At 66.4% G+C, this 107,303-nt stretch carries 125 protein-coding genes and 2 tRNA genes; 61 read left to right on the top strand and 66 right to left on the bottom strand.

Annotation, left to right across the window (positions count from 1 at the left end; genetic code table 11):
* Nucleotides 1-230 precede the first annotated feature (230 nt).
* The 3 genes from KM295_RS04430 to KM295_RS04420 form a co-directional block, all read right to left on the bottom strand.
* Nucleotides 231-303: transfer RNA gene (locus KM295_RS04430), tRNA-Pro, on the bottom strand.
* Between the two features lie 57 nt (nt 304-360).
* Nucleotides 361-591 carry an Lrp/AsnC family transcriptional regulator gene (locus tag KM295_RS04425; RefSeq protein WP_256028671.1) on the bottom strand — a complete coding sequence of 77 codons (231 nt, stop codon included), beginning with the start codon at nt 589-591 and terminating at the stop codon, nt 361-363.
* A gap of 2 nt (nt 592-593) precedes the next feature.
* Nucleotides 594-1,280, bottom strand: coding sequence for a potassium channel family protein (locus KM295_RS04420; RefSeq protein ID WP_256028670.1), 687 nt, complete (start codon nt 1,278-1,280; stop codon nt 594-596).
* Between the two features lie 191 nt (nt 1,281-1,471).
* On the opposite strand from KM295_RS04420, the gene KM295_RS04415 reads away from it, so the two are divergent.
* From KM295_RS04415 to KM295_RS04405, 3 genes are all read left to right on the top strand, one after another.
* Complete coding sequence (locus KM295_RS04415; protein WP_256028669.1) at nt 1,472-2,167, top strand: DUF7547 family protein; 696 nt, start codon at nt 1,472-1,474, stop codon at nt 2,165-2,167.
* 163 nt (nt 2,168-2,330) lie between these two features.
* The gene (locus tag KM295_RS04410; protein WP_256028668.1) at nt 2,331-3,533 is read left to right on the top strand and encodes an ABC transporter ATP-binding protein; all 1,203 of its coding nucleotides are present in this window, start codon (nt 2,331-2,333) and stop codon (nt 3,531-3,533) included.
* 148 nt (nt 3,534-3,681) lie between these two features.
* Nucleotides 3,682-3,837: a hypothetical protein gene (locus tag KM295_RS04405; RefSeq protein ID WP_256028667.1), complete on the top strand. Its 156-nt coding sequence runs from the start codon at nt 3,682-3,684 to the stop codon at nt 3,835-3,837.
* Between the two features lie 54 nt (nt 3,838-3,891).
* Here KM295_RS04405 and KM295_RS04400 read toward each other — a convergent pair whose 3' ends face one another.
* The 4 genes from KM295_RS04400 to cofD are packed head-to-tail and all read right to left on the bottom strand — an operon-like array spanning nt 3,892 to nt 7,108.
* Nucleotides 3,892-4,485 carry a DUF447 domain-containing protein gene (locus KM295_RS04400; RefSeq protein ID WP_256028666.1) on the bottom strand — a complete coding sequence of 198 codons (594 nt, stop codon included), beginning with the start codon at nt 4,483-4,485 and terminating at the stop codon, nt 3,892-3,894.
* 1 nt (nt 4,486) lies between these two features.
* The gene (locus KM295_RS04395; protein ID WP_256028665.1) at nt 4,487-5,320 is read right to left on the bottom strand and encodes a triphosphoribosyl-dephospho-CoA synthase; all 834 of its coding nucleotides are present in this window, start codon (nt 5,318-5,320) and stop codon (nt 4,487-4,489) included.
* On the bottom strand, nt 5,313-6,104 hold the full coding sequence (locus KM295_RS04390; protein WP_256028664.1) for a tRNA-dihydrouridine synthase: 792 nt from the start codon (nt 6,102-6,104) through the stop codon (nt 5,313-5,315). Before KM295_RS04390 ends, KM295_RS04395 begins: the two co-directional genes overlap by 8 nt.
* Nucleotides 6,104-7,108, bottom strand: coding sequence for a 2-phospho-L-lactate transferase (gene cofD, locus KM295_RS04385; protein ID WP_256028663.1), 1,005 nt, complete (start codon nt 7,106-7,108; stop codon nt 6,104-6,106). Before cofD ends, KM295_RS04390 begins: the two co-directional genes overlap by 1 nt.
* 107 nt (nt 7,109-7,215) lie before the next feature.
* Between cofD and KM295_RS04380 the strand changes: the two genes are divergently transcribed.
* The 3 genes from KM295_RS04380 (at nt 7,216) to KM295_RS04370 (ending at nt 9,868) form a co-directional block, all read left to right on the top strand.
* A complete protein-coding gene (locus KM295_RS04380; RefSeq protein ID WP_256028662.1) occupies nt 7,216-8,433 on the top strand; it encodes an HD domain-containing protein in 1,218 nt (405 codons plus the stop codon).
* Between the two features lie 86 nt (nt 8,434-8,519).
* Nucleotides 8,520-8,708: a hypothetical protein gene (locus KM295_RS04375; protein WP_256028661.1), complete on the top strand. Its 189-nt coding sequence runs from the start codon at nt 8,520-8,522 to the stop codon at nt 8,706-8,708.
* Nucleotides 8,709-8,845: 137 nt separating this feature from the next.
* A complete protein-coding gene (locus tag KM295_RS04370; RefSeq protein ID WP_256028660.1) occupies nt 8,846-9,868 on the top strand; it encodes an amidohydrolase family protein in 1,023 nt (340 codons plus the stop codon).
* A gap of 237 nt (nt 9,869-10,105) precedes the next feature.
* On the opposite strand, the gene KM295_RS04365 is transcribed toward KM295_RS04370, so the two are convergent.
* The 4 genes from KM295_RS04365 to KM295_RS04350 all read right to left on the bottom strand — a co-directional run bounded on the left by KM295_RS04365 (nt 10,106) and on the right by KM295_RS04350 (nt 14,813).
* A complete protein-coding gene (locus KM295_RS04365) occupies nt 10,106-11,026 on the bottom strand; it encodes a biotin--[acetyl-CoA-carboxylase] ligase (RefSeq protein ID WP_256028659.1) in 921 nt (306 codons plus the stop codon).
* A gap of 84 nt (nt 11,027-11,110) precedes the next feature.
* Nucleotides 11,111-12,940, bottom strand: coding sequence for an acetyl-CoA carboxylase biotin carboxylase subunit (locus KM295_RS04360; protein WP_256028658.1), 1,830 nt, complete (start codon nt 12,938-12,940; stop codon nt 11,111-11,113).
* A gap of 80 nt (nt 12,941-13,020) precedes the next feature.
* Nucleotides 13,021-13,257: a DUF8022 family protein gene (locus tag KM295_RS04355; RefSeq protein WP_256028657.1), complete on the bottom strand. Its 237-nt coding sequence runs from the start codon at nt 13,255-13,257 to the stop codon at nt 13,021-13,023.
* Nucleotides 13,258-13,259: 2 nt separating this feature from the next.
* The gene (locus tag KM295_RS04350; RefSeq protein ID WP_256028656.1) at nt 13,260-14,813 is read right to left on the bottom strand and encodes an acyl-CoA carboxylase subunit beta; all 1,554 of its coding nucleotides are present in this window, start codon (nt 14,811-14,813) and stop codon (nt 13,260-13,262) included.
* A 279-nt stretch (nt 14,814-15,092) separates the two neighbouring features.
* Here KM295_RS04350 and sucC point away from each other — a divergent pair, with 279 nt between their 5' ends.
* Nucleotides 15,093-16,253, top strand: coding sequence for an ADP-forming succinate--CoA ligase subunit beta (sucC, locus tag KM295_RS04345; RefSeq protein ID WP_336272678.1), 1,161 nt, complete (start codon nt 15,093-15,095; stop codon nt 16,251-16,253).
* Nucleotides 16,250-17,119: a succinate--CoA ligase subunit alpha gene (sucD, locus tag KM295_RS04340; RefSeq protein WP_256028654.1), complete on the top strand. Its 870-nt coding sequence runs from the start codon at nt 16,250-16,252 to the stop codon at nt 17,117-17,119. Before sucC ends, sucD begins: the two co-directional genes overlap by 4 nt.
* A gap of 206 nt (nt 17,120-17,325) precedes the next feature.
* Here sucD and KM295_RS04335 read toward each other — a convergent pair whose 3' ends face one another.
* Nucleotides 17,326-18,144: a TMEM198/TM7SF3 family protein gene (locus tag KM295_RS04335; protein ID WP_256028653.1), complete on the bottom strand. Its 819-nt coding sequence runs from the start codon at nt 18,142-18,144 to the stop codon at nt 17,326-17,328.
* A 69-nt stretch (nt 18,145-18,213) separates the two neighbouring features.
* Between KM295_RS04335 and KM295_RS04330 the strand changes: the two genes are divergently transcribed.
* Nucleotides 18,214-20,253 (top strand): HEAT repeat domain-containing protein, encoded by a 2,040-nt coding sequence (locus tag KM295_RS04330; protein ID WP_256028652.1) that lies wholly within the window; start codon nt 18,214-18,216, stop codon nt 20,251-20,253.
* Nucleotides 20,254-20,307: 54 nt separating this feature from the next.
* On the opposite strand, the gene KM295_RS04325 is transcribed toward KM295_RS04330, so the two are convergent.
* The 3 genes from KM295_RS04325 to KM295_RS04315 all read right to left on the bottom strand — a co-directional run bounded on the left by KM295_RS04325 (nt 20,308) and on the right by KM295_RS04315 (nt 22,090).
* A tRNA-Thr gene (locus tag KM295_RS04325) sits at nt 20,308-20,381 on the bottom strand.
* A 9-nt stretch (nt 20,382-20,390) separates the two neighbouring features.
* Complete coding sequence (locus KM295_RS04320) at nt 20,391-20,894, bottom strand: GNAT family N-acetyltransferase (protein WP_256028651.1); 504 nt, start codon at nt 20,892-20,894, stop codon at nt 20,391-20,393.
* Nucleotides 20,895-20,896: 2 nt separating this feature from the next.
* Nucleotides 20,897-22,090 (bottom strand): phosphoglycerate kinase, encoded by a 1,194-nt coding sequence (locus KM295_RS04315; RefSeq protein ID WP_256028650.1) that lies wholly within the window; start codon nt 22,088-22,090, stop codon nt 20,897-20,899.
* A 147-nt stretch (nt 22,091-22,237) separates the two neighbouring features.
* On the opposite strand from KM295_RS04315, the gene KM295_RS04310 reads away from it, so the two are divergent.
* Genes KM295_RS04310 through KM295_RS04295 form a run of 4 tightly spaced genes read left to right on the top strand, consistent with a single transcriptional unit; the run spans nt 22,238 to nt 26,424 of the window.
* The gene (locus KM295_RS04310) at nt 22,238-23,374 is read left to right on the top strand and encodes a branched-chain amino acid ABC transporter permease (protein ID WP_256028649.1); all 1,137 of its coding nucleotides are present in this window, start codon (nt 22,238-22,240) and stop codon (nt 23,372-23,374) included.
* Entirely contained in the window at nt 23,371-24,759 is a 1,389-nt protein-coding gene (locus tag KM295_RS04305) for a branched-chain amino acid ABC transporter permease (RefSeq protein ID WP_256028648.1), read from the top strand. The genes KM295_RS04310 and KM295_RS04305 overlap by 4 nt, the downstream gene beginning before the upstream one ends.
* Nucleotides 24,752-25,651, top strand: a complete 900-nt coding sequence (locus KM295_RS04300) for an ABC transporter ATP-binding protein (protein ID WP_418904739.1) — start codon at nt 24,752-24,754, stop codon at nt 25,649-25,651. The genes KM295_RS04305 and KM295_RS04300 overlap by 8 nt, the downstream gene beginning before the upstream one ends.
* On the top strand, nt 25,648-26,424 hold the full coding sequence (locus KM295_RS04295) for an ABC transporter ATP-binding protein (RefSeq protein WP_256028646.1): 777 nt from the start codon (nt 25,648-25,650) through the stop codon (nt 26,422-26,424). The genes KM295_RS04300 and KM295_RS04295 overlap by 4 nt, the downstream gene beginning before the upstream one ends.
* Before the next feature lie 54 nt (nt 26,425-26,478).
* On the opposite strand, the gene KM295_RS04290 is transcribed toward KM295_RS04295, so the two are convergent.
* The 4 genes from KM295_RS04290 to KM295_RS04275 form a co-directional block, all read right to left on the bottom strand.
* The gene (locus tag KM295_RS04290; RefSeq protein WP_256028645.1) at nt 26,479-27,765 is read right to left on the bottom strand and encodes an ABC transporter substrate-binding protein; all 1,287 of its coding nucleotides are present in this window, start codon (nt 27,763-27,765) and stop codon (nt 26,479-26,481) included.
* A 289-nt stretch (nt 27,766-28,054) separates the two neighbouring features.
* On the bottom strand, nt 28,055-28,807 hold the full coding sequence (locus KM295_RS04285; protein ID WP_256028644.1) for a DUF3179 domain-containing (seleno)protein: 753 nt from the start codon (nt 28,805-28,807) through the stop codon (nt 28,055-28,057).
* Nucleotides 28,808-28,897: 90 nt separating this feature from the next.
* Nucleotides 28,898-29,656 carry a GTP cyclohydrolase III gene (locus tag KM295_RS04280; RefSeq protein WP_256028643.1) on the bottom strand — a complete coding sequence of 253 codons (759 nt, stop codon included), beginning with the start codon at nt 29,654-29,656 and terminating at the stop codon, nt 28,898-28,900.
* 81 nt (nt 29,657-29,737) lie between these two features.
* On the bottom strand, nt 29,738-30,040 hold the full coding sequence (locus tag KM295_RS04275; RefSeq protein WP_256028642.1) for a DUF5785 family protein: 303 nt from the start codon (nt 30,038-30,040) through the stop codon (nt 29,738-29,740).
* Nucleotides 30,041-30,165: 125 nt separating this feature from the next.
* Between KM295_RS04275 and KM295_RS04270 the strand changes: the two genes are divergently transcribed.
* Both KM295_RS04270 and KM295_RS04265 read left to right on the top strand, forming a co-directional pair.
* Nucleotides 30,166-30,639, top strand: a complete 474-nt coding sequence (locus tag KM295_RS04270; protein WP_256028641.1) for a chemotaxis protein CheW — start codon at nt 30,166-30,168, stop codon at nt 30,637-30,639.
* 107 nt (nt 30,640-30,746) lie between these two features.
* The gene (locus KM295_RS04265; protein ID WP_256028640.1) at nt 30,747-31,406 is read left to right on the top strand and encodes a 2,5-diamino-6-(ribosylamino)-4(3H)-pyrimidinone 5'-phosphate reductase; all 660 of its coding nucleotides are present in this window, start codon (nt 30,747-30,749) and stop codon (nt 31,404-31,406) included.
* A gap of 4 nt (nt 31,407-31,410) precedes the next feature.
* Here KM295_RS04265 and KM295_RS04260 read toward each other — a convergent pair whose 3' ends face one another.
* The 6 genes from KM295_RS04260 to KM295_RS04235 all read right to left on the bottom strand — a co-directional run bounded on the left by KM295_RS04260 (nt 31,411) and on the right by KM295_RS04235 (nt 35,662).
* Nucleotides 31,411-31,698: a DUF7545 family protein gene (locus KM295_RS04260; protein ID WP_256028639.1), complete on the bottom strand. Its 288-nt coding sequence runs from the start codon at nt 31,696-31,698 to the stop codon at nt 31,411-31,413.
* 61 nt (nt 31,699-31,759) lie between these two features.
* Nucleotides 31,760-32,797 (bottom strand): NAD(P)/FAD-dependent oxidoreductase, encoded by a 1,038-nt coding sequence (locus KM295_RS04255; RefSeq protein ID WP_256028638.1) that lies wholly within the window; start codon nt 32,795-32,797, stop codon nt 31,760-31,762.
* A gap of 58 nt (nt 32,798-32,855) precedes the next feature.
* Complete coding sequence (locus KM295_RS04250) at nt 32,856-32,981, bottom strand: hypothetical protein (RefSeq protein WP_256028637.1); 126 nt, start codon at nt 32,979-32,981, stop codon at nt 32,856-32,858.
* Nucleotides 32,982-33,039: 58 nt separating this feature from the next.
* Nucleotides 33,040-33,645 (bottom strand): hypothetical protein, encoded by a 606-nt coding sequence (locus KM295_RS04245; protein ID WP_256028636.1) that lies wholly within the window; start codon nt 33,643-33,645, stop codon nt 33,040-33,042.
* An 87-nt stretch (nt 33,646-33,732) separates the two neighbouring features.
* A complete protein-coding gene (locus KM295_RS04240) occupies nt 33,733-34,875 on the bottom strand; it encodes an actin-like salactin (protein WP_256028635.1) in 1,143 nt (380 codons plus the stop codon).
* A 64-nt stretch (nt 34,876-34,939) separates the two neighbouring features.
* Nucleotides 34,940-35,662, bottom strand: a complete 723-nt coding sequence (locus KM295_RS04235) for a FlaD/FlaE family flagellar protein (RefSeq protein ID WP_256028634.1) — start codon at nt 35,660-35,662, stop codon at nt 34,940-34,942.
* Between the two features lie 138 nt (nt 35,663-35,800).
* Between KM295_RS04235 and KM295_RS04230 the strand changes: the two genes are divergently transcribed.
* Nucleotides 35,801-36,832 carry a hypothetical protein gene (locus KM295_RS04230; RefSeq protein WP_256028633.1) on the top strand — a complete coding sequence of 344 codons (1,032 nt, stop codon included), beginning with the start codon at nt 35,801-35,803 and terminating at the stop codon, nt 36,830-36,832.
* 162 nt (nt 36,833-36,994) lie between these two features.
* On the opposite strand, the gene KM295_RS04225 is transcribed toward KM295_RS04230, so the two are convergent.
* Nucleotides 36,995-37,195, bottom strand: coding sequence for an HEWD family protein (locus KM295_RS04225; protein WP_256028632.1), 201 nt, complete (start codon nt 37,193-37,195; stop codon nt 36,995-36,997).
* 144 nt (nt 37,196-37,339) lie between these two features.
* Between KM295_RS04225 and KM295_RS04220 the strand changes: the two genes are divergently transcribed.
* Both KM295_RS04220 and KM295_RS04215 read left to right on the top strand, forming a co-directional pair.
* Nucleotides 37,340-37,798 (top strand): DUF7992 family protein, encoded by a 459-nt coding sequence (locus KM295_RS04220; protein WP_256028631.1) that lies wholly within the window; start codon nt 37,340-37,342, stop codon nt 37,796-37,798.
* Between the two features lie 76 nt (nt 37,799-37,874).
* Nucleotides 37,875-38,294, top strand: coding sequence for a universal stress protein (locus KM295_RS04215; RefSeq protein ID WP_256028630.1), 420 nt, complete (start codon nt 37,875-37,877; stop codon nt 38,292-38,294).
* Between the two features lie 10 nt (nt 38,295-38,304).
* Here the strand turns inward: KM295_RS04215 and KM295_RS04210 are convergent, their stop codons facing one another.
* On the bottom strand, nt 38,305-38,742 hold the full coding sequence (locus KM295_RS04210) for an acyl-CoA thioesterase (protein ID WP_256028629.1): 438 nt from the start codon (nt 38,740-38,742) through the stop codon (nt 38,305-38,307).
* Nucleotides 38,743-38,917: 175 nt separating this feature from the next.
* Between KM295_RS04210 and KM295_RS04205 the strand changes: the two genes are divergently transcribed.
* From KM295_RS04205 to KM295_RS04190, 4 genes are all read left to right on the top strand, one after another.
* The gene (locus KM295_RS04205; RefSeq protein WP_256028628.1) at nt 38,918-40,423 is read left to right on the top strand and encodes a TraB/GumN family protein; all 1,506 of its coding nucleotides are present in this window, start codon (nt 38,918-38,920) and stop codon (nt 40,421-40,423) included.
* Nucleotides 40,420-41,070: a zinc metalloprotease gene (locus KM295_RS04200; protein WP_256028627.1), complete on the top strand. Its 651-nt coding sequence runs from the start codon at nt 40,420-40,422 to the stop codon at nt 41,068-41,070. Before KM295_RS04205 ends, KM295_RS04200 begins: the two co-directional genes overlap by 4 nt.
* A 50-nt stretch (nt 41,071-41,120) precedes the next feature.
* Complete coding sequence (gene purM, locus KM295_RS04195; protein WP_256028626.1) at nt 41,121-42,104, top strand: phosphoribosylformylglycinamidine cyclo-ligase; 984 nt, start codon at nt 41,121-41,123, stop codon at nt 42,102-42,104.
* Between the two features lie 164 nt (nt 42,105-42,268).
* Nucleotides 42,269-42,499 (top strand): Lrp/AsnC ligand binding domain-containing protein, encoded by a 231-nt coding sequence (locus tag KM295_RS04190; protein WP_256028625.1) that lies wholly within the window; start codon nt 42,269-42,271, stop codon nt 42,497-42,499.
* 36 nt (nt 42,500-42,535) lie between these two features.
* Here the strand turns inward: KM295_RS04190 and tmk are convergent, their stop codons facing one another.
* From tmk to KM295_RS04155, 7 genes are all read right to left on the bottom strand, one after another.
* Nucleotides 42,536-43,126, bottom strand: a complete 591-nt coding sequence (tmk, locus tag KM295_RS04185) for a dTMP kinase (protein WP_256028624.1) — start codon at nt 43,124-43,126, stop codon at nt 42,536-42,538.
* 99 nt (nt 43,127-43,225) lie between these two features.
* Nucleotides 43,226-43,852: a 30S ribosomal protein S3ae gene (locus KM295_RS04180; RefSeq protein ID WP_256028623.1), complete on the bottom strand. Its 627-nt coding sequence runs from the start codon at nt 43,850-43,852 to the stop codon at nt 43,226-43,228.
* Nucleotides 43,849-44,076 (bottom strand): KEOPS complex subunit Pcc1, encoded by a 228-nt coding sequence (locus KM295_RS04175; RefSeq protein ID WP_256028622.1) that lies wholly within the window; start codon nt 44,074-44,076, stop codon nt 43,849-43,851. The genes KM295_RS04180 and KM295_RS04175 overlap by 4 nt, the downstream gene beginning before the upstream one ends.
* Nucleotides 44,073-45,146: a hypothetical protein gene (locus KM295_RS04170; protein WP_256028621.1), complete on the bottom strand. Its 1,074-nt coding sequence runs from the start codon at nt 45,144-45,146 to the stop codon at nt 44,073-44,075. Before KM295_RS04170 ends, KM295_RS04175 begins: the two co-directional genes overlap by 4 nt.
* A gap of 1 nt (nt 45,147) precedes the next feature.
* The gene (locus KM295_RS04165) at nt 45,148-45,612 is read right to left on the bottom strand and encodes a 30S ribosomal protein S15 (protein WP_256028620.1); all 465 of its coding nucleotides are present in this window, start codon (nt 45,610-45,612) and stop codon (nt 45,148-45,150) included.
* 198 nt (nt 45,613-45,810) lie between these two features.
* Nucleotides 45,811-46,656 carry a hypothetical protein gene (locus KM295_RS04160; RefSeq protein ID WP_256028619.1) on the bottom strand — a complete coding sequence of 282 codons (846 nt, stop codon included), beginning with the start codon at nt 46,654-46,656 and terminating at the stop codon, nt 45,811-45,813.
* Nucleotide 46,657: 1 nt separating this feature from the next.
* Complete coding sequence (locus KM295_RS04155) at nt 46,658-47,137, bottom strand: DUF5812 family protein (protein ID WP_256028618.1); 480 nt, start codon at nt 47,135-47,137, stop codon at nt 46,658-46,660.
* Between the two features lie 102 nt (nt 47,138-47,239).
* Here KM295_RS04155 and KM295_RS04150 point away from each other — a divergent pair, with 102 nt between their 5' ends.
* Nucleotides 47,240-48,526, top strand: coding sequence for a glucose-6-phosphate isomerase (locus KM295_RS04150; protein ID WP_256028617.1), 1,287 nt, complete (start codon nt 47,240-47,242; stop codon nt 48,524-48,526).
* A gap of 18 nt (nt 48,527-48,544) precedes the next feature.
* Here KM295_RS04150 and KM295_RS04145 read toward each other — a convergent pair whose 3' ends face one another.
* The gene (locus KM295_RS04145) at nt 48,545-49,291 is read right to left on the bottom strand and encodes a CPBP family intramembrane glutamic endopeptidase (protein ID WP_256028616.1); all 747 of its coding nucleotides are present in this window, start codon (nt 49,289-49,291) and stop codon (nt 48,545-48,547) included.
* Nucleotides 49,292-49,394: 103 nt separating this feature from the next.
* Here KM295_RS04145 and KM295_RS04140 point away from each other — a divergent pair, with 103 nt between their 5' ends.
* On the top strand, nt 49,395-49,541 hold the full coding sequence (locus KM295_RS04140) for a CopG family transcriptional regulator (protein WP_256028615.1): 147 nt from the start codon (nt 49,395-49,397) through the stop codon (nt 49,539-49,541).
* Between the two features lie 29 nt (nt 49,542-49,570).
* On the opposite strand, the gene KM295_RS04135 is transcribed toward KM295_RS04140, so the two are convergent.
* Both KM295_RS04135 and KM295_RS04130 read right to left on the bottom strand, forming a co-directional pair.
* Nucleotides 49,571-50,026 (bottom strand): NOB1 family endonuclease, encoded by a 456-nt coding sequence (locus KM295_RS04135; RefSeq protein ID WP_256028614.1) that lies wholly within the window; start codon nt 50,024-50,026, stop codon nt 49,571-49,573.
* A gap of 5 nt (nt 50,027-50,031) precedes the next feature.
* Nucleotides 50,032-50,271 (bottom strand): PRC-barrel domain-containing protein, encoded by a 240-nt coding sequence (locus KM295_RS04130; RefSeq protein ID WP_256028613.1) that lies wholly within the window; start codon nt 50,269-50,271, stop codon nt 50,032-50,034.
* 168 nt (nt 50,272-50,439) lie between these two features.
* Between KM295_RS04130 and infB the strand changes: the two genes are divergently transcribed.
* Complete coding sequence (gene infB, locus KM295_RS04125) at nt 50,440-52,248, top strand: translation initiation factor IF-2 (protein ID WP_256028612.1); 1,809 nt, start codon at nt 50,440-50,442, stop codon at nt 52,246-52,248.
* A 117-nt stretch (nt 52,249-52,365) separates the two neighbouring features.
* Nucleotides 52,366-52,551, top strand: coding sequence for a DUF8015 family protein (locus KM295_RS04120; RefSeq protein ID WP_256028611.1), 186 nt, complete (start codon nt 52,366-52,368; stop codon nt 52,549-52,551).
* A gap of 7 nt (nt 52,552-52,558) precedes the next feature.
* Here the strand turns inward: KM295_RS04120 and KM295_RS04115 are convergent, their stop codons facing one another.
* The 4 genes from KM295_RS04115 to KM295_RS04100 are packed head-to-tail and all read right to left on the bottom strand — an operon-like array spanning nt 52,559 to nt 55,894.
* Entirely contained in the window at nt 52,559-53,590 is a 1,032-nt protein-coding gene (locus tag KM295_RS04115; RefSeq protein ID WP_256028610.1) for a dipeptide epimerase, read from the bottom strand.
* Nucleotides 53,587-54,600: an N-acetyltransferase DgcN family protein gene (locus tag KM295_RS04110; protein ID WP_256028609.1), complete on the bottom strand. Its 1,014-nt coding sequence runs from the start codon at nt 54,598-54,600 to the stop codon at nt 53,587-53,589. Before KM295_RS04110 ends, KM295_RS04115 begins: the two co-directional genes overlap by 4 nt.
* A 43-nt stretch (nt 54,601-54,643) precedes the next feature.
* Entirely contained in the window at nt 54,644-55,525 is an 882-nt protein-coding gene (locus KM295_RS04105; protein WP_256028608.1) for a Vms1/Ankzf1 family peptidyl-tRNA hydrolase, read from the bottom strand.
* A 24-nt stretch (nt 55,526-55,549) separates the two neighbouring features.
* Nucleotides 55,550-55,894 carry a DUF5802 family protein gene (locus tag KM295_RS04100; protein WP_256028607.1) on the bottom strand — a complete coding sequence of 115 codons (345 nt, stop codon included), beginning with the start codon at nt 55,892-55,894 and terminating at the stop codon, nt 55,550-55,552.
* Between the two features lie 209 nt (nt 55,895-56,103).
* On the opposite strand from KM295_RS04100, the gene KM295_RS04095 reads away from it, so the two are divergent.
* Both KM295_RS04095 and KM295_RS04090 read left to right on the top strand, forming a co-directional pair.
* Nucleotides 56,104-57,024, top strand: a complete 921-nt coding sequence (locus tag KM295_RS04095; RefSeq protein ID WP_256028606.1) for a hypothetical protein — start codon at nt 56,104-56,106, stop codon at nt 57,022-57,024.
* A gap of 104 nt (nt 57,025-57,128) precedes the next feature.
* Nucleotides 57,129-57,896 carry a metalloregulator ArsR/SmtB family transcription factor gene (locus tag KM295_RS04090; protein ID WP_256028605.1) on the top strand — a complete coding sequence of 256 codons (768 nt, stop codon included), beginning with the start codon at nt 57,129-57,131 and terminating at the stop codon, nt 57,894-57,896.
* Here the strand turns inward: KM295_RS04090 and KM295_RS04085 are convergent.
* Nucleotides 57,893-58,378: a hypothetical protein gene (locus KM295_RS04085; RefSeq protein ID WP_256028604.1), complete on the bottom strand. Its 486-nt coding sequence runs from the start codon at nt 58,376-58,378 to the stop codon at nt 57,893-57,895. The two genes, KM295_RS04090 and KM295_RS04085, sit on opposite strands and share 4 nt — an antisense overlap.
* Nucleotides 58,379-58,489: 111 nt before the next feature.
* Between KM295_RS04085 and KM295_RS04080 the strand changes: the two genes are divergently transcribed.
* Nucleotides 58,490-59,257, top strand: a complete 768-nt coding sequence (locus tag KM295_RS04080; protein ID WP_256028603.1) for a hypothetical protein — start codon at nt 58,490-58,492, stop codon at nt 59,255-59,257.
* Between the two features lie 34 nt (nt 59,258-59,291).
* On the opposite strand, the gene KM295_RS04075 is transcribed toward KM295_RS04080, so the two are convergent.
* From KM295_RS04075 to KM295_RS04060, 4 genes are all read right to left on the bottom strand, one after another.
* Nucleotides 59,292-59,945, bottom strand: coding sequence for a hypothetical protein (locus KM295_RS04075; RefSeq protein ID WP_256028602.1), 654 nt, complete (start codon nt 59,943-59,945; stop codon nt 59,292-59,294).
* A 353-nt stretch (nt 59,946-60,298) separates the two neighbouring features.
* Entirely contained in the window at nt 60,299-61,336 is a 1,038-nt protein-coding gene (locus KM295_RS04070) for an NAD(P)/FAD-dependent oxidoreductase (protein WP_256028601.1), read from the bottom strand.
* A gap of 156 nt (nt 61,337-61,492) precedes the next feature.
* On the bottom strand, nt 61,493-62,695 hold the full coding sequence (locus tag KM295_RS04065) for a TIGR04347 family pseudo-SAM/SPASM protein (protein WP_256028600.1): 1,203 nt from the start codon (nt 62,693-62,695) through the stop codon (nt 61,493-61,495).
* A gap of 1 nt (nt 62,696) precedes the next feature.
* Nucleotides 62,697-63,002, bottom strand: coding sequence for an Htur_1727 family rSAM-partnered candidate RiPP (locus tag KM295_RS04060; protein ID WP_256028599.1), 306 nt, complete (start codon nt 63,000-63,002; stop codon nt 62,697-62,699).
* 204 nt (nt 63,003-63,206) lie between these two features.
* On the opposite strand from KM295_RS04060, the gene KM295_RS04055 reads away from it, so the two are divergent.
* Nucleotides 63,207-63,665, top strand: a complete 459-nt coding sequence (locus KM295_RS04055) for a pyridoxamine 5'-phosphate oxidase family protein (protein WP_256028598.1) — start codon at nt 63,207-63,209, stop codon at nt 63,663-63,665.
* Here KM295_RS04055 and KM295_RS04050 read toward each other — a convergent pair.
* Both KM295_RS04050 and KM295_RS04045 read right to left on the bottom strand, forming a co-directional pair.
* Nucleotides 63,662-63,799, bottom strand: coding sequence for a DUF7560 family zinc ribbon protein (locus KM295_RS04050; RefSeq protein WP_256028597.1), 138 nt, complete (start codon nt 63,797-63,799; stop codon nt 63,662-63,664). The two genes, KM295_RS04055 and KM295_RS04050, sit on opposite strands and share 4 nt — an antisense overlap.
* A gap of 76 nt (nt 63,800-63,875) precedes the next feature.
* A complete protein-coding gene (locus tag KM295_RS04045) occupies nt 63,876-64,250 on the bottom strand; it encodes a winged helix-turn-helix domain-containing protein (RefSeq protein WP_256028596.1) in 375 nt (124 codons plus the stop codon).
* Nucleotides 64,251-64,369: 119 nt separating this feature from the next.
* On the opposite strand from KM295_RS04045, the gene KM295_RS04040 reads away from it, so the two are divergent.
* Entirely contained in the window at nt 64,370-65,017 is a 648-nt protein-coding gene (locus KM295_RS04040) for a helix-turn-helix domain-containing protein (protein ID WP_256028595.1), read from the top strand.
* 6 nt (nt 65,018-65,023) lie between these two features.
* On the opposite strand, the gene KM295_RS04035 is transcribed toward KM295_RS04040, so the two are convergent.
* Complete coding sequence (locus KM295_RS04035) at nt 65,024-65,170, bottom strand: DUF7560 family zinc ribbon protein (RefSeq protein WP_256028594.1); 147 nt, start codon at nt 65,168-65,170, stop codon at nt 65,024-65,026.
* A gap of 134 nt (nt 65,171-65,304) precedes the next feature.
* Between KM295_RS04035 and KM295_RS04030 the strand changes: the two genes are divergently transcribed.
* From KM295_RS04030 to KM295_RS04020, 3 genes are all read left to right on the top strand, one after another.
* Nucleotides 65,305-65,544: a DUF7120 family protein gene (locus tag KM295_RS04030; protein WP_256028593.1), complete on the top strand. Its 240-nt coding sequence runs from the start codon at nt 65,305-65,307 to the stop codon at nt 65,542-65,544.
* 93 nt (nt 65,545-65,637) lie between these two features.
* The gene (locus KM295_RS04025) at nt 65,638-66,432 is read left to right on the top strand and encodes a class I fructose-bisphosphate aldolase (RefSeq protein WP_256028592.1); all 795 of its coding nucleotides are present in this window, start codon (nt 65,638-65,640) and stop codon (nt 66,430-66,432) included.
* Nucleotides 66,433-67,293: a class 1 fructose-bisphosphatase gene (locus KM295_RS04020; protein ID WP_256028591.1), complete on the top strand. Its 861-nt coding sequence runs from the start codon at nt 66,433-66,435 to the stop codon at nt 67,291-67,293.
* A 6-nt stretch (nt 67,294-67,299) separates the two neighbouring features.
* On the opposite strand, the gene KM295_RS04015 is transcribed toward KM295_RS04020, so the two are convergent.
* Nucleotides 67,300-67,806: a DedA family protein gene (locus tag KM295_RS04015; RefSeq protein ID WP_256028590.1), complete on the bottom strand. Its 507-nt coding sequence runs from the start codon at nt 67,804-67,806 to the stop codon at nt 67,300-67,302.
* A gap of 99 nt (nt 67,807-67,905) precedes the next feature.
* On the opposite strand from KM295_RS04015, the gene KM295_RS04010 reads away from it, so the two are divergent.
* From KM295_RS04010 to KM295_RS03975, 7 genes are all read left to right on the top strand, one after another.
* The gene (locus KM295_RS04010) at nt 67,906-68,433 is read left to right on the top strand and encodes a redoxin domain-containing protein (RefSeq protein ID WP_256028589.1); all 528 of its coding nucleotides are present in this window, start codon (nt 67,906-67,908) and stop codon (nt 68,431-68,433) included.
* Between the two features lie 26 nt (nt 68,434-68,459).
* Nucleotides 68,460-69,320, top strand: coding sequence for an HpcH/HpaI aldolase/citrate lyase family protein (locus tag KM295_RS04005; protein ID WP_256028588.1), 861 nt, complete (start codon nt 68,460-68,462; stop codon nt 69,318-69,320).
* A 71-nt stretch (nt 69,321-69,391) separates the two neighbouring features.
* Entirely contained in the window at nt 69,392-70,651 is a 1,260-nt protein-coding gene (locus tag KM295_RS04000) for a Glu/Leu/Phe/Val family dehydrogenase (protein ID WP_256028587.1), read from the top strand.
* Between the two features lie 37 nt (nt 70,652-70,688).
* The gene (locus tag KM295_RS03995; RefSeq protein ID WP_418904738.1) at nt 70,689-71,870 is read left to right on the top strand and encodes a lycopene cyclase; all 1,182 of its coding nucleotides are present in this window, start codon (nt 70,689-70,691) and stop codon (nt 71,868-71,870) included.
* A 63-nt stretch (nt 71,871-71,933) separates the two neighbouring features.
* On the top strand, nt 71,934-72,905 hold the full coding sequence (gene mvaD / locus KM295_RS03985) for a phosphomevalonate decarboxylase MvaD (RefSeq protein WP_256028586.1): 972 nt from the start codon (nt 71,934-71,936) through the stop codon (nt 72,903-72,905).
* Nucleotides 72,906-72,984: 79 nt separating this feature from the next.
* Nucleotides 72,985-74,841: a cation:proton antiporter domain-containing protein gene (locus KM295_RS03980; RefSeq protein WP_256028585.1), complete on the top strand. Its 1,857-nt coding sequence runs from the start codon at nt 72,985-72,987 to the stop codon at nt 74,839-74,841.
* Between the two features lie 76 nt (nt 74,842-74,917).
* Nucleotides 74,918-75,655, top strand: a complete 738-nt coding sequence (locus KM295_RS03975) for a DUF429 domain-containing protein (RefSeq protein WP_256028584.1) — start codon at nt 74,918-74,920, stop codon at nt 75,653-75,655.
* Between the two features lie 67 nt (nt 75,656-75,722).
* Here KM295_RS03975 and KM295_RS03970 read toward each other — a convergent pair whose 3' ends face one another.
* The gene (locus tag KM295_RS03970) at nt 75,723-76,832 is read right to left on the bottom strand and encodes a DUF3179 domain-containing protein (protein ID WP_256028583.1); all 1,110 of its coding nucleotides are present in this window, start codon (nt 76,830-76,832) and stop codon (nt 75,723-75,725) included.
* 8 nt (nt 76,833-76,840) lie between these two features.
* Between KM295_RS03970 and KM295_RS03965 the strand changes: the two genes are divergently transcribed.
* Nucleotides 76,841-77,263: a glycosyltransferase family 2 protein gene (locus KM295_RS03965; RefSeq protein WP_256028582.1), complete on the top strand. Its 423-nt coding sequence runs from the start codon at nt 76,841-76,843 to the stop codon at nt 77,261-77,263.
* Here the strand turns inward: KM295_RS03965 and larC are convergent.
* Nucleotides 77,221-78,588 (bottom strand): nickel pincer cofactor biosynthesis protein LarC, encoded by a 1,368-nt coding sequence (gene larC, locus KM295_RS03960; RefSeq protein ID WP_256028581.1) that lies wholly within the window; start codon nt 78,586-78,588, stop codon nt 77,221-77,223. The two genes, KM295_RS03965 and larC, sit on opposite strands and share 43 nt — an antisense overlap.
* Nucleotides 78,589-78,739: 151 nt before the next feature.
* Between larC and KM295_RS03955 the strand changes: the two genes are divergently transcribed.
* The gene (locus tag KM295_RS03955; RefSeq protein WP_256028580.1) at nt 78,740-80,263 is read left to right on the top strand and encodes a replication factor C large subunit; all 1,524 of its coding nucleotides are present in this window, start codon (nt 78,740-78,742) and stop codon (nt 80,261-80,263) included.
* A 58-nt stretch (nt 80,264-80,321) separates the two neighbouring features.
* On the opposite strand, the gene KM295_RS03950 is transcribed toward KM295_RS03955, so the two are convergent.
* Nucleotides 80,322-82,583, bottom strand: a complete 2,262-nt coding sequence (locus KM295_RS03950) for an NADP-dependent malic enzyme (RefSeq protein WP_256028579.1) — start codon at nt 82,581-82,583, stop codon at nt 80,322-80,324.
* Between the two features lie 96 nt (nt 82,584-82,679).
* On the opposite strand from KM295_RS03950, the gene KM295_RS03945 reads away from it, so the two are divergent.
* Nucleotides 82,680-83,519, top strand: a complete 840-nt coding sequence (locus KM295_RS03945) for a COX15/CtaA family protein (protein WP_256028578.1) — start codon at nt 82,680-82,682, stop codon at nt 83,517-83,519.
* Between the two features lie 53 nt (nt 83,520-83,572).
* Here the strand turns inward: KM295_RS03945 and KM295_RS03940 are convergent, their stop codons facing one another.
* Complete coding sequence (locus tag KM295_RS03940) at nt 83,573-84,631, bottom strand: hypothetical protein (protein WP_256028577.1); 1,059 nt, start codon at nt 84,629-84,631, stop codon at nt 83,573-83,575.
* A 116-nt stretch (nt 84,632-84,747) separates the two neighbouring features.
* On the opposite strand from KM295_RS03940, the gene KM295_RS03935 reads away from it, so the two are divergent.
* On the top strand, nt 84,748-85,026 hold the full coding sequence (locus KM295_RS03935) for a 4a-hydroxytetrahydrobiopterin dehydratase (RefSeq protein WP_256028576.1): 279 nt from the start codon (nt 84,748-84,750) through the stop codon (nt 85,024-85,026).
* A gap of 72 nt (nt 85,027-85,098) precedes the next feature.
* Nucleotides 85,099-85,920 carry an SDR family NAD(P)-dependent oxidoreductase gene (locus KM295_RS03930; protein WP_256028575.1) on the top strand — a complete coding sequence of 274 codons (822 nt, stop codon included), beginning with the start codon at nt 85,099-85,101 and terminating at the stop codon, nt 85,918-85,920.
* A gap of 73 nt (nt 85,921-85,993) precedes the next feature.
* Here the strand turns inward: KM295_RS03930 and KM295_RS03925 are convergent, their stop codons facing one another.
* Nucleotides 85,994-88,177 carry an LUD domain-containing protein gene (locus KM295_RS03925; protein ID WP_256028574.1) on the bottom strand — a complete coding sequence of 728 codons (2,184 nt, stop codon included), beginning with the start codon at nt 88,175-88,177 and terminating at the stop codon, nt 85,994-85,996.
* Entirely contained in the window at nt 88,174-88,698 is a 525-nt protein-coding gene (locus KM295_RS03920) for an LUD domain-containing protein (protein WP_256028573.1), read from the bottom strand. The genes KM295_RS03925 and KM295_RS03920 overlap by 4 nt, the downstream gene beginning before the upstream one ends.
* Before the next feature lie 130 nt (nt 88,699-88,828).
* Here KM295_RS03920 and KM295_RS03915 point away from each other — a divergent pair, with 130 nt between their 5' ends.
* Together KM295_RS03915 and KM295_RS03910 are read left to right on the top strand one after the other, a co-directional pair.
* Nucleotides 88,829-89,287: a DUF2240 family protein gene (locus KM295_RS03915; protein ID WP_256028572.1), complete on the top strand. Its 459-nt coding sequence runs from the start codon at nt 88,829-88,831 to the stop codon at nt 89,285-89,287.
* The gene (locus KM295_RS03910; RefSeq protein ID WP_256028571.1) at nt 89,277-89,678 is read left to right on the top strand and encodes a DUF7993 family protein; all 402 of its coding nucleotides are present in this window, start codon (nt 89,277-89,279) and stop codon (nt 89,676-89,678) included. Before KM295_RS03915 ends, KM295_RS03910 begins: the two co-directional genes overlap by 11 nt.
* On the opposite strand, the gene KM295_RS03905 is transcribed toward KM295_RS03910, so the two are convergent.
* Nucleotides 89,628-90,293, bottom strand: a complete 666-nt coding sequence (locus KM295_RS03905; RefSeq protein WP_256028570.1) for an HAD family hydrolase — start codon at nt 90,291-90,293, stop codon at nt 89,628-89,630. The genes KM295_RS03910 and KM295_RS03905 overlap by 51 nt on opposite strands.
* Nucleotides 90,294-90,384: 91 nt before the next feature.
* On the opposite strand from KM295_RS03905, the gene pyrF reads away from it, so the two are divergent.
* Entirely contained in the window at nt 90,385-91,200 is an 816-nt protein-coding gene (pyrF, locus tag KM295_RS03900; RefSeq protein WP_256028569.1) for an orotidine-5'-phosphate decarboxylase, read from the top strand.
* Nucleotides 91,201-91,209: 9 nt separating this feature from the next.
* On the opposite strand, the gene KM295_RS03895 is transcribed toward pyrF, so the two are convergent.
* Entirely contained in the window at nt 91,210-91,428 is a 219-nt protein-coding gene (locus KM295_RS03895) for a hypothetical protein (RefSeq protein WP_256028568.1), read from the bottom strand.
* Between the two features lie 90 nt (nt 91,429-91,518).
* On the opposite strand from KM295_RS03895, the gene KM295_RS03890 reads away from it, so the two are divergent.
* Together KM295_RS03890 and KM295_RS03885 are read left to right on the top strand one after the other, a co-directional pair.
* On the top strand, nt 91,519-92,199 hold the full coding sequence (locus KM295_RS03890) for a phosphoglycolate phosphatase (RefSeq protein WP_256028567.1): 681 nt from the start codon (nt 91,519-91,521) through the stop codon (nt 92,197-92,199).
* Nucleotides 92,200-92,231: 32 nt separating this feature from the next.
* Complete coding sequence (locus KM295_RS03885; RefSeq protein WP_256028566.1) at nt 92,232-92,546, top strand: cupin domain-containing protein; 315 nt, start codon at nt 92,232-92,234, stop codon at nt 92,544-92,546.
* 22 nt (nt 92,547-92,568) lie between these two features.
* Here the strand turns inward: KM295_RS03885 and KM295_RS03880 are convergent, their stop codons facing one another.
* Nucleotides 92,569-93,243, bottom strand: coding sequence for a MogA/MoaB family molybdenum cofactor biosynthesis protein (locus KM295_RS03880; RefSeq protein WP_256028565.1), 675 nt, complete (start codon nt 93,241-93,243; stop codon nt 92,569-92,571).
* Nucleotides 93,244-93,334: 91 nt separating this feature from the next.
* Here KM295_RS03880 and KM295_RS03875 point away from each other — a divergent pair, with 91 nt between their 5' ends.
* Genes KM295_RS03875 through KM295_RS03865 form a run of 3 tightly spaced genes read left to right on the top strand, consistent with a single transcriptional unit; the run spans nt 93,335 to nt 96,053 of the window.
* Nucleotides 93,335-94,390, top strand: a complete 1,056-nt coding sequence (locus KM295_RS03875) for a zinc-binding dehydrogenase (protein WP_256028564.1) — start codon at nt 93,335-93,337, stop codon at nt 94,388-94,390.
* A 37-nt stretch (nt 94,391-94,427) separates the two neighbouring features.
* The gene (locus KM295_RS03870) at nt 94,428-94,733 is read left to right on the top strand and encodes a DUF7977 family protein (RefSeq protein WP_256028563.1); all 306 of its coding nucleotides are present in this window, start codon (nt 94,428-94,430) and stop codon (nt 94,731-94,733) included.
* 54 nt (nt 94,734-94,787) lie between these two features.
* Nucleotides 94,788-96,053, top strand: a complete 1,266-nt coding sequence (locus tag KM295_RS03865; RefSeq protein ID WP_256028562.1) for an MmgE/PrpD family protein — start codon at nt 94,788-94,790, stop codon at nt 96,051-96,053.
* 8 nt (nt 96,054-96,061) lie between these two features.
* Here the strand turns inward: KM295_RS03865 and KM295_RS03860 are convergent, their stop codons facing one another.
* Nucleotides 96,062-96,274 (bottom strand): hypothetical protein, encoded by a 213-nt coding sequence (locus tag KM295_RS03860; RefSeq protein WP_256028561.1) that lies wholly within the window; start codon nt 96,272-96,274, stop codon nt 96,062-96,064.
* Nucleotides 96,275-96,482: 208 nt separating this feature from the next.
* Nucleotides 96,483-97,076 carry an NUDIX hydrolase gene (locus KM295_RS03855; protein ID WP_256028560.1) on the bottom strand — a complete coding sequence of 198 codons (594 nt, stop codon included), beginning with the start codon at nt 97,074-97,076 and terminating at the stop codon, nt 96,483-96,485.
* Between the two features lie 171 nt (nt 97,077-97,247).
* Between KM295_RS03855 and carA the strand changes: the two genes are divergently transcribed.
* The 3 genes from carA (at nt 97,248) to KM295_RS03840 (ending at nt 98,927) form a co-directional block, all read left to right on the top strand.
* Nucleotides 97,248-98,306 carry a glutamine-hydrolyzing carbamoyl-phosphate synthase small subunit gene (gene carA, locus KM295_RS03850; protein WP_256028559.1) on the top strand — a complete coding sequence of 353 codons (1,059 nt, stop codon included), beginning with the start codon at nt 97,248-97,250 and terminating at the stop codon, nt 98,304-98,306.
* 145 nt (nt 98,307-98,451) lie between these two features.
* Nucleotides 98,452-98,682, top strand: coding sequence for a G protein-coupled receptor family protein (locus KM295_RS03845; RefSeq protein ID WP_256028558.1), 231 nt, complete (start codon nt 98,452-98,454; stop codon nt 98,680-98,682).
* Complete coding sequence (locus KM295_RS03840; RefSeq protein WP_256028557.1) at nt 98,664-98,927, top strand: bacteriorhodopsin; 264 nt, start codon at nt 98,664-98,666, stop codon at nt 98,925-98,927. Before KM295_RS03845 ends, KM295_RS03840 begins: the two co-directional genes overlap by 19 nt.
* A gap of 219 nt (nt 98,928-99,146) precedes the next feature.
* On the opposite strand, the gene hmgB is transcribed toward KM295_RS03840, so the two are convergent.
* On the bottom strand, nt 99,147-100,484 hold the full coding sequence (hmgB, locus tag KM295_RS03835; protein ID WP_256028556.1) for a hydroxymethylglutaryl-CoA synthase: 1,338 nt from the start codon (nt 100,482-100,484) through the stop codon (nt 99,147-99,149).
* 224 nt (nt 100,485-100,708) lie between these two features.
* On the opposite strand from hmgB, the gene KM295_RS03830 reads away from it, so the two are divergent.
* Complete coding sequence (locus tag KM295_RS03830; RefSeq protein WP_256028555.1) at nt 100,709-100,999, top strand: UPF0175 family protein; 291 nt, start codon at nt 100,709-100,711, stop codon at nt 100,997-100,999.
* On the top strand, nt 101,000-101,515 hold the full coding sequence (locus tag KM295_RS03825; protein WP_256028554.1) for a PIN domain-containing protein: 516 nt from the start codon (nt 101,000-101,002) through the stop codon (nt 101,513-101,515).
* A gap of 48 nt (nt 101,516-101,563) precedes the next feature.
* Here the strand turns inward: KM295_RS03825 and KM295_RS03820 are convergent, their stop codons facing one another.
* From KM295_RS03820 to KM295_RS03805, 4 genes are read right to left on the bottom strand one after another with little or no spacing between them, the layout of a single operon-like run.
* The gene (locus KM295_RS03820; protein WP_256028553.1) at nt 101,564-103,588 is read right to left on the bottom strand and encodes a type IV pilin domain-containing protein; all 2,025 of its coding nucleotides are present in this window, start codon (nt 103,586-103,588) and stop codon (nt 101,564-101,566) included.
* A gap of 9 nt (nt 103,589-103,597) precedes the next feature.
* Entirely contained in the window at nt 103,598-104,791 is a 1,194-nt protein-coding gene (locus KM295_RS03815) for a hypothetical protein (RefSeq protein WP_256028552.1), read from the bottom strand.
* Between the two features lie 37 nt (nt 104,792-104,828).
* The gene (locus KM295_RS03810) at nt 104,829-105,410 is read right to left on the bottom strand and encodes a DUF2150 family protein (RefSeq protein WP_256028551.1); all 582 of its coding nucleotides are present in this window, start codon (nt 105,408-105,410) and stop codon (nt 104,829-104,831) included.
* 52 nt (nt 105,411-105,462) lie between these two features.
* Nucleotides 105,463-105,774, bottom strand: coding sequence for an MTH1187 family thiamine-binding protein (locus KM295_RS03805; RefSeq protein WP_256028549.1), 312 nt, complete (start codon nt 105,772-105,774; stop codon nt 105,463-105,465).
* A 98-nt stretch (nt 105,775-105,872) separates the two neighbouring features.
* Between KM295_RS03805 and KM295_RS03800 the strand changes: the two genes are divergently transcribed.
* Nucleotides 105,873-106,778 (top strand): alpha/beta fold hydrolase, encoded by a 906-nt coding sequence (locus tag KM295_RS03800; RefSeq protein ID WP_256028548.1) that lies wholly within the window; start codon nt 105,873-105,875, stop codon nt 106,776-106,778.
* A 99-nt stretch (nt 106,779-106,877) separates the two neighbouring features.
* Nucleotides 106,878-107,243 (top strand): hypothetical protein, encoded by a 366-nt coding sequence (locus tag KM295_RS03795; RefSeq protein ID WP_256028547.1) that lies wholly within the window; start codon nt 106,878-106,880, stop codon nt 107,241-107,243.
* Nucleotides 107,244-107,303 lie beyond the last annotated feature (60 nt).

Genomic DNA, 107,303 nt, shown 5'->3' with positions numbered 1-107,303 from the left:
TGTCCAGGGATGGGAGTCCCGCGATCGCCGGTCGTGATGACGGCCCCGCTTTCGTCCAGAAGCCGCAAGCGCCGTCGAAGGTGAACAGAAAGCTCTCGGTTTCGCGGGTTTGGGTGACGGCGGCGGTTCGCTTGAACGTCTCGACATCGGCCTCGAGGTCGGTCTCGGTGCTTCGCCCCGGATAGAGACGGCTCTACTCGGTTGAGGTCGCAAAATACTGATGGGGTGTATGGGCCGGCACGAATTTGAATCGTGGTTACGGCCACCCGAAGGCCGAAGGATACCAAGCTACCCCACCGGCCCGCATTCGAACAAAAGCCGCTGGATCCTTTAACGCTTCCGAAACCACGGACGGAGGGGTTACTCCATGGCAATGTAGGTGTGGGTGTCCTCGACGCCCGAAAGCGTCCGGATCGCGTCGGCCGCGATGTCTTTGACCATCGCCGGCGAGTCGACCTCGAGTTTCGCGATGACGTCGACGTCGCCGGCGACGATGTGCGCCGAGACGACGCCGTCGGTCGCCTCGATGTCCTCCCTGAGCCGTCCGGCGTTTCCGGTGTGGGCTTTGACCATGACGTAGGCGACGACCATCCTCAGACACCCCCCTGTGCGAGCGCGGGATCGGTCTCGCCGACGATGATCTGTTCGACTTCACGGAGGACGTCGAAGTCGGCGATCACGACGACGCGGTCGCCGGCCTCCAGCGAGGCGTCCGCGTCGGGGAGATCGAGCTGTTCGCCCTCTTTCCCGAACGCGAGGACGCGGGCGTCGGCGGGCAACTCCAGTTCCGACAGCGAGTACCCCCGCATCGGCGAGCCCGGCGTGACCGTGAGTTCGAGCAACTGGAGGTTGTGGGCGATGTCGGCGACGGCCCGGACGCTGCCGCCGACGAGGGCGTTTTTCGCGGCGATCGCGCCGAGGCGCTCGGGATAGATCACCTCGTCGACGTCGTCGGCGTACTTGCCGATGATGTACTCGCGGTCGTCGTCGTCGACCCGCAGGACGGTCCGACACTCGTGGCGTTTGGCGATCATACAGACGAGGAAGTTGACGGCGAGATCCCCCGATAGCGCTGCGACCCCATCGACGGTCTCGAGGTCCTGCTCGAGGAGCGTGGCCTCGTCGCTGCCGTCGCCCGCAACGACGGTGAAACCCTCCTTGCGGAGCCGCTCGACCTTCGTTACGTCGGGTTCGACGATGACGACCTCGTGGTCCTCCTCCCGGAGTACGCGTGCCGTTCGCCGCCCGACCCGTCCGGCGCCGACGATAACGAATCTCATGGGTACCCGTACGACGAGCCGGCTCAAGAATGTTACCCATTCACATACAGATGGCGGGGGACGGCCGTCCGGAACCGATCGGCGGTCCGGATTGGTGCCCCGCCGACGGGGGGAAACCGCGCCGATACCGGGAAACCGGACGGGCCGTTCCGAGGACGTACTGTTTTGACGCTCCGCGATCCAGTAGGGGTATGGACGACCGCGAGCGCGAACTCACCGAGGCGACGGCGGAACTCTCCGAGACTCTGAAAGCGCTTCGATCGGAGCTGCAGGAACCGCCCCGTGGACCGCTCGGGCTGCCGCGGCCGCCCAGTCCCGGCGAAATCCTCCGGTTTACCGAACAGTACACCATCCCGACCGTCATCGCACTCCTGGAGGCGAGTATCCGAACGCTAGAGCTTCTGGCCGCCGCCCTCCGGGTCGCCGACGGTCGCCCGCTCGACGCCGCAACGGGAGCCGACCGATCCTCGCGTACCGGCTCGCTCGAGACGGTCGGCGAGGTCGGGCGCGATCGGCTCGCGGCGGCCAGCCGTGAGACGCTGCGGCGGCTCGATGAGGCCCTCGCGGAACTGCAGTCGGCCGCCGCGGCTGGCGACCCCTCGAACCCGGAACTCCGGCGGCTGCTCGAGGAGGCCCGCGACCTCCGGACGGAGGTCGACGAGCGGCTTTCGGACGCCGTCGCGGAATCGGAGGACGGGAACGGTATCGAAGGCGACGGTCCCGCCGGGACCGGTATCGGTTCGGCGGAAGACGGGGTCGACGACGTCGGGATCGACGTCGACGCGGAGTTGGCTTCGATCAAGGACGAACTCGACGACGAGGGGCCGGTCGACGCGACGGACACGGAGGAGAAAAGAGAAGACCGCAGCGACGATCGGAACGAATAGCCCGCCGAAGGGACTCCACACGTTCAGCCGAACTGCCGGTCGTCGTGCCACTCGGCCCGACCCCGGCCACGTGGGATCGAACGGAAGGGTTTTTGGTGTGCCTAAACAATAGCCGCAGTGATGAACGCAAGCGATCCGGCAGGGACCATCGGAGGTGATCGCGGTGTCCAGTGAACTCAGACAGCCGGAGGCGACCGATCGTGAGGTACTCGACGGGACGTCAGACCGGGCGACGGGGTCGACGCGGCGGTCAGTGTTGGAGCTGGAGGATCTCCGGAAATCCTACGACGGAACGACCGTGATTCGGGATCTCTCGCTGACGGTCCGCGACGGCGAGCTGTTGACGCTTCTGGGCCCTTCGGGCTGCGGCAAGACGACGACGCTTCGGCTCATCGCCGGGTTGGAGCGTCCCGACTCCGGAACCGTCCGTCTCGAAGGATCGTCCGTCACCGGATCGGACTTCGTCCCGGCCGAAAAGCGGGACGTCGGCGTCGTCTTCCAGGAATTCGCGCTGTTTCCGCACCTATCGGCCCGCGAAAACATCGCTTTCGGGATCGAGGAGTGGCCCGAGGAAAAGCGGAACGCGCGGGTCGAGGAACTCCTCGAACTCGTCGGGCTCGCCGACCACGGCGAAAAATCCCCGGACGAACTCTCCGGCGGACAACAACAGCGGGTCGCCCTCGCCCGGTCGCTCGCACCCGAGCCGCGATTGCTCCTGTTGGACGAGCCGTTTTCGAACCTCGACGTCGATCTCCGCGTCGAGATGCGCGAGGAGGTCAGAGAGATCCTGAAGGAGGCCGGCGTTACCGCCGTCTCGGTCACCCACGACCAGGAGGAGGCGATGTCGATCTCCGATCGCGTCGCGGTGATGAGCGAGGGCAGCATCGACCAGATCGGCACGCCCGAGGAGGTCTTCCAGCAGCCCGAATCGCGGTTCGTCGCGGGGTTCCTCGGCCACGCCTCTTTCGTCGCCGGCCACGTCAAGCAAGACTGCGTCGAGACCGGGGTCGGCTGTATCCCGTTCGATCAGATCAACGGTCTCACCGACGCCTACGTCGGGAGCGAGATCGATCTCATGGTCCGCCCGGACGACGTCCGCGCCCGGCCGGCGGCCCCCGGTGAGGCAAACGGGGAGGTCGTCCACCGTCGGTATCTCGGCCCGACCGTCCTCTACCGCGTCGAGATCGATTCGGGGGACGTCGTCGGCTGTATGCACAACCACGCCGACAAGGTGTCGCTCGACGATCCCGTATTCGCGAGTCTCGACGCCGACCACGAACTCGCGTGGTTCCCCCGCGGCGAGCGGAAGATGGCCGACGGAGGGCCCGAACGCGACCGCGGGACATCGCCGGCGTCGTCCCCGTAACACGAGCCGTCCGCTCCGATCGGCCCGCCAGGACCGCGGCGCCCATCGCGGGCCCCTCGGGAGACGTTCGGAACCCCGAACCGACTCGGGCTTGTCGATGCCCGACATTTGTAGCAGAGTTTTTATATTCCGTCGTCGTAGCCGCGGTATGCTCGACGTACTGTTGCACACGGGGACGGAACACGCAAACCTCACATGGATCGTGCTCTCGGGACTGCTCCTGTTTATCGGGGGTCTCGGCCTCGGCACCTACCGCGATCGGATCGAGTCCTTCGTCGGCTCGACCTCCCCGTCCGGAGAGTAACCGCCCCGTTCCGCACCGTCGGCACGGTCTCGGGACCGGCGGCAGGGCGCCGAACTATTCTTCGTCTCCGTTCCCGGCACCGAGATCGACGTGTTCGCGGAAGCGCTCGAAGGCTGCCCGATCGCGGGGAGCGCCACAGCGTTCGACGACGCCCTCGAAGTACGCGATGCGCTCTCTGAGCGTCTCGGTGTCGTATTCGGGGACATCGAGCCGCGAGGCGGCGACGGTCGCCTCGATCACGGCGTAGTACCCGCGATTCGTCGTGGACACGGTTTCACGTTCGATCGCCGATTCGATCGGGTGTAGTTCCCACTCTACCCACTCCGTCCCGCCTTCGGTCCCGCGGTCGATCGCCCCGGCGTCGACGGACGCCCACGCGTCGGCACTCGGTAGGACCGGCTCGTCCTCCTCGCGGATCGAACAGGCGGCGTCGACGAAATCGACCGGATCCCGGACGAACTGGACGTAGCCGCCCCCCTCGGTTTCGAAGTTCCGACGCGTCCGCGTCCGACCCCAGGTCCGGGCGGTCACCGGGTCGCCGGCGAACAGCCCGAGCGCGGCGACGTTCCAGCGGCCGTTCGGCCCGAGCGTCGTCACCACCGACTCGGTGACGCCTTCGAGTTCGAGGGGCCACTCGGCGTCCGTCACGTCACACCTCCAGCCCGCGTTCGAGGGCGATGAAAAGCGCCGCCGCCGTGAGGTCGGCGGTCGTACCGGGGTTGATATCGCGTTCGACGAACTCGGCGGCGAGTTCCTCGGGATCCTCCTCGCCGTCGAGGACGGCCCGCGCCCGCCGTGTCGCCTCCGTCGCCGCCGTCTCGCCGTTCCTCGTGGCGACGAACGTGTCGGGTTCGGCCGCCAGAAGCCGGAGGAACGCGCGCGAGGCGCGTTTATATACCGGTCCGTCGTCCTCCAGCAGCCACCCGGCTGCCTCGAAGCTCCGTTCGAAGCCCGCGATCCACTCGGCGGCGACGCCGTCGTGGTCGGCCGACAGTTCCATGATATCCGAAAGCGCCAGTCCCCGCGCTCTGAGGGTCCCGACGGCGTCGCGTCCCCGACGTACGTCCAGATCGTCGGCCCCCTCCGGCGGATCGTCGACGGCGACGTCGACGTGTTCGAAGGCGCGATAGAACCCACAGGCGTCCGCGACGGTCGTCGCCCCGACGACGGCCGCGACGGCCTCGGGAGTGAGCCGGTCGGTCGCGGCCGCGGCCACGAGCGGGGCCAGCGCCAACAGCGCGCCGAACTGCGTGTTGCCGCCCGACTGTTCGCTCATCCCCTCGACGGCGTCCTCGAAGGCGGCGCCGAGCGGGTCGCCGTCGGCGGCCGACTGCAGACCCGGAAGCGCCCCGACGGCGCCGGCCATGAACTGCTCGAAGCGCAGGTCCTCGTACTCGCGGTGACGGTCGACGTTTCCCGGCTTCGGCGTCCCCGACACCTCGAGCAACAGCGCCAACTGTGCGTTCTCGGCCGGATCACGCATCGGTGCGGGCCCCCCGTTCCGTTCGTTCTGTTCGTTCCGTTCGTCCGTCGAACCACTCCCGGGCCGCCGTCCGGACACGCGCCAGGACCGCCGGGGTGTCCGAGGGACGGCCGACCGAGACGGCGTCGGCCCCGTACTCGAGGTACTCCCGGACGGTCGCCCGGTCCCGGACGCCGTTGTTGGCGATCACGGCGGCGTCGGGGGCGGCGTCGACGATCTCGGCGACGACCGGTTCGCTGTCCATCGCGTCGACGTGCAGCAGATCGGCGCCGGCTCCGGAGAGACGCGCCGAGAGCGCCGGGGGGTCGACGCCGGCCACTCCCGCCCGGAGTTTGACGCTCACCGTCGCCCCCGTTTCTGCCGCGGCGGCGACGTACTCACAGAGCCGATCGCCGTCGGCCAGAAGCGTCTCGCCGGCCCCCGCCGCACACATTTCCGCCTGCCGGCAGTGGGCGTTGATCTCGAGGACCGCCCCGTGATCGGCACAGACTGAAGCGGCGGCCGCGACCGGCTCCGGCGCCGCGCTCCGGACGTTCATCCCCGGACGGAGGTCGACGTCCGAAAGCGCCGCCAGTTGCGCGTCGATAAAGGCGATCGGGTCCGGCGGCAGAAACTCCGTCCGGTCGCGTTCGCGGAGCTTTCGGGCCGCCGCCCTGGTCGCGTCCTCGAGGGCGATCCCGCCGAGGAACGCACAGCCGACGTACGGCGCGGCCCTCCGAGCCCATTCGGCGTCGGATTCCCCCGACAGGGAGGCGGCGGCGACGGGCGGGTCGAACGCCGGCATCAGACCACCTCCGCGCCGACGGTCCCGAGCGCCTCCCGGACGGCCCGACAGACGCGTTCGCCGTCGGCAGGCGAGCCGAGTTCGGTATCGGTCCGAACAGTCGGCCGGTCCAGTTCCGTGTCGTCGTCGGTATCGAGGACGAACGCGTCGGCGTAGGGGTAGGCCTCGGCGACGCCGGCCGTGGAGGCCTCGTATCCGGTCGCCTCGAGGAGTTTGCCCGCCGGTCCCGAGAAGATCCGGTCGCCGACGAACGGCGAGACGGCGACGACCGGCGTCGACTCCAGGGCCGCCCGGACGGCGTCCATCGCCACCATCGGCCCGATGCTCGTCACGGGGTTCGAAGGGCCGATCACAACCGGGGCATCGAGCGCCTCCCGGACGGCCGACGTCGGTTCGGCCCCGTCTGCACCCCGGTACTCGACCCGATCGACCGACGGTTCGGCCCGGCGGTGAACCCAAAACTCCTGGAAGTGCATCGGCCCCTCGTCGGTGTGGACGATCGTCGCCACCGGATCGTCGCTCATCGGCAAGACGGGGCGGTCGACGCCGAGCGCCTCGGCGAGCGTCGCCGTCGTCTCGGTGAGCGTCTTCCCCTCGTCGAGCAGTCCGGTCCGGGTGACGTGGACCGCCCGATCCCGGTCGCCGAGCTCCATGAACTCAGCGACGCCCGAGAAGCGTCGCCAGCGGGCGATCTCCCGTCCGGAAGTCTGTGCGTCGTCCGACAGGTACCGTGGGCCGGGGTCGAGCCCCGCGTCCTCGGCCAACTCACCGATTGCCCCGTGGGTTTCGGTGCTGTCGCCACCGATCCCCCACCACGTCTCCCGATCGAGGATCCCGCCCTCCGAGAACAGTACCGTATCGACGTCGGGACAGACGAGTAGCCCCCCCATCTCGACGTCGTCGCCGGTGTTGCAGACGACGGGCGTCTCGCCCGGATCGAAGACGCCGTCGGCGCCCCACAGGAGCTTCGGCGTCCCCGTCCCGCCGGCCAGGAACGTAACCATACCCCCGTTTTCGCGCCGACGGGTTTGTATCTGACCGTCGAACCGGCCCCCCGAACGGGACCGTCGGCGCGACGGTTTTTATTATAGGGCGACGAACGACCCGACGGATGGTCACGATCAAGGACAGCGTCCACGACCACATCGCCATCGAGGGGATCGCGGCCGACCTGCTCGATACGCCGGCCGTCCAGCGGCTCCGGCGGCTCCGACAGCTCGGGACGGTCGGGCTCGTCTACCCGAGCGCGAACCACACCCGGTTCGAACACTCCCTCGGGGTGTATCATCTCGCCCGCGCCGCGCTCGATCGGCTCGGGATCGCCGGTCGACGCCGGAAGCGGCTGGAGGCCGCGGCGATCCTTCACGACGTCGGCCACACGCCGTTCAGCCACAACATAGAGTCGGTCGTCGCCAGACGGACCGGACGGATGCACGACGAGGTCGACGACCTCCTCGGGGAGGGCGAGATCGCCCGCATACTCGCGCTACACGACGTCGATCCCGCGGCGGTGACCGATCTCATCGCCGGCGACGGCGAGTTCGGCCAGCTGGTCTCGGGGGAACTCGACGTCGATCGGATGGACTATCTGGTCCGTGACGCCCACCACACGGGCGTCCCGTACGGGACGATCGATACCGGCCGGCTCGTCCGGGAGCTCCGGTTCGTCGACGGCGAACTCGTTCTCGCCGAGGGGAACGTCCAGACCGCCGAATCGCTGCTTGTGGCCCGCTCGCTTATGAACCCCGTCGTCTACAACCACCACGTCGCCCGGATCTCGAAGGCGATGCTCCGGCGCGGGACCGAGAAACTGCTCGCGGCCGGCGAGGTGACCGCCGAGGAACTCAGGCGGATGGACGACGCCGATCTGCTCGTTTGCCTCCGGTCGACCGCTGAGACGGCGGAGACCGCCCGACGGCTCGACACGCGGTCGCTGTTCAAACGGGCGGTCTGGGCGGAACTCCGGGACGTACCGGCGGCAGTCGTCGACGCCGATCACGGGACAGTCCGGGAGTACGAACGCGAGATCGCGACGCGGGCCGAACTGGACCCCGACACCGTCGTGCTCGACGTTCCACCGCGCCCCCGGATGGAGGAATCGACCAGCCGCGTCGTCGTCAACGGCGAGGTCAGGTCACTCCAGAGCCAATCGACGCTCGTGAGCGCGCTCCGGCGGGCGAACGAAGAGCAGTGGCGGCTCGGCGTCTACGCGCCCGAGGGGGCGGCCGACCGGGTCGGACGGGCGACCGAGGAGGTACTGGGGCTGGATCTCGACGCGCTCGTCGTCGACGTCCGGCGGGGGATCAACGCGACGCTCGATGACTTTTGAACCGGGCGGTCCGTCCGATCGGCGTCCACGTCCGGCGTCGTCAGAAGGAACAGTTAAATCGGTACCGCTGGTCCCTACAGCATACCATGAACGAGAAGATGCTCGGAAGGGCTTTTTCAGTGTGGATGCTCGTCGCACCAATAATCGGGATTGTCCTCATCGTATCGTTCAGCAGTCTGGTGTTGAGCGTGGTTGGGATCGTTCTGATAATCCTCGGGCTCATCGCGATCATGCCCGCGATGTGGTTCACGGTGCTTAAAGATCCCCAACGGTAGCCGATCCGAGAAACGCCCGCCTCTGTTACTGCCCTGATAAACCCGGGATAGAACGGGTCGACTCCTGTCCGGAATCTCCGACCGTCGGTTCGGTCGAAAGCTACAACCGATTTAACCGAGGATCCCGTGGGACAGCCATGGAGCTTTCGGGCACGATACTTGCCGGCCCCGAGTACGAACCCCTCGAGGGCCGCGTCGTCGTCGAATCCGGGACGATCACCGGGATCGAGGAGGTCGAGACAGCCTCCTCGGACATCGTCTGTCCGGCGTTCGTCAACGCCCACACCCACCTCGGCGATTCGATCGCCAAGGAAGCCGGCCGGGGGCTGTCGCTGGACGAACTCGTCGCACCGCCGGACGGGCTGAAACACCGGCTTCTGGCCGACGCCGACCGATCCGAGCTGATCGAATCGATGCGGCGGTCGCTATCGTTCATGACGGCGGGCGGTACCGCCGCTTTCCTGGAGTTTCGGGAAGGCGGAACCGCGGGCGTCGAGGCGCTCCTCGAAGCCGCCGAGGGGGCCGACATCGAGCCGGTCGTGTTCGGCCGCGAGGAGATCGACGTCCTCGAGGTCGCCGACGGGTTCGGTGCCAGCGGCGCCCGGGACGCCGATTTTGCGGCCGAACGGACGGCTGCCCGGAAGGCCGACAAGCCCTTCGGGATCCACGCCGGCGAGCGGGACGCCCACGATATCAACCCGGCGCTGGATCTTGGTCCGGACTTTCTCGTCCACATGGTCCACGCCGAGGGGATCCATCTCGAACGGCTCGAGGACGGCGACACGCCGGTCGTGGTGTGTCCGCGCTCGAACCTCGTGACCGGCGTCGGAACGCCGCCGGTCGCCGAACTCCTAGAGCGGACGACCGTCGCGCTCGGGACCGACAACGTGATGCTCAACAGCCCGTCGATGTTCCGCGAGATGGAGTTCGTCTCGAAGCTGTGTGACGTGACCGACCGGGATGTCCTCCGGATGGCGACCGCCGCTGGCGCCGATATCGCGGGGCTGAACTGCGGCGTCATCGAGCCGGACCGGGAGGCCCGCCTCCTCGTTCTCGACGGCGACTCGGATAACCTCTGTGGCGTTCAGGATCCGATCCGGGCGGTCGTCAGACGCGCCGGTGCGAGCGACGTCAGAAACGTCGTCACGCCCCCGAAGTGAACGGGGCGTCGCGTCGATCATCCCGGGGGTTCGACGCCGGTGGGCTCGAATCGGGCCCCGATGTCTCGAACGGAGTACCGCGTCCCCCGTCAGGATCGTCGTCCAGCCCTCGGGGGACGAGCGTCACGAGATCGACCAGTCCTAAGTTTCTGACCGCGACGTTCAGGGGGTTCCGCGGGTCGTGGCTGATGACGTGTGCGAACGCCTCGGGCTGTTCCCGTCGTGCTCTATCGCCGTTCAGGCCGAACGCAGGTGTTCACAGTCGCCCGCGGAGACCCGCCGCTTTCCGGCCTCGGTCTCGACGACGAGCGTCCCGGGGAACTCGACGTCGACTGCCCGCCCGAGAACCTCCCCGCCGGGCGTCTCGACGCGAACCCGGCGATCGAGGGTAACGCTCGCCGCACGCCAGGCCGGGAGGACGCTTTCGGGGTCGGTCCGTAGTTCGTCGAACCGTTCGAGCAGCTCCCGGGTCAGCGCCGCCCGGTCGACGTCGCCGACCTGCTCGCGGATCGCCGTCGCGGTCTCCGGAACCTCCTCGCCGTCGACGTTCGCGTTGATCCCGATCCCGACGACGATCCACGAGACCCGGTCGGCTTCCCCCTCCATCTCGGTGAGGATCCCGACGAGCTTTTGTCCGTCGACGAGGACGTCGTTCGGCCACTTGATCCCGGCGTCGACGCCGACCGTCGCGAGCGCGTCGGTCGCCGCGACGGCGGCCGCAAGCGTGTAAATCGGCGCGTGTGCGGGCGGGATATCCGGCCGACAGACGAGACTGAGCCAGATCCCGCCAGAGGGCGAGCGCCAGTCCCGGTCGAGCCGTCCCCGGGACCCGGTCTGTTCGTCGGCGAGAACGGCGACGTCGGTCTCGCCGGCCGTCGCGAGTTCCCGGCCCCGATCGTTCGTGCTCCCGATGGAGTCGTGATACTCGACCTCGAAGGGCGCATCGAGGCCGTACTCGACGGCCGCGCCGCCGAACGCCGGGACGCCGACGAGGAGGTAGCCCTCGTTTCGACTCTCTATTTCGAACCCCGCCTCCCGGAGCGCCTCGACGTGTTTCCAGACGGCCGTCCGCGAGATTCCGAGGTCGTCTGCCATCGCCGGACCGGCGACCGGGCCCTCGGCGAGCGACGCGAGGATCCGCCGTCGGGTGTCCTGCATGCGTAATTCTACAGGGCGGCCGCTAATAGACTCGTTGACGGAAGACGAACGGCTACGAGGGTCGGTGTCTGCGCCAGCGCCGGGTCACTCGAGGACGACGAGCGGGTCGCCCTGATCGACCGAGTCGCCCTCCGCGACGGCGATCTCGGTTACCGTGCCGCCGGTCTCGGCGATCACGTCGTTTTCCATTTTCATCGCCTCGAGAACACAGATGACGTCGCCGGCCGCGACGGTATCGCCCTCCGCGACGTTCACCTCGAGGATCGTCCCCTGCATCTCCGCGCTGACGACCTCGCCGTCGGCGGAAATCGCCGCCGAGTCGTCGCCGTCGTCGCCCCCACGCGGGGACGGCCGTCCGGCCGATGCGCCCGAACCGCCGCCTGCGCCCGCGAACAGGTCGGCGCTCTCCTCGAGGCTGACCTCGAAGCGCTTGCCGTTGACCTCGACGGTGAACTCCCGTTCGACGGTCTCCTCGCCGCCCTCGCTCGGGGTCGGCTCGGTTCCCCACCGCTCTTGTGCGGCCTCGATTTCGGCGGGATCGAGCTGTTCGTCGAGGTACTTCGTCGTGTGGGTGCCGGCGGTAAAGGCGTCGTCGGTGAGCATCAGCCGGTGGAACGGAACGATCGTCGGGATCCCCTCGATGTCGTACTCGGCGAGAGCGCGCTCGGATCTGGCCAGACACTCCTCGCGGCTCCCGCCGTGGACTATGAGCTTTGCGATCATCGAGTCGTAATCGGTCACGAGGTCGTCGCCCTGCCGGGAGGCGTCGTCGACCCGAACGCCGATCCCGCCCGGCGGGTCGTACGTCGACAGTTCCCCGCCGGTCGCGGGGGCGAAGTCCTCGGCGGCGTTCTCGGCGTTGATCCGGAACTCGATGGCGTGGCCCTCGAGTTCGACGTCCTCCTGTGTGAAGTCGATCTCCTCGCCGGCGGCGACCCGGATCTGCCATTTGACGATGTCGATGCCGGTCAGCTCCTCGGTGACGCAGTGTTCGACCTGAATCCGGGTATTGACCTCGAGGAAATAAAAGTCCGCGTCCGGACCGAGCAACTCGCCGTCCGATCGGTCCTCCTCCTCGACGAGGAACTCGAAGGTCCCGGCGTTGTAATAATCGGCTTCGTCGGCCCCCCGGCGGGCCGCCGCGCCGATCTTCTCTCTGAGCTCGTCCGACAGCGCCGGCGAGGGGCCCTCCTCGATGACCTTCTGGTGGCGACGCTGGAGCGAACAGTCCCGTTCGCCGAGGTGCCGGACGTTCCCGTGTTCGTCGCCGAGGATCTGGACCTCGATGTGTCGAGGAGACTCCAGGTAGCGTTCGAGGTAGACCGAGTCGTTGTCGAAGTACGCCTCGCCCTCGCGTTTGGCGGCCTCGAGCTGGTCGGCGGCCTCCTCGGGCTCTCGGACGATCTTCATCCCGCGGCCGCCGCCGCCGCCCTCGGCCTTGATCGCGATCGGATACCCGTGCTCGTCGCCGAACGCCCGGACTTCCTCCTCGCTGTCGACCGGTTCGGTCGTCCCCGGCACGATCGGGACCTCCGCGGCCTGCATCACCTTTCGGGCTTTCGTCTTCTCGCCGGCCTGCTCCATCGATTCGGAACTCGGGCCGATCCAGGTGACGCTGTCGGTCGCCTCGACCGCGGCCGCGAACGTGGCGTTCTCCGCGAGGAAGCCGTATCCCGGATGGATCGCGTCCGCGTCGGCCTTCCGTGCGGCCTCGATGACGGCGTCGTGATCGAGATACGAGTCGGCGGCCCGGGCCGGGCCGACGTTGTACGCCTCGTCGGCGTACCGGACGTGACCGCCGTGTTTGTCGGCGTCGCTGTATACCGCGACAGTCTCGACGCCGAGATCATCGCAAGCGCGCATGACACGCACCGCGATCTCGCCTCGGTTAGCGACGAGAACTTTATCGAACATGTTGTCCGATGGCTCTCGGGGTGAGTACCTTATTCTGTCGATCGAACACGGAGCGAAAGCGCCGGTCGGGCCGCTCTACGTCAGAACCGATCCGTTCGCCCGGCGGCGCTCCAGGCATCGGCCGGCGCGTCCGAGGGGGCACGGACGCGGCGGTTCTGGAGCGCCTCGATCCGACCGGTGAACCCCCACCGGTCGCGGGGGCGATCGGCTCCGTCGGCGGCCGCCTCGGCCTCGGCCTGTGCGGCGAGCCGCCGGACGACAGCGACGATCGCGGCCGCCTCGTCGCTGTCGGCGTCGTCGGGGATCCGTACCTGCATGGTTACAGCGGGATGTTGCCGTGTTTCCGGTCCGGACCGTCCTTGCGTTTCGATTCGAGCATCTCGAGGTCGTCGATCAGCCGGGGGCGCGTGTCCTTCGGCTCGAGGACGTCGTCGATAAAGCCCCGCTCGGCCGCCGTGTAGGGGTTCGCGAACGTATCGCGGTACTCGTCGATGAGCTGTTCGCGGCGGGCCTCGACGTCGTCGGCGTCGGCCAGTTCGTCCTGATAGAGGACGTTGACGGCACCCTTCGGTCCCATAACGGCGATCTCGGCCGTCGGCCACGCGTAATTGACGTCGGCCTCGAGGTGTTTCGAGGCCATCACGTCGTAGGCGCCGCCGTAGGCCTTCCGCGTGATGACGGTGAGCAACGGGACGGTCGCCTCGCTGTAGGCGTACAGGAGTTTGGCGCCGTGTTTGATGATGCCGTTGTGTTCCTGATCGGTGCCGGGCATGAAGCCGGGGACGTCGACGAAGGTCACGATGGGGATGTTGAACGCGTCACAGAACCGAACGAACCGCGACCCCTTCAGCGAGGAATCGATATCGAGCGTTCCGGCGTTGACCCGCGGCTGGTTCGCCACGACGCCGACCGACCGGCCGTCGAGCCGGCCGAACCCGGTCACGAGGTTGCGTGCGTACGATTCGGCCACCTCGAAGAAGGACCCCTCGTCGACGACCCGGTCGATGACGTCGACCATATCGTAGGGTTTTCGGGGCTGGTTCGGGACGATCTCTTTCAGTTCCTCGTCGCGGCGGTCGGGGTCGTCCCACGGTTCGACGCGGGGCGGGTCCTCGACGTTGTTCGAGGGGAGATACGAGAGCAGATAGCGTATGTCGTCCAGCGCGTCCTTTTCGTCGGCCGCCGAGAAGTGCGCGACGCCGGACTCGCCGGTGTGGGTCGAGGCACCGCCCAGCTCCTCGAAGCCGACCTCCTCGCCGGTGACGGTCTCGATGACGTCGGGACCCGTGATGAACATGTGGCTCGTGTCCTGGACCATGTAAATGAAGTCGGTGATGGCCGGCGAGTAGACGGCGCCGCCGGCACAGGGGCCCATGATGGCGGAGATCTGTGGGATGACACCCGACGCCTTCTGATTGCGGTGGAAGATATCGGCGTAGCCGGCCAGCGAGTCGATCCCCTCCTGGATCCGTGCGCCGGCCGAGTCGTTGAGGCCGATGACGGGCGCGCCCGTCTCGAGGGCCCGGTCCATCACCTTACAGACTTTCTCGGCGAAGGCCTCGCCGAGCGAGCCGCCGAAGACGGTGAAATCGTGGGCGAAGACGAAAACCGTCCGGCCGTCGACGTCGCCGTACCCCGTGACGACGCCGTCGCCGTAGGGGTGTTTGTCGTCCATATCGAAGTTCGTGCTGCGGTGGGTCTTCAGCTGGTCGAACTCCTTGAACGTCCCGTCGTCGAGGAAGTATTCGATCCGTTCGCGGGCGGTCAGTTTCCCTTTCTCGTGTTGTTTCTCGATGCGTTCCTCCCCGCCGCCGCGCTCGGCGTCGCGCTTTTTTTCCCGGACCTCCTCGATTTTGTCATCCATACTCGTCATGTCTCGTCTTGCTTGGGGAACGACCACCAGTAAAAAAGGCGTTCCGCTATCGGGACAGAGACCGGACGGAACCGCCACACGCTCCGACACCGACGGCGCGAAGAACGGTTCAGTTCCGATCCGTGGCGTGGTTTTATATACTACCTTCGGCGCCCGACGACGGTCACGGCGCGTCCGACCGCACGGTCGACACCGACGCTTTGCCCCGGGCCGATCGGGCGGTGAGTCTCCCGTTGTGCGATCCGTTCCGGTAATACTAACTCCGGGTCCTTCGAGTTCCTGACAGAGACAGCGATGAAACTTCACGAGTATCAGGCGAAGGGCGTGTTCGCCGACGCCGGGATCCCCGTCCCGGACTCGACGCTCGCATCGACCGTCGACGGGGCGGTCGAGGCGGCCGAAGAGATCGGGTATCCCGTCGCGATCAAAGCGCAGGTACAGGTCGGCGGCCGCGGCAAGGCCGGCGGAATCGAACTGGTCGACGACGCGACCGAGGCCCGCGAGGCCGCCGAGTCGATCCTCGGGATGGACCTCAAGGGGCTCTACGTCGATCGCGTGCTCGTCGAGGCGGCGGTCGATTTCACGAACGAACTGTACGTCGGCGTCACGATGGACCGCGCCGAGGGCAAGCCGGTCGCGATGGTCTCGACCCGCGGCGGCGTCAACATCGAGGAAGTCGCGGCCGAAGACCCCGACGCGATCGTCCGCGAGCATATCGACCCGGCGTTCGGACTCCACCCGTATCAGGCCCGCAAAGCCGTCTTCGACGCCGGCATCGACCGCGACGTTGCGATCGATGCCGCCTCGATCCTCACGCAACTGTACGAGCTTTGGGAAGAGAAAGACGCCACCGAGATCGAGGTCAACCCTCTCATGGTCACGGGCGACGGCGAGGTCATCGCCGCCGACGCGGTCATGAACATCGACGACGACGCGCTCTTCCGGCAGCCCGACCTCGCAGGGATGGAGGAGGAGGCCGCCGAGGACGACCTCGAAGCCAAGGCCAACGAGTACGGCTTCGATTACGTCCGTCTGTCGGGTAACACCGGCATCATCGGCAACGGCGCCGGCCTCGTGATGACGACGCTGGATCTCGTCGACTACTACGGCGGTTCGCCCGCGAACTTCCTCGACATCGGCGGGGGTGCGAAGGCCGAACGCGTGACCAACGCCCTCGATATGGTCTTCTCCGACGAGAACGTCGATTCGGTCGTGTTCAACATCTTCGGCGGGATCACCCGCGGCGACGAGGTCGCAAAGGGCATCAACGAGGCCTTAGAGCAGTTCGAGGAGATCCCAAAGCCCGTCGTCGTGCGGCTCGCCGGCACCAACGCCGAGGAAGGCATGGAAATCCTGAACACGGACCTGGTTACCGTCGAAAAGACGCTGGAGGAAGCCGTCCAGCGTGCTGTCAGCTACGCGGAGGGGGGAGACCAATGAGCATCCTCGTCGACAACGATACGCGCGTCGTGGTACAGGGCATCACCGGCGGCGAAGGCAAGTTCCACGCCGGCCAGATGATCGAGTACGGGACGAACGTCGTCGCGGGCGCGGTGCCCGGACGCGGCGGCCAGGAGGTCGCGGGCGTCCCGGTCTACGATACGGTCGATCGGGCCGCCCGCGAGGAGGACGCCAACGCCTCTGTCGTCTTCGTCCCGCCCGCGTTCGCCACCGACGCGATCTTCGAGGCGCTCGACGCCCCGCTGGATCTCGTCGTGGCCATCACCGAGGGCGTCCCCCAGCAGGACATGGCGAAGGTCTACCGGAAACTCCGCGGGACGGACACCCATCTCATCGGACCCAACTGTCCCGGACTCATCACGCCCGGCGAGACCAAACTCGGGATCCTCCCCGGGAACATCTTCTCGGAGGGCAACGTCGGGTTCGTCTCGCGTTCGGGGACGCTCACCTACCAAGTCGTCGACAACCTCACCCAGCGTGGGATCGGCCAGACCTCCGCCGTCGGCATCGGCGGCGATCCGATCATCGGGACCGACTTCATCGACGTCCTCGAACTTTACGAGGCCGACCCCGAGACCGAAGCGATCGTGATGTGTGGCGAGATCGGCGGCGAGGACGAGGAGGATGCCGCCGCCTACATCGGCGAGCACATGGACACGCCCGTCGTCGGCTTCATCGCCGGCCGCACCGCCCCGCCGGGCAAGCGGATGGGTCACGCCGGCGCGATCGTCTCCGGGTCGGGGACCGGGACCGCCGAATCGAAGATCGACGCGCTGAACGCCGCGGGCGTCTCCGTCGGGGATACGCCCAACCAGGTCGCCGACTACGTCGAAGACCTGCTGTAAGCGACCTCACTCTCTCGTTTCCGTTCGTCCCGTGCTGGCCGAGAGTTTATATACCAGCACCGGACCACCGACCGTATGAACTGACGAGCGGCCACGGTCCGTCTGGGCGGGAGCGCGGTGCACGGACTGTGGCGAAGTGGAGCCGCCTGTTCGCAACCATACTTGAGTCACGGTGTCGGGAATATACCGATTGCTATTGCCCCTGCTTACTTCTCGTAAAATCCGGACTCGTCGTCGGGTTCTGATGTCGGTGCAACCGACTCTTGTGTCGTCTGAGCCTTCTGAACAGTTCGAGATTCATCTTCTTCTGTAACGGACGGCCGCGTCGGGATACTACTCTCCAGCGGCAGGCTCGGAAAGATCCCAAAGAAACCGCTGAGAGCACTAAGAACGGATATCTCGCTCCACTGAACGAGAAGCCCGAGCACAAAGACGACCATGATCACAAAAGCGACGAGTCCGAGCATTGCTATCGTCGCTTCGAGTACCCCGATCGGGTCGGTAAGCAACCGACCCGGGGTCTGAACGATCGGAAGGCTGGGGAGACGCGTCCAGACGATACCGACCCCGACAAGGATGCTACCGAGCCAAGACGTGTTGATGACGAGAAACATCTCGTGGAGTCGCCAGGCGATGTGCCCACCGAGAACGAACGCACCCAAGAGGATGAGCCAGTCAATCCCCTCGACCGGCCTCACCAAGAGCACAGCGAGGAACGCCCCCGCAACGCCGCCGGGAAAGGTGATAGAGAACCGGTAGACGAACCATGCCCAGTGAATCCCGAGAAGGCCGAAGAGGCCGGCGATTATGAGTGCGAGGATCAGCCGACCAAGGAATCCGAGCCACGCGCCTGATATCCAGGCCTCGGTAAGGAGGGGTGAAAACCCGATAATGACCGTCGAAAACCCGACTACGAAACCGAACGTACTGATTAGCTTGTGGTGAATATCACGGCCGGCGAACGCAAAGGTAAGCCCGATGAGAACGAAGGGGAGCCCGATCAGAACACTGGCGACGGTGACCACTCGCGACCATCTCCTGTCTGAGGTATTGCCCCGTATATTTTATAAAAGTTGGTTCCGGTATGGTAGAATATGCCATCCAACGCCTCGGCTACCGAGATCGAACTCGAAACCGAAGACGAGGACGGCACTGTCAACACTGTCTACTGTAAGGTGGGGGAACTCGTCTCGGTTCGCAGACTGGCACAACACTCCAATCTGAAACGAACCCTTCCGTTCCTTCCCGGTGTCATCGCGGGAATTGCCCTGTTCTTCCTCGGCCATTGGATACTCGCGTTGATAATGGCCTTCATCGGCGGAATCGGGCTTGGTTGGGTGACCGGACAACCGTTGTTAACCGATGATTTGGGTCTTTCAGAGGAGATCGAAGCTGATCCATTCGACGCCGGATTGGTCGGCCAACCGGCCGCGGTTACGACTCTCCAAGACGGTATCGAAGCGACGTCCGTCGATATAGACGAAATCAAACAAAAACTCGGAACCGCTGATATCGATTTTCAGGAATACGTCGGATCGTTCGAGAACACGTATCAGGAGATCGAATACGAATACCTCATTGTCCCGAGCCACGTGACTGAAGTGAGCGTAGATGACGAAAGCGTCCACAATGTCCGCAACACGATGGTCGGGTTCAGTGTTGTATTTGCCATCGTTATCTTTGTCATCACTCGAGATCCAGTCAGCACGATCGTCCCTGCCGGACTATTCGCTGTTAGTTCCGCTGTCCTCCCATCGGCTGAAATGCCGACCATGGTCACCGTGGAGACAGCCGAACCGGACGACCTCGAATCGACGGTTCAATCGTATCGGCGCTTTCTGCTCTCCGAGGGTGACGCCGAGACCTTTGCCTCGAACATTCGATCCGGGACGAAAACCGAACTCGAAAGCGAAGGCGATGTCTTCCGGGAAGGTGGGGATGACAGTTTAGATCCCGGATACAGGCAGCCGGATGACTTCGCAGCGGACCTCGACTCCTTACAGGAGCGGATGGCTTCGAACAGCAAAACTGAACGCTCTACGGCCTCATCTGATCTATCTGACGGGGCTCGGAAGTATCCGGATGTGGCGATCCCGGCCATCCCGGCAGCGATCGACGCGCTTGACGATTCTTATGACTTAACACGACAGAACGCCGTCCAGACGCTTCATTACATTGCCGATGTTCGGGACGAACTGTCGAGTGACGACGTTGAACGCATCGTCTCGGCTCTGGTCGATCGGCTCGATGATGCGGATGAAAAGGTACGCAATGCGGCTGTTCATGCGCTTGCGGAGTGGGCGGAAGCTGACGCCGCAACAGTCCGCTCCCATCTCGCTGATATTCTGGCGGCGGGAACAGCGCCGATTCAGGCTCCCGCTGATCCCCACGACGAAGGAATGCTCGCTGCGTTGACCTCGACCATCGAGGCAAACAGCGAACACGTCCGCCTACGCCGTGGCCTTATTCGGTTGCTCACCGCTATTGCCGAAGACGACCCCGAACGAGTCGCTGAAAACATCCGTGACCGACTCGATGCGGGGCAACCGCCGACCGTGACCAGTATTGGCCTTCAAGTGCTCGCCAATATCGCCCGGGAACACCCGGATGCAGTGACCGTCCCGGCGCATTTCGATACGTATCTCACGAACGACGCTGTCCGGTTCGATGCCCTGTTTTTGGCGAACGAACTCGCAGTAGAACACCCCGAGAAGCTCGAGCCGTACGCGTCTGGACTGAACGCGGTTCTGGAGACACAACCCATCGATCACGATAGCGCGATGGACAACCGAACCGTTAATGCGATCGGTGCGCTCGCATCCCTGGCCGAGTACGATCCGGATCTCATCCGGGACCCTGCCTCGTGGATGCCGGATTGTCTTACGCATTCGGCCGCGGGTGTCCGCGGATCGGCGTGCGTCGTCCTCGCTGCACTCGGTCGAAACGCGGTTCCCGATTCTTTCGATCTCGAACCGATCTTGCGACGACTGTTGACCGACGACGAACGCGGCGTCCGTGAGGCTGCTTGTCGAGCAGTGGCTGCAATTGGGATCGAAGGGCTAGAAGCCGAGTTAGAACAGTGTAGGGACGACGACATTCCGTCCGCAGAAACAGCACTCGAAGCCCCTCGCTAATATTTCTGAAGATGATATCTCAACGGAATCGAAGGCGGTGAACGAATAGTATCAAGCCAGGGGTGGGATTTGAACCCACGAACTCCCGATTACAAGTCGGGTGCTTGAACCACCCAAGCTCCCCTGGCACGCCAGCGTTACCCGTCGTTTGAGTTCTGGGTGTCGCTATTGATGGGTTTTTCGAGTTCGACCCGGTGGGGTTCGTACCCGTACCGCCGATAGAAGCGGCGCGCACCCCCGTTTGTGGCCATCGCCTGCAAGGAGACGGCGTCGACACCTTCGGCCCGGAGCGCCGCTTCGGCCTCGACCAACAGCCCCTGGCCGATCCTCTCGCCCCGGTCGCCGGGTCGGACGTACAGGTTGTGGACGATCCCACGGGAGACGTCCTGCTGGTAGCGTTCGGATTCGACGCCGAACGTGACAAAGCCCACGACTGCCCCGTCGCGCCGTGCGACGCGTGCGGTGTCGGTGGCGACGTGGCGGAGCATCGTCTCGCGGATCGCCACCCGGTTCGGTTCGGCGAGAAGGTGAGAACCGTGTCGGCGCTGGTCGGCGGCGAGGTCGATCCACAGGTCGGCGAGTACGGCTGCATCGTCGGCGTCGGCTGGCTCGATCGTCACGTCCGGCGGGATCTCGGACACGGTTACTGATCGAGGGCCTCGATCCCGACGAGCGTGTGGCCGGTCAGCATTCGGAGCGCCGCGCCGCCGCCGGTCGAGACGTGATCGAAACCATCGAGGATGCCGAGCTTGCGGAGCGCCGAAGCCGTATCGCCGCCGCCGACGATGCTCGTTTCGGCCCGCGTGGCCGACCCATAGAGCTCGAACGTCCCGGTCTCGAAGCGGTCGTCCTCGAAGACTCCGGCGGGACCGTTGAGTATTGCCGTACCGGCGTCCTCGAGGATTTCGGCGTAGGCGGCGACCGTCCGGGCGCCGATATCCATCGCCGGCTGGTCCGTCGGGAGTTCATCGAGGTCCAGTTCGATCCGTTCCTCGCCGCGTCCGATCGCGACGTCGCGCGGCAGATAGATGCGATGACTGAACGCATCGAGCAGCTCGCCGGCCTCTTTGACCGCCTCGTGGCTCCGCTCGTTGACGACGGCGGCCGAAGCAGCCCCCAGCGAGACGCCGTCCGCGAGCAGAAAGGCGTTACCGACGATCCCCGCGGTCAACACTGCGTCGGCGAGCCCCCGTTCTAACACGGAGCGGGCGACCTCGATCGAATCGTCGACCTTCGCGCCGCCGAGGACGTACACCCGCGGTTCCGGGCTCTCGGAGATGTTCCCGAGGACGTCGATCTCCCGTTCCATGACGCGGCCGGCGTAGGCGGGGAGCCGCTGTGGGAAGCCGATTATCGAGGGCTGCCTGCGGTGTGAGGTCGCGAAGGCGTCGTTGACGTAAGCGTCCAGAGCCGGCACGAGACGCTCGACGAGATAGGTCTCGGCGGCGCGTTCGGGGTCGAAGGACATGTACTCCTCGGAATAAAACCGCGTGTTCTCGAGTAGCATCGCCGTTCCGGGCTCGAGGGAGTCGATCCGGTCGCGAGCGTCCGCGGAGAACGTCGAATCACAGTACTTGACGGACGCCGAGAGGAGCGTATCGAGCCGGTGGGCGTGGGCTTCGAGATCGGTGAAGTCCTCGTCACCCGGACGGCCCTGGTGTGCGAGCAGGGCGACGCGGGCATCGCGCTCGCACAGTTCGGAGATGGTGTCGACGTGTGCACGGAGCCTGGCGTCGTCGGCGAGCCCGCCCCCGTCGCCGTCAACCGGGCTGTTTATGTCAACGCGAACCCCGATCGCGGCCCCCTCGGCGTCGAGGTCGTCGAGCATCCGTATCATACGTTCGGATCCCCGCGGAGCCCGCATAGTCGTTTTGCTCCGCCCCCGCGAGTCGCTCACTGTACCGGAGAGCCGAAGCCGGCGGACAGGCAGAACCAACGGTTTATTTATTACTTGGAGTACGAACGTACCGCGTGAACTCGACTCATGGAGATAGCTGAGAGATACTCGGCTGGCAAGCGGGTCCTCGTCGAGCACCCGGCGGTCGCGCTTTTGGGCGCCGTGCTCCTGTACCTGCTTTCCGACCTGATACTGAAGACGGCGAACGTGTCCATAGCGCCCTGGGGAGTCCACCTCATCGGGGGACAACTCCCCGTCTCGAATCTCGGTCGGTTCGTACTCGACGGGCTCATCGTCGGGCTGGTCGTCGGCCTCGCCGGGGTCGGGCTCTCGATGACGTACGGCATCCTCAATTTCGCGAACTTCGCACACGGGGACTACATCACGACGGGGGCCTTCGCCGGGTGGCTCACCGCCTATATAATCGGATTTCTCACGCTTCCCGTCGACCCTCCCTTCGGGGATATCTTTCTGTTTGCCGAATCTTCCCTCGTCTCTGTCGTAAACGCGCCGGTCGCCATCGTTCTCGGCCTCGTGGCCTCAGGCCTCGGAACCGTCGGAGTCGTGCTATTGCTCGATCGGTGGGTCTACCGGCCGATGCGCGACAAGGGTGGGATCCCGCTTTTGATCGCCTCCATCGGCGTCGCGCTGGCGCTCCGCTATGCGATCGTGTTTGTCTTCGGCACCAGCGCCTCCGGTGTGACCTCAACCAGTGATATTCCGCAGTTCGAGATCCCGCTCGGCGACGGGCGAATACCGCTGGATCTCCACGAGATCACGCTCATCGTCGCCGCCATCGCGCTCATGTTCGGGGTTCACTTCCTGCTACAGCGGACGAAACTCGGCAAGGCGATGCGCGCGATGGCCGACAACAAGGACCTCGCACAGGTTACCGGGATCCCGACCGAACGCATCATCCGCGCGACGTGGATCATCGGCGGTGGTCTCGCCGGTGTCGCCGGGTTTCTCATCGTCCTCGAACGGGGCGTCATCAGTTTCAATATGGGCTGGCGCCTCTTGCTTCTCATCTTCGCCGGCGTCATCCTCGGCGGTATCGGGAGCGTCTATGGGGCGATGGCAGGCGGCATCATCATCGGTATCGCCTCCCGGGTCTCGCTCGTGTGGATCCCCTCCGACTTCGCCCGGGTCGCTGCGTTCACTGTCATGATCCTCGTCTTGCTCTATCGGCCCGAAGGACTGTTCGGGGGGGTGAAGACAGCATGAGCGTCGGCCAGCGGCTCTGGAGGGCAGTCCCGTCCTCGATCAAAGAAGACGACAAACGACTCATCATCGCGCTTCTCGCCGGTACCTACCTCCTCTATGCGGTCAGCCAGGTTTACCTCGCTTTGATGAACAACGCCGACGTGTTCCCGGCAGTCGCCAACTCCCTGCAGAACCTCACGTTCCTCATCGCCGTCTACGCCATCATGGCGCTGGCGTTGAACCTCCACTGGGGATACACCGGTCTCTTTAATATCGGGATCGCCGGCTTCATGGCCGTCGGCGTTTACTCTATGTCGATTCTGGCGGCCCCGCCGGGGGGATCACCGCCGGGATTCGGCCTTCCCGTTCCCATCGCTCTCATCGGAGCGCTCGTCATCACGGCGATCGTCGGTGGCATCGCGGCACTGCCGGCGCTCCAACTCGAAGCCGACTACCTCGCGATCGTAACGGTCGGCCTCTCGGAGATCATCCGACTCGTTCTCAACGCTGATTACTTCTCCGGTACGGTCACCGATCCCCAATCGAACAGCTACAACGTGGTCAATCTCTTCGGTTTCAAGTTCGGGACCGGTGGCGGACAGGGTATCAACACCCCGACATCCTCGCCAGCGTCCTACCTCTACGGGCCGAGCGGCGATCCCAACGCGATCGGCGAACTCGCCTACGGTATCGGCGTATCACTCGGTGTCAACAACAGCGTCGTCAACGGATTTACCTACGGGATGTTTCTGCTGCTGTTCGTCGTGACGGCCTACTACGTCCTGTTGGTTCGTATCGGGAACTCGCCGTTCGGTCGCGTCCTGAAGGCGATCCGCGAGGACGAACTCGTCGCCCAGTCGCTCGGCAAGGACACCCGCTGGGTCAAAATCAAGGTCTTCATGGTCGGCTGTGCGCTGATGGGGCTCGGCGGCATCCTCTGGCAGGGGTCGTTCGGCTTCGTCAATCCCAACACGTTCCGCCCCATCGTCACCTTCTATATCTTCACGGCGCTCATCGTCGGCGGATCGGGCTCGAACACCGGCAGCGTCGTCGGCGGCGCCGTCTTCGCGGCGTTCCTTTTCGAGGGACCCCGTCAACTGGCACGGGTCGTTGAGGCCGCCATGGGAGGGCTTTTGATCACGGTCTCGGGCCCCGGTGCGTCGCTTCCCTCGCCGAACAACTTCTATGTGGCGTTTAGCACGTTGGATCCGCTGGGATGGCTCGGATACACCATCGGTAACATCAGCTCACTACGGTTCATCCTCCTCGGCGTCGTTCTCGTCTACATGATGCAGAACCGCTCGGAGGGCCTGTTGGGCCACCGAAAGGAGATCGCCGCGAGCGTCGATCTCAGCGAGCGCAAAGGCAACGTCGCGCCGACCGACGGAGGTGAGACGAATGAGTGATACACCGGGGACGAATACCGATATGAATACGGATACTGCCGGCAGTCCGGAGGCGAAAGGCCCCGACGAACTCCCGGATATCGAGGATAGCGACGTCGAGAAAGCGGCCCAAGAGACGCCTCGCGGGCTTCCGTTACGCGTTCTGAACCTTGAAAAACGCTTCGGCGGCATCACTGCCGTTGACGGTGTCTCCTTCGAGGTCGAGGAGGGTTCGCTGACCGGCCTCATCGGTCCGAACGGCGCCGGTAAGTCGACGACGTTCAACTGCATCACCGGGGTACACGAAGCCGACGGCGGGAGAGTCCTGTTCAAAGGCGATGATATCACGGGTCGCAAACCCTACGAAATCGCCGACCGTGGGCTGGTTAGAACGTTCCAGATCGCGCGGGAACTCGAGGAGATGACCGTCCTCGAAAACCTGATGCTCGCACCGCGTGGCCAGATCGGCGAGAAGCTCTACCGGTCGGTCACGCCCGGACTCCGCGGTGAAGTGATCGAACAGGAGACCGAGATCCGCGAGGAGGTCTGGGAGACACTGGAGTTCTTCGAGATCGACCACCTCGCGGAGGAGTACGCCGGTAACCTCTCGGGCGGTCAGCGGAAACTGTTGGAACTCGCGAGGGCGCTGATGGTGGATCCCGATGTACTCCTGTTGGACGAGCCGTTCGCCGGAGTGAACCCGTCGCTGGAGGCGAAACTTCTCGAGCAGATACACACGCTCCGCGAGGAGGGTTACACGTTTCTGCTCGTCGAACACGATATAGACCTCATCATGGAGAACTGCGAACACATCATCGTCATGCACCAGGGTAAACTCCTCGCGGAGGGGCCACCGGAGGAGATACGCAACAACGATCGGGTCATCGACGCATATCTGGGTGAGGATATATGAGCTCGACCGGAGACCGCCGCGACGTTTCGGACGCGAGCGTCAACGCGATAGATTTCATCACGGCCGACGAAAGCCTCCTGCGGGTCGAGAATCTCGACGCCGGCTACGGAGACCTTCGGATCCTCGAAGGAATCGACATGAACGTCGAGGACGGGGAGTACGTCACGATCGTCGGCCCGAACGGCGCCGGCAAGTCGACGGTGATGAAATCCATCTTCGGGTTGACGAACCAGATGGGTGGGACCATCAAGTTCGACGGCGAGGAGGTCAGCGGTAAAAAGCCCGATAATATTATCCACCTCGGTCTCGGCTACGTCCCCCAGTCGGACAATATCTTTTCGTCGCTGTCAGTTCTGGAAAACCTCGAGATGGGGGCCTACATCCTCGATGAGGTGCCGCAGGATCGACTCGAGGAGGTGTTCGATCGGTTTCCGATCCTTGAGGAACGACAGAGCCAGAAAGCCGGGACCCTCTCGGGCGGCCAACAGCAGATGCTCGCGATGGGGCGGGCGCTGATGCTCGACCCCGACCTCCTGATGTTGGATGAACCCTCCGCGGGACTGGCACCCGACCTCGTCGAAGATATGTTCGACCGCATCGACCGCATCAACGAGGCGGGAACGGCCATCCTCATGGTCGAGCAGAACGCCAAGGTGGCGCTCCAACGCTGTGACCGCGGCTACGTCCTCGTACAGGGACAGAACCGTTTTATGGATTCCGGAGACGCGCTGTTAAACGACGAGCAGGTCCGGCAGGAATTCCTCGGCGGATAGGGGAACTGTCAGCCTCCCGAGTCGTGGTACGGCCCCGAAAAACGCTGCTGTCGGTTACTGGCCGAAGGCGACCGAGTCGATCTCGGTGAAATCGCGGTCCTCGACCTCGTAGATGGCATAGGAGACGGCAACCATATCGCCGTTATCGTCGAAGTTGGTCGCCGAGGAGGCACCCTGATAGTTGATCTCGTCACCGGCGTCGGCGGCCTCGATGGCCTCGGCCAGTTCGCCCGGACCGAAGGTTTCGCCTTCGGGATTAGCGGCGGCTCGCATGTTGTCACGGATGGCGGTACCGTCGTTTTCTCCCGCATAAACGTTGGCGAGCAAGCAGATAGCGGTGGCGTCGTAGGCGTGGGCGTTGAATACGCCGGGTTCGCGGTCGTACTCCTCCTGGTAGAGTTCGTCGAAGTTCTCACGCCCCGGGCCGCTCGATTTCGGCGCGGTGCCGGTCACGTTCGCCATATCGTTGTCGACGTTGTCCGGTAGCTCGTTGTCTATGAGGCCGTCCGTAACGACGATGTCCTCGCCGCTGTCGAAGTCGCTGTAGTAGTCACGGAACAACTGGTTGCCCGATTCGGGGTAGCCGATGACGACCACCAATCCGGGGCTGTCGCTGAGCGCGGATTCCAGTTGTGAGGTATAGGAACTCTGTTGCTGTTCGAAGGATACCTGCTGATAGACCTCTCCATCGTATTCGTCCCGGAACGTGGAGGCAAACGACTGCGAGAGCGCCTGTCCGTAGTCGTTGTTGACATACAGCGTCGCGGCGGTGGAGTTATCGAGATTCTCGGCGCCGACCCGTGCGATGACTTGGCCCTGGAGGGCATCCGAGGGAGCGGTCCGGAAGATATAGCCGTTGTCGTCGAGGCCCGTCACGGCAGGCGACGTCGAGGACGGCGAACAGCCGACCGTCTCGTTCGGAATGAGCGACTGCTGGGTCACCTGCATGTTCACACCCGAAGACGCCGGGCCGGTGACAGCCGGATAGCCAGCGTCAATAAGAGCGTCGGCACCGGAGATACCCGCCTGCGGGTTCGTCTCCGTGTCCTCCTCGCTGAGATCGATCGTATAGCTGGTCTCTCCTTCCAGTTCCGCGGCCGGCAGGATGGCGCCGTCGCGGATAGGCTGGCCGAGGTTCGCCAGGTCGCCGGAAAGCGGCAACAGGATACCCTGTTTGAGTTCGCGACCGCCGTTGCCGCCGCCGTTGCCACCGCCGTTTCCGTTACCGTTACCGTTTCCGTTTCCGTTGCCGCCCCCGCCGAGACAACCGGCGAAAGCGGCGGTGACGCCCGCTCCCCCAGCGCCTTTCAATACATCACGTCGTTTGATGTTGCGTGTCATATCAAGTGAATATATAAACTGGTAGTTTATAAATGTACACGACGCACGGCTATCGCCGCCGAAGCATTCGAACGGAAACATAATCCCGTATCGCCCCGGGAGCAATTCGGCCGTTCATCGGACGGTCCCGGATCCCCCAACTGGTTCTCGACACCCGGTGGCGCCCGGCGACCGTCCCGCCACGTCGCTGGGCACTGTCCCGTCACGTCGGTGCCAGACGGATGGTGTCATCTGTTATCGATCCTCGTTAGTGCAGTTCGGAGCCGGTACGTCGGTACACCGATCCGCATCAGACGGGCGGATCGACGACCTCCGACATCGGCGGCGGGAGCAACACGGCTCCGTCCGGGTGCTCGCGGCGCCACTCGCCCCACGTCGAGACCGTGGCGGCGCGCGTATCGAGCCGCTCTTCGGCGAGCGGCCCACAGATCGCCTGGGCGAGCAGCTGCGACCAGTAGGAGCCTGTCTTCCCGTCGTACATCACCAGGTTCCCGTTGTTGCTGACGCCCCGATCCCGATCGGAGAACACACGGTTTTCCTTCTCGGCGGCGGCGGTGTAGACCCCCGGCGGTTTCCACAACAGCCCCGAGGCATCGAACACCGCCGCTTCGCCCCCGATACGCCGATCGGCCACCATCCCGCTCCGACAGATCGGACAGTACGTCACGATGACCGGCCGGTCGAGGACGTCGTTTACCACCTCGTGAACGTTGAGGATCGAAAGCGGGTACGCCCGGGCGTCCCCGCCGGTTCGGAGCCCGATAACCGTCCTCTCGTCGGTCAGCGGCAGGTATCCGTCGGGGTCTTCCGGGTACTCCGCCGCCGTCCCGAACGACGGGTCGCCGACAGCGTTGATACCGTCGGGTTTCATTTCCTCCTCGCAGATCGTCGGCGGGGTCCCCTGCTCGGCGAGCGGGAGCGTTTCGATCTCGTCGTCTGTGGTTTCGTCGCTGTCGGCGGCGTCCCGGCTGTAGCCGACGACACAGCCGGCACTGGCCACTGCGGCCGGGGCGGCGGCTGCCAGAAGCGTCCGACGCCGCATACGTCAGGATCGGGCGAACGGAACAAAACCCCTGGCCGGTCGTGTACGAGGGGTGCGGTTCCGATCCCGGACGGTGGCGATCGGCCGGACCTACCCGAACACCACGTCGATGTTCTCCTCGCGGCAGGTTTCGAGGGCGTGTTTGGCCGCCATCCCGGCGGCCTGTGCCGTCCGATCGGTGCCGACGCCCACCTTCAGATCGACGTCGACGGCCTCCCGGACGTGTTCGATGGCGTCGCGATAGCCCGCCACATCGACGTCTTCACAGACGGCGATGATGTTGTCGCCACCGACGAAAAACGAAAGCGAGTCGTGGGCCTTCCGCATGTACTGCATCAGTTCGGCGTACCCCTGCTCGATGTTGATAAACGAGTCGAACTCGTTGAGCCGGTCGGTGTATTTCTCCGTCGCGTTGTTGACGTCGAAGTGAGCGATCTGTACGTCTTCCTCGTGGCGTTCCGGCTCCGGAAGGGCATCCCCGCGGAGGATCTCCGTCCGGCCGCGGTCCTGGGCACTCCCGGCGTCCTGGAGCTGATCCGTCGCGACCCCAAGCGCGCTCGCCGGCGAGGGATCGACCGCGACGCTCAGGCTGATGGTAACCGGATAGCGGTTCCCGATCGATTCCTGTATCAGGGCATGGGAATCGGTATCGAGCCCGTTGGTGACGGCGACCATGTTATCGAAGCGGGTGAAGAAAACGTAGCCGTCCCGGTTCCCGAACAGCTGTGAGAGGTCCGCATAGAGGCGCGACTGGAGCGTCTGAAGGTCGACCTCCCGGCGCGGTTCGGGTGTAACGGTCCACGGTCCGTAGTTGTCGATCTGGATCAGCGTTAATTGGGTGTTAGTCACGTTTTGCCGTTCGTAGGGACCCGACATTTGCCTTGCCATCGGCAACGATCCGGCCGCCACCGGAAGCAAGTGCCGGCAGTCTCAGGCGTATCGCTCCTCTTCGAGTTCCCACATGCCGGCCGACCGCATCGCCCGGCCGACTGCCTTGTGGAGGTCGATTATTTCCTCGAACTCGGTTTCCTCGACGTGCTCGAAGATGTCCGCGACGCTGACGACGCGTTCGTGGTTCAGCCGGACCGGCTCGTCGCCGTGGTCCTCAAGGAACTCGGCGGCCTCGAGCGGGAAGTCCTCCTCGTCGTCGAGCTTTTTTGCGAGTATCGCCTGCCCGTATTTACGCATCCCCTCCGAACCCTTTTCGCCGTCGGGATCGTGTGGCCAGTCCATACCCGATCCTCCGGGGTGTGGAACAAAAGCGTTTCCGCTCTGTCCGTCGGTGCCGAACGCGTATCTGCTCTCGAAACGCTCGTAGTATTAAGTAGTCCGGGGGTCGAACAGCCGGTATCGGATCCATGTCCCAGGAAACCACCCAACCCGTCGAGACCGAGCAGGTACTTGAGTTCAGCCTCGGCGAGGAGACCTACTGTGTGAGCATCGAGTACGTGACCGAAATCGTCGACATGGGCGAGCTGACGCCGATTCCGAACTCCCCACCACACGTCGAGGGCGTCATCGATCTCCGGGGGAACACCACATCGATCATCGATCCGAAGGTCGGCCTCGGCGTCGAGGGTGAGCTCGGCGATCGGATCGTCATCTTCGATTCGACGATCTTCGAGGACGATCGGTCAGTCGGCTGGGCCGTCGACAGCGTCGAGGAGGTTTCCGATATCTCCGCCGAGGACGTCGACGACTCGCCCGTCGATCGGGATCACATCCGGGGGCTGATAAAACGGGACTCGGAGTTCGTCGTCTGGATCAACCCCGAGACGGTGAGCAACGAGTTCGGGGGCGAAGAGGACCTCGCGGTTCCCGAAGGCCAGTAACCGCCGGACCGATGCGGTCGAACGGTCGTGTCGCCGAACCCGCCGCGGTCGGACGGAGCGTTGGCCGCGGCGACAACTGTTTTCCCGGCGGCCGACCCGGGTAGGGTATGGACGTCCTCGTGAACGCCGCCGTGAGCGCCGACGGAAAGCTCTCCTCGCGGCGACGCGAACAGATCGCCATCAGCGGCGAGGCCGACTTCGCCCGCGTCGACCGGCTCCGGGCGGAGGTCGACGGGATCGTCGTCGGCGTCGGGACAGTCCTCGCCGACGACCCGTCGCTGATCCGACACGACGAAGCCCACCGCCGGAAACGTCGGGGGCCGAACGCCCCGCCGCCCGTACGGATCGTCGCCGACTCGCGGTGCCGGACGCCGACAGGGGCGGACGTGCTTGCTGGCGGTCCCACAACCTACCTCCTGACGAGCGAAGCGGCGCCGCCCGAAAGACGCGAGGCGCTTCGGGACGTCGGAGCGGAGACCGTCGTCGCCGGGGACGAGCGCGTCGACCTCGGCGAGGCGTTCGGACGGCTCGAAGACGACGGGATCGAACGGCTGCTGGTCGAGGGGGGCGGGGAGTTGATCTTCTCGCTTTTCGAGGCCGGGCTGGTCGACGAACTCACGGTCTTTATCGGGAACATGATCATCGGCGGGCGGGACGCGCCGACGCTCGCCGACGGCGAGGGGTTCGTCTCGGCGTTCCCGGAGCTGGAGCTGGCCGGCGTCGAACAGCTCGATTCCGGGGTCGTACTCGAGTGGACCGTCCGGTAGCCGGTCAGTGCTGGTGGCCGGTCAACTCGGCGTAGCTGGCTCCGAACCGATCCTCGAACAGCTCCATCGTCCGCTCTTCGATCGTCTGGTACTGTTCGGTATCGCCGCCCTCGGCGTGGTGGACCGTCGCGTGGATCCGCTGGGCACAGGAAAACAGCGCGAGGTCGCCGACGATCTCCGCGTCGGATTCGTCCTCCTCACGCATCAGATCTAACATTGCCTCGGGAAGCGTGACCTCGTCCTCGTCGTCTTCGTCGCCTTCGATCCGCAGTGTGACTGTTTCCTCGGACATACCACTCGTTTTCGACGGCGACAGAAGGCGCTTCCGGTCCGGTCGAGTTGGCCCGGAACCGTCAGTCGTCGGCGGCGGCGTCGATCCGCGTCCCCGCCGACCGGTCGAGATCCTCCAGGTACTCGTCGGCGTCGATGGCGGCCTTCGATCCCATCCCGCCGGCCGTGATGGCCTGCTGGTAGTGGTAATCGACCACGTCGCCGGCCCCGAAGATCCCGGGGACGGCGGTCCCGGTCTGTCCGCCGCCGTCGCCGCCCTCGGTCTCGAGATAGCCCGTCTCGTCCATCTCGACGCCGGTCCCTTCGAGGTAGTCGGTGTTGGGGGTGTGGCCGATCGCCATGAAGACGGCGCCGACGTCCATCTCGAACGTCTCGGTGTCGGGATCCTCGAGTTTCTCCTTGGGGTACCCCCCGGGGTTGCGTGCCAACTCGACGCGCTCGATGCCGTCCTCGGGCGTGCCCTCGATCGCGAGAAGTTCCGTGTTCCGCAGGATCTCGACGTCGCCGTCGGCCTCCAGTTCCGCGAGCCGATCGGTCCAGTAGTCCTCGGCGCGGAAGTTCTCCCGGCGGTGAGCCACGTAGACGGTATCGGCGAACTTGGTGAGAAACGCCGCCTCCTCGCAGGCGGCGTCGCCGCCGCCGACGACGAGCATGTCCTCGCCGCGGAAGAACGCGCCGTCGCAGGTCGCACACGTCGAGACCCCATAGCCCATGAGTTCGTCCTCGCCGGGGACGCCGAGCGTCCGGGCCGACGCGCCCGAGGCCGCGATGAGCGCATCGGCCGTATAGACGGTCCCGTCCCGGAGTTCGATCCGGTGGGGCTCGCCGGGATCGACGTCGACGACGACGCCGTGTTCGATCTCCGCGCCGAACTGCTCGGCCTGCTCTTTCATGTTGTTGACGAGTTCCGGGCCGCCGATGCCGTCGGGAAAGCCCGGGTAGTTCGCCACGTCGGTCGTCAGCGTCAGCTGGCCGCCGGGTTCGGGACCCTCGAGCACGAGCGGATCGTTGTTCGATCGCGCGGCGTAGATCGCCGCTGTCAGGCCCGCGATCCCCGAGCCGGCGACGACGAGCCGTCGGTGTTCGGCCTCTTCGGTCATACCTGAACGTAGCCGTGCGTCGGGTATGTAGCTTGTGCTCGATCCGTCGCCGGGGCGGTCAGGAGCCGCCGAAAAGCATGAAGACGCCGACGGTGATCGCGAGCACGAACGCGGCGCCGAGAAGCAACCCGACCGCTGCGGCCTGGCCCATTCCACGGGTGTCCGTCCGGAGGGGCGGTGACATCGCTATCCCAAGCGAGGGGCCGGTCGCATAAGTGTCCCGGGCCGGTTTCGATCGTCGACTACCCGGCGAGGGCCGTCTCGAGTTCCCGGAGCGTCCGCGTCCCGACAGTCCTGGTCGTCGGACACTCGATCGGATCGGCCCCGCCCCGCTCTATGACCAAAGCGACCTCCCGCGAGAGGAGCCAGTAGGCCAGGACAGCGACGGCGACGAGACCGGCGAGGACCCCGGTGAACAGAAGCACCGTCCCGAGAAGGCCCATCGCCCACCCGAGCGTCCGGACGATGGTTTCGAGCTGGCCGGCCCCCGGCGCGTCGGGCACCGCGATCAATCTCTGCGGCGAGACAGACAAAAGCAGTGCGCCGAGCGCCGAGCCGGCGACAGCGTACAGGATCGCCCCCGGAGCGTGGCCCAGAAACCGCTGTCCGCCGGCCCGACGGACGGCGAGGCCCGTGACGTTCGCCCGGTCGATCCGGACGAGCGGCGGGGCGCCCTCCGGGCGGAAGGCGAGCAGTTCCCGGTCGGTGACCGCGATCCATCCCGGCGATAGCGACGCGGTCGCGATCGGCTCCTCCCCGGGGGCGAGACAGTCGGCCGGCTCCGGGGTCGGCCGCTCGATGTCGGCTTCGGCAACAACGCCCGGCCTGGGAACGATATCCGATGCCATCGGCTCGTCCGACGGTTCCGTCCCTTCCTGCAAGTAGCTTCGGACGGTTTCGAACGGGGAGTTCGGCCGTTTCGGACGGGAGACAGGCTACAGACTGCCGGCGAGGTGATCCGCGATCACGTGGGCCCCCTCCGCGGCGGCCAGATCGGGGCGGTCGGCGCGGACGACCTCGATGTCGCGCTGAAGTTCCGCGCTCAACCGCTCTTCGACCTCCTCGACGATGCCCGGCAGACACGCCATCCCGCCGGTCAGGACGATCGGCTTCCCTAGGGCGAGCTGGTAGACCTTCATGTAGTTGTTCGCCAGTTCCGGCAGGAAGCCGTTGGCTATTTCGTCGACCGTCTCGTCGACGTACTCGTTGCAGGCGTCCATGACGCTGTCCTCGATCGTGAACTCGTGGGAGCCGCCGCCGGGCTGTTGGATCACGTCGGTGAACGGCTCGAAGCTCTCGAAGTCGGCGTGTTCCTCCTTGTACTCGCGGGCGGTCGTGAGATCGATGTTGACCCGTCCCTGGGTCTCCTCCTCGACGTAGTTGGCGATGCGTCGATCGACCTCGTTGCCGGTGATCGAGCCGGTCGACAGCGGCGTGAGCTGTTCGCCCCGCCGGTAGGCACACACCTCGAGGTTGGTCGAGCCCATGTTGACGGTGACGAAGATGTCGTCGATCGCGTCCAGCCCGTCCTCGAAGGCCGGCAGCGCTCCACAGAGCGACTCCGGATAGCTCCGGACGAGTTCCCCGCCGATCCGGCTCCCCTCGATGACCGCCTCGAGGTTCTCGAGGCCGGCGTCGTTGTCGATCGTCGGGATCGCGTAGACGACGGCGCTGTTTTCGGGCACGTCGTTGGACTCGATCAGTTCGGTGAAAAACCGCGAGGCGGACTCGACGCTTTCGTCGTCCTCGGGCAGCCCCGACCGGAGCATGAACTCGACGCGGTCGGGGTACTCGCTTGCGGCCTCCTCGCCGTAGAGGACACGCTCTTGGCCGGAGAGGACGTCCTCGTAGGTCGCAAGGCAGGTCAGCGTCCGGATGGTCTCGACGCCGTCACCTTCGGTCGAGGGATAGATCACGACGGTTCGGGTGCTGCCGAGTTTGACGCCGACTGGGACGACGCCGTCGTCGTCGCTCCCCTCGGGACTGCCGTCGGTCGCGGTCGTCTCGGCGGGCTCGTCGGCCTCTGTCGGTTTCTCCGCGTCGGCGGACTCGTCGGGTTCGGGTTCCGTTTCTGTCATCTCGTTGGGAAGGTCTCACGACGGTCTGAAATAAGCTTTCCCGAGTACGGTCGCCGAACCCCGATCAGCGACGACGACGCCCGGCGAGGCGGGCGATATACGAGAGGCTCTCGCGGTGATCGGACATCCCGAGCGATCCGGCGGCGGCGTCCTCGGTTCCGATCCCGGCGACGAACTCCTCGAGGTCGGCCCGGCTCTCGGCCGAGAGCCACTCGATCGACTCGTAGTACTCGAGCGCCGAGATCGCCCCCTCGCAGCCGCCGCGAGCGATGAGTCGGTCGAGCCACTCGAAGATCTCGAGCTGTGCGCCGTAGCCCCCGGGGAGTTCCTCGAGGTACGGCCTGGAGACATCGCCGTCGGCCCCCCGCGGGAGGAACTCGAAGTCGGTTCCACGGTCGTCGACCCGCGCCCCGACGGCGGTCGACCCGTTCCGGCCCGGGCCGCCGTTATCGCCGGAACGGGGCGTTTCCCGTCCGCCGGAATCGGGCCGTCGTGACTCGTCGACCGAGTGGCGATCACGCCGCTGTCTCGATCGCAGGTACGCTTCGGGGTCTTCGGCGGCCGATACCGCCCTGTCCCCGTCAGCGGGGGTAGCCTCCGAGGGCCCGGCGACGGATTCGGAACCGAACCCGGAATCCGGGTCGGGGTCCGATGCCGTCTGTGGTTCCGTCTCGGACTCGTGGGGATCGGCCGCTCGGGCCGGCTCGATACCGCGTCGGGACGCCTCGCGGGCCGCGTCGCGCAACTCGCCGAGGTCGTATTCGCGGGGGTTGATCCGGCCCGACATGGTGTTGCCGTCTCTTCGAGGACTGCGCAATTAAACCCCGGTTCCGTTTCGGCTGCCGTATCGGCGCGGTTTCGGCGTTCGGAATCCGCTGCCGATATCGTCCGTACTGTTTTTAAATCGGGATTTGAACGGGCCGACATGGCAACGCAGGACGCCCGGTCGACGACGCTTCGGGATCTCAACGTCGAACCGAACGTCGCTGCCCGCGAACACACGCCCTCGTTGCACCCCCGCGAGCGGTTCGTCCGGTGTACGACCTGTGGGGTGACGGTTCCGTACTCGGTCACCGCCGAGGGACCGATCCGACGGGCTCTGGAGGAACTCGCCTCGGTCGGCTGTGGGCGGTACGAACTCCCCGACGTGCCGGTCGGCGATCACGTCCCCACGGTCACCCCCGAACACCCGACGAAGGGCCGGAGCGTCGTCTGTGAGTCCTGCGGCCGGACGGCCAGTCTCGATGGAGACCGCGAGCGCGTCCTCGAGGAACTCGCGGAAATACCCTGTATCGCACGGTTGAGCCACACGGAGCTGAACTCTGTGGTGTTCTCGCCGAACGCCTTCTCGCCGCCGCTTGTCGACCTCGGGATTTCGAACTGGTACGGCCGGCTCGGCGGCAGCTACGACGAGGAGATCGTCCGCCAGTTCCACCACGACCGGTTCCAGTACACCGTGTACATCCGGTCGGAACCGGACGACGCTTACACCGCGGCGCTCGTACCGTCGCCGAACACCCAAAGCGAGCCGATAGACGAACTCCGGTTCCCGAGCGCCGACCCGGATGATCCGGTGAGTCGCCGATCCGTCGTCGAGTTCGTCACGTTCCTCTCGGCGACGGACCCGCTGACGCCGGGGGAGTTCGCCGAACTCCACGGCGCCTACGAGGAGGCCTACCAGAGCCACCGCGAGGCGTGGCTCGCCGACGCCTACGGGAACGCCCGCGAGACGTTCGAGGAACGCTTCGGCGACACGCCGGAGGCGTTCACCGAGGCCTTCTCCGACAGTTCCGCCGGTACCGAGGAAGTACTGCGGCGGACCGTCGGCTCCGGCGGGTTCACCGATCCATCCGAGCCGGAGTTCGCCCGGGAGATCCTCGGCCACGACCACGAGTTCCCCAGCTTTATCGACTTCGTCGCCGACAACCACGCCTGGTCGCCGCCGGTCCCCGAGTAACGACCACCGGGCGCTCGCAGTCCTATCGGTGAACTCGCGATGCCGTCGGACTGGTTGACACGGGCCGCCAGCCGCTTTTCGATCAAGATCGTCGGATCCCGGATGTGCTACAGGATAGTGACGTAGACAGTCGGCCGCAGGGGATGACGTAGACGGCCGAAATCAGGCGTCCGCGTCCGATTCCTCGGCTATCGGGTTGTACTGGCCGTTTATATCCCACTCGTGGATACAGTGTTTGTTTCCGGTTTGCGGTTCGCCGTCCTCCTCTGTGATGACCCAGTTTTCGTCCGTCTCGTCCCAGACGTCGGTTCGCCCACAGCGCTCGCAGATCCGCCGGGTCGGCGGCACGATCTCGACAGCCATACCGGCGGTTCGGCCCCCACGGTAATCAAGTATCCGCCGGATTCTTCGAGCGGACAGTGTCGGGGCGGCCGGACGCCACGGGACGGGGGTTCGTTCGATCGGGTGAGACGATACGGTTATTCCCGCCCCGAACGAACACGGAACATGTCCCTTGACGTCGAACCGTCCGAGCCGCCGGAACTCGAGGAGATCGATCCGAACGAGTACGAGGACGCCGAGGTCGTCGGCGAGACCGATTACAAACGCGAGGAGATCGAGGAGCTGCTCCGAGAGGGTGCCTGGGAGCAGGCCTTCGAGGCGTGGGCCGACCGGACCGACGTCGACGAACGCGAGTTCGAAATCGTGTCCGATCTCGGCATGCTCGAACACTTCGATTTCTTCTGGGACTCCTTCGCTGACCGGGTCGGCTATCACGCGCCCGGCATCCCCGAAGACTGGAAGGAACGGGGGCTTCACCCGGACCTGGAGTCGTGGGAGACGGTTTCGGAGATCAACGCGGCGCTGGCCGAGTTGGGCGATACGGTCAGCCGAACCCTCAAGGCCGACTACATCGACTGGGAGGCCGACTACGAGGCCCCCGACGATCTCCCGGATTTCGAGTGACTACCCACTCCGGAACGCCGAAATCGGGGGATTGTCGGCGAAACGTATTTGTTTCGACCCGTAAGATACGGCGACGATGCGAGTGTTGATCCCCTACGACGGCTCCGAGGGGGCCGAGGCGGCCGTCTCGTACGCCGACGACGAGCACGACGACGACGAGATCGTCCTGCTGTACGTGCTCGATCTCGCCGAGGCGGGCTACAGCGCGCCCCCGGACGCGGTGGTTCCGGGATACTGGGAGGAATGGTACGAAAAAGCCGGAGAGAGCGGCCGGGAGCTGTTGGCCGAGGCCGCCGAGGCGTTCGACACCGACGTCGAGACCGACGTCGTCGTCGGACGGCCGCCCCGGACGATCCTCGAGCACGCCGAGGAACACGACGTCGACACGATCGTTATGGGAAGTCACGGACGCGACGGGCTCTCGCGGATCCTGCTCGGGAGCGTCGCGGAGACGGTCGTCAGGCGCGCGTCGGTTCCAGTCACCGTGGTCCGCTGACCGGACCGCGTCAGGGGGCGTCCGAAAGCGCCTCCTCCCGGAGCCGTTCGCCCCGCTCGGAGCCGACGGTCAGCTCCGGGACCGACGTCGTGTTCCGGTCCTCGTCGATGGCGACGAAGATCATATACGACTCCGTGGTGAGTTCCGTCTCAGTCTTCCCCGGGTTCTCGCGGAACACCCGTGTCCGGACGCGCACGCTGTGTTCGCCCGCCCGGTAGACGTAGGACTTTACCAGTGCGATATCGCCCACCGGGATCGGCTGTTTGAAATTCACTTCGTCCATGTGCGCCGTCACACACGTTTCACCGGTAAAGTGCATCGCGCTCATCGCGCCCGCCTCATCCATCCACTTCATCACGTTCCCCCCGTGGGCGGTATCGAGGTTGTTCGCGTGGTTCGGCTGTACCATCCATCGGTTCTCGATGACGGTCTCGAGGAGATCGGGCATCGTCCGTCCCCTCGGTCGCGCCGGGAGAAAGTCTACACGATACGCCGTGGCGTGGCGCCCCGCGGCCCCGCCCGGCAGTCGATACCGCCGTCCGGCCCGACTCAGGACGATCAGGGCGGTACGAGCCCGTCCGTGTCCCGACACACGTAAACCCCTCGCCCGACAGATCCCGACAATGAGTAGCGAGGCCGGGGAGGGTTCTGTCAGGGTCGTCGGAACCGCACACGTCTCCGAGGCCAGCGTCGAGGAGGTCGAGTCCGTTATCGAGACGGAACAGCCGGACGTCGTCGCTGTCGAACTCGACGAGGGACGCTACCGACAGCTCCGCGGTGAAACACCCGAGGACCTCGAGGCCGGCGATCTCCTGAAAGGAAACACGGTCTATCAGTTCCTCGCGTACTGGATGCTTTCGTACGTGCAGGCGCGGCTCGGCGACCGGTTCGACATCGAGCCGGGCGCCGATATGAAAGCCGCGATCGACACCGCCGAGGGGCTGGGGATCGGCGTCGCGCTCGTCGACCGGGACATCCAGGTCACGATCCAACGCTTTTGGGCCAGACTCTCCGTTCTCGAGAAACTCAAACTGGGTGGAAGCCTCGCGGTCGGACTCGCCGAGCCCGTCGAGGTCGGTCTGGGAATCGGGATCGGGATCTCCCTCGTCGTCTCTGTCCTTGCCGGCGCATTCGGCGGCCCCTTCGTCGTCCCCGACGCGCTCGGATCGGGTTTTTTCGTCGACGTCCTCGATACGGTCCTCGTCGCGCTCGGACTCGGGCTCGTTATCGGAGTGGGTCTGACCCTCGTATTGACGCGTCTCGTCCCCGAGGAGGACGATCTGGGTGAGATCGACATCGAACGGATGACGGACACTGACGTCGTCGGCGCGATGATGGAGGAGTTCCGCCGGTTCTCGCCGGGGGGCGCCGAGGCGCTCATCGACGAGCGCGACGCCTACATCGCCCACCAGCTCGTCTCGTTGCGCGATCAGGGACACGACGTCGTCGCCGTCGTCGGCGCGGGCCACCGCGAGGGGATCGAACGATACCTCGAGACGCCGTCGCTTTTGCCGCCGATAGAGACGCTGACCGGCCGAACGTCCGGGAGCCGGTTCTCGATTTATAAGGTGTTCGGCTACCTGTTCACGCTCGGCTTTCTCGTCTTCTTCGCTCTGCTGGCGATCGCGACCTACACCGGCGTCGAGGGAGCGTCCGGCGAGTTGCTCGTTCGGCTGTTCGCGGCGTGGTTCCTCGTCAACGGGATCCTCGCTTTCGGGCTCGCCAAACTCGCCGGAGCCCACTGGCGCTCCGCGAGCGTCGGCGGTGCCGTCGCGTGGCTGACGAGTGTGAACCCGCTGCTCGCGCCGGGATGGTTCGCCGGCTACGTCGAGTTGCGGTACCTCGATGTCAACGTCGGAGACATCTCGACGCTCAACGAGATCATGTCCGACCAGGAGACCCCGATGGGACAGCTGTGGCGGGAACTCAAAGCGGTGCCGCTCTTCCGGCTCATCATGATCGTCGCTTTGACGAACGTCGGCAGCTTCATCGGCAGCGTGGTTTTCGCGACGGTGCTGCTGCCGTATCTGTTCGCCGGATCGGGGATCGAAGGCGCAAGCGGCGTCGCCCGACTGATGATCGAAGCCGCCCGGAACAGCCTCGAGATCCTGTTCGGGGGGCTCACATGAACACACTGCGGGTCGGCGGGATCGAGTTTTCCGCCAGCGAACTCCGCGATCTCGCCGTCGCGTGGGTCGCACTCGGCATCGCTTTCGGGGTGTTCATCATCGTCGCGACCGGTCACAGCGTCTTCCTGGAGGTGCTACCGGCGCTTTTATCGCCGCTTTTCGCTCGCGTGTTCGCAGCCAGTATGTTGACCGTCGGGATCGGCTTTCTCCTCCACGAACTCGCCCACAAGGTCGTCGCGATCCGGTTCGGCCAGATCGCGTCCTTCAGGGCCGACTACCGGATGCTGGCGCTGTGTGTCGGGGCCGCATTCGCCGGGTTTCTCTTCGCCGCCCCGGGAGCCGTCTATCACCGCGGCCGGATCACGCCCAGACAGCGCGGACTGGTCTCCGTCGCCGGACCGCTGACGAACGTCGTGCTGGTCGGTGCGTTCCTGCCGTTTGCCTTCCTTCCGGGGTTCCCCGGGAAGGTCGGCGGGCTCGGCGTGCTCGTCAACGCCTTCCTGGCGGCGTTCAATATGGTTCCCTTCGGTCCGCTCGACGGACGGACCGTACTCTCCTGGAGCCGCCCCGTCTTCGCCGCCGTCTTCGCCGGATCCGCGTTGCTCACCGTCGGCTCGGTCCTTTTCGTCGGGTTCCCGTCGTTTTGAGCCGGGGCTCAACCGACGCGTTTTTGCTCCGTTCGACCGCCGGTTTGGGTATGAGCGACGATACGGAGCCCCCGGAGGGGCTCACCTACTCGGAGGCGGGCGTCGATATCGACGACAGCGAGGCCGCCACCGCGGCGCTCGTCGGCGCGATCGGCGAGTTCGAGGGAGATTACGCCGGGTTGATCGACATCGGCGACCGGTACCTGGCGCTGGCGACCGACGGCGTCGGAACGAAGCTCCTGATCGCCGAGGCGCTCGGCGATTACTCGACGGTCGGGATCGATTGCATCGCTATGAACGCGAACGACCTCATCGCGACGGGCGTGACGCCGGTCGCCTTCGTCGATTATCTCGCCGTCGAAGCGCCCGACGACGAGACCGCCGAACGGATCGGCGACGGGCTCGCCGAGGGCGCCGAACGTGCGGGGCTGGCGCTGGTCGGCGGCGAAACCGCGGTGATGCCGGAGGTGATACGGGGGCTCGATCTCGCCGGCGCCTGCGTCGGGCTGGCGACCGAGACAGAGCTATTCGACGACAAAGCGCAGCCGGGCGACCGCCTCGTCGGGGTTCCCGCCTCGGGGATCCACTCCAACGGGCTCACGCTCGCACGCGAGGCGGTCACCCGCGACCACGCCTACACCGACCCCTTCCCGTACGACGAATCACGGACGATCGGGGAGGTACTTCTGGAACCTACCCGGATCTACCGTGAGCTGCTCGACCCGTTACACGCGGCCGAGACCCACGCCGCGGCTCACATCACCGGCGGCGGCTGGACGAACCTCCGGCGGATGGGCGAGTACGGCTACGTCATCGAGGATCCCTTCGGGATCGATCCGGTCTTCGAGTTCGTCCAAGAGGAGGGGAACGTCTCCGACGAGGAGATGCACCGGACGTTCAATATGGGGACGGGCTTCGTCGCCGCGCTACCGGCGTCCGACGCCGAACACGTCGCCGGGGAACTCGAGGACGCACGGGTCATCGGCCGCGTCGAATCGGGGGACAGCGTCTCGATACGCGGGTTGACTCTGTAGCGAACAGGCGGAGCTCCCCCCGGTCGACCCTCGCCCCGCGCTTTCGCCTCGGGGGCCGACCGCCGGTTGTCAGCGCATACGGCGATTGGTCCCGTTTCCGTATTTGAACCCTCGCCCAGCATCGGCCCGAAAAGACTTTTCGTCGCTCCAAGGAATGTGTTACCATGGTGCGTGCCTTTATCATGGTGAAAGCGGCGACGGGCGAGACCAAGACGCTGTCGGAAACGCTCGGAGGCGTCGATCACGTTACCGAGGCGAACGTCGTCGCCGGGGACTTCGACGTCATCGTCGAGGCCGAGGCCGGGGAGGTCTACGAGATCATCGACTCGGTTTCCGCACGGATCCGGGAGCTCGAGTCGATCGTCGACACGAAGACCTACATCTGTCTGGAGTGACCGTCTCGCCACCGGACTCGTCGCTGGGCCGCTCGTTTATATATCGGCCAGCTCGGAGACGATCGCTACCGCCGACTCGACGACCCGCTCCCGTGGCTGTGTCGCGTCGATGCGGTGAAAGCGGTCCGGTTCGGCCTCGAGGAGCCGTTCGTAGTTCACCCGTACGTCCTCCAGATACGCCGCCGTCTCGAACTTGTTGGTCGCGCCGGCCCGCTCGGCGCCGGTCTCGGCCGGGAGATCGAAATACAGCGTCGCGTCGGGCGGCCTGGTGAACGGCTCGTGGACCGATCGTATATACGCGACCGGGTCCGTGAACCGTTCCGAAAGCGTCGCCCCCTGGTAGGCGTACCGCGAGTCCGAGTACCGGTCCGAGACGACGAGTTTCCCCTCGGCGAGCGCCGGGCGGACGACCCGGGCGAGGTGGTCGGCGTGGTCGGCGGTGTACAGAAAGAGCTCGGCGAGCGGGTCGGCGTCGGCGTCGTCGATCGACCGGGAGACGGCGTCGCCGTACCACGAGTCGGTCGGTTCGCGGGTGAAGACGGTCCCCTCGGACGGAAGGCGCTCCCGGAGCGCCTCGAGCACCGTCGTCTTGCCGCCCCCGTCGATCCCCTCGAGCGTGACGAGCATACGCCGACCGTCGCGGCGGGCGCATATCAGTTGCCGGGTCTCGGGAACGCCGCCGCTGGGAGCGACGTGTCGAAAGGAACGGTCCGCGCGAAAACCGGGTTACGCTTCTTCGTCGACGTCGACGGTGGCTTCCTGCTCTGCGGCGACCTCCTCGGGACGGGCCTCGAGGCGGGTCTTCTGGACCTCGACGCGGCGAAGCGGGTAGATCGTCTTCGCCTCGTTGTAGATCGCCGAGGAGAGCCGCCCCTCGACGATACTGTCGATGAGACCCTCGAAGGTCCGCTCGGCGGCGGCCTCTTCGACCATCTCGACCATCGTCTTCCGGACTGCCCGTTCCTGGCTGTGGTCCGCCGACTTCGTCGTGTAGGCGACGGGCTGGACCTGCACGCGGTAATCGTCCGTCGTCAGGACGGTCACGAAGGCGTCGACCTTCGAGGTGCCGCGCCGGGTGAGGCTGCGCAGGTAGTCACGGGTGAGTTCGTGTTTGATGAAGTCGGTGTAGGCGGTGTCGCTGCCGACGTCCGTGATCTGGAAGGTCAGCTTCGTGTTGTTCTCGCTGGGGTCGTTCTGCAGTTCGCCGAGCGTCGTCTCGATCGTACGATCGTAGACCTGTTCGGGTTCGTCGGCGGGTGTTTCACCGAGTTCGGCCCGGTCGAACATCTCGGGGGCCATCACGGTGTACCATCGCTTCTCCTGTTTCTGTCTGGATACTGAACGTTCGCTCATAGTTGTGTTGTCGTGTCGGTTATTCGCTGTGCGACTGTGAGGTTCGCGACGTAGTCGTCGGCCGTCGTCCGGAGGCCGCCGGCGGTGTCGCGTTCGATCGTCGTTACGACCGCGTCACCGTCCTCGACGCGCGTCGACATTTCGTCGGTGTTGTCGGGCGACAGCGCGGCCGCGATCACGTCGGGGCGGTCGTGGCGCGTCCGGATCGTGGCGCGGTCGGTCACAGTGCCCTCCTGAACGCCGCGGTGAAATCGTCGGCCGTACCGTCGAAGGTCGCCGTGCCTGTCCCCTCGCGGACGCTCGCCCGTCCGTCGAGAGCGGCGGCCGCCTCCGACAGCGGGGCCTCGATCGCCCTCGCGCCGGCGGCGGCCGCCGCGCCATCGATCACCGCGAGCGCGATCGGCTCCGGCGATCGATACTGGAAGGTGAGCCGGGCGACGGTCCCGAGCAGCGCCGGCGTCGCGTCCTCGATCCGGACCACGTAGAGCCCCTCGTATCGGCCGGTATCGGCCGACCGAAGCGTCGTGTGAGCCTGCCGACCGTGGGTGCGCCAGACGTCCCTGGCCGCCCGTTCGGCGTCGCCGCCGAGCGCCAGCGCCAGGCCGGTACCCGGCTGCGTTCGGGCGAGCGAATCGAGGACGTCCGCGAAGCCACCGAGCGTTTCGAACCGCTCTGTCGCGTAGGGCCGAAGCGCCCGCTCGATCGCCTCGGCGGCCCGCGGCGGCGCGTCCTCGACGGCCGAAAGCGCCACGAACGAGGCGAGTGGACGCCCCGCCGGATCGTCGAGGTCGGCAAGCGCCGCCTCGGTCGCCTCGATATCGCCCGAAAAGTCCGCATGAACGAGCGTCGAACTCGAGAGACCGGCGACGGGGTCGGCGGTCGGGATCGCCACGCCGGGGCGTCGATCGAGGTCGGCCCGCTCGAGGAGCCGTCCGGACGGTTCCGTCCCGGCACAGACGGCGCCGGCGAGCGCGAGTTCGGGATCGACCGTCTCGGGTGCCAGCGTCTCGAGGATCGAGACCGCCTCGAGAGCGAGGGGGGCTTCCCGGAGTGTCACGTCGCCGGCCGCGTGGCCGACGGCGACGGTGCAATCGGCGTCGGTCGCCGGCGGTTCGGGAACGGCCGCGAGGCTGGCCTGGTAGGGGACGCCGACCGCGTCGAGCCCACGGGCGAGCAGCCCCGCCGCTGCCAGACCGTCGCCGTCGGCGGTCGCGACCAGCCGAACGAACTCGGCGTCGGCGAGCGTCGCGGCGGCGCGGTCGGGCGCGTCCTCCGGGTGGCCGGCGGCTGCCATCTTATTCCAGTAGCTCTTTGGCTTCGTCGTACTCGTAGGTGAACTCCGCGTCGAGCCTGTCGCCGCGGTAGTAGTCGACGAGCCGGCGGATCTTCGATTCGGTGTTCTGCAGGGCTCGCTTGTTCTGGGCGTCGCCGGGGTTCCGTTCCATGTGATCGCGGAGCCTGATGGCCCGCTCCATCAGGTTCCGGAGGTCCTCGGGGAAGTCGTCGGTCGCGTCGTTTTCCTCCAGGATCTCGGTGACTTTCTTTCCGGTCGCCAGCTTGACGTTCGGGACCGGGATACCCTGGACGCCCTCGTCGCGGAGTTTGCGGCCGATCTGGCTGGGGTCGTACCCCTCCTCGGCCAGTTCGACGACCCTCGATTCGATCGCTTCTTCGTCTACCTCGCTCCACTCCGGTGGTTCCTCGGCCGTGGGGCGGTCCGAACCGGACGACCCGCGACGGCGTGAGTGCATTCGTGCCATTATTGAATTGGAACTGCATCGACCGCGTTCCGGCGGCGCACTCACGCCGGACGGGTCGGCCGCCCGAGCGCGTGCGCCAACACTACCGCAATCCCAAGCCGGCCAATCGGCCGGCGAGTCGGATTTGCGGTCGTGCGGTTCCCGGACGTATCTCGTCGGTTCGGACGGAAAACGGTTTCTACTCGTCGATCGTCCGGCCTACTCGTCCACACGGCTCAGAAACGCCCCGGTCCGCTCGGCGACGGCCGACCGGAACGCCGGGAGATCGACCGACGACCCGTCGTGAAACAGCCGGCCGTACTCCTCGCGGGCGATATCCTCGAGGGCACGTTCGTGCAACACCTCGAACGTGACCGCGTCCCCCCGGTCCCGGAGTTCTGTCGCGATCGTCTCGAAGCGGCGGTCGGTGGCGTACCGTTCGGCCAGTTTCTCGGCCGACGCCTCGACGGGGGACGGACCCTCGATCTCGTGGAACTCGGGATCGAGTAGCTTCGCCCGCCCACCTTTCTTGTTCCGGACGACGACGCCCTTGGCGGGCCCGTCGTACCAGGCGGAGTCCGGAACGACGTACGAGTCCGGATCGAAATCGCGGGTGTTGAGCTCCCGTTCGACGGCGTTTATCGGATCGAGCCCGAGCCGGTCGAAGGTCCGCTCCGTGGCGTCCGGCGGCAGGAACCGCCCGGTGTCGCCGGCCCAGACGCCGACTCCGAGAAACGGGGGGAGTCGATCCCAGTCGTATTCGATCGTCCCATAGCGCGTCGCCGCCCCGAAGAGGACGACCGACTCGACGTCATCGACGGCACGCCGAAGCCGATCCCGGTCTAGCCGCTCGCGGACGTGCCGGACGGCGCGACGGTACGAAAGCGGGATCGCGTCGGGATCGTCGTAGACCCGTTCGGAGTCGCCGAACCGGAGCAGCCCCGATTCGCGGAGCTGGATCCGGAGGGTCGCGCCGTCGATCAGCTCCGTGAGCCACAGGTGACCCGATTCCAGAAGCTCCTGAGGTGCGTCTTCGATCCGGGGGAGCGGGGGACGTTCTTTCATTTCAGGGCAGATAGCGGACGCTGACGACGCCCGGATCGCTACGGACCTCGACGCGGTCGACCCCGAGACGGGCGGCCCGCACGAGCGTCGCCTCGTCGTTCATCACGTCCTCGACGGCGGCCTCGGTTCGCTCCGCGGGGACTGACAGGACGTGGATCTCCCCCTTGCCGGCCCGCTCTCTGGTCGTCAGTTCGCCTTCGGGCTGTTCGGCGGCGAGTTCCTGCTCCTGTCGGGTCGGCGGTTCCGGGCTCTCCTCGACGGAGAGACTCCGGCGGATTTCCACATCGACGAGCCGGTAGGTCACTTCCATCGGCGGCTCCGGGGCGACCGTCCCCTCGAGGAAATCGCCGGCCTCGACGCCGGGGTTCCCCGAGAGAGTGTGTACCTGTCCGCGGTCGACGTCCTTCAACACCGCCGAATCCGTCTCGGCGTGCGTCACGAGGAACCGGCCGTCCTGTCTTCGGTCTTCCCCTTGGCTCATATCCCTCCGAAGGCGTCCCTCGCTTTTCGGCGTTTCGGGCCCGCGACGGTCCCGGGCGAGCGCATCGGCAGGCCCTTTAGGAGCCGGGACGGCAGGGCGAACATGGACGTCGATTTCGGAAACGCGCTCGCGTCCGTGGCGGTCACGGGCGTCTCGGAGGCGTCGCTGGAGCGGCTCGATCGCCGGGTCGGACGGGCACACGAACGGATCGCGGCCGGGATCGAGGACCGGACGTTCGGCTACGCGAGCCTCGCACTCCCGGAAGAGACCGATCCGACGGAGATCCGGACGGCCCTCGAGGGGTTCGACCCCGAGGCGGTGGTGACCGTCGGCATCGGGGGGTCGGCGCTCGGCGCGAAGACGGTCACCGAAGCGCTCGGCTGTGCCGGCCACCACACGCTGGACAACGTCGATCCGGTCGAGACGGCCCGGCTGCTCGAAGAACTGCCCCTGGAGTCGACGCTCGTCAACGTCGTCTCCCGGTCGGGAACGACGGCCGAGACGCTCTCGAATTTCCTCGTCGTCCGGGAAGCGATGACCGAGGCCGGCGTCGAGTGGACCGAACGGACGGTGGTTACGACCGGCGACTCGGGGCCGCTCAGGGACCTCGCCGATCGGCACGACCTGCCGACCTGTTCGGTTCCCGAGGGCGTCCCCGGACGGTTCTCGGCGCTGTCCGCCGTCGGGCTGGTTCCCGCCGCCGCCCTGGGCTGTGACATCGAGGCGGTACTCGAAGGCGGTGCCGAGGGACGACAGTCGCTGTCGCCGTCGCTTTTCGAGACGCCCGCCTACGCCTACGGCGCGGTCGCCTACGCCCTCGAGAACCGGGGAGCGACGACGAACGCCTTCGTCCCCTACGCCGAGGCGCTGGAGCCGCTCTCGGAGTGGTTCGCCCAACTGTGGGCCGAGAGCCTCGGCAAGGACGGACTGGGCCAGACGCCGGTCCGGGCGCTCGGGGCGACCGACCAGCACTCCCAGCTACAGCTGTATCGGGCCGGCCGCAAGGACAAACTCGTGACGCTGCTTCGTCCCCGGGAGCGCGAGGACGTTCCGATCCCCGACACCGACGTCGACGAGCTGTCGTATCTGGGCGGGGAGACGCTCGGCGGGTTGCTCGATGCGGAATTCGAGGCGACCGAGGCCTCGCTGGCTGCCGCCGACCAGCCGAACGTCCGGCTCGAGATCGACCGGATCGACGCCGAAAGCGTCGGCCAGCTCCTCTATGAGCTGGAGGCGGCGTGTATCCTCGTCGGGGAGCTTTCGGGGATCGAGACGTTCACCCAGCCGGCCGTCGAGTGGGGCAAACGGGCCGCACGCGGGCTCCTCGGCGGCGGGGAGTTCGAGGAAGCCGAGGCGGTCGAAGGGAAGACGAGCCGGCGTGTCGAATAGTGTGTGCCGGCACGACGCTCAGAACAGCCCGACGACTTCGGCGTAGGTCAGCCCGAACGTGATCGCATTGTAGAAGCCGTGGGCGAGTGCCGGGACGATCAGGTTCTCCGTGCGTTCGTAGACCGCCCCGAGAACCGCACCCAGCGGGAGCAAAACGAAGGCGATCGTCACCACCGTCCCGGGGACGTTCGTGGGATCGAGGTACGCCAGGAAGTGTACCGACGCGAAGATGACCGCGGCGATCCCGACTGCCGATCCGGCCTCGAAGCGCTCCCGGAGACGCGTCTGGACGATCCCCCGATAGATGAACTCCTCGGCGGGACCGACAACCAGGATCGAAACCGGAAGGAAAGCCAGCGCGATCGAGGGGTCGCCCTCGATGGTCCCGGCGATGCTGTGTTCGACGATCGGGAGCCCGAGCCGATCGACGACCCACGGGATCGCGACTGCGAGCGCCAACAGGACGAGGATCGTCACCACGACCGCCGCGAGGTCCCGAACGTCCGGCCGCCGGTATCGGACGTACGAGAGCGGCAGGTCGTATCGGAAGAGATACACGACCCCCATAGCGCCGACCGCGGCGTAGGTCCCGACGTTGGTGAGTACCTGTCCCGCTGCTCCGTCGGGGGCGATCGAAAGCGGCCCGCCGACGAGCGTGTAGGTGATCGCCCCGAAGACGACCCCGACGAGGAGCGCAACCGCGCCGAAGGCCGTCATCGCGGCGACGGCGTACCACGGGGAAATCGCGGTGGCGGATCGGCTCATTACCGGTTGTATGCCCGGGATCCGATTAAGGTTGTCCGTCCGGCGCGATCGTCCGCCGTCCGTCTGACATAAATTTATGCTAACATGTATCATACTGCACGGTATGGCCCGTTACTGCCTCGAGTGCGATGAAGAGATGACGCGTCGGATCGAGGAGCTGGCGACACAGTACGGGCTGACCGAGGCGGAAGTCCTCGAACAGCTGGTCGAGGTCGGGCTCGAGGAGATCGATCCAAAGGCGGTCGGCTGAGACCGGGCCGGACAGCTTTTCGGTTTCGTTCAGGGGCGCTTCCGCTCGAGGTCGCTCCCGCAGATCTCACAGCGCTCGTGGTTCTCCTCGAAGGTGCGGCCACAGCCCTGACACTGAAAGCGCCACTCGCGGCGCTCGTCGATACCTTCCTGGGCGATGACGTCGACGGTGATATCGAGCTTCTCGGCGACGTTCTGCATCGCGTAGTCGTCGGTCACGAGCGTGGCATCGAGTTCAAACGCCGTCGCCAGAAGGCGGACGTCGGTTCGCGAGAGCGTCGCCTCGTCGCCGGTCTCGCGGGCGGCACGCTCGATGCGGTCGACGGTCTCGGGGTCGGGGATGTGGATCCGCATTCCCGACCCTTCGAGGGCGTCGAACCGGTAGCCGGCCTCGTCCTCCAGTTCCTCCCGCACCAGCGGGATCGTGGCGATCGACTCGCTGGTGGTGTACTCGTTGATAAACGCCGATGAATCGAGGACGTGCATCGAACTCAGCGATCGACGACGATCGTATCCTTGACCGCCTGGACACGGCTGACCGGAACGCGGTAGTTGCCCTGCTCGTCGCGGTCGAACTCGAGTTCGCCCGCGCGCTGGCCGGGATCCAAAAGGAGATGTTGCAGTGTGCCGGTTTTGAGGTCCATCGTGATGTTGTAGAGAGTTCCGAGGTTGGCTCCGTCCGACCCCATCACTTCCTTCTCCGAGAGGTTCTCGGCGAGTATATCTGGCATACCTCCCGGTTGACGTTTATCCGGTAAGAACGTTCGGGTCGGCGACGAACATAGTAGGGGTCCCCGGGATCGCACCCGAACGCCGAGAAGCCGACGGCTCGCAACGGCAACGGGATATTGAAACGGTTATATGACCGCAGCGGCCACAAAGACCCAAGGGGCTCTTCTATGTCTGAATCCGACACCACCGACGCCGGGGACGACGCGGAGTTACGGACACCGATCGTCGCCGTGCTCGGCCACGTCGACCACGGGAAGACGAGCCTGCTGGACGAGATACGCGGCTCGGCGGTGACGGCCGGCGAGGCCGGCGCGATCACCCAGCATATCGGGGCGACGGCCGTCCCGCTCTCGACCATCTCGGAGATCGCCGGCTCGCTCGTCGATCCGACGGACTTCGATCTCCCCGGCCTGCTTTTCATCGACACGCCCGGCCACCACTCGTTTTCGACGCTGCGGTCCAGGGGTGGGGCGCTGGCCGATATCGCGATCCTCGTCGTCGACGTCAACGACGGCTTCCAGCCGCAGACCCACGAGGCGATCGACATCCTCAAGCGCACCCAGACGCCCTTCATCGTCGCCGCGAACAAGATCGATACCGTCCCCGGCTGGAACCCCAACCCCGACACCCCGGTTCAGGAGACACTCGAAAAACAGAGCGACAGGGCCGAATCCCGGCTCAACGAACAGCTCTATGAGATCATCGGCCAGCTCTCCGACGAGGGGTTTTCGGCCGACATGTACTGGCGGGTCCAGAACTTCAGGGAGAACATCGGTGTCGTCCCCGTCTCCGCCGAGACCGGCGAGGGGATCCCCGACCTGTTGACGGTGCTCATGGGGCTCTCCCAGCGATACCTCAAAGCCGAGATGTCGATCGACGTCGACGGCCCCGGCGTCGGGACGGTACTGGAGGTCAAAGACGAACGCGGCTTCGGCACGACGCTGGATACCGTCCTCTACGACGGGACGATCCGGGCCGACGACACGATCGTCGTCGGCGGCAAGAACGAACCGATCGTCACCGACGTCCGGGCGCTGTTGCAGCCCCGGCCGCTCTCGGAGATCCGCACCGAAAAGCAGTTCGAGCAGGTCGATGCGGTCCGAGCCGCCGCGGGCGTGAAGATCGCCGCGCCGGATCTCGACGACGCGATGGCGGGCGCGCCCGTCCGCGTCGTCCGTGACCGCAACCTCGAGGAGGTCGTCGCCGAGGTCAGGGCGGAACTGGCCGACATCGAGGTCGTCACCGAAGAACAGGGGGTCGTCGTCAAGGCCGACACCCTCGGTTCGCTCGAAGCCATCGCGGGAACCCTCGAGGAGGCGGAAATCCCGATCGTCCGCGCGGAGGTCGGCGACATCGCCCCCCGCGATATCGCCGTCGCCTCGACGGCCGAGGACCCGAAACACGCCGCCGTGTTGGCGTTCAACGTCGACGTCCTCGAGGACGCCGAGCGCGAAATCGAGGAGACGGACGTCGATCTCTTCGCCGACGACGTCATCTACCAGCTCGTCGAGGAGTACGAAGCGCACGTCGAGGCCATCGAGGAGGCCCAACAGGAGCAGATCCTCGACAAGATCCAGCGACCCTGCCGGTTCCGGATCCTGGAGGACCACGTCTTCCGGCAGTCCAACCCGGCGGTCGTCGGCGTCGAGGTACTCTCAGGGACCCTCAAGCGGAACTCCCGGGTCGTCAAGTGGGAGGGCAACGAGCCCGAGCGGGTCGGCGAGCTGAAATCGCTACAGGACGCCGGCGAGGACATCGACTCGGCGCGGGCGGGCGAAGAGGTGGCCGCCTCGATCGACGGCCCGACCGTCGGCCGCCAGGTCGAGGAGGGCGACGAACTGTGGACGGAGATCCCCGAGAAACACGCGAAAGTCTTAGAGCAGGAACTGGCCGACGAGATCCCGGCCGACGAACTCGAGGCGCTGCGGATGTACCTGGACAACCACCGGAAACGGGACCCCTTCTGGGGGAAGTAACCCACGTCGCGCCGATCGAGGGACTCCGGCCCCGAATGCGCTCGCCGATCGACCCGTAGCGAGGCCCGACGGTACTGGATAATTAGATTTAATTAACCCCGGGGCGAACACCGATCCGTGCCGGAATCCGTTCCGACACCGACCCGATACGACGGGCTGTTAGCCGCGCTGCCGGCATCGGTCGCGGGCGGCGTCGCTGCGGGCTGGCTGTCGACGCTGTCGACGGTCGCGGGCCTCGGTGTCGGCGGCCTCGCCGCGGCCGTCCTCGTCGCCGTCTCGCTTTTCGCCGTGCCGCCGGAGTGAGCGCCACTCACGGGGGACGGGCGCCGGTACCCCGGTCGACGCGCCGGAGATCGAACCGCCCCGACGAGACCGGGACGCCGGTGTAGGGGTCGGATTCCAGCAGCAACGACCCATCGAGATCCGCATAATCGAGCAACGGAAGCAGGTTCGCCGCGGCAGCGATCGAGACGTTCGTCTCGATCATACAGCCACACATCACCGCCAGTCCGTGAGCGCGGGCGGCGTCGATCAACTCGACGGCTGGCGTCAGGCCGCCGGTCTTCATCAGCTTCAGGTTCGCGATGTCACAGCGGTCGGCGATCGCCGGAACGTCGGCGGCCGTCCGACAGGACTCGTCGGCGGCGATCGGCAGCGGCGACCGCTCGTAGACGTACCCGAGTCCGTCCGGGTCGTCGGCCGCGACCGGCTGTTCGACGAACTCGACGTCGTACTCGTCGAGTTCGTGGCACTTTCCGACGGCCTCCTTCGGCGCCCAGGCCTCGTTGGCGTCGACCCGGATCGTCGCATCGGGGGCGGTTTCCCTGACCGCCGAGACGGTTTCGACGTCACGGTCGGTACCGAGTTTGAGCTTCAAAACCGGATAGCCGGATTCGACGGCCTCGCGGGCGCGTTCGACCATCGTTTCCGTCTCGTCGAGCCCGATCGTAAAGGAGGTCGGCGGCTCGTTGCCGCCGGCCGAACAGCCGAGCAAGCGATAGACCGGCTCCGAGAGGAGCTTGCCGGCCAGGTCCCAGAGTGCGATATCGACGGCGGCTTTCGCGGCCGGGTTGGCCCGCGCGACGGTCGCCATCCGCGCTCCGATCGTCCGTCTGGCGTGGGGGTCGCCGACGGCCTCGACCTCGGCGAGCAGTTCCGGGAGGACCGCCTCGACGGTCGCCGCCGTCTCGCCGTAGCGGCGCGCTGGTGCGGCCGCGCCGTAGCCCGTCTCACCGCCGTGTTCGATTTCGACGACGACGTTTTCGGCGGTCTCCGTCGTTCCGCGGGCGATCTCGAACGGAACGTCGAGTGGAAGCGAGACGGTCTCGAAGCGCGTCCTCATAGCTGCTCGATGAGGCGATCGGTCCCGTTTCGGATCGGATCGACGGCGGGGGCACCCAGCCTCGAGCCGTACGCCTCGATCGCGTCCTCGGCTTCCCCGGGCGCCAGCCCCGACGTGTTCAGCGCGCCACCGAGCAGGGCGGTCGGTGCGACGTGGTCGGCGAGATCGAGACACAGTTCGGCGATCGCCGACGGCTCCGGGATCGGGAACGACTCGTAGCCGTGGATCCGATCCCGCCCGGCCTCGTGACAGAGCACGAGGTGGTCGGGCTGGGCACCGTGGACGATGCCGCACGTGACGGCCGAATACGCCGGGTGAACGATCGAACCCTGACCCTCGACGAAGAGATACTCGCGTTCGTCAGCGCGCTCTTCGAGCATCCGCTCGGTCGCGCCGGCGGCGAAGTCGCTGATCGTCCGGTCGATCGCGATCCCGCCGCCGTCGATCATGATCCCCGTCTGGCCGGTCGGGACGAAGCCGGCGTCGAGGCCGGCCTCGCGGGCCGCCCCGAGGAGTTCGAGCGTCGTCGTCATCTTGCCCGTCGAGCAGTCGGTGCCGACCGTCAGGACGATCTCACAGTCGAGTTCGCGGGCGGTTCCGGAAGCGACGGTGAGATCGGCGGGCGGATCCCGGACGTCGCGCAACGCGACGCCGTGTTCGTCGGCGAGTTCGGCGAACTCCGCGTCGTCGTTGAGAAAGTAGTGCAGCCCCGAGACCACGTCCGCGCCGCGCTCGATCGCGCCCCGGACGTCCGGTCGCCAGGACTCCTCGAAGCCGCCGCCGATCGGCGCGATTCCGATCAGGAGGGCGTCGAACGCCGGAGCGTCGGCGACACCCTCGACGATCGGGACGTCCGCCGCCTCGAGGTCGGGCAGGTGATCGCCGACCGTCGTCCCTGCGGTCTCGCGGTCGAGAACGGCGACGACGTCCTGATCGCCGTACCGGAGGACACCGACAGCGGTCTTGGCTCGGTCGGGGAACTGCTCGTGTGCGAGGATCGCGACCTCCATACCGTCCGGAAACGGGGGCGAGTAATAAACGCCGCGGCGCCGCTCACAGCCCGTAGAGGCGAACCGACCAGAAATCGGCGAAAGCATCCTTGAGCGCGGCCTCCGGTTTCCCGGTCGCGTCGACCGCGGAGGAGGCGTCGGCGTCGAACTCCCCGATCAGCCGCCGGTCGCCGACGACGTACAGCCGATCGGTTCCGAGCCCGGCGAGGGCGTCCTCGCACTTCTCGAGGTGGTGGGCGATCTGTTCGTCGCGGATCCGCTCGAACCGCGACTGGGAGAAACCGCCCTTCGAGTGGTCGCTTTTGACGTCGCTTTCAAACCCCTCGAAGGCGACGCGCTCGTCGCCCTCGTAGACGCCGACGGCGAACGTATCGGAGCGAACCAACGCGAGTGCGAAGCGACCAGTCGGCCGGAACCACGAGCGATCGACGGTCGGTGTCGACGCCCACTCACGGAACGGTTCGGGGGCGACCGGCGGCCGGAGCGCGACCGCAAGCGCCCCGGCGTCGTCGGAGCAGACGAGACACGGGGCCGCACGCGAGACGAGGGGCGTTCGATCCCCCAGAAGCGTCCGGAGGTCCTCGGGGACCGATCCGTCGACGAAGGCTGTCAGCACGCTTTCCGGGGCGCCCTCGAACGACCGGAGCCGTTCGAGGACCGCCCCGACGCGCTCGCCCCGGAGCGTCTCCTCGCGTCGGAACCCGACCCCGGAGACGTCGTCTGTGGCCCCCTCCAACCGCCCCTCGAGATCGGCGATCCGGTCCTCGAGACGGTTGATCCGCTCTTCGGCGGTCTGTTTCGCGCTGACGGCGTCGGCGCGGCGCTCGCTTTCGGCCTCGAGCCGCGCCTCGAGGCTGTCCCGTTCGGATTCGAGTTCCTCGATCCGCTCTTTCAGTTCGGTGCGACCGAGGAGGTCGTCGAGCATCACCGGATCGACGGGACCCGGCGTCTAAAAGCCCGCGGAACCGTCGGCGGAGCCGTCGCTGAACTCGAGCAACTGGCGGGCGCGGTCGGCCTTCGCGAGAAACACTTCCTGCAGTGTGGGCGGGTTGTCGACCCCGACCGCCGACAGCGCGCGCTCCGGGAGCGCGAGCGTCCGGCCGGGGACGTCCTCCGCCCCGCCGACCGCGAGGTGGGTCGATCCGACCTTCATAACGAGCGGACTGTCCTCGGAGTCGTACAGCGTTTCGTTGACCTGCTCGTGGTGGGCCCGGTGTATCGCCGCGTGGTCGCCGTCGTACGGCTCGACGTAGAGCCGTCCGAGGTAGTACCCGGTTGAGAACTGTTCGAACATACCGATAGATGTGTGTTAACATACTACGTATATAAGCGTTGTCGAAGGCTCGGCGACGGTATCGCGTTCCGACGAGGATGTCGGACCCTCGAAACCGACCGGCAAGCGGTTATAAACGTTCTACAGACGGTTCAGGCGGCAGACCGGACGGGTAAACGATCCAGAACGGAGTAAGGTATTTATGAATCGCCGCGCCCGATCGGACTCTAATGAGAAGGACCGTGGTCGGTGCCGTCTGGATCGTTCTCGCCGCACTCCTCCTCGGAGGGCTCGCCGCCGGTGTCGGGACGGCCCAGACGGGAACGACCGAGGACGGAACGAACGCCTCCTTCGGGGCCGAAGTGTCCTCGTTCATGCAGGCCAGCGAAGCGGAGGCCGAAGGCGAACTCGAAGGCGGGATGTTCGACGCCGCGCTGAACCGGACGCAGGATCCGGACGAGCGGCGGGCGCTCGTCGAACAGCGGACCCAGCGACTCGGGGAGCGCCAACAGGAACTGCAGTCACGGCACGAGGCTATCGAGGCGGAACCGCCCGACGAGGAGGCGAACGTCCGGGCACACGCCGTCGCGACGCGTGTCTCCGTCGGCTCCGTGGAGCTGGAGCGTGCGGCCAACGAGACGGCCGCCATCGCCGCGGAGACGGGCGCCGATACCGCAGCCCTCGGTTCGATCCGATCGAACGCCCGGGGACTCCGTGACTCGGACATCGAGGCGCTCACTCCTGACGTCGCCGGGCCGCCCGACGGCACCGCCCGTGGCCCCCCCGACGGAACCCCCGGGGGAGACCGCCGCGGGGCGAACCGGACGGCGGATACCGGTTCGGCCCCCTCGGCGGCCGGCAACGGATCAGCCCCGAACGGCTCGGGACCGCCGGCAGAGGGCGGCGGTGATGGCACCGGATCGGACACCGGGAACTCCCAGGGATCGCCGCCCGGAGCGGCCGGGGGCGGCAACGGTAACGACAACGGGGACGGGAACGACGGCAGTGGTTCCGGAAACGGCAGCGGCGAAGGCGACGGCGATCCGGAGGCACCCGGCGGCAATCGGGGGAACGGCGACGGCTCCGGACCGCCGGAAAACGAACCGCCCGACAGGGGTCAGGAGGGGCCTACCAACGAGGACGGCAGATAGTGAGAAACAACCGCTACAACCCCGAATAGAGCGGTTCCGGTAGTCAAAACCGGTGGCGACACGTCGCGTTACGCTTTTTCGTTCCCGGACCGTACTTCCAGTCGATGGATTCCGCGGCACTCCTAGATCTCCTCGGGAACGAAAACCGCAGACGGATCCTGCGGCTGTTGTCGCGGAAACCCTGTTACGTGACCGAGATCAGCGAGTACCTCGGCGTAAGTCCGAAAGCGGTCATCGACCACCTCCGGAAACTCGAGGACGCCGGGTTGGTCGAGTCACACGTCGACGACGGCCGCCGGAAGTACTTCTCGATCGCCCGGAACCTCCGGCTGGAGGTGAACGTCTCGCCGTACGAGTTCGGAACCAAAAGCGCCTACTCGGCCTCGCCGAACCTCGATATCACCTCCTGGCGGCACGTCTCGCTGCACGTCGACCGCGACCGGGAGAGTGATCCGGATTCGATCCCGGAGGGAAACGGCGATCCGGACGACGCCGGGCGCGGCGACGAAGAGACCCTCTTCGGCGAAGACCAGGAGGGTGAAGAGCCGCCGGATCTCACCGCGCTCGCGGCCGACCTCGAACGCCTCGAACGCCTCGAGAACGAACTCTCGATGGCCCAGCGGTGGGTACAGGGCCGGCTCACCGAAACGCTCGATCGGATCGGCGCCCACTTCGAGGGCGTCGACGGCCGTTTTTATAGCGACCTCCTCCGGGGGCTGACCGATGGGCCGGCGACGGCGGAGGAACTCGCACGGCGGCTCGACGCGCCGCCCGACGTCGTCGAGGACGCCCTCGAGGGGCTTTCGGCACACGGCGTCGTCGAACTCGACGGCGACCGCTGGGTGCTCGTCGCCGGGTCCGCCTCGCCCTAGAGGTCTCTGGTCAGCCCGTCGCGGAGATCGCGGCCGAAGTAGGTCCCGAGACCGCCGACGACGGCCCCGAGAACGCCGGAGAGGGCAACGATCGGGAGCCCGAAGCCGCCCAGAAAGGCGACGACGGCGAAGTCCAAAAGCGTACTCGCGGCGGTGACGACGCCGCCCGCGAGGGCGGCCTCCGCGTAGCGTCGCTCCTCGACGACGAGCCCGAACGCGAACGCAGCCCCGAACACACCCAAGAGCCCGGTCCCCGGGATCGGGACGAACGTGCTCGCGGCAAACAGCGCGCCGACGGTGACGAGCAGCGCCGCGAGAAAGTGTTTCGGTGAAAAGAGTTGACCGGCCCGCTCGGCGGCGCGGCCCCGGAGCCCGTCGGTCGATCCCCCTGTCGGCTCCCGGGTCGACTCGCGCTCGTCGAGTTCGAACTCCGCGTCGATCTCGTCGGCGGAGGCCTCCGTGAGAGTCCGATCGCGGCTCATACGATACCCATGGGGCGCGAGCGGTATCGGTCTTTCCCAGCCGGCCCGTTCGGTTCCGGCACGTCCGTCGGGTTCGACAAACGTTGTATCGCCGCCGCCCCTCGTCTAACCATGAGCACACAGGATGGCGGCCACCGCGACGACGCAGTCGCCGCGATCGCCGACCGCGACTACCGGAGTGCCGGCGACCGATACACCCGTGCCGCCTGGCGCGTCCTCTCCGATCCACGCCCCGGTATCGAGCCGTTCGCCCCCGATCCGAAGGGGTGGATCGGCGCCGGATTGCAGTATCTCGCGATCGCCGGGATCTGTTATCGAGTCACCGGAGCGGACGCACGGGCGACGAGACGTGGCGTCGAGGGCGTCGCCGTCTCGCGAGATCTCGCCGAGGGCTTCGATACGGCGGTCCAACACGCCTGCCTCGACGAGTTCGTCGCCGATTTCCGTGCGATCGGGCGCATGAACGACCACGAAGCCGCCTACCGCGAGGCGGCCGACGCCTACGAGACGGCCGGTGCGGACGACCGCAGTCCGCAGTACTGGGGAACGACACCGCTCTTCGAGGCCGCGGCGGCCCCGATAAAACAGGTCGCTCGCAGCCTCGCAAACGGCGAGATAGCGGTCGAGTGGGAGGACCTCCACGGCTCGGACCCCTCCGATCCCGGCCGGTTTCTCGCCGCCAGGGCGAACTACAAACGACAGCGGTTCGCGGGACTCCTCCAACAGGCTGCCGAAAGCGGGTTTCTCGCCGCCCCCCGCGGTACCACGGAGTACTCGACCGACCACCACCGCTGTCCCGACTGTGGCTCGACGGACGTCAACTGGGTCGCCGAAAGCACGCTCTGTCTGCGCTGCTCGCGGCCGACGGACCCACAGTGACGACCGGGGGTCCCGAACGCCCCGGCCGCCTCCCTCAGATCCCGTAGGGATCGAACGCGGGACGGGTGTCGACCCCCCGCGGGCAGTCGTAGGTCTCGCGGAACCGATCGGCCAGATCACGCCCGGCCGGAGTAAAGAGGAGTACGACGCCGTACGGCTCCGTGTGTGCCGACGCGTCCGGGGGGTCGGGGTCGATGAAAAGCGCCTCGGCGGCCGGTTTTCCGACTTTCGGGATCGACTCGAAGTGATCCTCGAGCGGCACCAGGCCGGTCACGACGTTCGGGACGAACGCGCCGTTCGGTAGCGGTTCGCGGGGCTGGAGGCAGCAGACCCCGACCCGTTCGTCCCCGTCGGTCAGGGGGACGTAGATCGGCTCCGCCGTTCCGGGTCTCCAGCCGTCACGGGCAACATCCGGCGGCGTCGCGTCGACCGCAAAGCTCATTTCGACGCCGTCGAGACGCCCGAGCGCCGTTAGTCGCCACGGCTCCGCCTCCGCCTCCAGGTCACCGGCGATCGTCGCCTCGATCCGATCCCCGGTCCGGAGCGTCCCGACCGACCGCTGGATCGGATCCTCGTATCCCGACTGGTAGACAGTGTAGAGTCTCGGCGAACCGACGGACTGGAGGTTGAGATGGGGGACCGACTCGACGACGCGGTAGACGCGGAACGTCCCGGAGCGCTCGTCCATACCCACACTACGGGTCCGAGGGTCGTCGGTCTTCCGTTGTCGCTCCCGCCCGACGGATCGGCCACGTGGGTCACGTTTCGGCGAGCCGCCCGCCTCGAACACAGTTCCGTGCGGCAGAAGGTCGTCCCGACGACGTTTCGCCACGCCTCACATTCGATCTCGGTCCAGTGGCGGGCGTCGGAGTCGCCGACGTTGTCGGTCAACACGCCCACCGTCCCGAGCGCCGTTCGACCGTCGAGATCCGGCGATAGGCTCGTACGTGCCGGGGGAACCGCCTCGGTCTTGAAAACCGCACTCCCCCGGTATCCGGCCGGGACCCACGCCCGAAGCGACGCGGACGGCCGCCACGGCGGCTACAGCGAGTACGCGAGCCGCTCGCCGACGTCGAGCCCGTTGGCAAGCGCCGCGTGGAGCCGCCCTTCGCCGGGGATCCAGTCGCCGAGGCAGTACAGCCCCGCCGACTCGGCCGAATCGAGCGGTCCCTTCCGGACGCTCCCCTCCGGCAGGGCGTACCGCCACCCCTGATGATCGGTCCAGGTCGGCTCCGCGAGACGGTCGTCGCCGACTATCGCGGCGGCGTGTTCGGCCAGCGTCGCAACGTTGTCGGCCGGATCGTCGTCGTAGTGTTCCTCCGACCACTCCCCACCGGCCTGTACGACCAGAAGCGTCTCGCCGTCGGGGACGTGTCCCGCCTTGCACTCCTCGCGGGAGATCCACCCCACGGCGTGTTCCTTGTCGGTGTTGACGAGCCCGTAGTAGGGGCGATCGATTCCGAAGGGGTAGTGCAACACCGCCGTCCAGACGCTCCGGTAGGGGACCTCGGCGACGGCCGCCCGGAGTTTTTCCCGGCGCGGGGAGTCCCACTCGGCGGCCCCGAGCAGCGCGGCCGTCTGTGGTGCCGGCGGGTTCAAAACGAGGACGTCGAAGGGGCCCCACGACCCGCCGTCGGTATCGAGGAGCGTCCATGTCCCGTCGTCCCGGCGGACCGTTTCGACTTTCGTCCGCCGGTGGATCGCCGCGTCGGTCCGGCCGAACAGCCGTTTCGCGATCTGTGTGAGCCCGCTCCGGTAGCTCCATTTGTGTTCGTCCGCGTCCCGTCCCGGCGAGACCGTCCCCGACTCGTCGAAGGTATATATCGGCCCGTCGGCGTCGACGAGCCCCTCGTCGTCGAGCGTCTCGGTGAGGAGTTCGACGACGCGCTCGTCGTCGGATTTGACGTAGTTGGCTCCGTAATCGTAGGTGAGCTCCCCGTGGCGGCGGGTCGCCGCCCGCCCACAGAGCCCGCCTGACTTCTCGAGGACGGTGATTTCGGCGTTCGGGCGCGTCGTATCGAGAACGAACGTCGCCGCCGCGGCCGCCGCGCCGGCGCCGACGATTCCAATTCTGGACATCACGCTGGGGTACGCCCGGCGGCGTCAAACCGTTTCGGGATCGCCCGCGGGGCGCTTCGCTCGGGTGCCCCCGCGCCGCTCGAGAAAAAACGACGCCCGACGCACCGCCCGCCGGCCGGACGTCGACGGCCGGACGGCCGAATCCCGCTCTCCCGATCAGTCGGCATCGGCCGTCGGGCGGGCGCCCCGCCGTTCGTCGGCGTCGAGGTAACACTGCGGATCGGGACCGAACAGGCCGTTGTCGGCCGCCAGCGCCCGGAGCCGGGAGCCGCCGTGACAGATCTCCCGGTACCGGCAGTCGGCGCACTTGCCGGTCAGGTTTTCGGGTCGGTTCCGGACCGCCCGAAGCAGGGGGTTCGACTCGTCCTCCCAGATGTCGCCGAACGGCCGGTCCCGGACGTTCCCGAGGCTGTAGGTCCGCCAGAACTGCGTCGGGTGGACGTTCCCGAGACAGTCGACGGCGGCAACGCGCTCGCCGGTCGGATCGCCGCCGTTGCGCGCGAGGCGAGCATACACCCGGCGGGCGGCCGCCTCGTCGAACTCCCGGCGGGCGTACTCGACGATGTAGGCCGCGTCGGCGTAGTTGCCGACGAGTAGCGTCTCGATTTCCTCGCCTTCGCGGTGGGATCGGACCGTCCGATCGCAGATCCGTTTCACGACGTCCCGACGCTCGTCGGCGTCGAGATCGACCGAATCGAGCGTCTCGCCCCGGCCGCTATACGAGAGGTGATAGAAGCAGAACCGATCGAGGCCGACGTCGGTCAACAGATCGACGACGCCGTCCAGGTCCTCGACGTTCTGTCGGGTGACCGTATAGCGCAGCCCCGTCTTCAGCCCGACGTCGAGGCAGGTCTCGATCCCCTCGACGGCGGCCCGAAAGGCACCGTCGACGCCGCGGAACTCGTCGTTGCGCTCGGCGAGGCCGTCGACGGAGACGCCGGCGTAGGCCAGGCCGGCTTCCTTGAGTTCGCGGGCCCGCTCGGTCGTCAGAAGCGTCCCGTTCGTCGACAGCACCGGCCGGATCCCGGCCTCGGCGGCGTAGGCGACGAGCTCGGCCAGATCCTCCCGAACCATCGGCTCGCCCCCCGAAAACAGCACGACGGGCGCGCCGTAGTCGGCCAGATCGTCGAGCAGGCGTTTGCCCTCCGCCGTCGTCAACTCGGCAGCCTTCGGCTCCGACTGTGCGCCGGCATAACAGTGGACACACTTCAGGTTACACCGGTTCGTCGTGTTCCAGACCACAACCGGGCGCCGCTGTTTCCGGTCGGAGACGGGGTTGTCGGCGCCGATGTCGACGTCGTACCGGAGCCGGTTGCCGTCGGCGGCGTGATCACACAGAAGCGTACTCACCGAGATCACGTCAGGACCACTCCCGGTTCCGGGGCTCCTCGGAGTCGGTCGACGGTTCGACCGTCGGTGCGTCCTCGGCGAGGTCGTGAGTCGTATACCGGGTCACGGCCGCGCTCGGACAGACCCAGACGTCCTCGGCGTGCCACGCGAACAGCCGCGTCGCGAGCTCGTAGGCGCCCTCGGCGTCGGCGGCCCGGACGCTGCCGACGTGTCGCATCGGGTCCGACCCGTCGCTGCGAACGAACAGCTCCCACTCGCGGCCGTTGGGGGCCCGATCACCGTCCTCGATCCGCCGTCGTTCCGTCCGTTCGACCATACCGGAAACCACGGCGAATCCACCCAAAGTACCTTCGCCGAATCCCTTCGGCTGGGACCGGCGATCGACCCCTGGCACGACCGGCCTCGTTCGTCGTCGAGTTCTCCGTCGGCCGGTTCCTGGCCGGGACTGCTTGGCCCCACGCCCTGTACAGTCGATCCGACAAACCAAGCAATATAGGTGCGTGGGGTCGTTTTTCCGTCTATGGCAACCGACCGCCGCGCGGAGATGTCGGCCGAAAAAAAAGACGCGTTCCTCGGCGCCCACGAGACCGGCGTGTTATCGCTCGCCCGGGGGGACGAACCGTACGCGATCCCGGTCTCGTACGGATACGACGGTACGGGACGGCACTTCTATCTGCGTCTCGTCTCGACTCCCGAGAGCGAAAAGCGGCAGTTCCTCGCCTCGGAGCCGAACGTCCGGTTCGTCGTCGTCGACGACGAGACCGACACCTACCGGAGCGTCGTCGCGACCGGGACGCTCACCCGGATGGATCCCGACGAACTGGCCGTCGAAGAGATCCAACAGTACGGCGAGGCCAGACGGCCGCTCTTCGAGGTCTGGCCGGAGGACAGGGAGGATCTGGACATCGGGCTCTACAGGCTTTCGCCCACGTCGATTACCGGACGAGAAGTCACGATCGCCCGAGATGACGGAACTTAGGCGGGTTCGAAGTGTGCGGCGTCGACGCCTGCCGTACAGACCGGACAGCCGCTTTCGAGTATCGCCTCCCGCATCGAGGTGTTGACCTCGATTTCCTGTTCACACACCGGACAGACGAAGCGATATGTGCTCATTGGTTGAGGTTGGCGGAAGGTCGGGCGGGCGGTTCGACGGACGGGGATTTATGTACGCCGGTATCGGACGGCACGGTCAATCGGCCGCTTCGGGGTCGGCAGCCCCGGAGAGCCCGACGGTTATCCCGTCGGCCTCCGACAGCGAGACGGTGACGTCCTCGAAGGTCCGGCGGTACTCGCTTGCGTGTTTGCCGTCCGCGCTGATCCGGACCCGCTCTTCGAGCAACCCGGCCTCGGCGAGCCGTTCGACCTTCCGGTAGGTCGTCGATCGGGGGATCTCACAGCGGTCGGTGAGTTCACCGGCGGTCAACGGTTCCTCCGCGGTCGCCTCGAGCAGCGCCCGACAGTCGGGATCCTCGAGGGCGGTGAGGACGGCTTCGGTATCGACCGACCCCCTCTCCCGATCGACGCCGGCCGGTTCGTCGCCCTTCGGACGGAGTTGTGCTGACATTCTATATGCTACTACGGCATGAACAGTTGGGTAGTCCGGCCCTCACAATAGTGGTAGTTTATATATCCACCGGGGTGCGAGGAAACAGACTTAGGTTGCCGGAGCCGTAACCAGATCCGATGGGCTCCGGGATCCGCGCCGAGATCCGCGTCGACGCCGACGGTACCTGCCCGGTCGTCGAGGGGGCCGTCTCCGCGGGGTCGCCGTCGTACTCGATCGTCAGGAGCACGACCGCGGACGGGGCGGACCGCATCGTCGAGGAGTTCATGATCGACAGCGACGGGGCGCCGACCGCGAGCCGCGAACTGACGAAGGTGTTCGATTACGGCTCGAAGTCGATGTACCGGTTCGACCGCAAGCGGGGCCGCGGGTGTCCCTGTGAATCGATCGAGGCGTTCGACTGTCCGATCGTCGATCTGCACACCCGCGACGGCAGCCTGTATCTCGTCTTTCACGCCGACGACATGGAAACCCTCCGGGGGGTGATCGCGACGCTCAAGGACCGATACCCCGAAGTCGACGTCCGGCGGCTCCTCCGGAGCGAACACGACCGACAGGAGTCGAACCTGATCTTCGTCGATCGGGGGCGGCTGACCGACCGCCAGCGGGAGGTACTCGAGACCGCCCACCGGATGGGCTACTTCGAGCATCCGAAGGCGGCCAACGCTGGGGAGGTGGCCGAGGCGCTCGGTATCACGACGGCGACGTTCTCGGAGCATCTCGCGGCCGCCCAATCGAAGCTTCTGGACGCTATCCTCGACGTGTAGGCGTCCCTACACCGTGAATGCGTCCGTCGTGACCGTCGTGCCACACAGGACACAGCCGTGGCGGACGAGCGCCCGCCGGATCGGCGGATCGGCGGGAACGCTCCCGTGACACGCCGGACGGACGAACCGTCGGTCGACACCGTCGCGGCTCACAGACGGAGAGACGGCCCGCGTTTATATATCGGCCCCCGTCGTTCCCATCGGCCGGGGGATAACGGCCGAGATCGGCCGGAAATCGGTTTGCTGTCAACACAGGGCTTACAACAGAGAGCCGCAAACCCCCACCCATGCCCGAAATAGAAGTCTCGCTCCCGGACCGCATCGACAGCGAGATCGCCCGGCTGGTAGAACAGGGGGAGTTCCTCAACCGCGAGCAGGCCGTCGAGGAACTCCTCTCGATGGGTGTCTCGGCGTACGCGCCCGCCGAAACGACCGACGAGCCCGATCAGAACCTCTTTACACAGATGACCGAGGATCAAAAGGACCCGGCGGCACGCGGCGACGACGGCGACGAGTACACCCTCTAGGGACCGGAGGCGGCGCCCGATCCCGGACCGGACCGAACACCGTCGTCCCGGCGGACCAGAATCTTCTTTGTCCGTCTCGTCGGACGTACGCCCATGATACCGATCGACGACACGCCGCTGTGTCGGGACGGGAAACTGCTCATCCTCGCGTACGATCACGGGCTCGAACACGGCCCCGTCGACTTCGAGGACGTCCCCGAAAGCGCCGATCCGGAACGGACCTTCGAGGCGGCGACCCACCCCGCCGTGACGTCGGTCGCCGTCCAGAAGGGGATCGCCGAGGCCTACTACCCGAGCTACGAGGGCGACGTCGACCTGCTCGCGAAGCTCAACGGCACCTCGAACCTCTGGATGGGCGAGCCGGACTCGGCGGTCAACTGCTCGGTCGAGTACGCCGCCGAACTCGGCGCCTCCTCGGTCGGCTTTACGCTGTACGGCGGCTCGAACCACGAGATCGAGATGGCCGAGGAGTTCCGAACGGCCCAGGAGGCCGCCCGCGAACACGGGCTGCCGGTCGTGATGTGGTCGTACCCGCGCGGCCAGGGGCTGAAAAACGACACCAAGCCCTCGACGATCGCCTACGCCGCCCGGCAGGCGCTGGAACTCGGTGCCGACGTCGCGAAGGTCAAACACCCGGGCAGTCGGTCGGCGATGGAAGACGCCGTCCGGATGGCCGGCAAGACCAAGGTCGTCATGTCCGGCGGCTCCAAGCGGAGCGACCGGGCGTTCCTCGAGAGCGTCAAACAGACCATCGACGCCGGCGGGAAGGGGCTGGCTGTCGGCCGGAACGTCTGGCAACGGGAGAACCCCGAACGGATCCTCGACGCCCTCGAGCAGGTCATCTTCGAGGAAGCGAGCGTCGAGGAAGCGCTCGCGGCCGCCGAATAGATGACCGCCTCCGACACCGTCGAGGCCGTCTTCAAGGCCGTCGCCGCGAGCGCTCCCGACGTCCGGGACGGTCTCGCCGGCCGACGCGTCTACGAATCGACCGACAACCCCACCGGGGATCGACAGCTCGCGGCCGACGTCTACGCCGACGAACTGCTCGAGGAACGCCTGCTCGAGATTAAACGAGTCGGCGGCTACGCCAGCGAGGAACGCGAATCCGTCATCGAGGCCGAGGCCGAGGGCGAGTATCACGTCGCCTGCGACCCGCTCGACGGCTCCTCGAACCTCAGATCGAACAACACGATGGGGACGCTCGTCGGCGTCTACGAGGAGCCGCTGCCGGCGGCCGGCCGCGATCTGGTCGCCTCGGGGTTCGTCCTCTATGGCCCGATCACGACGATGGTCACCGCCCGCGAGGGCACTGTCACCGAGTCGGTCATCGGGGACGACGGAACGAGACGGACCGTCGAGACGGATCTAACGCTTCCCGGGGCGCCGACCGTCTACGGGTTCGGCGGCCGCGTCCCCCAGTGGTCCGGGGAGTTCGCCGGCTACGTCGAAACCGTCGCCGAGGAGCTCAAGCTCCGGTACGGCGGCGCGATGATCGGGGACGTAAATCAGGTGCTCACCTACGGCGGGATCTTCGGGTATCCGGGCCTCGAGGACCGCCCCGAGGGCAAACTCCGGCTGCTGTTCGAGGGCCATCCGATCGCCCACATCGTCGAGACGGCGGGCGGTGGCTCCTCGGACGGCGAGCGATCGTTGCTCGAGTCTGTCCCGGAATCGCTCCACGAGCGGACGCCGCTTTTCGTCGGCAACGAAGAGTACGTCGATCGTCTCGAGGCGGCGCTTTCGGGCTGATCGGGGTCAGGAGAGCCCGACGGCCGCATCGATCCCGACCGCGATCCCGACGAGTCCGACGGAGTACACCGACGTCCCGACGACCGAGGAGGCCGAAAACCGGAGCGTGTCGGTGCCGGTTATTGCGGCCGGCACGGTGAGCGATCCGCGGGTGACCGGCAACGCGTTCGAGAAGGCGACCGCGGGGACCCCCCAGCGGTCGAACCACAGATCGGCGCGGCCCGGGGCGTCCGCCCGGCTGCTCCCGGGGAGCGACTCGAGCGTGAGTTCGGTCCGACGGACGGACACGAAAAGCGCGATCTGCCCGAGCGTCGCCCCGGCGACGGCGACGAGGACGACCGAGACGATCCCGACGGTGTCGCTGCCGAGCGCGAGCACGGTCGCCACGAAGAGCGTCCGGGTGGGGATCAGTTTTCCGACGAGCGCACCCTCGAGGGCGAAGACGATCAGCAACGCCAAGAGCCCGTACTGTGTGGTGAGACCGACTCCGACGTCGATTGCCGCGCCGTACATAGGGTACCTACTGCCGATCGCGTACATAACCTTTCGCCGACCCACGGTAGCGAGCCGCACGTCCGCCAGAGCCTTCCCGACGGCGGCCCGAAACGGCGTATGATACAGGAGGGACAGACCGCCCCCGATTTCGCGCTCCCGGGCGTCGAGGACGGGACACCGGCGGTATACGAACTCTTCCGTCCGATCGGGGAGGGCGAGGCCGTGTTGCTCTGGTTCGTCCCGACGACCTTCCTCCCGACGGCCACCGCCGAACTCCGGGCGGTCGGGGCGGCCGGCTGGCACGACGTTCCCGGTCTCCGGGTGTGGGTGCTCACGATGGACAGCATCTACGCGGCGTCGGCCTACGCCGACCGGTACGACCTCCCGATGGCGTTTCTCGGCGACGCCGGGAGCGCGGCGGGTTACTATGGGGTCGAATACGACGAGTGGGAGGGCCACTACGGGGCGCCGAAACGGGCCGTCTTCCTCGTCGGGGCCGACTGGACGGTCGGGTTCGCCTGGAGCATCGAGGACGCCTTCGGACGGCCGGATCCCTCGCCACTCGAGCGCGTTTCGGGGACGATCGAAGCGCGGTTCCCGGCGGCCGAACCGCCCCCGACCGTCACTTACGGGCAGGAGAGTTGACAAGGGGCGGCGACGTACACGCCGGCATGGCCCGACGAAGCGTGCTCTTTTCGCCCGGCGACGAGCCGGAGTTGATGCGTAAAGCCCCGGCCACGGGGGCCGATACGGTCGTGTTCGACCTCGAGGACGCCGTCGCCCCGGAGCGGAAGGCGGCGGCCCGCGAGGCCGTCAACGGCGTGTTGACCGACCCGTCGTTCGACCCCGACTGTGAGGTCTGTGTCAGGGTCAACCCGGACCGCGAGGCGGCGATCGACGATATCGAGGGGATCGCGGCCGGATCGCCCCGGATCGATTCGGTGATGCTTCCGAAAGCCGAGTCCGCGGGGGACGTCTATGAGCTCTCGGAGGCCATCGAGGGACACGGGCACGGGTACGATCTGCCCGTCCTCGCGATCTGTGAGTCCGCACAGGGGATCCTGAACGCCGAGGCGATCGCGGGAGCCGATCCCGTCGGGGCGGTCCTCTTCGGCGCCGAGGACCTCGCTGCGGACGTCGGCGCGACGCGGACCGAGGAGGGGATCGAAGTCTCCCACGCCCGCCAGCACGTCGTCCTGGCGGCGGGGGCCGCCGGCGTCGACGCGATCGACACGCTCGTGACCGATATCGAGGCGACCGACCGGCTCAGGGAGGAAACCGCGTTCGCGAGACGGCTCGGGTACGACGGCAAGATCGCGATCCATCCCGCACAGGTCGGCGTCATCAACGGGGCGTTCACACCCGAACCCGAGGAGATCGAGTGGGCGCGGACGGTCCTTTCGGCCGCCGAGGAGGCCGACGCGAGCGGGCGGGGTGTCTTCCGGGTCGACGGCGAGATGATCGACGCGCCGCTGATCGCGCGTGCGGAAGACATCGTAGAGCGTCACCGCGCTGCGGCCGACGACGTGTGAACGGGTTTCGGACATTTAAACGTACGAATCAAGTTGTAAGAGTTAAACAACGGCTGTTCGATAGTGGAAGTATGTCAGAGGACGCGAACCCATTCGAGAGCCTCCAGGAGCAGATAGACGACGCCGCCGAACACATCGACGTCGGCGCGGACGTACTCGAACGGCTCAAGAACCCCGAACGCGTTCTGGAAACGAACCTTTCGGTCGAACTCGATGACGACTCGGTCGGCGTCTTCCGGGCCTACCGCTCGCAGTTCAACGGCGACCGCGGCCCGTATAAAGGCGGGATCCGGTATCATCCCGGCGTCACCCGCGACGAGGTGAAAGCGCTGTCGGGGTGGATGGTTTATAAATGCGCCGTCGTCGATATCCCCTACGGCGGCGGAAAGGGCGGCATCGTCATCGATCCCGCCGGGTACTCGGATTCGGAACTCGAACGGATCACGCGGGCCTTTGGGACCGAACTGCGACCCCTCATCGGCGAGGACCGGGACATCCCCGCACCGGACGTCAACACCGGCCAACAGGAGATGAACTGGATCAAAGACACCTACGAGACGCTCGAAAACACCACCGAACCGGGCGTCGTCACCGGGAAGGCGATCGAATCCGGGGGGTCGCTGGGGCGCGTCGAGGCGACGGGACGGTCGACGATGATCACCGCTCGAGAGGCGTTCGATTACTTCGGCAAGGACCTCCCGGGCGCCTCCGTCGCCGTCCAGGGGTACGGCAACGCCGGCAGCATCGCCGCCCGCCTGCTGGATGCGGAACTCGGCGCGAACGTCGTCGCGGTCTCGGACTCCTCGGGGGCGATCTACGACCCCTCGGGCCTCGATCCCGGCGCCGTCAAGGCGTTCAAAAACGAGACCGGCTCCGTGGCGGGATACGACGACGCGGCCGAGGAACTGACCAACGATGAGCTTCTGACCCTGGACGTCGATCTCCTCGTTCCGGCCGCCCTCGAGAACGCGATCGACGAGGATCTCGCCCACGAGGTCGGGGCCGACATCGTCGTCGAGGCGGCCAACGGCCCGCTGACGCCGAAGGCCGACGACGTCCTGACCGACCGGGACGTGCACGTCTTCCCCGATATCCTCGCCAACGCCGGGGGCGTCACGGTCTCGTACTTCGAGTGGGTACAGAACCGCCAGCGCTTCTACTGGACCGAAGAGCGCGTCAACGAGGAACTCGAACGGCACATCGTGGAGGCGTTCGACGGCCTCGTCGAGTGTTACGAGGAACACGATCTGCCGAACTTCCGGACCGCCGCCTACGTCGTCGCGATCCAGCGCGTCCTCGACGCCTACGAGGAAGGCGGTACGTGGCCGTAGGCGACACCGTTAATCCTTCCAAGTGCCATGTTTACACATGGCGCTCGCCCGGCACGGAAGCGGATTACGGAGGGATCTCCGAGCCCTGCTCTCACAGGTCCATCCGGTGTTCATGCTACCGCCGCTCGCCGCGACGTGGTTCGGCGCGGCCGTCGCCGGGGAGTTCTCGATCGAAATCGGAGCGATCCACACGGCCGCGATTTTCTTCGCGGTGTACACGGCGCACGTCAAGGACGGCTACGTCGATTTCTACCGACGCGGCGAGGACGACGACCACCCGATGACGGCCCGGGGCTGTCGTCTCGCGCTCGTCGTCGCCGGTGTCGGGTTCGCTTCGTGTACCGCTGCGCTCGGTTTCGCCGTCGGCCCCGGCGCGGCGCTCGTCACGCTCCCGACGTGGTTCATCGGCTACCTGCACGCACCACAGCTCGATACGAACCCGCTCACCACGACGCTCGGATACCCGACCGGGATCGCTCTCGCGATCCTCGGCGGGTTCTACGTCCAGACGACTGTCGTGACAGCGACGATACTCGGGTTCGCGCTCGTCTTTCTCGTGACGCTCGCCGGAGTGAAGATCGTCGACGACGAACAGGACTACGAGTACGATCGCTCGATCGACAAACGGACCGTATCGGTGCTTTTGGGCCCCGATCTCGGGCGAGCCCTGGCGCGCTATCTCCTGTTTGTAGGTCTCATCGGCGTTCTCTGGGGAACAGTCAGCGGGCTGTTCCCGCCGTTCACATCGGTGGGGGCCCTCGCTTTCGGCGCGGTCGCCCTCGTGGCCGTACGGGCGCCGTCGACGCTCTCGACTATGCTTTTGATCCGGGGGGCCTACGTCTTTCTCGCCGTTCTGTTCGTCGCGGTCTGGTTTCGACCGCTGGCCGGATCGTCGCTCCCGGATATCACCGTCTTCGGGCCGTACACGTACCTCCTCACGGAGTTTCTCTTCGGGACGATCGCACTCGTATTGCTCCGCTACGCCGGGGCGTTTCGGAGCGCGGCCCGGACGATCGCCGCGCTGTATCCGATCGCGTACCTGTGGGACTGGTACACGCTGGAGGTGGGCGTCTTCGAGATCCCGATGCGAACCGGCTACGACCTGGTCGGGATCCCGATCGAAGAGCACGTATTCATGATCGTGGTTCCGGCACTCGTCATCGGGATTCACGAGACGATCGGGAAGCTTTCTCCGGGTCCGGTCGACGACGCATCATGAAAGCGCACCCACACGGCGGGAGACTAACGAAAGGTCAAAGACGCGTCCCTCGCAGGGATCTGTATGAAAGCGACCGCCAAGGCCCACCCGATCCAGGGGCTCGTCAAGTACCACGGGATGCGAAACGAGGAACTGCGGCTCCCATATCACGACTCGATCTCGGTCTGTACCGCGCCGAGCCACACGAGGACCACCGCCGAGTTCGACCCCGATCGGTCGGCCGACGAGTACGTCGTCGACGGCGAACGGGTTGACGACCGCGGTGCCGAACGGCTCGAAGGCGTCGTCGATCACGTCCGGGAACGCGCCGGTATCGACCACCGGGTCCGTTTCGAGTCGGTCAACGACTTCCCGACGAACATCGGATTCGGCTCCTCGGCGTCGGGCTTTGCCGCCGCCGCCGTCGCGCTCGCGACGGCCGCCGGCCTCGAGTTGGACCGGCCGGAGCTATCGACCATCGCCCGCCGGGGCTCCGCGTCGGCGGCCCGCGCGGTCACCGGCGCTTTCTCGCATCTCCGAACGGGGCTCGACGACGCCGACTGTCGCTCCGAGCGGATCGAGACCGGCCTCGAGGACGATCTCCGGATCGTCGCCGCCGAGATCCCGGCGTTCAAACACACCGCCCAAGCCCACGAGGAGGCCGCCGACAGCCACATGTTCGGGGCCCGGATGGCACACATCCACGAACAGATCGCGACGATGCGGAACGCGCTCCGGGAGGAAGACTTCGATCGTGCCTTCGAACTCGCCGAACACGACTCGCTGTCGCTGGCCGCGACGACGATGACCGGTCCCTCGGGGTGGGTCTACTGGCAACCCGAGACGCTCGAAGTGTTCGAGACCGTCCGGACGCTACGGGAGGACGACGTTCCGGTCTACTTCTCGACGGACACCGGCGCGTCGGTGTACATAAACACCACAGTCGATCACGTCGACCGGGTCGAAAGCGAGATCGCGGATCTGGGGATCGACACTCGCGTCTGGGGGGTCGGTGGCCCGGCGACGGTTCTCGAGGAAAGCGACGCGCTGTTTTGAACAGACCGGGTGCGCGTCGGTCAACTCGGGTCGGATACACAAGCACATAACTACCTTCGAACCTGTAATCGGATCATACGTGTCCGCCAGCCTATTACCAGTCATCGCGGCCGTCCTGGTTTCGGGACTCGCCATACAGCTGCTCGCCCACCGGCTGAAGATCCCGAGCGTCGTGTTCTATCTCCTCGTCGGCGTCGCGCTGGGGCCGGAAGGGATCGGGCTCATCACGCTGGAGACGTTCGGGAGCGGCCTCGAGACCATCGTCGGGCTCAGCGTGGCGATCATCGTCTTCGAGGGCGCCTTCGCGCTCCGGATCGAACGGATCCGGGGGGCCTCAACGGTGTCGTTCCGGCTGGTGACGATCAGCGCCGCCGTCATGTTCCTGGGGACGACCGCGGCGGTCCGGCTCTTCGAGGGGGCCGACTGGGAGGTCGCGCTCCTCATCGGGGCGTTGCTCGTCGCGACCGGACCGACCGTCATCACGCCGATCCTCGAAGTCGTCCGGGTCAGGGACCACGTCGCCACCGCCCTGGAGACCGAGGGCATCGTCAACGACGTGACCGCCGCGATCGTTGCCGTGGTCATCTTCGAGACGCTTTTGCTCGACGATCTGGGCGTCCCCACGACCGTCCTCTCGTTTTTACGGCGGCTCGGCGTCGGGGTGGCGGCCGGCGTGCTCGCGACCGTCGTGATATACTACCTCCTGAACAGCGATCTCGTCCCCCAACGTGACGTACAGGCCTCTCAGTTCCTCGTCTTGGCGGCGGCGGTCGGAGCCTTCGCGGCCGCCGAGGTCGTCGCGGCCGAGGCCGGTATCGCGGCCGCCGCGACCAGCGGGATCGCACTCGGGAACCTCGATCTCGACAACAGAGAGGAGATCGAGCAGTTCACACAGAACACGACGCTCATCGTTCTCTCGTTCGTGTTCATCTCGCTTGCGGCCCTGATCGACATCGAAGCGATCGTCGGGCTCGGGGCCGGCGTAGTGGCGATCGTGCTCGCAGTCATGCTCGTGTTCCGGCCGCTGGGAGCGGTTATCGCGACCGTGGGCGTCGAGCGCTTTACGTGGCCCGAACGGCTGTTCATCGCCGGCGTCGGCCCCAGGGGGATCATCCCCGCCAGCGTGGCGACGCTTTTCGCGATCGAACTCGAGTTGGCGGGCAACATCGAAGCCGGACAGCTTCTGGTCGGGACGGTGTTCGCCGTCATCTTCGCGACGGTCGCGATCGAGGCCGGGCTCGCCCGACAGATCGGGGACTTTCTCGGAGTATCACCAATGCGTACAATAATCATCGGCGGCGGTCGGGTCGGCCGGACGCTCGCCAAACGACTGGAGAACAGAGGCGAGTACGTCGTCGTCGTCGAGAACGACGACGTTCAGATCGAACGCGCGCGCACGGAGGGACTCACTGTCTACGAGGGCAACGGCGGCGATACGGAGACGCTGCGTCGGGCTGGGATCGAGGACGCGAAGTGGTTCGTCGCGGCGACCAGAGACGACGACATCAACCTGCTGGCGTGCCAGCTCGCCAACACCACGTTCGACATCGGGCCGGTGTACTCGCGGGTGAACGAACCGGACAACATCGAGGCGTTCGAAAGCATCGGCGTGACCGCCGTCGACTCACCGACGGCGACCGCGGCCGCCCTCGACGACGAGATCGAACGGCCGGCCCTCGCTCACTGGATGAACGAACTCGGTGACGGCCACGACGTCCAAGAGACCGGGGTGACCGCGGAGCACCTCGTCGGCCGGAGCATCCGCGAACTCAACGAGGACATCCCGGACGGCGCTATCGTCGCCGTCATCGGACGCAACGGCGAAACCCGGGTCCCGGACGCCGACGACGTCCTCGAGTACGGCGACCGCGTCACCTTTATCGGTGACAGTACGGCCGTCGGACGGGCGGTCGAACGGTTCCATCCTCACGAGTAGTGGCCGTCAGCCACACGTTAGCCGCCCGTCGGACGCCGGCGACACACATACGTAGCCGGCGCGGTAGATCGTAGCCGTGAGCGATTACTACGTCGGCGCCGTCGCTCGGGATGGCGTCTGGCTCGCGGTCGCCTACACGGCCGAGGGCTACGAGCACACGGCGGTCCTCGACGGCGTCGGCGAGCTGTGGACGCGCTACGAGGAGACGGCCGCCCGGATCGCCGTCGACGTGCCGGTCGGGCTCGGATCGACGACGGCCCCCCGGCCGAACGAGCGGGCCGCCCGAAAACTGCTGGGCGAGCGAAGCGACGCGATCGTTCCGGCGCCGGTCCGTGAGGCCGCCAGAAAGCAACGCTACCGGACGGCTGCCCGGGTCCACGAACGGAAAACCGGCCGCGAGCTTTCCCGGAGGTCCTTCGAGTCTGCGACCCGGACGGCCGCAGTCGACGAGTTCCTCGACGCGATCGACGAGGCCCGACCGGTGTTCGTCGAGGCCCATCCCGAAGTCTGCTATCTGGCCTTCGCCGGCGAGCCGATGGGGGATCCCCCCGACGTCGCCGGTGGCTACGCCGAGCGGATGCGTACGCTGGCGGAGTTCGACCGGGACGCGCCGCCGACGGTCCAGTCGGTCGCCGAGGCGACGGCCGGCCATCCGATCCCGATCGAGGCCGTCGTCGACGCCGCCGCGATCGGGCTGACGGCCCGGCCCGGCCCCGGTGAACTCCGATCGCTTCCGGCCGACCCGCCCGAGGACGACCGCGGCCTCGAGATGCGGTACGTCTATCGGGGCGAAACGTCGCTTTCGGTGGAGTGATCTCCGATCAGTTCCAGTAGCGGTGTCAGTATCACTCCCCGTATCAGTATCACTCCCCGTATCAGTATCACTCTCCGTACCCGTACACCGTCGTGTCGGGGCGGAAGTTCGACCACCCGCGCCAGAACATCGGCGGGTACTCGTTGGCCCGTTCGAGGCGGGTCCCCGCGTGAGGGCCGTCGACCGCCACGCCCGTCGAGCGTTCGAACCGCGAGCCGGCCAGTTCGAAATACCGTTCGCCGGCGGGGGTTGCCGCGCGCTCGCGGCCCTCGAGGCGCCGATCGTAGGCAACGAGCGTCCCGTCGGGTGTGACCGCGACCACGACGGGACGCTCGCCGACCGTGTCCATGAGGACGTCACGCTCACTGACGATATCGAACGGATAGGCCCGCGTCACCGTCCCGTCGGAGACGCCGACGACCATCGTTCGCACGCTCGGTTCCCCGTCCGGATCGAACCCGACGAGCTGCAGTTCATCCCGGTAGCTGTACTTCGATCTGAAGTAGGGGAACCGTCCCCGGCCGCCGCCGATGACCTCCGAACGGGGTGGCGGGAGCAACACCGCCGTATCCGGGTGTGTCCGCCGCCACTCTCCCCACGACGACAGCGTCGAGCGGACGGTATCGAGCCGCGAGCCGGTCTGTGGCCCCCGGATCGCGGTCGCGTATATCTGACTCCAGAGGCTCTCGGTCGCCGCGTCGTACAACACGAGGTTCTTCCGCCAGAGCCGCCCCGAGACGCCGAAGATCGTCGGGTCGCCGGCGACGACACGCTCGATGACGACGCTGCTTCCGCACAGCACACAGTAGGTCACCGCGATCGGCCCCCCGAAGTGGTCGTTGACGACCTCGTGCCAATCGAGGACCCGGAGGGGATACGCCCGGGCTGCGCCGTCGCGTTCGACGCCGACGACGGCCGTTTCGTCCGGCAGCGTCGGGTCCTCGATTCCCTCGGGATCGAGCCCGCTCCAGTCGGGAGCGAACGCCGGCTCGACGATCGCGGGGATCCCGTCCTGCGGGAGCGGGGTCTCCATCTCGCCGGACGGGACCGGCAGATCCACGTCCGAAAGGGGATCGGCGGCCGCCTCGTTTTCCCCGCCGTCGTTTCGGTACCCGACGACACAGCCGGCGCTCGACACGGCGGCCGCCGTCAGCCCGAGGAACCGCCGGCGTTTCATACGGGGACGTGACGGGAGGGCGAACAAAAGCGCCACGGGGTGGTGTACGGCGGTTACAGAGCAGCGAGGCGGCCCCGACCGGCATCGTCTTTTCGTTTCTCGTGACGCTCAGCGGCGTCATGCTCGTCCGGGATGTCTACGGCGGGCGCGATCACGACGCGCGTCTCCTCGAGTGCGCCCGGATCGCGGCGATCGTCCCGGCATACCGCGATGCCGACGTGATCGACGAGGGCGTCGAGACGCTTTTCGCGTCGAACTATCGAAACCTCGAAATCGTCGTCGTGGGCGAACCGGGCGACGAGCCGACGCTTTCGGCTTCGAGTACGTCCTCAGTTGGGACGGCGAGTGATATTAGATACAGAAGGCCGGGGGATGCGGCCCGTTCCGATCACTCCCGGTCGGACTTCCGGTCGTGGTTCCGCTCCCGATAGGCTGTCTCGGCCCGCCGCAGGACGTCCCTGACCGGCAGCCCCGTCCGCTCGGCGACCGCCAGAGCGTCGTCGTACTCGGCGCTGACGTCGTAGACCTCGCCCGCGTCGTCGGCCGCGGTCTTGACCGCCACCTCGTAGGTGTCGCCGTCGACGGCGAGTTCGACCGTCCCGAAGGAGCGATCCGCGATCCAGCGATGCCGGGTCGCCGTCTCCCGGACCCCGAGCGTCCCCGTCTCGGCCGCGAGCAACCTCGCGACAGCGTCGACGTCTTCGGGTTTGACGACGACCTTTATCAGGTGGCCGGGGCGGGATTTCTTCATCGTCGCCGGGAGGACCGTCACGTCGCGTGCGCCGGCGTCGGCGAGCCGTTCCTGAAGCGCCCCGAGCGTCTCCGGGGTCGCGTCGTCGACGTTGGTCTCGAGCATCCGGATGTCGTCCCCGAGGAGACGTCCGGCGGCCTCGCCGACGGTCGCTTTGAGCACGTTCGGGCGGTCCTCGAAGAACTTGTCTCCGGCCCCGTAGCCGACCGACGCCACCGACAGCGGCGGCAACGAGTCGACGCCGTCGGCGACGTGGGCGAGTATCGCCGCGCCGGTAGGCGTCAGAAGCTCTGTCTCGATCGGCCCGCCGGTAAGGGACCACGACGCCGCCGCCACGATGTACGAGACCGCCGGCGCCGGAACCGGATAGATCCCGTGGCTCATCGAGACCTCGCCGCCGCCGGCGGCGACCGGCGTCGTCATGACCCGATCGACGTCGAGATCCTCGAGTAGCAGCGCCGCGCCGACGATATCGGCGATCGCATCGTCGGCCCCGACCTCGTGGAAGTGGGTCTCCTCGAGGTCGGTTCCGTGGACGCGGGCCTCGGCCTCCCCGAGCAACCGGAAGATGGCGGTCGCGTCGGATTCGACCGAAGCCGGGAGATCCATCCCGGCGACGATCTCGCGGCACTCGGCGTAGGTCCGGTTCGGGCCGCCTCCCTCGGCGTGCTCCCGGTCGCCGTCGTGGGTGTGGCTGTGGTTGTGGGTGTGGCTGTGATCGTGGGCGGGTTCGTCCCCATGTTCGTGCGTATGGTCCTCCTCGTCGTGCTCGTGGCTGTGATCGTGGCTGTGGCCGTCGCTGCCGGTCCCGTCGTCTCCGGCCAACAACACGTCGACCGTCGTCGCTTCGATCCCCTTTCTCGTCGTCTCACCGATCCGGTACTCGACGTCGAGGGCGTCCTCGACGGGGGCGAGAACGTCGGAATCGGCGCCGGCGGCGACGAGCGCGGCGAGGATCATATCGCCGCTGGCGCCGGTCCGGCCGTCGAAGGCGAGCGTTCGCATGCCGACCGTTCGGGTCGCCGCCGCGAAAAAGGGCGCGGTCGGAGGCGGACAGGGACGGTCGGACGGGCAGGGCGGGCGAACAGGGGACGACCGGCGACGCCGGGACGTCCCGTCCGCAACCACTAAACTCGGCTCGCCCCTTCCCCCGGTAATGGCAGACTGGACCGAAAAGTATCGGCCGTCGACGCTCTCGGAGGTCCGCGGCAACGACAAGGCCCGCGACGCCCTGAAGGAGTGGGCCGAGACCTGGGACGACCACGGGGAGGCGGTCGTCGTCCACGGCTCGCCGGGCGTCGGCAAGACCTCCGCGGCCCACGCGCTCGCCGCCGACATGGGCTGGCCGGTGTTCGAGATGAACGCCTCCGATGCGCGCACCAGAGACGAGATCGAGCGGTTCGCGGGGCGGGCCGCGGCGAACTCGACGCTCGAGGGGGGTCGACAGTTGATCGTCCTCGACGAGGCCGACAGCCTCCATCAGCACAAAGACCGGGGCGGGGCGGCGGCGATGACCCGGCTGGTGAAGGACGCGACCCAGCCGATCGTCCTCATCGCCAACGACTACTACGGGATGTCTCGCGGGCTCCGGAGCGCCTGTCAGGAGATCGAGTTCCGCGACGTCTCGGCGCGGTCGGTCGTGCCGGTGCTCAGGGACATCTGTCGACAGGAGGGCGTCGCCTTCGAGGAGGACGTCTTAAAACGGATCGCCGAGGCCAACCGCGGCGACCTCCGGGGCGCCATCAAGGATCTCCAGTCGCGGGTACAGGACGGCCGCGTCGCCGCCGAGGGCAGCGAGGGCGAACGCGATCGGACGGCCGACATCTTCGAGTTTCTCGATGCGGTCCTCAAGGAGGAATCGGCCGAAGAGGCGCTTTCGACCGCATACAGCACCGACGAGACGCCCGACGATCTCCTGCAGTGGATCGAGGACAAGGTCCCGAAGGTCTACGCTGACGACGAGTTGGCCGACGCCTACGAACACCTGGCGAACGCCGACGTGTGGCTCGGGCGGGTGCGCGCGACACAGAACTACACCTACTGGCGGTACGCGACCGACAACGTCGCCGCCGGGGTCGCCGCCGTCCGCCGAACCGATCGGGGCGGGTGGACGCGGTACGGTGGCGCGCCGTACCGTTCCGCGCGGGACTCGACGCGGGATTACATCGCCGAACGGATCGCCGAACGGGCGGGCGTCTCGACGGCGACGGCCCGCCGGGAGATCATGCCGTATCTCGCCGCGATGACACACCACTGTCGCAACCGCGAGTTGACGGTGCGGATGGTCACCCGCTACGATCTGGAGGCCGAACACGTCTCGTTTATTACAGGGTCCGGAAAGACGACCAACAAGGTCGAAGGGATCGTCGCCGAGGCGGCCGAACGGCGGGAGGAGGCGGCCATCGAACACTCCGGCGGGGCGTTCGCACCGGCCGAACCGTCCGATCCCGAATCGGCCGGAGACGGCGATTCCGACGACGCCGGGGAAAACGGCGGGGCGGGCACGCTCGCCGAGTTCGGCACCGGGGCCGGAACGACAGACGAAGGGACCGACGAACGCGGGGAGGGGGCCGACCGTGGAGACGAAGCGACGGCCGACGAAAGCGACGAGAAGGGGGACAACGGGGACGAGGGAGACGATGGAGATGACGGACAGGCGGGGCTGTCCGATTTCATGTGAGCGCCGTCGGGCGCCTCAGAATCGAACGCGGACGATCAGCCGTACGCGATACGACCGATCAATCGTCCGCCTGCGTCTGTGCGTCGACGACGGCGACGCCGGCGAGGTTGACGATGTCTTTGACCTCGTCGCCGCGCTGTAGCACGTGGACGGGTTTGTCCATGCCGACGAGCATCGGCCCGATCGCCTCGGCGCCGCCGAGCCGCTGGAGCAGTTTGTACGCGATGTTGCCCGCCTCCAGGTTGGGGAACACCAACACGTTCGCCGGACCGTCGAGCTCGGAGAACCCGTAGGTCCCACCGAGGATGTCCTCGACGACGGCGGTGTCGGCCTGCATCTCGCCGTCGACCGGGAAGTCGATGGCCGAATCCTCCCGGAGCCGGCGGGCCGCCTCGCGCGGCATCCGGGTTTTCTCGTTGTCGACGCTGCCGAAATCCGAATACGAGAGCAAAGCCGCCCGGGGCTCGACGTTGAACCGGCGGGCGAGGTCGGCCGTCTGCTTTGTCACCTCGGTGAGGACGTCCTCGTCGGGGTTTTGGTTGACCGTCGCGTCGGCGATGAAGATCACCCGGTTTTTGAACGTCAGCATGTACACCCCCGCGGCGTACTCGGATTCGGGATCGGTGCCGACGACCTGCAGCGGCGGCCGCAGCGCCGAGGGGTAGTGGTGCATCAGACCGGTGAGCATGGCGTCGGCGTCGCCCATCTCGACCATCACGCTCCCCAGGTAGTTGCCGTCCTCGATGAGTTCCTCGGCTTCCCGCCGGGTGACGCCCTTGCGCCGTCGAAGCTCGTAGAGCCGCTCGGCGTAGGGCTCGAGGTTGCCCTCCTCGGGGTCGACGATCTCGGGGTCGAAATCCAGCCCGAGGCTCTCGATGTGCGCCCAGACCTCCTCGCGATCCCCGACGAGGACGGGTTCCGCGATGCCCTGATCGACGAGCTGGTAGGCGGCACGGATCATCTTCTCGTCGTCGCCCTCCGCGAGTACCAGCCGCTTGGGGTCGCTTTTCGCCTTGTTCAACACCACTCGCATCATCTCCCGCGATTTCCCGAGCCGGGCTTCGAGCTTTTCGGCGTACGCCTCCAGATCGATCTCCGTCCGGGCACAGCCGCTTTCGATAGCCGCCTCGGCGACCGCCGGCGCGAGTTCGAAGAGGACCCGCGGATCGAGCGGTTTCGGGATGATGTACTCGGGGCCGAACTGCAACGGCTGGTCGCCGTAGGCCTTCACGACCGCGTCGGGGACGTCCTGTTTTGCGAGTTCCGCAAGCGCCTCGGCGGCGGCGATCTTCATCGCCTCGTTGATCTCCGTGGCCCGGACGTCCAGCGCACCCCGGAAAATGAAGGGGAACCCGAGGACGTTGTTGACCTGGTTCGGGTAGTCCGACCGGCCCGTCGCCATGATCACCGTGTCGTCGCGGGCCGCCTTCGCCTGCTCGTAGCCGATCTCGGGATCCGGGTTCGCCATCGCGAAGACGATCGGATCGGCCGCCATCCCCCGGACCATCTCCTCGTCGACGATCCCGCCCGCCGACAGTCCCACCAGCACGTCCGCCCCCTCCATGGCGTCCGCGAGCGTCCCGCCCGGGCCCTCGGTGGCGAACTCCTCTTTGAACTCGTTGATATCGCCCGATTCGGCGCGGGATTCGGTGATGATCCCGGTGGAATCACACATCGTGATGTTGTCGGGATCGACACCAAGCGAGACGTAGAACCGCCCCGTCGAGATGGCCGAGGCACCGGCACCGGAAAAGACGACCTCGATGTCCGAGAGGGACTTGCCGGCGATCTCGACGGCGTTCAAAAGCGCCGCCCCCGAGATGATCGCCGTCCCGTGTTGGTCGTCGTGAAACACCGGCACGTCCATCTCCTCGCGGAGCCGCGACTCGATCTCGAAACACTCGGGCGCCTTGATGTCCTCTAAGTTGATCCCGCCGAACGTTGGCTCCATCGCGCTGACCGAGTCGACGATCGCCTCGGGGTCCTCCTGGTCGAGTTCGATGTCGAAGACGTCGATGTCGGCGAAACGTTTGAACAGCACCCCTTTCCCCTCCATGACGGGTTTCGAGGCCTGGGCACCGATGTCGCCGAGCCCCAACACGGCCGACCCGTTCGAGACCACTCCCACCATGTTCCCCTTCGCCGTGTACGTGTAGGCATCCTCGGGGTTCTCGTCGATGGCGCTGCAGGGCGCCGCCACGCCCGGCGAGTACGCCAACGAGAGGTCACGCTGGGTGTTCGTGGGCTTCGTCGTCGATATCTCGATCTTCCCCGGCGGATCGATCCGGTGATACTCCAGTGAATCCTCGTCGATTCCCATAGTGACCTCCCGTCCAGTAGATTCAAAAAGGTATCCACGTGCCGCTCCGGTTCCCGTTCCGAGTCATATATATCGATCCCGGTCCGAGTTCGATTCATGGATGTCCGTCGGCTGCTGCTTGCGACCACGGTCGCGACGGCACTTACCGCTCTCATGGGCGTACTAACCGCGACTGCCGGCGCGGGGCTGACCTGCGAAGCACGGTGGCCGCTGTGTGACGGCGCCGTCTTCGGCCTGTTCCCGGCGAACTTCATGTCGTTCGTCGAGTGGTTCCACCGGCTGATCGCGATGGTGACCGGATTTCTGATCGTCGGTTCGACGGTCACGGTCTGGCGGGCTGGCGCCCGCCGCCGTGTGCGCGTCGCGACGCTCGCCGCCATGCTTTTGACGCCGCTGCAGATCGTCTTCGGAGCGTTTACCGTCCTCGTCAACGAGTTCGTCTTCGGGTATTCGGTGCTCGTATTGACGCTTCACTTCGGGCTTGCGTCGCTCATCCTCGGGCTGCTCGTTGCCGCGACCGTCTGGAGCTACGGCGAAACGTCGTCGGTCTCGCCGGGCCACGTCAGACGGGCCGGCACGCTCGCGCTTTTGTTCTTCCCGGTCGTGGTCGTTCTTACGCCCCGGTTGCTCTTTACGTTCGGCGAGGTCGTCCAGTTCATCTATTACGGACTCGGCTTCGCGATGTTCGCTGCCCTGACGATCGTCGCGCTGTGGGGACGCGAACTCGGGCTCCGTGCCGTCGCCGCCACCGGCGGACTGGCGGCGGTCCTGATGGTCGGACAGCTCGTCGTCGCCAGACGGGCCTTCGGCGACAGGGGACAGCTTCTCGTTCTGGGGATCCTGTTCGTGGCGTTCGGGCTAACTTTCGCGGCGGTCTGGCAGGTTCGGGGCCTCGAGGCGGCTCCGCCGGCGGCACCGTCGACGGCGGACGATTGACGACGCGGCTCGGCTCGGTCCGGCGACGACCGACGACGTTGCGACGCTCTGAATCAGACATCGCTGATCATCAAACGGGCCTCGTAGTACCGCCCGCGATACCGATAAAAACGGAGCCAGCTCGCGACCTCCCGTCCGTCCGGAAGCGACGCGTCCGCCAGCTCGAGGTCCTCAAGGAGGCGCTCGAAGGCGTCCGACAGCGGCTCCCCCTCGCGGTACGTCGCGGGGCCATCCGCGGCGTCGGCCGACTCTGAGAGGATCTCCGCGACCGCCTCGGGGACGGTGTCGCCGTACTCGACGGCGACGTGTTCCGAACGGACGTGAGAGACGAACTCCGACTCCGATTCCGCGGTCGGTCGCAGTTCGTGGACGTACCGGGTCGTCGTGACAGACTCCGTGGTCGCGTGGAGCCGGAGGACGAGTTCCTCGGGGGCCCCGTGGCCTTCCGGTTCGATGCGGACGTACTCGAAGGGCGGCTCCGAGAGCAGGTCGCTTTCGGCCGGGTCCAACGGTTCGAAGAGGACGACGCCGCGTTCCGTCGCGCCCAGCGCCGCGTGATCGCGGTCGGCGACCACCGATCCGACTGCCTCGCTGGTCGCCTCCTCCAGAAGCGCCGCGTCGAACGCTGAGAGCCCGTCGGTCGGGACCTGACGTGGGTCTTCGGGATCGGTCGCGGGGTCGACGCCGTCGGGGAGCGATTCCAGCGGCTCCATCCACACGACCGGCCGATCGAGGGTGACCGGCTCCGGGCTGACCGCGATCCGATCGAAGCCGCCGTCGCGGCGGACGTACACCGGCGCGTAGCCGTCCTCGCCCGTCGGTCGCTCCTCGACAAGCGGGAACTCGACAGACTCGACGCGGCCGTTCGTGTACAGTTCTTCGGCCAGCGTATCGAGGTACCCCTCCGGCCACCGGTAATGGAACCCTCGTGGGTTCGGATCCCAGCCGAACAGTTCCGTCGGGTCGGCGCCCTCCTCCGGTCGGCTCCGGAGGGTGTAGTCGGAGCCGCCAAGGGCGCCACAACCGGCGGCAGCGGCGGCGATCGTCGTCGCAGTCGCTGTCAGGACGAGCCGTCGGGTCGGGTCGGAGAGGGTCGAACGGCGGGGGGACATGTCGGTCGGATCGACCGCGTGGAATATAACGCCACGGGAGACGAAGAGAGCGGTTCGAGCGACACGGCGCCAGGTCGCGGTCAAAGGTTAACTGTCCGCGGACCTATCCCGAAAATATGAGCGACGTACTCTCCGAGGAGGCGATCGAGGCCGGACTGCCCGACGAGTGGGAACGGGAGGGCGAGGAGATCGTCCGCACCTACGAGTTCGACTCGTATCTGGAGGGCGTCGGCTTCGCTGCTGGCGCGGGCGGACTCGCCGAGGAGGCGTTCCACCACCCCGAGATGACGGTCGGCTGGCGGGAGGTCGAGGTCAGGCTGACCACCCACGACGCCGGCGGGATCACCGAAAACGACCTCGATCTCGCCGCCCGGTTCGACGAACTGGCCGACTGACGGGAGGTTCGGACCGCCGACCCGCGCGGGTCGTCGAAAACGGTTTTATCCCGGCCGGTCGTTTCGGGACGTATGTCCGGACGATTGGCAGACGAGACCGCAGTCGTAACCGGCTCCAGCAGCGGTATCGGGGCCGCGATCGCGAAAGGGTTCGCCGAGGAAGGGGCGAACGTCATCACCAACTCGCGCGCGCTCGAACGCGCCGAAACGACCGCGACGGAGATCACCGAGGCGGGCGGGACCGCGACGGCTGTCGAGGCGGACATCTCCGATCCCGACGACGCGAGCCACCTCGTCGACCGGGCCGTCGAAACGTACGGCTCGATCGACATCATGGTCAACAACGCCGGTGTCTCGGTCGTCGACCCGATCGTCGAGTTGGACCCCGAGGACTGGCAACACGTCATCGACGTCAACCTCTCGGGCGTCTTCTACGGCGCACAGGCGGCCGCCCGGCGGATGATCGAGCAGGGAACCGGCGGCCAGATACTCAACATCTCCAGCATGTTCGGCTCCGTCGGCGTGCAGGGGCGGTCCCCGTACAACGCCTCGAAGGCCGGCGTCAACACGCTCACGCAGTGTCTGGCCGTCGAACTCGCCGATCACGATATCTGTGTCAACGCGATGGCCCCCGGCTACGTCGAGACGGAGCTTACCGACCAGACGAAGGAAAGCGACGACCGCGGGACGGAACTCGACCGGGACGATTGGCCCTACTACGGCTACGACGAGACACACGTCGCGAACCGGACCCCGATGGGTCGTTTCGCCACGCTCGAGGAGATGCAGACCGTCGCGCTGTTTCTCGTCGAGGGCGGCCACTACACGACCGGCGAGATCCTCACCGCCGACGGCGGCTGGTCCGCCTTCGGGTGGGGAAGCAAGGCCCGCTGACCGCGCCGTTCCGTTCCGTTCTGTTCCGTTTCGATCCGTTTCGATCCGAACCGAAGGCCGACACCGAACGCGTCTATCGGGCGTCGGGATCCAAGAGCGTGATCGGATGCGGCGTCTCGTCGTCGGTCAGCGCCGCGATCTGCTCGCCACAGGAGGTCCCGCTGGCGACGACGGGGCCCGTCTCGGGGAGCTGGTCGTCGAGCCGCGAGGCGACCTCCATGCTGAGTTCGTAGTACTCGGATTTGTACCCGAAGCTCCCGGCCATCCCGCAGCACTCGACGTCGGTCTCGGTGACCTCGTAGCCGGCCCGCGAGAGCACTTCCGTGGTGTAGGGATCCAGTTCGAGGGTCCGTTGCTGGCAGTGGCTGTGGTAGGTGAGTGCCTCGCCGTCGACGGTCGGAAGCGCGTCCACCTCGGCGCCGTTCTCCAGCAGGCCATAGAGGTACTCGAAGAGTTCGTAGCTGACGTCGGCGATGCGGTCGGCCGACTCGGCGGGCAACAGCCGCTCGTACTCGTTTTGGAACATCGCCAGGTCAGAAGGCTCGATAACGACGATGTCTCGGCCCGCGTCGATGTGTTCCGACAGCGCCGCATACACCGCGCTGGCTTTCCCGTCGGCGGTGTCGATCATCCCCTGTGAGAGGGGCGCCCGCCCGCTCTCGGGGACCGACGGGATCCGGACGGAGACGCCGAGTTCCTCCAGTACCCGGACCGCGGCCCGGCCGCGCTCCGGGCTGAAGTAGTTCGTATACAGGTCCGGATACAGCACGATCTCCCGGTCGGCGTCGGGGTTGGGGTTCGGCCGCCCGGCGGCCCACTCGACGAGCGTTTCGTCGGCGAGCGTCGGCAGTTCCCGTCGGCTGTCGATGCCGGCGAACCGATCGAGGAGCTTCTGGACGGTCCCGGACTCGATCGCGGCGTTCGAGAGCGTCGGCGCGATCGAGCCGAGTTTCGCGAACGTCTCGATGTTGCCGAAGACCCGCTTTTGGATGTCCAGCCCAGAGGGTTCCTCGTCGGGTGTCAGCCCGTCGACGAGGAAATCCATCGATTCGGGCTCCCGGGAGTGGTTCAGTCGGTCACGGACGACCGTGTTGATCCAGGGGATGTCGATCTTGACCGGACATTTGGGGACACACTGCGAGCAGCCGGTACAGAGGTCGTTCATGTCGGCCGCCGAATCGAGGCCGTAGACGCCGGCCTCCCAGCCGGTCCCGATCCCGCCGGAGTATGTCTCGCCGCCGAAGGCGTGGCCGCCGGTCGACTGGAAGTTCGCACACGCGTTCGAGCAGGCCCCACACCGGATGCAGTACAGCGTCTCCCTGAGGTCGTCGTCCTCGCGCATCGCCATCCGGCCGTTGTCGATCAACACGAGATGGAAGGATCGGTCCTCGGCGGGTCCGTAGGTGTCGGTCTCGAAGTCGACCGAATCGGTCTCGACGGGCGGCGTCAGAAGCGACATATAGGAGGTGATGTCCTGTCCAGTCCCCGTTTTGGCGATCAACTCGACGAACGGCTGGAGATCCGAGACCGTCGGAACGAGCTTCTCGATACCGGCGACGGCGATGTGGGCCGGCGGCGTGACGGCCGTCTTCCGGGCGTTGCCCTCGTTGGTGACCAGACAGATGGTCCCCGTCTCGGTGACGACGAAGTTCGCGCCAGTAAGGCCGACGTCGGCGTCGCGGATCCGGTCGCCGACGCGCTCGCGGGCGAACTGCGTCAGCTCCTGTGGGTCCGCCGAGAGCGGCTCCTCTAAGTCGAACATCTCGTTGAACAGTTCGGCGATGTCGGGCGGCGAGCGATGCATGGCCGGACCGACGAGATGGGAGGGTGTCTCGTCGGCCTGCTGGATGATGAACTCCCCGAGGTCGGTCTCGGTGATCTTATAGCCCGCCGCCTCGAGGTGGTCGTTGAGCTCCAGTTCCTCGGTCGTCATCGACTTGCTCTTCGCGATGTGGTCGGCGCCGCGGTCGGCCATGACGCCCTCGATGTACTGGTTCGCGTCCTCGGCGTCCTGGGCCAGATAGACCTGGCCGCCGTTTTCCTCGACGGCCTCGGTGACCTCGTCGATGCGCTCGGGGAGAGACTCGATCGCCTCCTCTTTGATCCGTCTGGCCTCCTCCCGGTACTGTTCGTAGGGTTCGAAGCTATCGATCACCGCCCCGGTTTTGTCGCTTTTGCCGCGGACGCTCTCGGCGACGTTCTCGCCGTCCGTCTCCATCACGCGGCGGATCTTGTCGGCCTTCTCGCTCCGGCTCATGCCTCGATCACCACGATGTGGACCTCGGTCGGCCCGTGGACACCGGAAACGAGACCGCCCATATCGCCGGTCGCGCTGGCGCCCGTCTCGAGTACGCGGGTGGCGCCCGCGGTTCCGTTTTCGCGGGCCTCCCGGACCTGCGTCTCGAAGCGATCGAAGGCCGCCGTCGCGTCGGGGACGATATCGTCGGCCTCGAGGATCACGATGTGGCGCGGGGGATAGAGACTGACGAGTTCGTCGCCGCCGGGTCGTGACTCGACGGTGACCGTCCCGTAGTCCGCGATGGCCGTCCCGGCCTGTGTGACGCCCGTCTCGGCGGCGGAGAGTTCCTCGACGGAGGGGTCGGTGTCGACGACGGTATCCTCGAGGGACACCGATTCGGACGGTAACGGCGCGCCGACGGCGGGTTCGGCAACGAGTTCGGCGAGCGTCTCCTCGAACCCGTCGGGATCGGTTCGGGTGCAGCTATCGACCGTCTCCATCGCGGAGTCGGTGAACTGCGCGACGATGTCTGTGCCCATGAGCGGCACAAAGGACTGAACCGTCTTGGTGTTTGCGTCCTGGGTCGGGCCGGCGGGCTGACGGCGATAGCTTCCCGGGGACCGATCGGTGATCGACGGCTATTTCCTCCCGGGAGTGCAGACCGCTGGTATGAGTCTCCGGACGGCGATCGCGGCCCCGTTCCGGGAGGCGGGGGGGCGCGAGATGGGCGAAAGCGCCTTCGTGGTCGCGCTCTCTTTGGACCGCGATTGGTTCTCGCCGGATCAGGCCAAACGGCTCGTCGACGTGGCCGCAAGCGAGGGGCTGATCCGGCGCTCCGACGGGCAGGTGACCGCCCAGTTCGACCCACAGGAGACGACGGTTCCGGAAGGGTTCCGCCCCGACGAATCGATCCTCCGGGAGCGGTCGACCTTCGAGCGGGTCCTCGATGCGCTGACCGAGGCGGGCCATGAGAAGCAATCGGCCGTCGCCGCGATCAACGGCCTCCAGTCAGAACTCGGCGTGACGATCGAGGCGGCGGCGGTCCTCTATGCCCACCGACAGGGGATCGACGTCCGAGAGCAGGCCCGCACCGCGCGATCGAAACTGGGGGACGACGATGGTTCGTGACGAACTCACCGACGGCAAGCAGATCGGCCAGCTTCTGTCATCGGAGATCCACGGCCACGAGCGGGGTACGCTCGGGAAACTCTCCGTCACCGAGGCCGACGCCGACGTCGAACCGACCGTCGAGGGCGCATTCGCCTACGGGATCGACGTCGGGGGGAGAGGCGGCGACCGGATCGCCTCGGCGTACGTCCACCCCGACCGGCTCCGGGTGAAGTTCGAGGTCGGCGTCGAAACGGCGCGGAAGGCCGCCGAGGCCGACGGACTCCGCGTCCGACCGAAGGCGAGCGAGCCGCCGCTGACGATCGTCTTCGTCGAGAACGGGGCCGAAGTGAAGGCCGCCTCAGGTGTCCTCGGGGCCGTCGTCGAAGAGTTCCTCGATCAGACCGACTAGGGAGGCGAGATCGTCCCGATCGACCCTCGCCACGGCCTCGGGGTGGGCGTCGGGGCCGCCGTCATAACAGACCTGTACCGGACGGAACCCGGCCGCCGCCGCGCCCGCGATGTCCCGTTCGGGATCGTTGCCCACGTAGACCGCCCGTTCGGGTGAGACGCCGAGCGCGTCGGCGATCGCCTCGAACGCCCGGCGATCGGGTTTCGGCGCCCCGATCGGGCCGGTGACGACGGTCGCATCGAAGGCATCGAGCCAGCCGAGCCGCCGGAGTTTGTCCCGCTGGGTCTCGCCGGGGCCGTCCGTCAGCAACCCGATCCGGTACCGCCTCCGGAGCGTCCAAAGCAGTGACTCGGCGCCCGCGACCGGCCGTAGCGCCTCGCCGACGGCCTCCCGGTAGGCCCGCGTCATCTCGGGGGCGTCCTCGCCGACGAGCGCCTCGAAGACGGGCTCTCTGGTTCGGGTCCCGCTGTGTTCGCGGTGTGCTTTCCGGTACGCCGCCCGATCGAACGAAAGCGTGACGCTGGCCCGGTCGGCGGCGGCCGAAAGCAGCGTCTTCCGGTCCCGATCGGTGACCGCGAGCGTGTCGTCGAGATCGAACACGACGGCGCGTGACACGGTTCGGGGGTTGGTTCGCCCCCAATATATATGGTCCGGCGGGCGGCGGCGAACGCCCGGTATTTTTGTCAGCGCCCGCCCGAGGATCCCCATGAGCTTCTTCGAGGACCTCGCCGCCCGCATCGAGGCGGCCGACAGCGTCGTCTCGGTCGGCCTCGACCCCGACCTCGACCGCCTGCCGTCGTTTCCGGCTCTCGACACGGACCTCCCGCGGTGGGCGTTCAACCGCCGGATCATCGACGCCACCCACGAACACGCCGCCTGCTACAAGCCCAACGTCGCCTTCTATGAGGATCCCGACGGCTGGCGGGCGCTCGCTGAGACGATCGTATACGCACACGGGAAGGGCGTACCCGTGTTGCTCGATGCGAAACGCGGCGACATCGGCAACACGGCGCGACAGTACGCGACGGCGCTCGACGACGACGGCCTCGGGGCCGACGCGATCACCGTCAACCCCTACATGGGCCGGGACAGCTTGGAGCCGTTCCTCTCGCGGAGCGAGAAGGGCGTCTTCGTCCTCTGTCGGACCTCAAACAGCGGCGGGAGGGATTTTCAGGACCTCGACGTCGGCAACGGCAAACCGCTGTATCAGTACGTCGCCCAGCGCTGTGCGGCGTGGAACGAGAGGGACAACGTCGGGCTGGTCGTCGGCGCGACCGCCCCAGAGGAACTCGAAGCGGTCAGGGATCTCGTCGACGTGCCGTTTCTCGTCCCCGGCGTCGGCGCCCAGGGCGGCGACGCGGCGGCGGCCGTCGAGTACGGCCTCGCCGACGGCGTCGGACTCGTCAACTCCTCGCGCGGGATCATCTTCGCCGGCGAGGGTGCCGACGACGGGGCGGCGTACTTCCGGGCGGCCGGCGACGCCGCCAAACGGCTCAAGCGGCGGCTGAACGAGCATCGGTGAGTCCCGGGCTCAAAACCGGTACTCGTCGACCCCATCGGGATAGCCCTTCTCGCGGCCGTCGTTCCGATCGGAACCACCACTGTCACCGTCACCCAGCTCCGAGAGACACAGCGTACAGAGGCCCGTCGGCTCGTCGTAGTGGTGGGCACAGACGAGCCGGCTACAGCGGTCACAGCCGTCCTCGACGGACTCGGATTCACAGAGCTCACAGAGCCCGGCGACGCTCATACCGGCTGTTCGGTCCCGATCGGCCTAAAGCTATCCCCGGCAACCGGGGCAGGACGGGGCTTTGATACGTCGAGGGGGCCAACCAGGAGCATGGTTCCGCCGCTCGTGGCCGACATCGACGGCACGCTCACCCGCCCCGACAAGTCGATCGATCTCCGGGTCCTCGATCCGATCCGAACCTGGGAGGCGCCGGTCGTCATCGCGACGGGGAAGGCCTTCCCGTATCCGGTCGCCCTCTGTGAGTTTCTCGGGATCGAGATCGCCGTCATCGCGGAGAACGGCGGCGTCGTCTTCCTCGAGGCGGCCGACGAGGTGGCGTACAACGGCGATCCGGAGGGGGCGGCGGCCGTGGCGGCCGAGTACCGCGAGGCGGGCCACGAACTCGGCTGGGGGGCGGTCGATCCGGTCAACCGCTGGCGGGAGACGGAGGTAGCCGTCTCTCGCGACCAGCCCCTCGAACCGCTCGTCGAGATCGCCGAGCGCCACGGGCTGGCCGTGGTCGATACCGGGTACGCCTATCACGTCAAATCCCCCGCCGTCGACAAGAGCCGGGGGCTCGAGGCCGTCGCCGGGCTGCTGGGACACGAGCCCTCCGAGTTCGCCGCCGTCGGCGACTCCGAAAACGACGCCGAACTGTTCGAACGCGCCGGCCGCTCCTTTGCGGTCGCGAACGCCGACGGGGCCGCGAGGGCGGCGGCGGATACCGTGACCGACGGGAGCTTCGCCGACGGCTTTCTGGAAGCGCTCGAACGGCTCCACCCGAGCGCGTGAGGTTTTAACCGCCCGGCGCCCGACCGTCCGGTATGTCGCTGAACGAACTTCCCGACCTTTCTCCGGCGGCCGGTTCGGTCGAGACCGCCGAACTCGTCGTCGAGGATGACGTGCTCGTAAAGCTGTTCGCGCTCGGCCCCGGCGGGGCCTTCGATCCCCACGTCCACGACGACTGTGAGAACGTCTTTCACCTGCTGGAGGGTGAAGTGATCGTCACACAGGACGGGACCGAGGAGACCGTCGCCGCGCCGGCCGTCGTTCACAATCCCCGGGGTATCGAACACGGCGCGAGAAACGAAACCGACGGGCGGGCGCTTTTGACCGCGAGCCTCTGTCCGTTACCCTGAGGCCGCTTTCGAACGCGGCGGTTCACGCGCCGTTTCCGTCGCCCTCCGATTCCGTCCCGTTTTCCGCCTCGACCCCGTTTTCGGTTTCCGCGTCGTCGCGCCGCGCAAGCCCGGCCAGATGCGGCGCCTCCTCGAGGACGATCGATTCCGTGCCGAGTTCGACGGCGTTCTCGCTGCCCGGGAGACAGAAGACGGGCGTCCCGTCGGCGATCCCGGCCGTCGCGCGCGTGCCGACGACCCTGGTTCCGATCTCCTCCCGCGAGAGGCTCCGGAACAGCTCCCCGAAGCCCGGGAGGCGCTTGTCGAACAGTTGCTCGGCCGCCTCGACGGTCACGTCGTCGGGCGTGACGCCGGTTCCGCCGGTCGTGACGACACAGTCGACGTCCCCGCGGTTCGCGAACCGGTCGATCGTGTCCTGAACGCTGTCGTAGTCGTCGTTGACGAGTTCCCTGACCGCGACGGCGTGGCCGGCGGCCTCGAGGCGTTCGATGATCGCGTCGCCGGCCGCGTCCTCGTCGATCCCGCGACTCGAGGAGACGGTCAACACCGCGAAGTCGAGTTCGGAGATGTCGTGTCGGTGATGGTCGTGGCCGTGATCGTGATCGTGTCCGTTCCCGTGGTGACCGTGACCGTGATTGTGATCGGGATCGCCGTCTTCCCCGTCACCGCGGTTGGAGTCGTCGCTTGCGTCGTTCATACAGCCCCCTGGACCGCCGGATCGAAAAAAGCCGTGGGAGGAAATCCGGGATTCCGCTACTGTTTTGCACCCGCCGGACACAGGAACGGGTATGAAGGCCATCTTTTACGAGGAACATGGCTCGACCGACGTACTGCAGTACGACGAGTTCGACGATCCCGAGGTCGGCCCCGAGGAGGTCCTCGTCGACATCAAGGCCGGCGGGCTGAACCACCTCGACGTCTGGACCCGCAAGGGCATGCCGAGCCCCGAGGAACTGCCCCACATCCCCGGCAGCGACGGGGCCGGCGTCGTCAGCGAAGTCGGCGAGCGCGTCACCCGTTTCGGGGAAGGCGACCGCGTCGTCGTCGATCCGGGGCTCTACTGTGGGCAGTGTGAGTTCTGCCGGAAGGGCGAACAGTCGCTGTGTGTCGACTACAGGATGATGGGCGAGCACGTCCGCGGCGTCCACAGCGAACTCGCGGCGATCCCGGAGGACAACCTCATCGAACTCCCCGAGGACGTTGACTTCGTCACCGCCGCCTCCGCACCGCTGGTCTTCCAGACCGCCTGGCGGATGCTCACCACCCGCGTCGGGATCGACCAGTCCGACAGCGTCCTCGTGTTGGGCGCCTCCGGCGGCGTCGGCCACGCCTGCGTCCAGATCGCCGCCAACGAGGGGTGTGAGGTCTTCGCGACGGCCTCAAGCGAGGAGAAACTCGAACTCGCCCGCGAGTGTGGGGCGGACCACCTCATCAACTACGAGGAGGAGGACTTCGCCGACGCGGTCAAAGAACTCACCGACGGCCGCGGCGTCGACGCCGTCGTCGATCACGTCGGCGAGGCGACGTGGGACAACTCCCTGAGCGCGGCCGCCCGCGGCGGCTCGGTCGTCACCTGCGGGGCGACCTCGGGGATCTCCCCGGAGACGAACATCCCGAAGGTGTTCTGGAAACAACTCGACATCCTCGGCTCGACGATGGGGACGCCCGGCGAGATGGACGAGGTGATGGCGAAGGTCTTCGACGGGACCTTCGAGCCGCACGTCCGGGACGTGCTGCCGATGAGCGAGATCGTCCGCGGCCACGAGATGCTCGAATCCCGCGAGGGGTTCGGGTCGGTCGTCGTGGTCCCCGACGAGGAGTACGAGGCCGGCACCTACGAGTGATGCGCGTCGATCGAGCGTCGGCGGTCAGCGGGCGGCGATGAACGACGGCGACCGGGACACGCCGGGGGATCGGGAAAACGACGGAGAGCCCCGGCCGGAACGCGACACCGGAGGCTCGGGGGCGAGCCACCCCGAGACCGCCGACCGGGACTTCGACTGGCGTGGGTGGACGCTGGTCGCCGCGATCTTCGTCGCCTTCCTCCTGGTGCCCGGGATCATCTACGTGTATCCACACGCACCCTCGGCGGTGGGGCTGTCCTTCTGGGACACGTACCTCGTGTTGCCGATGATACCGGCGATCCTGCTCGGGGCGCTCGCGGTGTGGGCGACGACCCGACCCTGAACGCACCCGGTGCGGCCACGGAACGCTTTTTTATGCGCCAGCCCTCTCGACGGTATGACTTCGACGGAGACGATCGCCGAGTTCGTGGCCGAGGTGACCTACGATCGGCTCCCCGAGGAGGTCCGCGAGGCTGCGAAGCGACGGCTCCTCGATGGCCTCGCCGTCGGACTCGGCTCCCACGGGGACGGGCCGGTGGCGGCGATCCGTGACGGACTGGCGACCGACGGAAACGGCGGCGCGTGTCGGGTGTGGGGCTCGCCGTCGATTGCCGACCCCTCCCGGGCCGCGATGGCCAACGCCGCCGCGGTCGCCGCCGGCAACGGGCCGGTCTTTCCGTCCTCGACGCCCGCGCCGATGGGGGGCTCGATCGCGGCGGCGCTGGCGGCGGCCGAGGCCCGCGGGACGGCCGGCGAGGAGACGATCGCCGGACTCGCGGCCGCGCTCGAACTCCGCGGGGAACTGGCGTGGCACGCGCCGCTCGACGGGTTGCACCCGGCCACCCACACGGCGGTCGCGGCCGCGGCCGGCGCGGGCCGTGCTGCTGGACTCGAAGAAAAGGAACTGGCCGACGCCGTGGGGATCGCGGCGAGTCGGGTGACGCTCGGGGTCGGAACCGAAAACGAAGACGGCGACGGGGGCCTCACACCGGTCGCGACGGCCAACGCGGCGGCCGCAGGGGTAAAGGCGTGCTCGCTCGCCGGGAGCGGTGTCCACGGACCGGACGGGTTCGCCGCCCCGAACGGGTGGCACGACCGCCTCGGACCGTTCGAGCTCGACTTCGACCCCGGCTGTGAGCGCGTCCGCGACGCCGCGACGTTGCCGTACGACGGGGGCCTCTACGCACAGCCGGCCATCGAGGCCGCGATCGACCTCGCGAGCGAGATCGCGCTCGACCCCGCCGACGTCGAGTCGGTTGCGGTCGAGACGGTCGGCGGGGAGGTACCCGGGGTCGACGCCGAACGGATCGCGGCCGCCCTGGTCGATCGGTCGCTCCCGATCTACCGGGGCGATCGGGCGGATCTGTCCCCGATCGCCGAGGCGACGTCGGTGTCGGTCGCCGACGGGGCGTCCGATCGGACCGACGCCGGGAGGATTCCGGCCCGCGTGGCCGTCGAAACGTACGACGGCGGCGTCTACGAGGCGACAACGGAGCGGTTCGAGGGACACCCGGCCGCGCCGGCGTCGTGGGGACTCATAACGGAGAAGTTCCACGCCCTCGCCGGCGACCGCTATGACCGCGACCGACGGGAGGCGATCGTCGGGACAGTCCGGGGCTTCGAGGCCGAGAGCCCGGCGGAACTCGCCCGGTTGCTCGATTGACCGGGCGGTCAGTTCCCGGACGACGGGGGGTCGGAATCCTCGTCTCGGGAGCCGGATTCGGATCCGGATCCGGGCCCGGGGGGCGCGACGACGCCGCAGGTACGGGCGTAATACCGGAGCTGGGACCGCGGGATCCCCGCGAGTTCCGCGGCTTCGGCCTCCGAGGCCGCGCCACGGACGTACAGCGAGACAGCCTCCCGAACGTCCGGATCGTCTATCATGGCTGTGTTCGTATACTACCGAATCGTACGTAAGTCTTTATCCGGTACAATAAAACAAACAGTCATATACAAGCCGAATTTGATATATTATTCGTATTATATTGTGGGTCGAAACGACTGTCGGAAGCCTCGACGCTCGCGTCGTTGTCCGGCGGCCCCCTCGAATACGACCGACCCGCCATACGGACACTTAAAAACGGACCCCTATTCAATCGTCGGCGAAGTCGCGGCGCATCGCGATCTCGAACCACGGACAGAGCCGGAGTTGCCGGTACCACTTGGGGTGTTCGTAGAGTCGCCGGTAGGGGACCCACATCAGGCCCGCGACCTCCGTCTCGTCGGGGACGAGCGTGCGGTCTTCGAGGGTACACTGCAGCACCGAACAGACTTCCCACTCGAGGCCCTGATCGAGGTAGTAGCGTTTGTACTCGAACTTGTCGGTCACCCGGAGGTCGTCGTACTGCCCGGGCGTGATCCCGAGTTCCTCCTCGAAGCGTTCTTCGGTCGCCGCCAGCTGGGTCTGGCCCTCCGTGGGGTGGGACGCGACGGTCCCGTCCCAGTAGGTATCCCACAGCCGCTTGTCCGGGGCCCGCTGCGCCAGGAGAACGTTCCCGTCGCCGTCGAAGACGAGCGCGGTGAACGCGCGGTGTCTGATCCCGTCGCCGGTGTGGGCCTCGAGTCTATTTACCGTTCCTGTCGGCGTGTCGTCGGCGTCGACGGCGACGACGTCCTGTTCGGCGTTCTCGTGGTCCTCAGGGGCCTCCGATCCCGACCCACCGGGATCGATGTCGTCCGTGCTCATAGCCGAGCGAACGGGTGACTCGGTTAAGGTCCCTTCGACTCGAGAGGGGCGATAGCCGACCGGTCGGCGGGAAGGGACGCTGTGCCGGTACACGGTCGAGGAGGCGGGGACGGCGGGCGGACGATCCCGGAACACAAGGGTTAATTGCGGCTGTAGCGTACGAATCCGGTAATGACGGACGCCTACGTGGCGCTGGAGGACGGGCGGGTCGTCGAGGCCCGCGCCCGCGCCCCCGGTCGCACTCGCGGCGAGCTGGTGTTCACCACGGCCTACACCGGCTACGAGGAATCGCTCACCGACCCCAGCTACGAGGAGCAGATTCTCACCTTCTCGTACCCGCTGATCGGCAACTACGGCGTGCGGGAGGAGCGCTTCGAGTCCGACCGCGTCCACCCACGGGGCGTCGTCGCCCGGGATCTGACCGAGGACGTCGCCGAGTGGCTCGAAAACGAGGGCGTCCCCGCCGTCGACGAACTCGACACCCGCGATCTCGTGACTTCGATTCGAGAGCAGGGCGCGATGAAGTGCGGCATCGCCGCCGGCCCCGACGCGACCGCCGCCGACGCCGAGGTCGAACTCGACGCCTGCAAGGCGATGAGCGACCACACCGACATCGGCTCGCGGGTCTCGATCGAGGAGTCGGTCACCTACAACCCCGACGGCGACGGGCCGACGGTCGCGCTGATCGACTGCGGCGCGAAGGGCTCGATCGCCAGTTCGCTCGTCGAGCGGGACGCGACCGTCGAGGTGGTCCCCTACGACGCGACCGTCGCGGACGTCGAGGCGGTCGATCCGGACGTGCTTTTCATCTCGAACGGCCCCGGCGATCCCGAGAACTTCGAGGCCGCGGCGGCGCTCGTCGAGGAGTACGTCGGCGACACGCCGTTGGCGGGGATCTGTCTCGGCCAGCAGGTCATCGCCAACGCCCTCGGCGGCGAGACCGAGAAGATGGAGTTCGGCCACCGCGGCGTCAACCAGCCGGTCCGGGATCTGCGCTCGAACAAGGTCGTCATGACGACCCAGAACCACGGGTACACGGTCGCCGAGCCGGGCGACCTCGAGGTCACCCAGATCAACGTCAACGACGACACCCCCGAGGGCCTCGAGAGCGACGAACTGGAGATCATCACCCGACAGTATCACCCGGAGGCCAACCCCGGCCCCCACGACACGCTCGGGTTCTTCGACGACGTGCTCGCGCTGGCCGATCCGCCGTCGGCCGAGCACTGAGAGTTGCGGATTTTTCCGCCATCGAGCCGGATTTCCGGCCGTTTCGGTGTTCGCTTTCGTGGGCGCGATAACGGCGGTCTTCGGGGCCGTCGTCTGCGGGATCGTGTCGTTTGGAATCTGAGGGTACACCGTCGGGGAGCGGACGGTGTTCATTCCCCGGTACATCGACCGGATCCCCACGACGCCGCTCATCGTGCTGTTTCTGTGGCTGTTGGCCGGGATCGAGCGCTTCGCGCTGTTCGGGATCGGTCCGGTCGCGTTCGTCGGACTCCTGTGTTACCTCTACGGACCGATGGCGCGCCGTGTCAGGGGAAAGACGGACCGCATCGAGAGACGGACTGCATCGAGAAACTGTACGTGCGACTCCGGAACCTGACGGCGGTGCTTTGGTCGATCTATCCGTTGATCTGGATACTCGGGCCGCCGGGACTGAACCTGCTGATACCGACGATCGACATCGCGCTCATCACGTACCTCGATCTGGTGACGGAGGTCGGGTTCGGCTTGATCGCCCTCGATGCGAGCGCCACACTCCGCTCGGAGTTCGGCGTCTCGCTGGCGGGCACGGAGACGGGCGCGATGATGAACACCACGGACCGGACGCCGGCAGTCGACGACTGACGGGGAACCGCGGAGGGAACGTTCTGCGGTTTCTCGCGGTTCATTCCTTCGCCGTTCGTCGGTTCCGAGGCTTCGCGTTCGCTCAGCCTCGCTCTCTCGCGGGTCGCCCCCGCTCCCCGCTCGAGGTTTTCGAGGACTCCCTGCGGTCGTCCTCGCTACCTCACGGCTCACGCTGTTCGCCGCTCGTTATCCTCGAGGCTTCGCGTTCGCTCAGCCTCGCTACTCCACGAACCGGTACTTCCGCTCGCCCATCCGACCCCAGCCGTCGAAGGCGAACTCGGCGTCGGGTGTCGTGAACTCCTCGACGGCGGACTCCTCGTCGTAGTTGTGGGCGTCGTGGACGTCCTCGTACTCCTCGAAGGATAGTTCGTAGCGGGACGCGAGCTGTTCGTCGATGTTCAGCGCGTCGATCTCCTCGAGCCAGTTCTCCTGGACCGTCTCGACGTGGATCTCGGCCTGGGCCCCCGAGCCGTAGGAGCCGACGAGCAGCCGCTTGCCGACGGCGTCCTCGCCGGCCTCCGCGAGCGATTTCAGCCCGGAGACGCGGGCGACGTGGACCGATCCGGTGTACCAGTTGCCGACGCGTCTGGAGAGATCCAGCGTCGGATCGATCGTCCGCTCGTACCACTCCCGGTACCGTTCGGTGTCCTTCAGCGCGTCGGTGTACTCAGAGAGCGCCTCCATGTAGGCCTCGTCGTCCTCGAACGCCTCGGAACGGGGCTGGCGGCCGATCTCCTCGGCGAGTTCGTCCTCGATGTCCGTATCGCGGGTGATGTGTCTGTACGCGAGGACGCCCGCCTTCCGAACCATCCCCGGGAACGGCGTGTGGAAGGGTCCGAGCCGGAAGTCCTCGGCGTGGATCTTCCCGCCGACCTGCTCGTAGTCGACGAGCGCCTCGCGCATCCGGGCGAGATAGACGTTCACCGAGCGCTTGCCGTCGACGCTGGGGAACTGCTGTTGAGGCTTCAGGAAGTCGGTCTCGTCGGCCGAACCGTATCCCTGTTCGGTCGAGAGTTCGACGAGATCCGGGTCCTCGTCGATCAGCATCGCCACCGCACCGGCGCCCTGGGTCGCCTCGCCGGGGTCGTCGCGGGCGTACAGCGCCGTGTCGGTCGCGACGACGAGCGCCGCCCGGCCACGGTTGCGTCCGGCCTTGATCCAGTTGTACGCGTCGTCGATGCTCTGGGTACCCGCCACGCAGGCGAACTTCCGTTCGCCCTTGTTGGCGTGGTGCAGATCGCCGTCGAAGACCTGCTCGAGACAGCCGCCGATGTACGTCGAGACCGGCTTGGAGTGATCGAACGCCGACTCGGTCGCGACATCGATCCGGCCGATATCGTCGGGTTCGAGCCCCTTTCGCTTCATCAGCCGGTGGGCCGCGTTGGCGCCCATCGTGACGATGTCCTCGTAGGTGTCCGGGAAGGAACTGGCGTGCAGTCCGAGCCCCTTGGTGTACTTTTCGGGGGCGTCACCCATCTCGGGGGCGAACGTCTCAGCGAGATCGAGTCTGAGTTTGCCCGTATGAATCTCGATGCCGTCGATGCCGACGCCTGTCATGGTCGGAAAGGTCGCGAAGGGAGTATATGTTTTTGTCGATGGTAGATTCGACAGATGACGTATATAGCAGTGACAGAGTCGGTTCGTTTCTCACGTGGTCCGAGGAACCCCAGACCAAATCGGTTCGACATTCGATCTCGATCCGCGACATCCGCCCGAATCCGGGCGACGATCCCGGTAACGATACCGAAGTATTTGTATACAAAGAATACTTTGTAAACATTATGGGGACGATCTCTGCTCGGGTGCCCGACAAACTCGAAACCGAACTCGAAACGTATCTCGAAGCCGAAAAGCTCGACCGGAGTACCGCCGTCCGGAAACTCCTCTCGGAGGGCCTCGAGGAGTGGCGACGCGAGCGTGCGCTCGAATCGCTGGCTGCCGGCGACGTGACTGTCAGCAAGGCGGCCGAACGCGCCGGGATGTCGGTGTGGGATTTCGCACAACTGGCGAAAGAGCGTGATATTACGTGGGTCGACGGCGACCACCTCGAGGACGACTTAGAGGCGCTGTGAATGTGGGTCTTCGACGCGACGCCGCTGATCTACCTCGCGAAAGCCGAGCGGCTGGTGTTTTTAAAAGATCTGGACGGGCCGCGCCTGATCCCTGAACCGGTTTATATCGAAGTCGTCAGGACGGGCATCGAGGAAGGGTATCCAGACGCCCGTCGGATCGAACGACTCGTCGATGACGAAGTGTTTCAAGTCGTTACCGTTGAGGAGACAAACACATATAAGCGCCTGCTGGAAAACAACCGTCTCAGCGAGGCGGACGTGTCGGTTCTTTCATGTGCAAAAAGGCGGGATACCGTCGCCGTCATGGACGAAACCTACGGGCGCGACGTAGCCGCGACGGAGGGAATCGAAACGCGAGGGACGGCGTTTCTCGTGTTATTACTGGCGAAACAGGGCGTGATCGACTCCGAGACGGCGCGGGGGACTATCGATGCGATGTTGGATGCTGGGTGGTACTGTGCGCCGGATGTGTATGCGAAGATCCTCACAAATCTCGACAGGATCGTGGAATCGTGATACTACCCGGAAGGCGTTGAAAAGTGGGATCTGAGATACCTGGTATCGTCAGTTAACAACACACGTCATCTGGGTTTCTGTCAACGTTCCTCCCTGTGTCGTGATCGTCCCGCTGCAGGTCCGAGACTCCCCGTCAGCGTTCTCGACAGTCATTTCGATGTTGATATCCCGGGCGTTCATATTGACAGCGTCGAACGTGTACGTCGTCCCAGTCGTATCCGTCAGCGCGTTCGGATCGTTGACTAGTTCTGTCCCCCTGCTCGTTTCGGCGAACAGTGTCACACCAGTCGCATCGTTTGTCGTGGTATACTCGAAGGTGAGTTGGTCGTTGTCATTACCCGAACCAGCCGACGTGACGTCTATCGAGGTGAACTCCGGTGGGTCCGGATCCGCCGTCGTGAACGTCAGCGTGCTACCGGTATCACTCCCAGCGTTGTTCGTCTCGGCGACGGCGCGGAACTCGTAATTGGTGCCGCTACTGAGACCAGAGATGGTCGCGCTGAAGGTCCCGGGTGCACTCAAGCTCTCCGGCGTAGTCGATGTCCACGCTCCCCCGACTCCGACTTCGCGGTACTCGAAGTACACGTCGACGTTGTTCGCAGTTCCCGTGTCGGTCAGTTCCCCGTTCAGCGTCGCCGAAGAGCCGCCGATCTCGGTTGCATCTTGGGTCGTGACCGTCGGCGGCGTGGATCCGCCACCGGACTCGACCGTGATCTGTGTGGCGTCCGAATCGTCGTCGCTGCTCACCGTCGCGGTGTACGGCGAGTCGTTGTGGGCGTTGTTCGGAGTGGTCCACTCGAGCGTTATCGTCTGGTTCGCGCTGCCGGCGAGCGTCACGCTCTGTGAGTCCTCGGTCGCTCCGTCGATATCCAGTCGGACCGTCTGAGTGCCCTCGATACCCTCGGTGTTTTCGATCGTCGCGTCGACGCTGACCGTACTGCCGGAGTTGACCGGCGAGTTTGTACCGTCGATCGTGACGTTGAAGAAGGGAGGCTCTCCGACCACGAACTCTCCGCTCTCGCCGTCAGTGACGGCGTTGTCCGCCGCGGCGGTCGTGAAGTAGTTGTAGCTGTTCGCGTCCAGCTGTCCGACGTCGAAATCGACCGTGAGACTCTCGCCGCTGATCTCACCGGGCGTCTTCGTCTCCTGGAAGACGGTCGCCTTGCTGTCCCGTTCTTCGACTATCAGCTCCACCCCGAGCCCGTCCGTCTCGATGTTCGCGGATTCGGTGACGGTGACGCTCGACTGGTAGGTGTCGTTGGTGGTCCCGTCGGATAGCCCCTCGACGGCGGTGACCGTGATGTTCGCCTGTTTTTCGGTGACGATGACCGTCTCCTCGGCGGTCCGGTTGTCGGTCGAGGCGCCGATCGTGTACGTGTCGGGGGGGTCACCTGAAGTGTCGTAGGTGAACGTCCTGCTGGCGGTATTGCCCGGAGAGAGAGTGACCGACTCCGTCCCTTCGACGGCGCCGTCGAACGTGAACTCGACGTCCTGTGTTCCGGTATCGATACCGGTGTTCTCGACGGCGACGTCGACCTCGAGGGACTCCCCCTGTTCGACCGGGCTGTTCGTGTCGGTGATCTCGACTTCGAAGAACGGTCCCGTCGCCGTCAGTTCCAGAGTCGTCCGTCCGGCGATCGTATTCGAGGCCGTATCTACCAGTAACACCTCGACGGTATCCCCCGAAAGGCCGTGGTCGCGCTGCCAGCTGTCGCCCGCTTCGAACCAGGTGGTGTTTGTGCCGCTGCGCTGTGTGAACGACGCGAGGTCGTAGCGCTCTGTCGAGTCGCCCCGCAAGACGACCTCCAGGTCGGCGACCTCGAGTCTCGATCCGCCGGCGTGTTCGAGCGTTACGGTGTCTTTGGTCGCGCTCCCCTCGAGGTCGATCTGTGGGGCCGTCTCCGTCTGGCTCGTGACGTTCAGGGTCATCGCGACGCCGACCGTCAACGCCAGTACGATGACGATACCGGTCAGCATGAGCACGCCGACGGTTTCGGACTGTCCGCGCTCCGACGCTGTCGTCGGGAAGGGGGTCGGACACCGATCGAAACCGAGCCGGTGGAGTATCGACATGGATAGATGTTACAGCCCGACGAAGTACACCGCTGACTCGCCCGTCTCGAGTTGGAAGGTCACGACGAACCAGCCGTTATTACTCGGGTTTCGGTCGAACTCCATCTCCACGTCGGTCGTCGTTTCCCCCTCGATCGAAAGGTCCGGGTCGAACTCCTCGTACTGCCCGCCGATGAGAAGCGTCGCCGAGTCCGGCTCGCCCGCGACCCGGACGGTCGCCTCGGTCGGCTGGTTCTGTCCCGGACTGTCGTAGAAGTTGATCCGCCCCCGGGTAAAGTTGTTCGTCCCGGCGGTGTTGTTGAACGTCAGCGTCGCGGTCGAGCCGCTTACGGTTTCGCTCTCGAGCCGTATGTTGCCCGGGGCGGCAGGGTTGATCTCGTTGACACCTCCGCTGCGCGGCGACCCGGGCGTCGAGCCGAGTCCGACCGGGCCGGCGTCGATCGCCCATTCGTCGTCGAGCGTAAGCGTCAAATTCCGGCCCTGTGCGCCCTCGGTGACCGAAATATCCGCGGGATCGAGTTCGCCGCTGAGGATCTCTTCCCACTCCGATTCGGAGAGTTCGGTCGGCAGCGTGACGACGATATCCTCGCGTGTGGTTCTGTCGGTCAGCCCCGCCTGGGGCTCGATGGCGACGGCCCGGCTGCCGCTCTCGTCGAACTCGGTCGGGACGGGGACGATCTGTATCGTGTTGCCCTGGATCAGCCGCTGGCCCGTCAGCTGGACGGAGCTGTCGCCGAAGTCGTGATACGCCACCGAGTTCTCGTACCGGAGGACACCGGCGCTGTTGTACTCCGAGTAGGTGGGGTCGTAACTGACGATGCGGGACTCGGTTATCCCGCCGGGGAGGACGTCGTCGGTGATGTCGGTTCCGCTCTGTGTCTCGACGACGATCGGGCGGGGCTGGTCGGTCTGAAACGTGCCGCTGGGTGGAGGGGGGTTTATTGCGAGGAGCCGCGGCGGGAACTGCGTGCCGAGTTCTATTTCTGCGTAGCCGTCCTGTCCGGTGGTGTACGTCGAGAGCAGTTCGTTCCGAACCCCGACCATGTCGTTTTGGACGCGCTGGTTGTGGTTGAACTCCACTTCGGCGTTCTGGTTGGGGACGACGAACGCCTGATACGTCGAGAACGCGGTGATCAGGATGGCGAAAAGCAAAATCGCGCCGACGAGGACGGACTGTGCTCGCTCGTCGACACCGAAATCCATACTCGGATAACGGAACTCGCGAATAAAAACGTACGCCCTATTCGTCCGCCTCGACGACCTCGGGGTCGGCGAGGGCACGCCCCAGCGAATCGAGCCCGTTGACCCAGTCGGCCACGAGCCCGTATTCGATCTCCTCGGCGATCTCCATCGGCAGCTCCTCGCCGTCGACGACGAGCGTCCCGGCTTGCACGCAGTGGGCGAGGGCGGTGTCGAGATCGTCCTCCTCGGCTTCGGCCGCGGCGGCGGCCCGGAGGTGTTCCTCGACGGAGCCCTCGGCGGGACCGCCGACGATGTACTCCTCGGCGGTGTACAGCGCACAGACGAGCGAGGTCTGGATCCCGTCGACGAGCGTGAGCTTCTCCTCGTCGTCGATGTCGGCCTCCGAGAGGACGATCTCCCGGACCCGATCTAGTTCCGCGGCGGCGGCGTCGGCGTCCTCGAACTCGCCGTCGCCGTAGTCGGCGATGATCTTCGCGATCGCGATCGTCGCGTCGTCGAGCAGATTGAAAAACAGCCGCGCGGAGTCGTCGCTTTCGGGGTCAAGCTCCTCTTCGCGGAGCCTGTCCAACCAGTTGTTCCATCGTTCGTCCGTGTAATATTCGCCGGGAGGCGTGCTCATGCCCGAAGATACGGGTGCCCGGGGATATGCCTTTTCCTTGCCTCGCTGGGGGCTATTTCCCGCTTCGTGCCTCCCGTCCCAGCTCCCGTTCGACCGCCTCTACTTTCTCGCGGGCGCGGGTGTCGCTGGCCCGCTTGTCGTCGATTTTCAGGAACGTGCTGACCCGATCGCCGTCGACGGCCTTGTGGGCCGCGCCGACCGCCGAAAGCAGCGTGTCGATGTCGTCGGCCTCGATGACCGTCCCCATCGGGTTCGTCTCGTAGTCGACGTCGAACGCCTCGAGGGCCTCGACGGCGGCGGCGACCTCGCTCGCCATGCTGTCTTCGATCACCGGTGCGACGGACAGGAGTGCGATCACGCTCATATGTGTCCGTGGGAGGTCGACCGGCATATGGGTTGTCGTCGGAACCCCGGTCGATCCGGGCGAAAAGCCCTAATAGCGGCCGGGATCGACCAACCGATATGGGAAGCGAAACCGCCGGCCCCCGGCTCCGACGGCGGCGAGTCGAGGCGAACGGGCTGACCTTCGAGTGTCTTTGCTCCGGCGACGGCGACCGGCTGGCGCTGTGTCTCCACGGCTTCCCCGACAACGCCGGCTCGATGGACCCGATCCGCTGGCGGCTCGCCGAGGCGGGCTTCACTGCCGTCGCCCCCTTCATGCGTGGGTACGCACCGACAGATCCCGCGCCGGACGGGGATTACTCCGGGCGAGCGCTAGGGAAGGACGCGGTCGAACTCGCCGCCGCGCTCGGTGAGGAGTTCGGCACCGACGACGCCGTCCTCGTCGGCCACGACTGGGGGGCAGCCGCCGCCTATGCGGCCGAGTGGATCGATCCCGACGCCTTCTCGAAGCTCGTCACGCTTGCGGTCCCGCCGGGGTTCGACGCGCTGTTGTACGAGTATCCCCGACAGGCGCTCCGGAGCTGGTACATGTGGTTCTTCCAGTTGCCCGACGTCCCCGAGCGGGCGCTCCGGTGGCGGAACTTCGCGTTCATCGACTTTTTGTGGGGGCTGTGGAGTCCCGGGTGGGACTACCCCGAGGCCCGGATCAACGACGTCAAGGAGACGTTCCGCGCCGAAGGGACCGTCGAGAACGCCCTCCAGTACTACCGGGATACGATGCGCCCGCCGCTTCCGCGAGTCGGGGAAGATCGACCCACGCTGGCGGACGTACCGCCGATCGAAACGCCAACGCTCGTGATCTCCGGGGAACGGGACGGCTGTATCTCCCCGGAACTGTTCGAACACGCCGACGAGATCGTCGGGGAGTGTCGGGTCGTTCGCGTACCCGGCGCAGGCCACTTCATGCACCAGGAGCGACCCGACGCCGTCGGCGAGGAGATCGTCGCCTTCGTCTCGGATCGCTGAGCAGGAAGCCGAGCCGTCGATACGTTCGTTCGGTGAAACAGTCGGTATCGATGTGCGAGACATCAACAACTTTTTTATAGAGGGTTCGTAATCGCGCCCATGAGCGCCGAACCGCGAGCGAAGCCGGGGCGAGAGAGCATCTCGCGGGCTGTTTCGAAGCCTTCGAACACGCTGGTGTTGCTTCCACACCTCCACGACCACGACGTCGGCGTCTGTCTCGACCTGCTGACGGTCGCCGAGCCGGCCGAGGAGAACGTGTTGGCCGTCTCCTTCGAGGAGACCGCGGCGGACAAATCGCGCCGCTGGAGCGAGGGCGTCGGCACCCAGCCGCGCGAACTCGCCGTCGTCGAGGTGTCCCCATCCGACGACGTCGCGTCGCTCGCCGAGACGATCAGCGGACAACTCGCCGAGTGGGAGTCGAGCGACGCCCGGACCGTCGTCTGCTTTCATACGGTCGTGCGTTAGTTTTTACCGGGAATTACGGGCAGAGATAGTTCCAGATATTCGGTTCAGCAACGGTGGAAA

It is taken from the genome of Natronomonas aquatica (assembly GCF_024449025.1).
Classification (GTDB): Archaea; Halobacteriota; Halobacteria; order Halobacteriales; family Haloarculaceae; genus Natronomonas; species Natronomonas aquatica.
This window is presented reverse-complemented; position numbering and strand designations above follow the sequence as displayed.

Coding starts and splice junctions, on each gene's coding strand:
- KM295_RS04425 (WP_256028671.1), bottom strand. CDS start 591: ATGGTCGTCGCCTACGTCATGGTCAAAGCCCACACCGGAAACGCCGGA.
- KM295_RS04420 (WP_256028670.1), bottom strand. CDS start 1,280: ATGAGATTCGTTATCGTCGGCGCCGGACGGGTCGGGCGGCGAACGGCA.
- KM295_RS04415 (WP_256028669.1), top strand. CDS start 1,472: ATGGACGACCGCGAGCGCGAACTCACCGAGGCGACGGCGGAACTCTCC.
- KM295_RS04405 (WP_256028667.1), top strand. CDS start 3,682: ATGCTCGACGTACTGTTGCACACGGGGACGGAACACGCAAACCTCACA.
- KM295_RS04395 (WP_256028665.1), bottom strand. CDS start 5,320: ATGCGTGATCCGGCCGAGAACGCACAGTTGGCGCTGTTGCTCGAGGTG.
- KM295_RS04390 (WP_256028664.1), bottom strand. CDS start 6,104: ATGCCGGCGTTCGACCCGCCCGTCGCCGCCGCCTCCCTGTCGGGGGAA.
- cofD (WP_256028663.1), bottom strand. CDS start 7,108: ATGGTTACGTTCCTGGCCGGCGGGACGGGGACGCCGAAGCTCCTGTGG.
- KM295_RS04380 (WP_256028662.1), top strand. CDS start 7,216: ATGGTCACGATCAAGGACAGCGTCCACGACCACATCGCCATCGAGGGG.
- KM295_RS04375 (WP_256028661.1), top strand. CDS start 8,520: ATGAACGAGAAGATGCTCGGAAGGGCTTTTTCAGTGTGGATGCTCGTC.
- KM295_RS04370 (WP_256028660.1), top strand. CDS start 8,846: ATGGAGCTTTCGGGCACGATACTTGCCGGCCCCGAGTACGAACCCCTC.
- KM295_RS04365 (WP_256028659.1), bottom strand. CDS start 11,026: ATGCAGGACACCCGACGGCGGATCCTCGCGTCGCTCGCCGAGGGCCCG.
- KM295_RS04360 (WP_256028658.1), bottom strand. CDS start 12,940: ATGTTCGATAAAGTTCTCGTCGCTAACCGAGGCGAGATCGCGGTGCGT.
- KM295_RS04355 (WP_256028657.1), bottom strand. CDS start 13,257: ATGCAGGTACGGATCCCCGACGACGCCGACAGCGACGAGGCGGCCGCG.
- KM295_RS04350 (WP_256028656.1), bottom strand. CDS start 14,813: ATGACGAGTATGGATGACAAAATCGAGGAGGTCCGGGAAAAAAAGCGC.
- sucD (WP_256028654.1), top strand. CDS start 16,250: ATGAGCATCCTCGTCGACAACGATACGCGCGTCGTGGTACAGGGCATC.
- KM295_RS04330 (WP_256028652.1), top strand. CDS start 18,214: ATGCCATCCAACGCCTCGGCTACCGAGATCGAACTCGAAACCGAAGAC.
- KM295_RS04315 (WP_256028650.1), bottom strand. CDS start 22,090: ATGATACGGATGCTCGACGACCTCGACGCCGAGGGGGCCGCGATCGGG.
- KM295_RS04310 (WP_256028649.1), top strand. CDS start 22,238: ATGGAGATAGCTGAGAGATACTCGGCTGGCAAGCGGGTCCTCGTCGAG.
- KM295_RS04305 (WP_256028648.1), top strand. CDS start 23,371: ATGAGCGTCGGCCAGCGGCTCTGGAGGGCAGTCCCGTCCTCGATCAAA.
- KM295_RS04300 (WP_418904739.1), top strand. CDS start 24,752: ATGAGTGATACACCGGGGACGAATACCGATATGAATACGGATACTGCC.
- KM295_RS04295 (WP_256028646.1), top strand. CDS start 25,648: ATGAGCTCGACCGGAGACCGCCGCGACGTTTCGGACGCGAGCGTCAAC.
- KM295_RS04290 (WP_256028645.1), bottom strand. CDS start 27,765: ATGACACGCAACATCAAACGACGTGATGTATTGAAAGGCGCTGGGGGA.
- KM295_RS04285 (WP_256028644.1), bottom strand. CDS start 28,807: ATGCGGCGTCGGACGCTTCTGGCAGCCGCCGCCCCGGCCGCAGTGGCC.
- KM295_RS04275 (WP_256028642.1), bottom strand. CDS start 30,040: ATGGACTGGCCACACGATCCCGACGGCGAAAAGGGTTCGGAGGGGATG.
- KM295_RS04270 (WP_256028641.1), top strand. CDS start 30,166: ATGTCCCAGGAAACCACCCAACCCGTCGAGACCGAGCAGGTACTTGAG.
- KM295_RS04265 (WP_256028640.1), top strand. CDS start 30,747: ATGGACGTCCTCGTGAACGCCGCCGTGAGCGCCGACGGAAAGCTCTCC.
- KM295_RS04260 (WP_256028639.1), bottom strand. CDS start 31,698: ATGTCCGAGGAAACAGTCACACTGCGGATCGAAGGCGACGAAGACGAC.
- KM295_RS04255 (WP_256028638.1), bottom strand. CDS start 32,797: ATGACCGAAGAGGCCGAACACCGACGGCTCGTCGTCGCCGGCTCGGGG.
- KM295_RS04250 (WP_256028637.1), bottom strand. CDS start 32,981: ATGTCACCGCCCCTCCGGACGGACACCCGTGGAATGGGCCAGGCCGCA.
- KM295_RS04245 (WP_256028636.1), bottom strand. CDS start 33,645: ATGGCATCGGATATCGTTCCCAGGCCGGGCGTTGTTGCCGAAGCCGAC.
- KM295_RS04240 (WP_256028635.1), bottom strand. CDS start 34,875: ATGACAGAAACGGAACCCGAACCCGACGAGTCCGCCGACGCGGAGAAA.
- KM295_RS04235 (WP_256028634.1), bottom strand. CDS start 35,662: ATGTCGGGCCGGATCAACCCCCGCGAATACGACCTCGGCGAGTTGCGC.
- KM295_RS04230 (WP_256028633.1), top strand. CDS start 35,801: ATGGCAACGCAGGACGCCCGGTCGACGACGCTTCGGGATCTCAACGTC.
- KM295_RS04225 (WP_256028632.1), bottom strand. CDS start 37,195: ATGGCTGTCGAGATCGTGCCGCCGACCCGGCGGATCTGCGAGCGCTGT.
- KM295_RS04220 (WP_256028631.1), top strand. CDS start 37,340: ATGTCCCTTGACGTCGAACCGTCCGAGCCGCCGGAACTCGAGGAGATC.
- KM295_RS04215 (WP_256028630.1), top strand. CDS start 37,875: ATGCGAGTGTTGATCCCCTACGACGGCTCCGAGGGGGCCGAGGCGGCC.
- KM295_RS04210 (WP_256028629.1), bottom strand. CDS start 38,742: ATGCCCGATCTCCTCGAGACCGTCATCGAGAACCGATGGATGGTACAG.
- KM295_RS04205 (WP_256028628.1), top strand. CDS start 38,918: ATGAGTAGCGAGGCCGGGGAGGGTTCTGTCAGGGTCGTCGGAACCGCA.
- KM295_RS04200 (WP_256028627.1), top strand. CDS start 40,420: ATGAACACACTGCGGGTCGGCGGGATCGAGTTTTCCGCCAGCGAACTC.
- purM (WP_256028626.1), top strand. CDS start 41,121: ATGAGCGACGATACGGAGCCCCCGGAGGGGCTCACCTACTCGGAGGCG.
- KM295_RS04190 (WP_256028625.1), top strand. CDS start 42,269: ATGGTGCGTGCCTTTATCATGGTGAAAGCGGCGACGGGCGAGACCAAG.
- tmk (WP_256028624.1), bottom strand. CDS start 43,126: ATGCTCGTCACGCTCGAGGGGATCGACGGGGGCGGCAAGACGACGGTG.
- KM295_RS04180 (WP_256028623.1), bottom strand. CDS start 43,852: ATGAGCGAACGTTCAGTATCCAGACAGAAACAGGAGAAGCGATGGTAC.
- KM295_RS04170 (WP_256028621.1), bottom strand. CDS start 45,146: ATGGCAGCCGCCGGCCACCCGGAGGACGCGCCCGACCGCGCCGCCGCG.
- KM295_RS04165 (WP_256028620.1), bottom strand. CDS start 45,612: ATGGCACGAATGCACTCACGCCGTCGCGGGTCGTCCGGTTCGGACCGC.
- KM295_RS04160 (WP_256028619.1), bottom strand. CDS start 46,656: ATGAAAGAACGTCCCCCGCTCCCCCGGATCGAAGACGCACCTCAGGAG.
- KM295_RS04155 (WP_256028618.1), bottom strand. CDS start 47,137: ATGAGCCAAGGGGAAGACCGAAGACAGGACGGCCGGTTCCTCGTGACG.
- KM295_RS04150 (WP_256028617.1), top strand. CDS start 47,240: ATGGACGTCGATTTCGGAAACGCGCTCGCGTCCGTGGCGGTCACGGGC.
- KM295_RS04145 (WP_256028616.1), bottom strand. CDS start 49,291: ATGAGCCGATCCGCCACCGCGATTTCCCCGTGGTACGCCGTCGCCGCG.
- KM295_RS04140 (WP_256028615.1), top strand. CDS start 49,395: ATGGCCCGTTACTGCCTCGAGTGCGATGAAGAGATGACGCGTCGGATC.
- KM295_RS04135 (WP_256028614.1), bottom strand. CDS start 50,026: ATGCACGTCCTCGATTCATCGGCGTTTATCAACGAGTACACCACCAGC.
- KM295_RS04130 (WP_256028613.1), bottom strand. CDS start 50,271: ATGCCAGATATACTCGCCGAGAACCTCTCGGAGAAGGAAGTGATGGGG.
- infB (WP_256028612.1), top strand. CDS start 50,440: ATGTCTGAATCCGACACCACCGACGCCGGGGACGACGCGGAGTTACGG.
- KM295_RS04115 (WP_256028610.1), bottom strand. CDS start 53,590: ATGAGGACGCGCTTCGAGACCGTCTCGCTTCCACTCGACGTTCCGTTC.
- KM295_RS04110 (WP_256028609.1), bottom strand. CDS start 54,600: ATGGAGGTCGCGATCCTCGCACACGAGCAGTTCCCCGACCGAGCCAAG.
- KM295_RS04105 (WP_256028608.1), bottom strand. CDS start 55,525: ATGCTCGACGACCTCCTCGGTCGCACCGAACTGAAAGAGCGGATCGAG.
- KM295_RS04100 (WP_256028607.1), bottom strand. CDS start 55,894: ATGTTCGAACAGTTCTCAACCGGGTACTACCTCGGACGGCTCTACGTC.
- KM295_RS04095 (WP_256028606.1), top strand. CDS start 56,104: ATGAGAAGGACCGTGGTCGGTGCCGTCTGGATCGTTCTCGCCGCACTC.
- KM295_RS04090 (WP_256028605.1), top strand. CDS start 57,129: ATGGATTCCGCGGCACTCCTAGATCTCCTCGGGAACGAAAACCGCAGA.
- KM295_RS04085 (WP_256028604.1), bottom strand. CDS start 58,378: ATGAGCCGCGATCGGACTCTCACGGAGGCCTCCGCCGACGAGATCGAC.
- KM295_RS04080 (WP_256028603.1), top strand. CDS start 58,490: ATGAGCACACAGGATGGCGGCCACCGCGACGACGCAGTCGCCGCGATC.
- KM295_RS04075 (WP_256028602.1), bottom strand. CDS start 59,945: ATGGACGAGCGCTCCGGGACGTTCCGCGTCTACCGCGTCGTCGAGTCG.
- KM295_RS04070 (WP_256028601.1), bottom strand. CDS start 61,336: ATGTCCAGAATTGGAATCGTCGGCGCCGGCGCGGCGGCCGCGGCGGCG.
- KM295_RS04060 (WP_256028599.1), bottom strand. CDS start 63,002: ATGGTCGAACGGACGGAACGACGGCGGATCGAGGACGGTGATCGGGCC.
- KM295_RS04055 (WP_256028598.1), top strand. CDS start 63,207: ATGGCAACCGACCGCCGCGCGGAGATGTCGGCCGAAAAAAAAGACGCG.
- KM295_RS04050 (WP_256028597.1), bottom strand. CDS start 63,799: ATGAGCACATATCGCTTCGTCTGTCCGGTGTGTGAACAGGAAATCGAG.
- KM295_RS04045 (WP_256028596.1), bottom strand. CDS start 64,250: ATGTCAGCACAACTCCGTCCGAAGGGCGACGAACCGGCCGGCGTCGAT.
- KM295_RS04040 (WP_256028595.1), top strand. CDS start 64,370: ATGGGCTCCGGGATCCGCGCCGAGATCCGCGTCGACGCCGACGGTACC.
- KM295_RS04030 (WP_256028593.1), top strand. CDS start 65,305: ATGCCCGAAATAGAAGTCTCGCTCCCGGACCGCATCGACAGCGAGATC.
- KM295_RS04025 (WP_256028592.1), top strand. CDS start 65,638: ATGATACCGATCGACGACACGCCGCTGTGTCGGGACGGGAAACTGCTC.
- KM295_RS04020 (WP_256028591.1), top strand. CDS start 66,433: ATGACCGCCTCCGACACCGTCGAGGCCGTCTTCAAGGCCGTCGCCGCG.
- KM295_RS04015 (WP_256028590.1), bottom strand. CDS start 67,806: ATGTACGGCGCGGCAATCGACGTCGGAGTCGGTCTCACCACACAGTAC.
- KM295_RS04010 (WP_256028589.1), top strand. CDS start 67,906: ATGATACAGGAGGGACAGACCGCCCCCGATTTCGCGCTCCCGGGCGTC.
- KM295_RS04005 (WP_256028588.1), top strand. CDS start 68,460: ATGGCCCGACGAAGCGTGCTCTTTTCGCCCGGCGACGAGCCGGAGTTG.
- KM295_RS04000 (WP_256028587.1), top strand. CDS start 69,392: ATGTCAGAGGACGCGAACCCATTCGAGAGCCTCCAGGAGCAGATAGAC.
- KM295_RS03995 (WP_418904738.1), top strand. CDS start 70,689: ATGGCGCTCGCCCGGCACGGAAGCGGATTACGGAGGGATCTCCGAGCC.
- mvaD (WP_256028586.1), top strand. CDS start 71,934: ATGAAAGCGACCGCCAAGGCCCACCCGATCCAGGGGCTCGTCAAGTAC.
- KM295_RS03970 (WP_256028583.1), bottom strand. CDS start 76,832: ATGAAACGCCGGCGGTTCCTCGGGCTGACGGCGGCCGCCGTGTCGAGC.
- larC (WP_256028581.1), bottom strand. CDS start 78,588: ATGCGAACGCTCGCCTTCGACGGCCGGACCGGCGCCAGCGGCGATATG.
- KM295_RS03955 (WP_256028580.1), top strand. CDS start 78,740: ATGGCAGACTGGACCGAAAAGTATCGGCCGTCGACGCTCTCGGAGGTC.
- KM295_RS03950 (WP_256028579.1), bottom strand. CDS start 82,583: ATGGGAATCGACGAGGATTCACTGGAGTATCACCGGATCGATCCGCCG.
- KM295_RS03945 (WP_256028578.1), top strand. CDS start 82,680: ATGGATGTCCGTCGGCTGCTGCTTGCGACCACGGTCGCGACGGCACTT.
- KM295_RS03940 (WP_256028577.1), bottom strand. CDS start 84,631: ATGTCCCCCCGCCGTTCGACCCTCTCCGACCCGACCCGACGGCTCGTC.
- KM295_RS03935 (WP_256028576.1), top strand. CDS start 84,748: ATGAGCGACGTACTCTCCGAGGAGGCGATCGAGGCCGGACTGCCCGAC.
- KM295_RS03930 (WP_256028575.1), top strand. CDS start 85,099: ATGTCCGGACGATTGGCAGACGAGACCGCAGTCGTAACCGGCTCCAGC.
- KM295_RS03925 (WP_256028574.1), bottom strand. CDS start 88,177: ATGAGCCGGAGCGAGAAGGCCGACAAGATCCGCCGCGTGATGGAGACG.
- KM295_RS03920 (WP_256028573.1), bottom strand. CDS start 88,698: ATGGGCACAGACATCGTCGCGCAGTTCACCGACTCCGCGATGGAGACG.
- KM295_RS03915 (WP_256028572.1), top strand. CDS start 88,829: ATGAGTCTCCGGACGGCGATCGCGGCCCCGTTCCGGGAGGCGGGGGGG.
- KM295_RS03910 (WP_256028571.1), top strand. CDS start 89,277: ATGGTTCGTGACGAACTCACCGACGGCAAGCAGATCGGCCAGCTTCTG.
- pyrF (WP_256028569.1), top strand. CDS start 90,385: ATGAGCTTCTTCGAGGACCTCGCCGCCCGCATCGAGGCGGCCGACAGC.
- KM295_RS03895 (WP_256028568.1), bottom strand. CDS start 91,428: ATGAGCGTCGCCGGGCTCTGTGAGCTCTGTGAATCCGAGTCCGTCGAG.
- KM295_RS03890 (WP_256028567.1), top strand. CDS start 91,519: ATGGTTCCGCCGCTCGTGGCCGACATCGACGGCACGCTCACCCGCCCC.
- KM295_RS03885 (WP_256028566.1), top strand. CDS start 92,232: ATGTCGCTGAACGAACTTCCCGACCTTTCTCCGGCGGCCGGTTCGGTC.
- KM295_RS03880 (WP_256028565.1), bottom strand. CDS start 93,243: ATGAACGACGCAAGCGACGACTCCAACCGCGGTGACGGGGAAGACGGC.
- KM295_RS03875 (WP_256028564.1), top strand. CDS start 93,335: ATGAAGGCCATCTTTTACGAGGAACATGGCTCGACCGACGTACTGCAG.
- KM295_RS03870 (WP_256028563.1), top strand. CDS start 94,428: ATGAACGACGGCGACCGGGACACGCCGGGGGATCGGGAAAACGACGGA.
- KM295_RS03865 (WP_256028562.1), top strand. CDS start 94,788: ATGACTTCGACGGAGACGATCGCCGAGTTCGTGGCCGAGGTGACCTAC.
- KM295_RS03860 (WP_256028561.1), bottom strand. CDS start 96,274: ATGATAGACGATCCGGACGTTCGGGAGGCTGTCTCGCTGTACGTCCGT.
- KM295_RS03855 (WP_256028560.1), bottom strand. CDS start 97,076: ATGAGCACGGACGACATCGATCCCGGTGGGTCGGGATCGGAGGCCCCT.
- carA (WP_256028559.1), top strand. CDS start 97,248: ATGACGGACGCCTACGTGGCGCTGGAGGACGGGCGGGTCGTCGAGGCC.
- hmgB (WP_256028556.1), bottom strand. CDS start 100,484: ATGACAGGCGTCGGCATCGACGGCATCGAGATTCATACGGGCAAACTC.
- KM295_RS03830 (WP_256028555.1), top strand. CDS start 100,709: ATGGGGACGATCTCTGCTCGGGTGCCCGACAAACTCGAAACCGAACTC.
- KM295_RS03825 (WP_256028554.1), top strand. CDS start 101,000: ATGTGGGTCTTCGACGCGACGCCGCTGATCTACCTCGCGAAAGCCGAG.
- KM295_RS03820 (WP_256028553.1), bottom strand. CDS start 103,588: ATGTCGATACTCCACCGGCTCGGTTTCGATCGGTGTCCGACCCCCTTC.
- KM295_RS03815 (WP_256028552.1), bottom strand. CDS start 104,791: ATGGATTTCGGTGTCGACGAGCGAGCACAGTCCGTCCTCGTCGGCGCG.
- KM295_RS03810 (WP_256028551.1), bottom strand. CDS start 105,410: ATGAGCACGCCTCCCGGCGAATATTACACGGACGAACGATGGAACAAC.
- KM295_RS03805 (WP_256028549.1), bottom strand. CDS start 105,774: ATGAGCGTGATCGCACTCCTGTCCGTCGCACCGGTGATCGAAGACAGC.
- KM295_RS03800 (WP_256028548.1), top strand. CDS start 105,873: ATGGGAAGCGAAACCGCCGGCCCCCGGCTCCGACGGCGGCGAGTCGAG.
- KM295_RS03795 (WP_256028547.1), top strand. CDS start 106,878: ATGAGCGCCGAACCGCGAGCGAAGCCGGGGCGAGAGAGCATCTCGCGG.